This is a genomic window from Paenibacillus sp. 32O-W, assembly GCF_007679495.1.
In the GTDB taxonomy this organism is placed as follows: Bacteria; Bacillota; Bacilli; order Paenibacillales; family NBRC-103111; genus Paenibacillus_L; species Paenibacillus_L residui.
Window position 1 is genome coordinate 1 of the sequence record NZ_VEGP01000019.1, and the last position, 88,226, is coordinate 88,226.

74 protein-coding genes, 1 tRNA gene, 1 pseudogene and 1 CRISPR repeat array are annotated in these 88,226 nt (G+C 49.7%); of the genes and pseudogenes, 54 read left to right on the forward strand and 22 right to left on the reverse strand.

The annotated features are described in order from the left end of the window. Window positions 1-492: 492 nt before the first annotated feature. Window positions 493-945 carry a helix-turn-helix domain-containing protein gene (locus FS806_RS09750; protein WP_144935187.1) on the reverse strand — a complete coding sequence of 151 codons (453 nt, stop codon included), beginning with the start codon at window positions 943-945 and terminating at the stop codon, window positions 493-495. 186 nt (window positions 946-1,131) lie between these two features. On the opposite strand from FS806_RS09750, the gene FS806_RS09755 reads away from it, so the two are divergent. The 6 genes from FS806_RS09755 to FS806_RS09780 all read left to right on the forward strand — a co-directional run bounded on the left by FS806_RS09755 (window position 1,132) and on the right by FS806_RS09780 (window position 13,474). After that, on the forward strand, window positions 1,132-1,338 hold the full coding sequence (locus FS806_RS09755; RefSeq protein ID WP_144935191.1) for a helix-turn-helix domain-containing protein: 207 nt from the start codon (window positions 1,132-1,134) through the stop codon (window positions 1,336-1,338). A 439-nt stretch (window positions 1,339-1,777) separates the two neighbouring features. Then, window positions 1,778-8,620, forward strand: coding sequence for a SpoIID/LytB domain-containing protein (locus FS806_RS09760; RefSeq protein WP_222126633.1), 6,843 nt, complete (start codon window positions 1,778-1,780; stop codon window positions 8,618-8,620). Window positions 8,621-8,685: 65 nt separating this feature from the next. Then, window positions 8,686-9,438: a YheC/YheD family protein gene (locus FS806_RS09765; RefSeq protein WP_222126634.1), complete on the forward strand. Its 753-nt coding sequence runs from the start codon at window positions 8,686-8,688 to the stop codon at window positions 9,436-9,438. Window positions 9,439-10,324: 886 nt separating this feature from the next. After that, window positions 10,325-11,464 (forward strand): glycosyltransferase family 4 protein, encoded by a 1,140-nt coding sequence (locus FS806_RS09770; protein WP_144935199.1) that lies wholly within the window; start codon window positions 10,325-10,327, stop codon window positions 11,462-11,464. 215 nt (window positions 11,465-11,679) lie between these two features. Continuing rightward, complete coding sequence (locus tag FS806_RS09775) at window positions 11,680-12,375, forward strand: response regulator transcription factor (RefSeq protein WP_144935202.1); 696 nt, start codon at window positions 11,680-11,682, stop codon at window positions 12,373-12,375. Then, window positions 12,365-13,474: a sensor histidine kinase gene (locus FS806_RS09780; protein ID WP_144935204.1), complete on the forward strand. Its 1,110-nt coding sequence runs from the start codon at window positions 12,365-12,367 to the stop codon at window positions 13,472-13,474. Before FS806_RS09775 ends, FS806_RS09780 begins: the two co-directional genes overlap by 11 nt. Before the next feature lie 182 nt (window positions 13,475-13,656). On the opposite strand, the gene FS806_RS09785 is transcribed toward FS806_RS09780, so the two are convergent. Next, window positions 13,657-14,157: a hypothetical protein gene (locus FS806_RS09785; protein WP_260982046.1), complete on the reverse strand. Its 501-nt coding sequence runs from the start codon at window positions 14,155-14,157 to the stop codon at window positions 13,657-13,659. 247 nt (window positions 14,158-14,404) lie between these two features. On the opposite strand from FS806_RS09785, the gene FS806_RS09790 reads away from it, so the two are divergent. After that, window positions 14,405-15,334 carry a D-alanyl-D-alanine carboxypeptidase family protein gene (locus FS806_RS09790; RefSeq protein ID WP_144935207.1) on the forward strand — a complete coding sequence of 310 codons (930 nt, stop codon included), beginning with the start codon at window positions 14,405-14,407 and terminating at the stop codon, window positions 15,332-15,334. A 305-nt stretch (window positions 15,335-15,639) separates the two neighbouring features. Next, window positions 15,640-17,307 (forward strand): alpha/beta hydrolase family protein, encoded by a 1,668-nt coding sequence (locus tag FS806_RS09795; protein WP_186328305.1) that lies wholly within the window; start codon window positions 15,640-15,642, stop codon window positions 17,305-17,307. 915 nt (window positions 17,308-18,222) lie between these two features. Here FS806_RS09795 and FS806_RS26680 read toward each other — a convergent pair. Both FS806_RS26680 and FS806_RS09805 read right to left on the reverse strand, forming a co-directional pair. Continuing rightward, window positions 18,223-18,315, reverse strand: coding sequence for a YjcZ family sporulation protein (locus FS806_RS26680; RefSeq protein ID WP_144935213.1), 93 nt, complete (start codon window positions 18,313-18,315; stop codon window positions 18,223-18,225). Between the two features lie 104 nt (window positions 18,316-18,419). After that, window positions 18,420-19,310, reverse strand: coding sequence for a DMT family transporter (locus tag FS806_RS09805; RefSeq protein WP_144935216.1), 891 nt, complete (start codon window positions 19,308-19,310; stop codon window positions 18,420-18,422). A 336-nt stretch (window positions 19,311-19,646) separates the two neighbouring features. Here FS806_RS09805 and trpB point away from each other — a divergent pair, with 336 nt between their 5' ends. Next, window positions 19,647-20,807, forward strand: coding sequence for a tryptophan synthase subunit beta (gene trpB, locus FS806_RS09810; protein WP_144935218.1), 1,161 nt, complete (start codon window positions 19,647-19,649; stop codon window positions 20,805-20,807). 37 nt (window positions 20,808-20,844) lie between these two features. Here the strand turns inward: trpB and FS806_RS09815 are convergent, their stop codons facing one another. After that, window positions 20,845-21,603: an SDR family NAD(P)-dependent oxidoreductase gene (locus FS806_RS09815; protein ID WP_144935220.1), complete on the reverse strand. Its 759-nt coding sequence runs from the start codon at window positions 21,601-21,603 to the stop codon at window positions 20,845-20,847. Window positions 21,604-22,003: 400 nt separating this feature from the next. On the opposite strand from FS806_RS09815, the gene FS806_RS09820 reads away from it, so the two are divergent. Together FS806_RS09820 and FS806_RS09825 are read left to right on the forward strand one after the other, a co-directional pair. Continuing rightward, window positions 22,004-22,324: a hypothetical protein gene (locus FS806_RS09820; protein ID WP_144935223.1), complete on the forward strand. Its 321-nt coding sequence runs from the start codon at window positions 22,004-22,006 to the stop codon at window positions 22,322-22,324. Window positions 22,325-22,329: 5 nt separating this feature from the next. After that, on the forward strand, window positions 22,330-22,779 hold the full coding sequence (locus tag FS806_RS09825; protein WP_144935226.1) for a hypothetical protein: 450 nt from the start codon (window positions 22,330-22,332) through the stop codon (window positions 22,777-22,779). Here FS806_RS09825 and FS806_RS09830 read toward each other — a convergent pair. Together FS806_RS09830 and FS806_RS09835 are read right to left on the reverse strand one after the other, a co-directional pair. Continuing rightward, a complete protein-coding gene (locus FS806_RS09830) occupies window positions 22,687-23,733 on the reverse strand; it encodes a YkvI family membrane protein (RefSeq protein ID WP_144935228.1) in 1,047 nt (348 codons plus the stop codon). The two genes, FS806_RS09825 and FS806_RS09830, sit on opposite strands and share 93 nt — an antisense overlap. Before the next feature lie 100 nt (window positions 23,734-23,833). After that, a complete protein-coding gene (locus tag FS806_RS09835; protein ID WP_144935231.1) occupies window positions 23,834-24,511 on the reverse strand; it encodes a hypothetical protein in 678 nt (225 codons plus the stop codon). A 281-nt stretch (window positions 24,512-24,792) separates the two neighbouring features. Here FS806_RS09835 and FS806_RS09840 point away from each other — a divergent pair, with 281 nt between their 5' ends. Both FS806_RS09840 and FS806_RS09845 read left to right on the forward strand, forming a co-directional pair. Next, a complete protein-coding gene (locus FS806_RS09840) occupies window positions 24,793-25,365 on the forward strand; it encodes a xanthine phosphoribosyltransferase (protein WP_144935232.1) in 573 nt (190 codons plus the stop codon). A gap of 120 nt (window positions 25,366-25,485) precedes the next feature. Further along, window positions 25,486-25,803: a hypothetical protein gene (locus tag FS806_RS09845; protein ID WP_144935236.1), complete on the forward strand. Its 318-nt coding sequence runs from the start codon at window positions 25,486-25,488 to the stop codon at window positions 25,801-25,803. An 82-nt stretch (window positions 25,804-25,885) separates the two neighbouring features. On the opposite strand, the gene FS806_RS09850 is transcribed toward FS806_RS09845, so the two are convergent. Further along, complete coding sequence (locus FS806_RS09850) at window positions 25,886-26,203, reverse strand: hypothetical protein (RefSeq protein WP_144935239.1); 318 nt, start codon at window positions 26,201-26,203, stop codon at window positions 25,886-25,888. Window positions 26,204-26,512: 309 nt separating this feature from the next. Between FS806_RS09850 and FS806_RS09855 the strand changes: the two genes are divergently transcribed. After that, window positions 26,513-26,725, forward strand: coding sequence for a hypothetical protein (locus FS806_RS09855; protein ID WP_144935241.1), 213 nt, complete (start codon window positions 26,513-26,515; stop codon window positions 26,723-26,725). Next, on the forward strand, window positions 26,722-27,420 hold the full coding sequence (locus tag FS806_RS09860; RefSeq protein WP_144935244.1) for an adenosylcobinamide amidohydrolase: 699 nt from the start codon (window positions 26,722-26,724) through the stop codon (window positions 27,418-27,420). The genes FS806_RS09855 and FS806_RS09860 overlap by 4 nt, the downstream gene beginning before the upstream one ends. A gap of 31 nt (window positions 27,421-27,451) precedes the next feature. Here the strand turns inward: FS806_RS09860 and FS806_RS09865 are convergent, their stop codons facing one another. Next, window positions 27,452-27,844 (reverse strand): YhjD family protein, encoded by a 393-nt coding sequence (locus tag FS806_RS09865; RefSeq protein ID WP_144935246.1) that lies wholly within the window; start codon window positions 27,842-27,844, stop codon window positions 27,452-27,454. Window positions 27,845-28,052: 208 nt separating this feature from the next. Between FS806_RS09865 and FS806_RS09870 the strand changes: the two genes are divergently transcribed. From FS806_RS09870 to FS806_RS09880, 3 genes are all read left to right on the forward strand, one after another. Beyond that, window positions 28,053-28,139, forward strand: a tRNA-Leu gene (locus FS806_RS09870). 89 nt (window positions 28,140-28,228) lie between these two features. After that, the gene (gene argS / locus FS806_RS09875; protein WP_397347176.1) at window positions 28,229-29,947 is read left to right on the forward strand and encodes an arginine--tRNA ligase; all 1,719 of its coding nucleotides are present in this window, start codon (window positions 28,229-28,231) and stop codon (window positions 29,945-29,947) included. A gap of 606 nt (window positions 29,948-30,553) precedes the next feature. Next, window positions 30,554-32,463: direct repeats of the CRISPR family, unit length 32 nt; unit sequence GTCGCACTCTACGCGAGTGCGTGGATTGAAAT. 257 nt (window positions 32,464-32,720) lie between these two features. After that, window positions 32,721-32,939: a YqzE family protein gene (locus FS806_RS09880; RefSeq protein ID WP_260982047.1), complete on the forward strand. Its 219-nt coding sequence runs from the start codon at window positions 32,721-32,723 to the stop codon at window positions 32,937-32,939. Between the two features lie 39 nt (window positions 32,940-32,978). On the opposite strand, the gene FS806_RS09885 is transcribed toward FS806_RS09880, so the two are convergent. The 3 genes from FS806_RS09885 to FS806_RS09895 form a co-directional block, all read right to left on the reverse strand. Beyond that, on the reverse strand, window positions 32,979-34,064 hold the full coding sequence (locus FS806_RS09885) for a hypothetical protein (RefSeq protein WP_144935251.1): 1,086 nt from the start codon (window positions 34,062-34,064) through the stop codon (window positions 32,979-32,981). Between the two features lie 130 nt (window positions 34,065-34,194). Continuing rightward, on the reverse strand, window positions 34,195-35,148 hold the full coding sequence (locus FS806_RS09890) for a YqhG family protein (protein ID WP_144935254.1): 954 nt from the start codon (window positions 35,146-35,148) through the stop codon (window positions 34,195-34,197). Beyond that, entirely contained in the window at window positions 35,145-36,932 is a 1,788-nt protein-coding gene (locus tag FS806_RS09895) for a DEAD/DEAH box helicase (RefSeq protein ID WP_144935257.1), read from the reverse strand. Before FS806_RS09895 ends, FS806_RS09890 begins: the two co-directional genes overlap by 4 nt. Before the next feature lie 177 nt (window positions 36,933-37,109). On the opposite strand from FS806_RS09895, the gene FS806_RS09900 reads away from it, so the two are divergent. The 5 genes from FS806_RS09900 to FS806_RS09920 all read left to right on the forward strand — a co-directional run bounded on the left by FS806_RS09900 (window position 37,110) and on the right by FS806_RS09920 (window position 43,517). Further along, window positions 37,110-37,952, forward strand: a complete 843-nt coding sequence (locus FS806_RS09900; protein WP_144935259.1) for a lipoate--protein ligase family protein — start codon at window positions 37,110-37,112, stop codon at window positions 37,950-37,952. Between the two features lie 483 nt (window positions 37,953-38,435). Beyond that, window positions 38,436-41,039: an adenosylcobalamin-dependent ribonucleoside-diphosphate reductase gene (locus tag FS806_RS09905; RefSeq protein WP_144935262.1), complete on the forward strand. Its 2,604-nt coding sequence runs from the start codon at window positions 38,436-38,438 to the stop codon at window positions 41,037-41,039. Between the two features lie 236 nt (window positions 41,040-41,275). Further along, a complete protein-coding gene (locus FS806_RS09910; protein ID WP_260982048.1) occupies window positions 41,276-41,740 on the forward strand; it encodes a MarR family winged helix-turn-helix transcriptional regulator in 465 nt (154 codons plus the stop codon). A gap of 183 nt (window positions 41,741-41,923) precedes the next feature. Then, complete coding sequence (locus FS806_RS09915) at window positions 41,924-42,382, forward strand: DUF2269 family protein (RefSeq protein WP_144935265.1); 459 nt, start codon at window positions 41,924-41,926, stop codon at window positions 42,380-42,382. A 349-nt stretch (window positions 42,383-42,731) separates the two neighbouring features. Next, on the forward strand, window positions 42,732-43,517 hold the full coding sequence (locus tag FS806_RS09920; RefSeq protein ID WP_186328306.1) for a M55 family metallopeptidase: 786 nt from the start codon (window positions 42,732-42,734) through the stop codon (window positions 43,515-43,517). Between the two features lie 164 nt (window positions 43,518-43,681). Here FS806_RS09920 and FS806_RS09925 read toward each other — a convergent pair whose 3' ends face one another. Continuing rightward, the gene (locus FS806_RS09925) at window positions 43,682-44,272 is read right to left on the reverse strand and encodes a TetR/AcrR family transcriptional regulator (protein WP_144935271.1); all 591 of its coding nucleotides are present in this window, start codon (window positions 44,270-44,272) and stop codon (window positions 43,682-43,684) included. A gap of 157 nt (window positions 44,273-44,429) precedes the next feature. Here FS806_RS09925 and FS806_RS09930 point away from each other — a divergent pair, with 157 nt between their 5' ends. From FS806_RS09930 to FS806_RS27085, 5 genes are all read left to right on the forward strand, one after another. Then, window positions 44,430-44,900 (forward strand): DUF3574 domain-containing protein, encoded by a 471-nt coding sequence (locus FS806_RS09930; protein WP_144935273.1) that lies wholly within the window; start codon window positions 44,430-44,432, stop codon window positions 44,898-44,900. A 245-nt stretch (window positions 44,901-45,145) separates the two neighbouring features. Continuing rightward, window positions 45,146-45,973, forward strand: coding sequence for an ABC transporter ATP-binding protein (locus FS806_RS09935; protein WP_222126635.1), 828 nt, complete (start codon window positions 45,146-45,148; stop codon window positions 45,971-45,973). A 222-nt stretch (window positions 45,974-46,195) separates the two neighbouring features. Continuing rightward, window positions 46,196-46,984 (forward strand): ABC transporter permease, encoded by a 789-nt coding sequence (locus FS806_RS09940; protein WP_144935277.1) that lies wholly within the window; start codon window positions 46,196-46,198, stop codon window positions 46,982-46,984. A 28-nt stretch (window positions 46,985-47,012) separates the two neighbouring features. Beyond that, window positions 47,013-47,303, forward strand: coding sequence for an ABC-2 family transporter protein (locus FS806_RS09945; protein WP_144935280.1), 291 nt, complete (start codon window positions 47,013-47,015; stop codon window positions 47,301-47,303). A 177-nt stretch (window positions 47,304-47,480) separates the two neighbouring features. Next, complete coding sequence (locus FS806_RS27085; protein ID WP_144935282.1) at window positions 47,481-47,780, forward strand: ABC-2 family transporter protein; 300 nt, start codon at window positions 47,481-47,483, stop codon at window positions 47,778-47,780. 136 nt (window positions 47,781-47,916) lie between these two features. Here the strand turns inward: FS806_RS27085 and FS806_RS09955 are convergent, their stop codons facing one another. Then, window positions 47,917-48,798: a methyltransferase domain-containing protein gene (locus FS806_RS09955; protein WP_144935286.1), complete on the reverse strand. Its 882-nt coding sequence runs from the start codon at window positions 48,796-48,798 to the stop codon at window positions 47,917-47,919. 577 nt (window positions 48,799-49,375) lie between these two features. Next, window positions 49,376-51,454, reverse strand: a complete 2,079-nt coding sequence (locus FS806_RS09960; protein WP_260982049.1) for a serine hydrolase domain-containing protein — start codon at window positions 51,452-51,454, stop codon at window positions 49,376-49,378. 270 nt (window positions 51,455-51,724) lie between these two features. Between FS806_RS09960 and FS806_RS09965 the strand changes: the two genes are divergently transcribed. From FS806_RS09965 to FS806_RS09975, 3 genes are all read left to right on the forward strand, one after another. Further along, the gene (locus FS806_RS09965) at window positions 51,725-53,014 is read left to right on the forward strand and encodes an NCS2 family permease (RefSeq protein WP_144935289.1); all 1,290 of its coding nucleotides are present in this window, start codon (window positions 51,725-51,727) and stop codon (window positions 53,012-53,014) included. A 187-nt stretch (window positions 53,015-53,201) separates the two neighbouring features. After that, a complete protein-coding gene (locus FS806_RS09970; protein ID WP_186328307.1) occupies window positions 53,202-54,443 on the forward strand; it encodes a Gfo/Idh/MocA family protein in 1,242 nt (413 codons plus the stop codon). Window positions 54,444-54,576: 133 nt separating this feature from the next. Beyond that, window positions 54,577-54,768 carry a hypothetical protein gene (locus FS806_RS09975; RefSeq protein WP_144935292.1) on the forward strand — a complete coding sequence of 64 codons (192 nt, stop codon included), beginning with the start codon at window positions 54,577-54,579 and terminating at the stop codon, window positions 54,766-54,768. Between the two features lie 49 nt (window positions 54,769-54,817). Here the strand turns inward: FS806_RS09975 and FS806_RS09980 are convergent, their stop codons facing one another. After that, window positions 54,818-56,398 carry an alkaline phosphatase family protein gene (locus tag FS806_RS09980; protein ID WP_260982050.1) on the reverse strand — a complete coding sequence of 527 codons (1,581 nt, stop codon included), beginning with the start codon at window positions 56,396-56,398 and terminating at the stop codon, window positions 54,818-54,820. Between the two features lie 411 nt (window positions 56,399-56,809). Between FS806_RS09980 and FS806_RS09985 the strand changes: the two genes are divergently transcribed. The 11 genes from FS806_RS09985 to FS806_RS10035 all read left to right on the forward strand — a co-directional run bounded on the left by FS806_RS09985 (window position 56,810) and on the right by FS806_RS10035 (window position 70,841). After that, entirely contained in the window at window positions 56,810-57,844 is a 1,035-nt protein-coding gene (locus FS806_RS09985) for a YeiH family protein (RefSeq protein ID WP_144935298.1), read from the forward strand. 1,701 nt (window positions 57,845-59,545) lie between these two features. After that, window positions 59,546-60,709 (forward strand): ROK family transcriptional regulator, encoded by a 1,164-nt coding sequence (locus FS806_RS09990; protein WP_144935303.1) that lies wholly within the window; start codon window positions 59,546-59,548, stop codon window positions 60,707-60,709. Between the two features lie 72 nt (window positions 60,710-60,781). Further along, the gene (locus tag FS806_RS09995) at window positions 60,782-61,789 is read left to right on the forward strand and encodes an asparaginase (RefSeq protein ID WP_144935306.1); all 1,008 of its coding nucleotides are present in this window, start codon (window positions 60,782-60,784) and stop codon (window positions 61,787-61,789) included. A gap of 143 nt (window positions 61,790-61,932) precedes the next feature. Then, window positions 61,933-63,510 carry a glutathione ABC transporter substrate-binding protein gene (locus FS806_RS10000; RefSeq protein WP_144935309.1) on the forward strand — a complete coding sequence of 526 codons (1,578 nt, stop codon included), beginning with the start codon at window positions 61,933-61,935 and terminating at the stop codon, window positions 63,508-63,510. 176 nt (window positions 63,511-63,686) lie between these two features. Then, window positions 63,687-64,616 (forward strand): nickel ABC transporter permease, encoded by a 930-nt coding sequence (nikB, locus tag FS806_RS10005; RefSeq protein ID WP_144935312.1) that lies wholly within the window; start codon window positions 63,687-63,689, stop codon window positions 64,614-64,616. A 32-nt stretch (window positions 64,617-64,648) separates the two neighbouring features. Continuing rightward, window positions 64,649-65,524, forward strand: a complete 876-nt coding sequence (locus FS806_RS10010) for an ABC transporter permease subunit (RefSeq protein ID WP_144935366.1) — start codon at window positions 64,649-64,651, stop codon at window positions 65,522-65,524. A 15-nt stretch (window positions 65,525-65,539) separates the two neighbouring features. After that, a complete protein-coding gene (locus FS806_RS10015) occupies window positions 65,540-66,526 on the forward strand; it encodes an ABC transporter ATP-binding protein (RefSeq protein WP_144935315.1) in 987 nt (328 codons plus the stop codon). A gap of 1 nt (window position 66,527) precedes the next feature. Next, a complete protein-coding gene (locus FS806_RS10020; RefSeq protein WP_313960578.1) occupies window positions 66,528-67,505 on the forward strand; it encodes an ABC transporter ATP-binding protein in 978 nt (325 codons plus the stop codon). Further along, window positions 67,502-69,085, forward strand: coding sequence for a leucyl aminopeptidase family protein (locus FS806_RS10025; protein ID WP_260982051.1), 1,584 nt, complete (start codon window positions 67,502-67,504; stop codon window positions 69,083-69,085). The genes FS806_RS10020 and FS806_RS10025 overlap by 4 nt, the downstream gene beginning before the upstream one ends. A gap of 63 nt (window positions 69,086-69,148) precedes the next feature. Further along, window positions 69,149-69,850 carry a copper homeostasis protein CutC gene (locus FS806_RS10030; RefSeq protein WP_144935323.1) on the forward strand — a complete coding sequence of 234 codons (702 nt, stop codon included), beginning with the start codon at window positions 69,149-69,151 and terminating at the stop codon, window positions 69,848-69,850. Window positions 69,851-69,875: 25 nt separating this feature from the next. Beyond that, a complete protein-coding gene (locus FS806_RS10035) occupies window positions 69,876-70,841 on the forward strand; it encodes an ROK family protein (RefSeq protein WP_144935326.1) in 966 nt (321 codons plus the stop codon). Between the two features lie 683 nt (window positions 70,842-71,524). On the opposite strand, the gene FS806_RS10040 is transcribed toward FS806_RS10035, so the two are convergent. Genes FS806_RS10040 through ctaG form a run of 4 tightly spaced genes read right to left on the reverse strand, consistent with a single transcriptional unit; the run spans window position 71,525 to window position 73,850 of the window. Beyond that, complete coding sequence (locus FS806_RS10040; RefSeq protein WP_144935329.1) at window positions 71,525-71,917, reverse strand: FixH family protein; 393 nt, start codon at window positions 71,915-71,917, stop codon at window positions 71,525-71,527. Beyond that, window positions 71,914-72,510 (reverse strand): SCO family protein, encoded by a 597-nt coding sequence (locus FS806_RS10045; RefSeq protein WP_144935332.1) that lies wholly within the window; start codon window positions 72,508-72,510, stop codon window positions 71,914-71,916. Before FS806_RS10045 ends, FS806_RS10040 begins: the two co-directional genes overlap by 4 nt. 59 nt (window positions 72,511-72,569) lie before the next feature. Further along, entirely contained in the window at window positions 72,570-72,908 is a 339-nt protein-coding gene (locus tag FS806_RS10050; protein ID WP_144935335.1) for a c-type cytochrome, read from the reverse strand. A 45-nt stretch (window positions 72,909-72,953) separates the two neighbouring features. After that, entirely contained in the window at window positions 72,954-73,850 is an 897-nt protein-coding gene (ctaG, locus tag FS806_RS10055) for a cytochrome c oxidase assembly factor CtaG (protein WP_144935338.1), read from the reverse strand. Window positions 73,851-74,466: 616 nt separating this feature from the next. Here ctaG and FS806_RS10060 point away from each other — a divergent pair. The 9 genes from FS806_RS10060 to FS806_RS10100 all read left to right on the forward strand — a co-directional run bounded on the left by FS806_RS10060 (window position 74,467) and on the right by FS806_RS10100 (window position 82,189). Then, window positions 74,467-74,967 carry a phosphotransferase family protein gene (locus FS806_RS10060; protein ID WP_144935341.1) on the forward strand — a complete coding sequence of 167 codons (501 nt, stop codon included), beginning with the start codon at window positions 74,467-74,469 and terminating at the stop codon, window positions 74,965-74,967. Then, window positions 74,964-75,356, forward strand: a complete 393-nt coding sequence (locus tag FS806_RS10065) for a phosphotransferase family protein (RefSeq protein ID WP_144935344.1) — start codon at window positions 74,964-74,966, stop codon at window positions 75,354-75,356. The genes FS806_RS10060 and FS806_RS10065 overlap by 4 nt, the downstream gene beginning before the upstream one ends. 355 nt (window positions 75,357-75,711) lie before the next feature. After that, window positions 75,712-76,923: a chromate transporter gene (locus FS806_RS10070; protein WP_127607618.1), complete on the forward strand. Its 1,212-nt coding sequence runs from the start codon at window positions 75,712-75,714 to the stop codon at window positions 76,921-76,923. A 134-nt stretch (window positions 76,924-77,057) separates the two neighbouring features. Beyond that, window positions 77,058-77,663 (forward strand): class I SAM-dependent methyltransferase, encoded by a 606-nt coding sequence (locus FS806_RS10075; protein ID WP_062494123.1) that lies wholly within the window; start codon window positions 77,058-77,060, stop codon window positions 77,661-77,663. Window positions 77,664-77,812: 149 nt separating this feature from the next. Then, entirely contained in the window at window positions 77,813-78,469 is a 657-nt protein-coding gene (locus FS806_RS10080) for a metalloregulator ArsR/SmtB family transcription factor (protein ID WP_027093267.1), read from the forward strand. Continuing rightward, window positions 78,439-79,605: a cysteine desulfurase family protein gene (locus FS806_RS10085; RefSeq protein WP_062494121.1), complete on the forward strand. Its 1,167-nt coding sequence runs from the start codon at window positions 78,439-78,441 to the stop codon at window positions 79,603-79,605. Before FS806_RS10080 ends, FS806_RS10085 begins: the two co-directional genes overlap by 31 nt. A 1-nt stretch (window position 79,606) precedes the next feature. Next, entirely contained in the window at window positions 79,607-80,356 is a 750-nt protein-coding gene (locus FS806_RS10090; protein WP_062494119.1) for an MBL fold metallo-hydrolase, read from the forward strand. 5 nt (window positions 80,357-80,361) lie between these two features. After that, the gene (locus FS806_RS10095) at window positions 80,362-81,576 is read left to right on the forward strand and encodes an MFS transporter (protein WP_370451781.1); all 1,215 of its coding nucleotides are present in this window, start codon (window positions 80,362-80,364) and stop codon (window positions 81,574-81,576) included. A gap of 178 nt (window positions 81,577-81,754) precedes the next feature. Then, window positions 81,755-82,189, forward strand: coding sequence for an SRPBCC family protein (locus FS806_RS10100; protein ID WP_225312755.1), 435 nt, complete (start codon window positions 81,755-81,757; stop codon window positions 82,187-82,189). Window positions 82,190-82,426: 237 nt separating this feature from the next. Here FS806_RS10100 and FS806_RS10105 read toward each other — a convergent pair whose 3' ends face one another. Then, on the reverse strand, window positions 82,427-84,835 hold the full coding sequence (locus FS806_RS10105; RefSeq protein ID WP_062494116.1) for an ABC transporter permease: 2,409 nt from the start codon (window positions 84,833-84,835) through the stop codon (window positions 82,427-82,429). Next, window positions 84,828-85,547: an ABC transporter ATP-binding protein gene (locus FS806_RS10110; protein ID WP_062494114.1), complete on the reverse strand. Its 720-nt coding sequence runs from the start codon at window positions 85,545-85,547 to the stop codon at window positions 84,828-84,830. The genes FS806_RS10105 and FS806_RS10110 overlap by 8 nt, the downstream gene beginning before the upstream one ends. A gap of 149 nt (window positions 85,548-85,696) precedes the next feature. Here FS806_RS10110 and FS806_RS10115 point away from each other — a divergent pair, with 149 nt between their 5' ends. From FS806_RS10115 to FS806_RS10130, 3 genes and pseudogenes are all read left to right on the forward strand, one after another. After that, window positions 85,697-86,281, forward strand: coding sequence for a TetR/AcrR family transcriptional regulator (locus FS806_RS10115; protein ID WP_144935350.1), 585 nt, complete (start codon window positions 85,697-85,699; stop codon window positions 86,279-86,281). A gap of 1,040 nt (window positions 86,282-87,321) precedes the next feature. Continuing rightward, window positions 87,322-87,642 (forward strand): thioredoxin, encoded by a 321-nt coding sequence (gene trxA / locus FS806_RS10125; RefSeq protein ID WP_062494110.1) that lies wholly within the window; start codon window positions 87,322-87,324, stop codon window positions 87,640-87,642. A gap of 81 nt (window positions 87,643-87,723) precedes the next feature. Continuing rightward, window positions 87,724-88,152 (forward strand): annotated as a pseudogene (locus FS806_RS10130) (sulfite exporter TauE/SafE family protein); the annotation flags it as partial. Between the last annotated feature and the right edge of the window lie 74 nt (window positions 88,153-88,226).

Genomic DNA, 88,226 nt, shown 5'->3' on the forward strand with positions numbered 1-88,226 from the left:
CGTACGGATCTGTGAGGGGTAAGGGGCACAATCCTCGAAGGAAAGGCCCCGCCTACTCGACCTCGTCTTTGCGACGTCTTTACCGACCCGGATGCAGCGCGCCACCCCTTCTCTTGCTCAACATTTGCTCCAATGGGCAGCGATGAAAGAGAAGAGCGAATGTGACTGAAAAATTGAACACTAGACTCGCTTTTTTTCGAAGCTTTCACGGTTCTGCCGGTTCAGGCCGGTTCTCACATATAGTTCTTTACTACGGCATTCCCCACAACATGAAGAGCGACCGCTTTTAGAGGGAGGGTTAGACGTCGACTCCATTGGAGTGCGGACGGAATACGCCTCGAAGGCATTCGTCCCTTTGTGGGGGATTACAGGGCTCCCCGCAAAGTACCCGGAATAAGCTTCGAAGGCTGCCCGTCAGTTTGCGGGATATAATTTTGAGGGGAGCCTCCACCCTCTGTTGCCTGAGCGGGGAATTACCTGTCGATGGGGGAATCATTCGGACGTTCCGTCAGGGACCACGCCTCGGTCCTGTACATGCTTCCCGGCGTCCGCGGAGGCTGCTTGCTCCTGCTCCGCCCGTGCTCTCTTTTCCTTCCAGAACAGGGCGCTTAGTATTCGTTCGATCCATTCTTTATCCTCCGGGGAAAGCAGTATTCCGTCGAATTCGAGCTCGTTCTCCCGTATAAAGCGGCGTAAATTAACCGGTGCCTGGGGTGGCGGGACGAGCTCGGTTTCGGGCTGCAGGTAGCCCGCTTCTTGCATGAGAACGGCATAGGAGGTATTGAGTCCGGCGGACAATTTCAGCAATATTTCCGGAGAAGGAATTCCCCGCTGTCCATTCTCGATTTGGGATATATAGGAAGGGGATACCCCTGAACGGTCAGCGACTTCACGAATAGTAAAACCTTTCCTTTTACGCATTTGGCGAAGTTTATCATAGAACATGTTCTTCCATTTCTCCTTGATAGAAATAGGTTCCGTTAGTTAACAATAATAACATAAAAGTTTACAATTGTGTAATCAATCTGACAAATTGCGAAAATTTATTACACTAGTAAACTAAAATGATTGCAAAAGTAAATATAATCCAGTATAATAGGAACAAAAATGGGAACAGTTGGAGGAGATTGCTTGAAAATCATTGCCAGACCAAATCTGTTTGCCAGAACCCGAATCATGAAGGGAATGTCTCAGCGTGAATTGGCCAGGCGCTCCGGCCTGAGTCACACCTATATCAGTATGCTGGAGCGATCGAAGAAGTCGGTCGGACCAGCCGCGGCCAAGAAGCTGAGCGATGTACTGGAAATACCGATGGATGAGTTGTTTATTATTAAGTAATTCATTGCCGCGATGAATTTCTTCCCCTCTATCTTTCCTCGCTAGTAACATGGGATCCTTTGTTGCTTTCTACCGGCTTTCCGCGTGGGATAACGAGCTCTTAGCAATCATGCAATCGGTGGTTCGACATCTGAGCTCATCTCTCCATTATCTAACTTTATTTCAAATTGTAAAATTATTGTTGAAATATAGTTTCTTTAGAAATACAATAGTATTGGGACATATTGTAAGCGGTATCAAGGATTTGCAGTTCATCATTAAAACATTTTCGTGAAGCGGGAGGTGAAATTGGAGCCGTTTCGAGTTTCGCCGTCTTTTATTGTGACTGCATGCTGATCATCATGTGAGGAGATTGAAGCAGAACAAAATATGGAGGAGTGAGATCATGTATGATCGTCAATCCAGGTTCGCAAAACAATCTTTGATGGTCTTATTATCGTTGGTACTTGCTGTAGGAGGCCTGCTGGCCGGTTTTCCTCAAGGTCGATCTTATGCGCAAACGTCTGATTTTCATCCGGTCCATCAGGATGAATTTCCGGTAGCTCCGGGTGCTTATCATAAGGAAATGACATTGGAGGGGGGAATTTATGTCGAGGAGGTTAAGGTGATGGAGATTGATCCGTCCCAACCCTTCCTTGAATTGGCGGTGACTTCTCCCAAAGGGAAGGTAGTCTCCCTGGATACGGTGCGCAATCAGGCGAAGCTGGCGGAAAGCGAGGGCCGCAGGGCGGTTGCGGCTTTCAACATGGATTTCTACAATACGGATCCGAATTTCGCCGGTATACCGACGGGTCACCAGATCAGCGCGGGAGAAGTTATTACGGCCCCTTCCACTCGGCGCAACGTGCTGGCTCAGATGAAGGACGGCACAGTGCGGATCGAGACCGAGGTCGAGCTTGCCGCTTCTATCACGGCGGAGGACGGGGAGACGGCGGTCATCTCCGGAGTGAACCGTGCGGTGACGGCAGCCTTGTCTAATCATCTCTTCGTATTCACAGACAGGTTCAGTTCCACGACCAAATCGGTTGGCGAACAGATCGTGGAGGTGATTATCGCTCCCGGTCCGGCCGGGTCCGTGCTGCAGCCCGGCATTCCGCTCTCGGGAACGGTTGAAGCTGTTGTAGAGGGGGGAAATCAGCCGATTCCGGGCGGCAAGCTGGTCGTCACCGCAACCGGCAGCAAGGCGGAGTGGGCCCGCCGCAAGCTGACACCCGGCAGCCGGGTAGAGCTGGATGTTCAATTTACCAAAGGAATGAACGAAGCCCTGCAGCTGGTTTCCGGCAGTGTATTATTGGTCAGGAACGGACAAGCCACCCCCGAGGCGCTTGCGGATAAAGACCGCCACCCGCGCACTTTCGTCGCGGTCAAGCAGGGGAAGCTGCACGTGTACACGTTCGATGGCCGCCAGCCCGGGTATTCAGACGGGGTTACGCTTGCGGAAGGAGCGCTGTTTCTGCAGGAGGAAGGGATGGAATTCGCTCTAAATGTGGACGGCGGAGGCTCGACCACCTATGCGGCCCGTCTGCCGGGGGATCAGAGCTTGTCTGTTCTGAATCGCCCGTCCGACGGCTACGAGCGTTCCAATTCCAATTCCCTGGTTGTTTTGTCCACGGCCCCCGTTAAGGAACTGTCCACTTTGCTTCCTGCCCCCAAAGGGCCGGTCAAGGTGATCGCGGGAGGCAGCATTTCATTTACTTCCAAGGGACAGGATGAGTTTTACAACGGCATACCCGTCGATTCTTCGCAGCTGACATGGGAAGCGGATGCCGCCATTGGGACGATAGATTCGCTGGGAAGATTTACTGCGGCGGCAACGCCCGCGGAAGGACAGGTAACTGTCCGCTTAGGAGAAATATCAGCACAAGTAAATATACAGGTGGTTACGCAAGTGGAACGAATAGAGCTTATACCATCCATCGCGGTGATCAATCCTGGGGATAAGCAATCGTTCCGCGTGCGCGGTTACGATGCGAATGGCCAGGAAGTGATTTTGTCGCCGGATCGGTTGAATTGGAGCATGGAAGGCAATCTTGGCACATTATCTCCGTCGGGAGAATTGACGGCCGGTAACGAATCTGCTTCCGGCAAAGTAATAGTATCCATTGGCCAGGCTTCGGCCGAGGCGGTGGTTCATATTGGCAAGCCCCCCGTCTTGGTGGAGGATTTCGAAGCGTTGGACGATTTAGTCCCGTCGCTTGTTAACGCGGTTCCGGGATCGGTGAAGCTGGAGCTGTCCAGCCGCCCCAATCCGGTACGGGTAGGCGCTCATGCGGTCAAGCTGACCTATGATTTTACGGGGACGAGCGGGACCTCCGCCGCGTACATCAATTTCCGGGAGAACGGAGCGGCAGGAAGGACGCTGGAGGATTATCCGATCAAGCTGGGGTTGTGGGTATATGGAGACGGCAACAAGCATTGGCTGAGAGGCCAAATTCAGGATGGCAACGGAACGAAGAAGCCGATAGATTTTACAGGATCGGGTCAGTTGAATTGGGTCGGCTGGAAATATGTGACTGCGGACATCCCCGCGGGAATGCCGCTGCCCCTCAAGCTTACCCAGATTTATGTCGTGGAAACAAGCAATGCCAATAAAAACGCGGGCGCCATTTATTTCGATCATTTGCGCTCCATCTACAGCGAGACCGGAGAAGACCTGGAAGGTCCCGTATTCGGTGACCGGACCCCGGAGCCCGGCAGTCAGATCTCCACGGGAACGCCGATCATTGCGGCTACGGTCAAGGACGCTGGAACGGGAGTCGATCGCGGCTCGATCGTCATGCGGCTCGATGGGACGGTCGTCGCCCATGAGTTCGATGAAGCCGGCGGACGGGTAAGCTATACCCCCGTAGAGGCGTTGAAGGACGGCGAGCATCGCGTAGTCATCGAAGCGGCGGATCTGGCCGGAAATCCAGCGGTGCCGAATGCGGATTGGACCTTCAGCATCGACACGGCCCCCGACTGGGAAGCACCGACCGTCAGCGTCATCAGTCCGATGGACGGCATCCGTACCCGCACCGATCAGCCGAGAATCGCCGTCAAGCTGACGGATGACAAGTCGGGGATCGATTCCGGCAGCATCACGCTGGAGCTGGACGGAACGGCCGTCCCCCATCGATATGATGAAGCGAGCAGCACGGTATATTATACGGTTCCGGACAAGCTGCAGCAGGGAACGACGCACAGGGTCAGGCTGTCGGCCGCGGATATGAGCGGCAATCGGGCGGAACAGGAGTGGTCGTTCACCATCGGCCGGCTTCCCGGACAACCGAATGATCCGAACCGGTTCCAGATTAGCGTCATCGGAGATGGAGGGTATTATACGGCCGGGCAAGGGGAGACCGCTGCGGATATTCTTCTGCGGGAGCAAATTGCCCGGATTAACCGGGAGGATTCCGAGCTGGTTGGCTACACAGGAGATATTGTGGAGAACGACACCCCGGAGAATTACGCTATCGCAATCGAAAATATGAATCTGTTCCGGATGCCTTATCTGGTCAGCATCGGCAATCATGAAATATCCGGAACCGGGTCCAGAGTGAATTATCAGAGTACATTCGGCGATACGACCTACCTGTATGATTTCGGCAATACGAGAATCATCGGACTGGATACGGCCTCCGGCATGATTTCCAATTCGGACGCTTCTCAGTGGCCGTGGCTGGAGGAAACGCTGGCGGACACGGAGCAGAACAACATCATAATCATCATGCATGTCCCGCCCGATGAAATTACCGCGGACGGTGAAAACCTCAACACAGGGCACGGTTTTCAAAACAGTGAGGAAGCCGGCCGATTGTATGATCTGCTGGGAACGTATAAGGCCGCGCACCCGAGCAAGAACCTAATTGTGTTCAGCGGAGATTTGCATGCATACCTCCACAAGCAGGTTCAGGGAGTGCACTATATCGTCTCGGGAGGGGGCGGCAAGTATACCCATATCTCCCCCGACAAGGGTGGGTTCTACCATTACTTGAATGTTCACGTCGAAGACGATTCGCTGAGCTGGGATGTCATCCCGCTTCTCGAACGCATCGATTTCGTTCAGGCGCCGGATACGATCCAGCGAGGCGAGACGGTAACCCTGCGGGCGGACGGACATTTCATGACCAGCACCAATCAGCCGATTACGATGCCGATTCAATCTCCTTTTAAAGTCGAATGGGAGTCTAGCAATCCGCAGGTAGCTTCGGTAGATTCGGAAGGCAGAGTTACCGGCCATTCAGCCGGCGAGGCGGTCATCACCGTTAAATCCGGGTGGGCGAAAGCGGAGAAGACCCTGCGTGTCAGCGGAGGAGAGCCGATAGGCCTCGAGCTGACGGGTCTCGAGCCTCTCGAGGCGGGAGATACGGCGCAGGCAGAGGTCTGGCAGTTATTGAGCGACGGCAGCCGGGTGAAGCTGTCCGGGGATGTCCGCTTCCACAGCAGCAACGACCTGGTGGCCGAAGTGTCCGATGACGGACTGGTCAGCGCCTGGCAGGCGGGGGAAGCCGTTATTACGGCGGAATACGGGACATGGAGCGCGACTTATACGCTCATCGTCTCCCCTTATACCGGCGTTCCTCTGCAGGAGAAGGTGATGGCTGTAGATGCTGCCGCCGGAGCGATAGAATTAGAGTTTGCGGGGGCAATGCCTCTTACCGAAACTTTCAAAGTATTCCAAACCGGGCAAGGACAGCCGGCGGAGAGGACGTTAAACGATGTAAGAGTCGGAGCGGAGAATGTTACTGCGTTCATTAACCGCTCGGGGGCGGTTTACAAGCTCCTGATCGAAGGGGAGACCCCGCCGGGCCGCATGCGGGTAGGCATCCGCACCGATATCGGTAATATTGCCGACCTGACGACCCTTAACCACAGCCGCATTGAGCTTGTGGCCAAGGAAGACTTCCGGCTGGAGGACAAAATAGCGGGCGTAACGTTCGATATTGCCGCGGACAGCCCGGCCGCACTCACGGTAAGCGGCGGTCAGACCGTTGTTCACTATGGAGGAGCGGAGCTCTACCGAACGGCGAACCGGCTGTATGCCCATCCGGTCGGGGAGGATTCGCGGATTCAGGTAAGCAGCATCCGCCGCTCGCAGGGGCAGCCGCAGTACCGGGGAACCCTGGAAATGACATTGACCCCTGCCAAAGATGCTTTAAGATTAATTAACGATATCGACTTGGAGCGATATTTGTATCAGGTCGTTCCGAGCGAGATGCCGGCTTCCTTCGGGCTCGAAGCGCTGAAGGCCCAAGCTGTAGCGGCCCGGACCTATGCGCTGACCGATTATTACAACAGTCGGTTTGCCGATCGCGGCTTCCATATCGACGACAGCACGCTAAGTCAGGTGTATAACAACAGTGCAGAGAATGGTTTGACGACCCAGGCGGTTAACGAAACCGCCGGGATAGTGATGAAGAGCGGCAACGAGCTTGTGGATGCCCGGTTCTACTCCACATCGGGAGGATACGGGGCCTCCAGGCATGAGGTGTGGGCGGATGCGCCTCCCTCCAATGCATTCCCGGGCACGCCGGCCCCTTATCTGACCGCTCAGAGCTATACGTATGATCCGTCCGACCCCGGGGAAATGCTGAGGATCGATACGGCCAACGAGCGGCAAATCAACGAGTTTTATAAAACGTTGTCGCATACCGGATACGATTCGGATTCTCTCTATTTCCGCTGGAAGGTCGGCTTGACCAAGCAGGAGCTGGAGAATACGATCAACCGGAATTTGCCCGACCGGTACGCGGCGGACCCGCTGTTTATCTTAACCATGCAGCCGGACGGAAGCTTCGCCAGCCAGCCGATTCCGCCAGGCGGCATCGGAAGCCTCCGCAATATGTACGTGGCCAAGCGGGGGGCGGGCGGTAATATTATGGAGCTTGTCGTGGAAGGCAGCAGCGGAACCTATAAAATTGTCAAGGAATTTAACATCCGCTTTACCATTCGCCCAAGCCAAGCGTACACGGGCGGCGGCGATATTCTCGCTTACCGGGCCAAGGGGGGATCAGCCGACTACGATCCGGCGGCAACGTTACGAAATCCGAGCATCCTGTATTCCGCCTTCTTCACTTTCGATCTGGAGAGGGACGGGCAGGGAGACATCGTGCGCATTACATTCTACGGGGGAGGCAACGGTCACGGTGTGGGCATGAGCCAGTACGGCGCCTCGTTATTAGGCGGCAGAGGCTGGAGCTATGACCGGATTCTGACCACGTATTATCCGAATATGAATCTGGTCCCCATTTACGGTCCCTCCAGGCAGCTGGAATCGATTGAACTGTCCGGTCCCGATTCGCTGGTTGCGGGAGAGACAGGCCAGACCGAGGTGACAGCCTACTATTCGGACGGCACGATGGAAGTAATAACGGAAGGCGTTAACTACGCCAGCAGCCATCCGGAGGTGGCTGCCGTCGACGAGTCGGGTCTGGTGACGGCTCTCCGTCCGGGACAGACGGTGATAGCTGCCGAATATGAGGGGCAGACGGTCAGCTACCGCTTGACGGTTACATCATCCCTGAACAAGCTGGAGATAAGCGGACTCGGTCCGATGCGGCCGGGAGAGCAGAGCCAGACCGTCGTCATGGCCGTCTATGGAGATGGGTCGAGGCATCCCGTTATGACGGGAGTCACCTTCTCCAGCAGCCGTCCGGAGGTGGCCTCCATCAACGAGACGGGTCTGGTGACGGCTCTCCGTCCGGGACAGACGGTCATATCCGCCGTATATGCCGGGCAGACAGCAGGCTACAACCTGACGGTGATCTCCCCGGAGCCGGAGACCCGCCTCGAAATCATAGGTCTGTCGGCGATGAATGCGGGCGAGAAGCGCCAGATTGAAGCGAAATTGATTCATGCTGACGGTTCCTCGGAGACGGTATCGAAGGGTGTGCAATGGACAAGCAGCGACCCTCAAATAGCCAAGATCGATTCCAAAGGCAGGATCACTGCACTTAAACCGGGAGTTGCTACGATCCGGGCGCAATATCGGGAGTGGGTTGCGGAAGCAGAGCTTGTAGTGCGGGTTCGATTGCAGAAGCTGGATATAGGCAAGCTGAAGCCGATGAAGGAAGGTGAGACATTCCAGATCGTGGTTACGGCTATCTACAGCGACGGGACCCGGGAGACGGTTACTGCCGATTCGGCTTTTACGAGCAGCGACCCCGATACAGCCACGGTGGATAACGGAGGTTTAATCCGCGCCCTGCACAAAGGAAAGACGACCATTACGGTCGAATATGGCGGCCTGCAGGTCACAGAGAAGCTTAATGTCACCAAGGCGCCCCCTGGCCGCAACAAATAATCCTCTCTGCCGCTGAAGTTGCGGAGAGGACCTGTTTCGCCGATAGAAATCTCGTTATAGCGGTCTTGGAAGAGGACTTCAATGGAAGTCCTCAGGTGGTAGCCATTCGAAAGAGAAAGACTAAGACAAAAATGGTTGCTCAACACAAATGGGCTAAATTCCGAGTTTTAAAAGAAATGAATGAACTCGAGCCTTTTTTACCGGCAACGCAAAAATTTAGAAAACGAGTTTTATGGGACTTTATCGACAAATACGGAAAAGTTATGCTTAAGCCTTACCTCGGACATTCCGGCCGCGGCGTAATTCAAGTATCGCGGTTGGAAGAAAATCGGTTTGCAATTCATATTGAAAACAAGAAAATAATTGTGGACGGAAAGCGATCTGTTTCCGATCAGCTTGAGAAATTGACGAATGCCCGGAGATATATTGTACAGCGCCGAATATCATTAGCTGAAATTAACAAAAGGCCGTTCGATATAAGAGTTATGGTAAAAAGGAAAAAACAATCTCCCTGGAAAGTAACGGGGATGTTCGCCAAGGTAGCCGAGAGAGATTATGTCGTTTCCAACGTGTCCGGAACCCTGCTTCCGGTTGAAGCCGCGATTGAACAATCGCTTATGAAACCCGTTCCAACTGAAAAATTATTAAAGCGAATCAAGAAAGTCTGTTTGACCGCGTCAAAGCAACTGGGCAATGTTTATGCTGCGCAGAATATTATAGGCTTCGATATCGGCTTGGATCATGATGCTAACGTCTGGATTATAGAAGCCAATTTTAAGCCGAGCCTGCGGCCGCTTATATTATTGAAGGGTACCTGAGAAGGTGCCCTTCTGGCCTTGTAACGGCCCTCCGCCGTTTCATTATTCTGGTCGGATTAAACGCCCTGTGCTTATAATTTCCACCGGAAAAACCGCCCAAAGACTTTCAGTCTATTCGATTTTTTATCCTGGGTATCTCCTTATGTCGGGCTATAAACGGTCCATACGAACGGGAGAGCGTTTGGAAAGAGGGCAAACGGCCAAGGAGCAAACGCATACACTAATATTGGAAGCTATTTTTTGAACGAGGGCTTGGCTTACCAAATCGGACTGACTCCGGATGGGGTTCCGGGCAGTCATTTGGCTGGAGAGCCGACTTTCCAATCCTGTCCCGGAAGAGTACAATAGATATGATAAGAAGCGAACGTTTGTTTTTTGCCTTTAAGCGAAGTTATCGGGCGAAGTCTTTCCGGTGTGGCGCTCGAAGGTCAGACATAGGATCGAAGTACAGTCATATCACCAAACCTTATTGAAGCATCGTTAAGAACCGGCAAAAATGCAGGTCTTTGGAAGAAATTCGGTTGAAATCGGCCAAAGACATGCGAAAGTGCAGTTGAATTCGGCATTTAACTGATTTTGGTCTTTTCCGGGGATTTACCTGCAGGTTTGCTCGTCTTCGGCAATGTTTGGCGATATCACGCTGATTGACATGCATTTTTGCTTGTCATTTGAAGCCATCCTTCGGCTGTTCAGTTGATAGGAAGGAAGCCCAAACATGCCTTGATGTGCTGAACATCACCATACATCGCGCAGATAAAAGAGACAGGAAGCCAAACTTGTCTCTAAGGGCCGAGCATCGCCTTACATTGTGCAGACAAGTTAGCTTCGCGGTCCGAACTTGGCGTAAAGTGTTCTAATCATTCACCAGACTTTTAGGAGGATTCTCATGAACGTACTGCAAGCATTATTTTTCCCGCCGGAGCAGCCCGGGGGAGTATCTTCGATGATTCCGTTTATGAAGGAGCGTTTTGTCAGAAACAGCTGGGGAATGGAACTGTTCTACCTGCCGAGGAGACTTAGGGGGAAAGGAAACGAGCCGGTGGAGTTCGCCACCTTCGATTGGAAGGCTTACGGGGGCCATCCCGTTGTTGATAAATATATTCAAACCTATAAAGATTACGTTTGGTGGACAAGGCTGCGCATCCGTCAGCGCTATGACCTCATCCACGCCCATCATCCGATTGCCGCGTTGGCTATGCGCCAGCTTTTTCCGGAGACCCCGGTTCTGTTGACCATCCATTCCAGCTACGAGAGAGAGCTGGTGCTGAACGGGCATATCGAGGCGGACGGGCCGGAGCATCGTTTCCTGACTTCGCTGTATCATGAGCTGGAAGTGAAGCTGGAGCAAATATTAACGGTATCGGAATCGTTTAAAAGCTACCTGTCCCATTATGTGCAGGAGCCGGACAAAATCAGAGTCGTTCCGAACGGGTTCGATGAAAGAAGATTTCGTCCCATGCCGCATGAGAATGAAGTTCCTCAATTGATTACGGTCTGCCGTCTGGTTCCGGCCAAAGGATTGGACATATTGCTGGCAGCCTGTTCGGAATTGAAGAAGCGCGGTCATTCCTTCGTGCTGCATATTATTGGAGACGGACCATACCGGCCGGAGCTGGAGCGGATGGCTGTTGATCTTGATGTGTATGAGGAAACTATATTCTACGGCTATATGCTTCATCCGGAACAGTTTATGCCGTTCTTTGATATTTTCGTGCTGCCTTCCCGTGCCGAGGCCTTCGGCTCCGTCTTCGCGGAAGCGGCTCTCTGCCGGCTTGCGCTGGTCGGAACGAATGTCGGGGGAATCGCCGAGCAGATCGAGCATGGACGGAACGGGTTTCTAGTCCCGCCCGAGGATGCCGAAGCTCTGGCGGAGGCGCTCGCCAAGCTGATGGAGGAGCCCGATCTGCGCTCCCGGATGGCGGGCCTGGCGGAGAAGAAGGCCAAGTCAAATTACTCACTGCAGCGGGTGATTCGCCAATTGGCCAAGGTATACGAAGAATACCGGCGTCCCGAGGCCCGGGGGTAATAGTTGTCTACGCCGTGCCGAAGCGGCGGAAGCGGCTAGACAGCAGGTTCTTGCCGCCTTTAGGCTGGCAGAGCGACCGGTAGTCACGCATAGTTTTCCTTTTTTTTCATTGCAAGAACTTGGACCGTACGATGTGTTAAAATAGGACAATGATGGAAAAAACAAACCGATGATGAGGCTACGAACATAGGGATTGGAAAGGGTAGAAGGTACAGATGAACAAACAAGTTCTTATCGTGGATGACGATAAAGAAATTGCCAAGCTTATAGAAATCTATTTGGTGAATGAAGGGTATAAAGTCATCAAGGCGCATAACGGTCGGGAGGCGCTGAAAGTCATTTCTACGGAAAGTATTCAACTGGTCATTCTCGATGTTATGATGCCGGGGCTCGACGGATTGGAGGTTTGCCGGCAAATTCGGGAGAAGGATAATATTCCGATTCTGATGCTGAGCGCCAAGGGAGAGGATATAGACAAAATACTCGGGCTCACGACCGGAGCCGACGATTATATGGTCAAACCGTTCAACCCTCTGGAATTGCTTGCGCGGGTCAAGTCGCTCTTCCGCAGAACTTTTGACCTCAATCCGCAGCTTCAGGCTTCAGGCGACGGGACAATTACGATTCATTCTCTGCAAATTAACAAATCGACTCACACCGTTACGGTAGAGGGACATAGGGTCAATTTAACCTCGTTGGAGTTTGATATTCTTTATTTGCTGGCCAGCCATCCGGGGAGGGTGTTCAGCGCCGAGGAAATTTTCGAAAGAGTGTGGAAAGAGAAGTATTACCAATCCCATAACACGGTTATGGTTCATATCAGCAAGCTGCGGGATAAATTGGAAAGCGAGCCGGGAGGAACGAAGCTGATCCAAACGGTATGGGGAGTCGGGTATAAAATTGATCACTAATTTATTTTACAGACTTCGTTGGAAGCTGCTTCTGCTTTTTGTCATTTCGCTTGTATTTTCTTTGCTGGGGGTGCTGTTTCTGTTCGTTACCGCCCAACTGCTGGTGGCGGCTGGGCCCAATATTATCAGCCAATTCTTTAGAAGCTTGTACTACACGGTCGGGCCTGTGTCGGTATCGCTTGTAACGGGGGTGGTTTTGTTCATTGGCTTTGTTGTCCTGCTCAGCCATCGAAGTATCCGATATCTTGGTCAAATCACGAAAGCGGTACAGCAAATCTCCTCCGGCGATTTCGATGTGCGTATCCCCGTCCGTTCCCGGGACGAGCTGGGGGAACTCGGAGAGAACATCAACCGGATGGCGGAACAGCTCAAGGTGTCTATTGAAGAAGAGCGGAGAGCGGAGCGGACGAAGAACGAGCTGATTACCAGCGTTTCGCATGATTTGCGGACGCCGCTGACATCGATTAACGGCTATCTGGGGCTGATCGAGCAGGACCGTTACCGGGACGAGGTAGAACTCCGTTATTATGTCAACATTGCCTACGACAAAGCCCAGCGGCTGACGGGGCTGATCAACGATTTGTTCGAATATGCAAGAGCAAGCGGAGGAGGAATGAAATTGAAGCCCTCCCCCATTAATCTCGTCGAGATGCTCGGGCAGCTTGCGGCCCAATTTCGTTTGCAGCTGGAACGGACGGGCATGGAGTGCCGGTTGTTTTTTCCGGAAGAAAAAATTATCATTACGGCCGATGGAGACAAGCTGGTCCGTGTGTTTGAAAATTTGCTGATCAACGCCATGAATTACGGCAAGGACGGAAAATATATCGATTTAAGAGTGACACGGGAAAACGGCGATGCGGTTGTGCATGTGGTCAACTACGGGGAGCCTATTCCGAACACGGATCTTCCTCATATTTTTGACCGGTTCTATCGTGTGGAGAAATCGAGGGCCGAGGAAACGGGTGGCTCGGGTCTCGGGCTGGCGATTGCCAAGACGATTGTCGATCTCCATGGCGGTACGATCTCGGCCGATAGCGATCAATTAAGAACGCTGTTTGAAATCAGACTCCCGATAACAAATCCCGCGGCTCAGGCATAGTTCCTTTCGCATGGCGAGCCGTCTGCCGATACAAGGCTTCTTTGCAAGGTCTTTTCGAAAAGGCTTCGCATAGAAGCTTTTTTTATTTTCGGGTAATCGGAAAATTGTGTGGTTCTTCAGCAACACTTCAACTTTCATCCATATCCGGCAATTTCTCAAAGAAGGTTTCATAGGTTGTTTTGTTAATTAATTATATTTTCTTCGTTTAATCCACTAACATGAAAGGCTTCCATTTTGTTATCATAACGTGCTATAAAAGCAACTTTCCCCTCCGTTATTCTCATATAAGTAAAGACGGTGGCTTGGCCTCTTATTTCACCATTCTCTTCATACCATGTACCTTGTTGTTCGAGAACAATATCATGCCATTTAGCGAAGCGATTTACCGTGACTAATTTAAGGTTTGCTCGATCTAACCAGTCCGCTAAATGATGACTTCCACTAACCGACCCTTTAGGTCCGATAATTTCAATGTCTGTACGAGTCAATCCAAGTAGTGAGGGAATATCTTTTTCATTCGACTTTTCAATCCATTGTTCAGCCGTTTCAATTGTTGATGTTAGTGTTGCTCTTTCAGATTTATGTTTGAGGAACGAGGAAGAACGTTCAATAAGCTGCTGTTCATTGATGTTAAAAACGTTTAGCAAAAGCTCCCTGACCTCTTGTTTGTTAGATTCATCCATAAATAATCCGATTACGTTATTTTTCTAAATAGAAATTTAAGAAATTCTTTAGCTATTGTTATCTATTGGTTAAACAATTTTCGGTAAAGTAAGGACCAGATATAACGAGAGTTCGGTAAACGTGGAATTAAGCAATGCATGAAGAAGGCAGCGGCGGCTATGGGCCGAGATTTGGCCATTCTTGCAGAGCTGGTCCAGGGACGGACGTTCAGACAGTAACAGATTGACGGAGGAAAGGGTCGGAAGCATGAAGCAAAAATTTGCACTTTTTGTATGTATTGTTGCAGTAGTACTACTGGTTAATATGGTAGGGAAAGATCAGTGGAGCCGGGTATGGGGACATGTCAAGGTTCAGACCAACAACCGCCAATTCGCGATGAATGAAATTCGGGGAGAAGCCGCCATTCTGATGGATCAGAGAACAGGCAAGGTTCTTTTCTATAAGAATGATAAGGAAAGGATGTATCCTGCCAGCACGACGAAAATATTGACCGCACTTCTTGCCCTCGAGCTGGGAGACCTGGACGAAATGGTTCAGGTTGGGGAAGAAGCGGTTCCGCACCCCGGGGAAAGCAGGGCGGGGCTTGTGCCCGGGCAGCAGTTCAAGCTGATCGATCTGCTCCATGCCCTCATGCTGCCTTCAGGCAATGACGCGGCAAGGACGATCGCCATTCATATTGCGGGCAAAGTAAGCGGCCGCGAGGATATGGAGCCTGACGAGGCAATAGACTACTTCGCCCAGCTTATGAATAATAGAGCGAAGCAAGCGGGGGCGAAGCAGTCCCATTTTGTCAATCCTCACGGTTTGCATGATGAGAATCACTATACAACCGCCCGCGATCTGATGATGATCGCCAGTGAAGCGATTAAGAACGAGCAGTTCCGGAAAATTGTCAATACGGGGCAATATACCGCATACAGCAAGGGTAGAAACCATGCAGATACGCTAAGCTTTACCAACACCAATCAATTACTTCAAAGAAACAGCGGCTACTATTTCGAAGGGGCGGACGGCATTAAAACCGGGTTTACGGATCAGGCAGGTTATTGTTTAGTCTCCTCGGCTACCCGTTATAATGCCGGATTGATCGCTATCGTGCTCAAATCTACGAATGATGAAGTCTGGCGGGATTCCAACCATCTGCTCGAGTACGGATTCAAGGCTCTGTCCCAATAAGATTCAACCGTTCTTATGTAAATGAAGCATCATCTGATACTGTGCATACGGATACTGATCTCGCGTTCTAGTGAAGAATGCTGCATCTTTTTGTACCGGGCCAATCGAAAATAGTTTCTGGACAGAGCTTTCCGCGTATAGGATAATTAAATAGAATTCAATTGATTTTCGGAGAACGGGAAACCGCGATCGGAAAGGAGACGGAAGGAACGCTTCTTTTCTTCGTAGGACGATTGGCAGAAACTCTTAATCGTCCCAACTGAAAATCTTGAATGATCTATTACGCAGGGGGCTTGATGAAAACGATGAAACAAGTTAAATGGAAAAAGGTTGCGGCCGGTACTGTGCTTGCTATTAGCTTAAGCCTTCCAGTGAATGTGATGGCGGCTCCGGTTCCCGTTGCTAGTGTGACAGTTGAGGCTGCCATTGCGGATTTGGTGCCTCTCAGAGCCGTTGCAGAATCGATCGGTGCCCAAGTATCTTGGAATCAGGAAACTTATCAGGCGGAAGTGCGCCGGGGAACCCAGTCGCTTACGGTGACCATCGGCGAACAGAAGGCAATCGTGAACGGTGCGGAAGTGCATATGAACAAAGCGGCAGAACTGGTCAATGAAACGACGATGGTTCCGCTGGATGTCATTAGTCAGGCTTTCCAGGCCGAGCTCGAATGGAATGACGAAACCGGCCTTACGATTGACAGCAATGATCTTATCTCTATTAGCGGTTATCTAATGAGCCTTGTCCAGAATGGGCAAATTTCCGAAATCCCCTCTTACATGAGCGCCCCATTGCAGAAGGCCATGCAGCCGGAGTTGATTGCGGCTATTAATGCGCAATTAACTGCAATGTACGGCACTATTGAACAGTTGGCCGGCGTACAGCGGGAAGATAATGCTGTGCACAACAATGTGAAATTGACCTATATGACGGACAGACAGCTTCCTCTTGAAATAACGCTGCGATTCGATCAGAATCAGAAGCTGGATGATGTTTACATTCCTTACTTGTCGGCGGGCGGTTATGAGAAGCCGGATTATGACGATTCGAGCGCCTACACGGAGAAAGAGGTAGTTATTGGCGAAGGGCAGTTTAAATTACCGGGCACCCTGACGCTTCCTGCAGGCGAAGGCCCGTTCCCGGTTGTTGTACTGGTTCATGGTTCGGGTCAGAACGATCGTGACGAAGCGGTAGGAGCCTATAAGCCTTTCCGTGATATTGCGGTCGGTCTGGCCGCGCAGGATGTAGCTGTGCTCCGATATGAGAAGCGGACTCGGGAATATCCTTACCAATCCATGTCCATCCCGAATTTCACCGTTAAAGAGGAAACGGTCGATGACGCTCTGGAAGCAGTGAAGTATCTGCTTAAGGAAGACAAGATCGATTCCGAACGGATTTATCTGGCCGGGCATAGTCAAGGCGCCATGCTCGTTCCCCGGATGATCGAGGCGGATGAAGAAGGCCATATTGCCGGCGCCGCCGTTATTTCCGGACCTTCAACTCCTCTGGAGGATATCCTGCTGTGGCAATTCGAGAACCAATTGGACAATGCCAAGAAAGCCCAGGCTCCTGCAGAGCAGATTGCGCAGCTGGAGCAGCAGATTGCATTGTTTAAGGAGGATTTGAAGGCGATCAAGGATCCTGCGGTGCAGACCCAACCGGATAATTTCTCCTTCGGAAATTTTGCCTGGTGGAAGGACTTCAGCAACTACTACGGCGGAGAAATCGCCAAGGAACAATCGGTTCCGCTGGTCATTATGCAGGGGGAGAACGATATCCAGGTGCCTGCTAAAGAGCTGGATGGCTGGAAAGAAGCGCTAACCGCACGCAGCGATGTGACCTACAAGCTTTATCCGAAGATGAACCACTTCCTGATCGAGGTGGACCAGCCGTCTACCGGAATGGAATATTCGGTTCCGGGTAACGTATCCAAGCAGCTCATAGACGATTTGGCGGAATGGATTAAGAATAATTAAACTCATTGGCCGGGGGAAACCCCGGCTTTTTCTTTTCCGGCACGGATATCTAGTGGATTTATTTGTGGGTGTTTTACCTGTTCTTATATTTCATCGGTAGAACGCGCCTGTCCAAAGGACGGCGATAGCCGTTTATCCTTGTGCGAGTTTGCTCTGACGCGTCTAACTGAATTTATACAGCTAGTTTGCTTTTCTAGAGCGAAAGACGGTAACTACCTTGAAAATCCGTCTATTTTACCGTCTGCAGGCATCGTTGCAAGCGTAGCGGCACGTCTAACTGTATTTTGTACAGGTAGATTCAAGCGAATGGGCGAAAATGATCAAACTAACTGGATAAACTACAGTTAAAATGGGCAACTTTGGGTGAAACGACTGTTTTGGCGCAAACTAGCTGTAGGTTTTCCAGTTAGTTTCCATATTTCTTCCGAATATAGAAATCTAACTGTATGAAATCCATTTAGTCTTCAAATTTCACACTATTGAAGCAATTCAACTCTATTCTACCTTGATAATCCATCCATTTTCATCATCGATGGTGTCGCGTTCAGCGGCATGGGGGTCTAGCTGCAAAATGCAGCTAGTTTGTGCAAAAAGGCGATTTCAGCAAAAAACCTCGATTCAAAATGTAGTTTTTCCATTTATTTCAATAGCCTTCCACCATTCGCTCGAATTTACCTACATACAAATACAGCTAAATGTTTACCAAACGAAGGGATGGCGACCGACCGGCCATGAATATTTGATGGGTCCCGCTAGTCGGCCGCGTTCAGAAGAATTAGACCCCGTCTCAGCCGGGGGCGAAGGAGCTACGAAGGTTGCAGCTTAGCGGCTTTTTCCCGAATAAAACAAACGGCCAACGCCTCACAAGGCACTGACCGTAATCAGACATATCCGGTTTCTCTGCAAGGACTTAAATCAGATCCAGGCGCGAGAAACGATGACCAAGAGTATGAAGAGAACCAGAATAACTCCGGTGCTGGTCCAGAGTCCACCTGCAGGATGTCCCATGTTCAAGTCCCCCTTTCTCTTCCATCTGGTCCTATTTTATGCGATCGCGAGAAGGGAGGTCACGAGGGCATCATGAAATGTGCGAATGCCTCTATTGTCTACGGTTAACCGATCAGCCGAAGCAGAATCATACCGCAGAAAGCGCAAATAATTCCCGCCGTTTCCTGGCGGTTGAATTTCTCCTTCAGAAACAATCTGGCATAGAACAGAATAATCAGGACATTCATCGCTACGACCGCCGATACGAGCCCGGTGACTCCAAGCTTGAACGCGGGAAGCAGGAGCAGCATTCCGGATATGTTGCTGACTCCGACGACGAGTCCCCAGAGAATAGTTTTCGAGAAAGACCAATTTGATTTAGTGTCGGGCGAATTACCGGGTTCCTTCTGTGCTTCATCAGAGCTCCTTTTGTTCCGTCCCCATAGCCAAGAAATAAAGAACAAAACCATCCCTGTCGCATACATAATGACTAGTGTGGGAATGGTCTCACCGCCCCATAATACGGCCTGCTTGGAGGCGACGTCGGTTAACCCGAAAGAAATAAGAGTAATGATTCCCCACTGAAGCCCCTTCAAATTCGAGAACGAGAGATCACTGGAATAACGGATCAAGATGATGCCGCAAATAATGACAAGAAAAGCGGCCCCTTGCCCCCACGTAAGTGCTTCCCCCCACAAACCGTAAGCGAGAATAACGACGACAACCGGAGGAAGACCGGCCATAATCGCAATTAAAGAGGCTTTGCCGACCGCAAAACCTTTATACATGGCCGCATTGGCCGTAAAGGAAAATACCCCCATGAAGAGTCCAATCCAGACTCCGGGAGTCCATTCCGGCTGAACGATGAAATTAAGTCCGACCCCAATGAGCGTTCCGGACAAATAAACGGCGAATAAAAGCAAATTGCGATCCAACGGCTTCTGGGAAGACCATTGATACAGAATTCCTCTTAGCCCAAAGCATAGGCAGGCTAAACCAGCATAAACAAGCCACATTGTACTACTCAGATCCTTTCTGTCATTCTATCAGGCTGTGCCAAGTCACTCTAACCACTATAGGCAGACTCACGAATTCCGTCAAGGAGGGAATCTTTATGCTGGTGAACCGGCGAGAAGAAAACCGGCCCCCCCATTTCAGCATTGATCTGATAAGAAGCACTGGCTCTCCCGGCAAAGAAGCATCATCTCTCATCCTAAAAGCGGGAGGGTTCCGGAATTTAGTATTCATGACAAAAGGACGGGATTCTAGTAAAATGAGGTGGACAGCTTAGTGCAGCCAACCTTAATCGCTAAACTTTGAAAAATTTGATTGTCTATCGGGAGGGTTTAAGAATGAGTGCGGAACAGCAAGCGGGTTATTTCGGTTCATTCGGGGGCAGCTTTATTCCTCCGGATTTGCAGCAGGCCATGGATTACTTGGCGGAGCAGTTCGAGAAATATAAGAATGACCCCGAGTTTACTGAGGAGTACAAGTATTATTTGAAGGAATATGTCGGCCGGGAAAACCCTCTCACGTATGCCAAGCATTTGACCGAGAAGCTCGGCGGGGCCAAAATTTATTTGAAGAGGGAAGATTTAAACCATACCGGTTCTCATAAAATCAACAATGTGCTGGGTCAAATCCTGCTGGCGAAGCGGATGGGGGCCAAACGGGTCATTGCCGAAACAGGAGCGGGACAGCATGGAGTGGCTACCGCCACGGTCTGTGCCATGTTCGGAATGGAATGCGTTATTTATATGGGAGCCGAGGACACCCGCCGTCAGGCGCTGAATGTATTCCGTATGGAGCTGCTGGGGGCCAAGGTAGTACCGGTCAACAAAGGGCAGGGAAGGCTGAAGGACGCGGTTGATGAGGCTCTGGAAGACCTGGTGGCCAATTACAAGAATACGTTCTATTTGCTCGGATCCGCCGTAGGGCCTCATCCGTTTCCAACGATGGTGAAGCATTTCCAATCGATTATCAGCGAGGAATCGAAGAGGCAGATTATGGAGAAAGAAGGCCGCTTGCCGAATGCGGTCATCGCTTGTATGGGAGGAGGAAGCAACGGCATCGGTTCGTTCGCGCATTATATTGATGAGCCGTCCGTCCGGTTAATCGGAGTGGAGCCCGATCAAGCCCCGACCCTGACGCAAGGCGTGCCGGGAATGCTGCATGGATTTAAATGTCTCGTTCTGCTCGATGAGAACGGCGAACCGCGGAAAACTTACTCCATCGCCGCCGGTCTGGATTATCCGGGAATTGGACCGGAGCACAGCTATTTGAAAGAATCCGGCCGCGCCGAATACTATACCGTTACCAACGAGGAAGTGCTTGAAGCTTTCCAGGTGCTCTCCCGCACCGAAGGAATTATACCGGCCCTGGAAAGTGCTCATGCGGTTGCTTATGCTCTGAAATTGGCCCCGATCCTGGATAAGGATCAATTATTGATCGTTAACTTGTCCGGCCGTGGTGACAAGGATGTCGAGCAGGTATTCGAAATGCTTAATAAATAAAAATGAGAAGGAACGGGGGATGATATTCCCTCGTTCCTTATTCGTAAATCATTCGGATCGTCATGCCCCCGTCAATGATCAGGTTCTGGCCGGTAATAAAACCGGACTGCGGCCCGGTCAAATAAAGGCAGGCTTCGGCAATATCGTCCGGGGTGCCGACTCGGCCTACCGGATGCTGCTTCTTGTCCCGCTCACTATGCTGTGGCAGGGTGGCACGCGAGGATAACTGCCAGTCGCATGTTTCGATCCAACCCGGGCTGACGGCATTCACCCGGATTCCATACGGCCCCAGACTGACGGCCATGGAATGGGTCAGAGCCAGCAGTCCTCCCTTGGATGCGGAGTAGGCTTCCGTATCCGGCTCGGACATGAGCGCCCTCGTTGACGCAATATGCAGAATGCTGCCTCCTCCCTGTGTTCTCATCACCTGTGCGGCTTGCTGTGAACAGAGGAAGGCACCACGCAAATTGACGGCTATGACGCGGTCGAAATCGTCGGCAGACAGCTCCATCATCGGCGCATTGCAGCTGATACCTGCGTTATTCACCAGTACGTCAATTCGCCCGTATTCTTCCATCGTCAGGCGAAACCAGCGCTTGACCGCTTCTTCATCGGCGATATCGACGCACATGAACATGGCCTGCCCGCCGATCTGCCGGATTTCCCGAATGACTTCGAATCCGGCTTCTTTGTCTATGTCGGCTATGGAAACCAAATATCCGCAGGAAGCAAATTTCCAGGCAACGGCCCTTCCGATTCCTTGTCCTCCTCCTGTTATCATGACCACTCGGTTCATATTGACCCTCCTTCTTGCAGCTTGACGGTACCGTACCGAAAGCATTAAAATGGGACAAACTTTCTAATTGGCATAAAAAAGCTAACTTTAAAACCGGGTTATTCGTCTTCGAAGAGGCTCCGTTAGGAGCTTTTTTTATATTTCATCGGTAAACGCACCCGTCCTAAGGACGGCGATAGCCGTTTATCCTTGGCGGGGTCATTTCATTATACGGAAAGCTAGAGAAATATGGAAATGTTCGTTGCTTTTTCGATAAAGGTTCGAATACTATAGAACTAGTACATAAGATAATAGGAAACGTAAGATGTATCAATCATTCAGCTCGGGCTGAACACAAGCCGAACTTGCATCATGGACGGTAGGAAGATACATTTCGTCGGCTTGCGAAAGGAGGCAGGACATGGGTTCACCGAGAGGAAACCGGCCGAACAGGCCCATTACCTATCAGATCGGATGGAGAAAAGGCAGGATTGAATATGATCCGGCGGGAAAGGGGAGCAAGGACCACGGACATTCGGGTTCGAAACCGGGCTCCAGAGCCGGAATCGCCACATATCCCGCAGAACGTCCTACCTTAACGGGAATAGCCGGTTTGCTGTGGAAAAGGCTGCCTTTCGTTCCGTTGAAGGCCGCTGAAGTGCTGCTGTGGGCACTGCCTGCTGTCAGTTTTGCCATGATTATTTGGCTCGTGCATTCGCTGATTCATATAGGGAAGGGGTGACCGGCATGTACACTACGTGGGCGATTTTTGCCGGAGTCGTTGGATTGATAGTGACTGGAGCGGCCGTTTTTACAGTGTGGCATGTCTATTTTGCGGCACAGCAGGATGCGGACAGGCAGGGAAAGCCTGCGCCCGGACACTCACTGGAATCGAGAGTAAGCTCCTACTTTTTGCAATGGACCGTGCTTGATTATGTAATGCTCGGGTTGATCGTAACCGGCCTGCTGTTTCTATTTGTCGATTTATTGGCGGTAATGCGCAATCCCGGCCGATTTCCGTATCATCATCATGCTTACCTGATGGTGGGCTTTGTGTTCAGCTTTCTGGGCACGCTGTTCATGGTCGTTCGTCTTGCCTTGACCTTACAGAGTATACGTCCTTCTGCGACGGGGGAAGAGCATCATGATCAGCCAGAGCAGACTGACCCCGCCGAACAAGGGATACAGAACGGATAGCAGCTTGCTGAATCCGATTTGGCTGACCAGATAGCTGACAGCAAGAATAAGGACGATCCCTTGAGTCCGGGAGATTCGGGTCCGCTGCTCTAACTGGAGAGTGAGTCCGTATGCATCCGCAATAAAAGTGGTGAAGATTTCTCCGAAAATAACGAAAACATACAGCAATTGAATGACGGGGCCCAGGTGGCGGATAATTTGTCCCATAGGAATTTCGAACTGAGCTATATCCGGCATCCGTGCGGCCAATGCGATATGAGCGGCCAAGAGCATTACCCCGATGCCGATCCCTCCGATAAGCCCTCCCCAGAACAGGACCGAACGGTCCCGAATGGCTGAGCCAAGCGGTACCAGAACCGCTTGCGCCATAGCCAAATTGAATGCGCTATATAGGAAAGGGGAGAACCATACCCTCCATGCGGAAGAGTCGGTGGACAACTGCAGCCATTGGCCGGCGTTAGGCAAGCTCAGGGTTGACCAGACGACAATGACCGAGAAGATCATCATAACAGGAACAACGATAGAGTTAACGACCAATATCCCCTGAATACCCCGGGTCAGTACCAGGTAAGAGAAGATGATCGTCAGAAGGAGTCCCGCCTGATAGGACATGTTCAGTTGTTCCTTGAACAGAGAACCGGCTCCGGCCAGCATAATCGTCGTCACGCCGAAGAGTACGATCATGGTAAACAGACTGACATAATTTCCGATTCGCTCCCCGAACAATATCCGATTGAGATCCTCATAAGACTGTGCCTCCAATTTATGGGCCATCAGCATAATTTTAATCCCGATCCATGTGAAGAACAGACAGGAGAGGCCGATGGTGAATGCGGCAGCAGAACCGTACCGGGTATAGAACTGCAAAATTTCCTGTCCGGTAGCAAACCCGGCTCCGACAACGGTTCCGATGTAGGTAAAGGCAACCTGCATAATCTTCCCTGTCCTGCGCATAAAAATAAAGCCCCCTTGTCCACACCATTAATATAAGGTATGTCCAAGAGGGAGCGGGCATGACTATTGGATTGCAAACTATCTCTTGTTTCCGGCCAGCCTATTGCTTCTGGGCATCATCGAACAATTTGATCGACTGGATTTTCCCTGTTTTGGAATCGATGTCGAGCCTGAGCACGGTAGCTTCGTTAGAATAAGCCATGACGTAGTTGGTGGTCGTATCCGGCTCGCCCAGAGCCTTGATGGCATCGGCTGCTTTCTGTCCGAGCTTCAAACCGTTCAGACCCGGGTCGATATCGATCGAATCAATGCTGACAAATTCAACCTTGTCGGAACGATTGATTCCTACGGTAAAATCCGAATAATCCAACACCGTGATGGGATCGGTCGGATCATCCATAACAAATTCGTTGTCAGGTTCTCCAAACTTGTCCAGGACGGTCTGCCTGCTATCCGAGATGGACAGTCCCATCAGCAACGGTCTTTCGCTGCTGTAGGCTTCTATTTCGGGCTTGTTCCGATCAGGCGTCATCGATTGGGCCGTTCCGGAAGGAGGTTCGCCCTCCTGTGGTACGAAGACAGGAGTGCCGTTAACCGGTGCCCCCTCTCGGGATTCGAAAGGGGAAGGGGCGGGCTGGGACTCATTCAGCTTGTCGTTCATTGTCGAAGGAGACGGGGCCGGTTGAGCTTCCTTGCCGCCGCTTTGGCAGGCAGTGAGAGCGGCGGCAGCGGCACAGGCCAGTCCAACCAGGGCGACCCTTCTAATAAAGGGGTACATGATTTTTCTAGTCCTTTCAATTGTACTGTAATGAGGTACGTTCCATTCTTTTCTATACTTATATAGACAACTTAAACGCGTCGAAAGTTTCACTTTTTTTGTAAAAAAACAAAAAAAGTTGTCTCTTGATCAAGACGGACCGGCTGTGATAAGTTTTTAATCAAACCATATGCAAAGGATGCTGTTTCTTCTTCCGTTATGACTATGCCAGTAATGGGAGTGAAGGTCGGCTTAAATGGGAAGTAGCATTTTGTGTCAAGTTGGGGAGGCTGAGTTTTGTTATGGAACGGTTAAAACAACAAATACGCGAGCATGGAAAAATTTTATCGGATAAGGTTCTTAAGCTGGATGCCTTGCTGAATCACCAAGTGGAGCCTTCTCTTATTATGGAAATGGGGCAAGAATTTGCACGAAGATTTCAGGGGGATAACATTACGAAAGTGATTACAGTGGAATCTTCCGGGATCCCGGTTGCTTTCGCAACGGCTTGTCATCTTGGGGTTCCCATGGTTTTCGCCAAGCGCAAGAAGACGCTGACGACCGATGAGGATTGTTATATGGAACGGGTTCCTTCCTTCACCAAAGGAATTGTAACGGATATAATGGTATCCAAATCGTTCCTGTCTCCGCAAGACCGGCTGCTCTTCATTGATGATATTATTGCAAATGGGGATGCAGCCCGAGGCTTGATTCGGATTATCGAGCGGGCCGGAAGCCAATTGGCAGGAATGGGGATTGTCGTAGAGAAGTCCTTTCAGAAAGGGGCGCAAACGATCAGGGAACAGGGAATCCGCTTGGAATCTCTGGTCAACATAACCGGATTAACGGATGGGATCATTCACTTCGGTTCCTGATTTTGCAAGAATCTGCCGAGCGGGATTAGGCAGGTGGATTTTGACAGACGTTCTTTACCTTCCCAACCTTGTTGTTTTTCGTTATAATTAAATCAGACTATAGAGAGAGGAGGCATTGCTATGGGGAAAGAGAACGTGCCGGTGGACTATTTCAAGACGAAGCTGAGGGAAGCCAAAGTTCATTTTGAACGTGCCCTGGACTGCAAGCATACAGAATTCGACGACTTGTATCCCTATATGATAGAGCATCCCCAATTCTTCTGGTACAAACGCTATGTAGCTTGGTCGGAATTGTTGACGATCGTTAAGCTGTGCGGTGAACTCGAGGTTAATTGGAAAGAGCAATTTACTCCTCAACAGATCAATTACATTGAGTCAAGAGTGATGTCCGGAACAGTGTTGGATTGCTGGTATGAGTCGAAAGAGCATGTCGGTTGACAGCCTTCGGGATAACGAATCGGATACGACCTAAAAGCGGCTTCGCTTTTAGGTCTTTATATTACTATCCGCAGCATGCGGATCACAGCTCATGAGGCAAAATGTTCATGCTCTCGATATGCTTCCTTGTTTCTGGAGTTCCTAACTGATGCAGCATTTGATAAATTTGCTGCAGGTTGGCATCATACCATTCATTTTCTTTATCATGGGAATATTCGCGGAAAGGGATGACGGCTCTGGCGGCAGTACTGATTTCCGAAGCGGATGTATCTTCGAATAATTCCTGCAGCTTGTCCAATTCATCATCGGTTGCCTGAATAACGAACTCGTAATTCAAGGCTTGCTGATCCTGCAGAATCTCGCCGGGGGCGACCGCTACATAGTATGTTTTTTTCTCCACGGGTGTCGCTCTCCTTCCATAAACCGAATCTTTACAGAGCTTCTCTCAGTCAATTACTTTGTATATATAGAGCAAAAAAACCAACCTTATATCCTATATTGCCCCGAAGAAACCATGTTATGTATGTCCGTTGGCCATAACTACATGAATTAGCTTACTATGGATATAAAGAAGATCAAGAGGCCTGGCCAAAAGGCCGTGAATAGAAAACAAATCGGGAGCATTTGGTATTATACCAAGGGCAACGAATTAATACGGCATGAAGAGATGAATAACAGGAGCAATAAATTAAGTCGGGAGGCGATAAATATGATTTCGGATGAAGAACTGGATCGTTATCGGTTGGATGGAACGAGGGTAAGGGTGGTCAGAGATGCGGACCCTGCCAACGATGTAAGAGGCTTCGTTATGGCCTGGGACGATAAAACGGTACTAATCCGCAAAATGAACCGGAAAGTCATCAAATTGGACCGAAATTATATATACCAACCGTACAATGAGGAGCGGAAGCTGCCGGAATGACGATCATTAGCGGAGTAAATGAAGCATTCGTCGAGCAGAACGGCAGTCCCTATCTTCTGATCACATCGGAAAAATCGCTGTATACTTTAAATTCCTCCATCTGGGGAGGAGGATTCTCCGAATGCCGGTATCTGATAAATCGGCAGGTGAGCAAAAATTACTGCTGTGACGACCCAGTATTGGAGATGGAGCAATTTCTGCAGGGCGCAGGTCTTGCCCCCGCGGAGACGGCCGGAATGCTGACAGCGGCCCGGGTAGCGGATGCGGGACGTTGCGAGGCGGAGGACTCCGGAATCCGGGTAAGCACCATAGTTACCGCAGGGTTGAGCAATCCGGCAAGAGCAGGTTCCAGACGGGAAAGGCAATCGTTATTCCCCGGCACGATTAACACGATTGTCATAGTGGAAGCCGCAATGACCGATTCGGCCATGGTCAATGCGGTCATAACGGCAACAGAAGCCAAGACAGCTGCTCTACAGGACTTGCGCGTACAAGCGGGTGACGGGGAAGGAACGGCAACCGGAACGACGACGGATGCCATCATCATCGCGGCGACCCAGACGGGGCGTGCGTGCCAATATGCCGGTACGGCCACCTTGCTCGGGCATATGATCGGCCGTACGGTATATGAGGCTGCGTATTCATCGGCCCAGCGTAATTTGAATTATTGGCGGGAGAGAAACGCCGGCCAATAATGAAACGGCAGCTATTGGCCGATTAAGGCTGCTAGATACGGGAATGGACATAGTTCCCGGCAAGAATGCTGATCTCAGCCTTCACCATGCTGCGGGACAAGGTCAGGCTGCCTCTGTTCTCACGGCAGATGTATTTACAGCGTATGCCTTGGGCATCCTTCACTTCGCTATATATCCGGATGCCCGCTGATCTCAGCCGCTGCTTGAGCTGGACGAGATCAATCTGAATCATCTCGAGCATCCTCTGCATGACGACAATGTTCGGAAGGCAGAGCCTATGCGGTGAAGCCGATGAATTCTGCATCCGGTCCATATCCCGCCTGATCATGGTCAACAGAACAGGCAGTAACACAGCTTCCTTGACCAAATCGGATTCTTCCATCGTAATATGCTGCGGCTTGCGGACTAATGTATTTGTCGTCATAATAGCGAACCTCCGTTCGTATATTTGTTTTTATTGTAATGGAAAAAATCGTAAAACGCAAGTCAATTTTGGGATTTATTTGAATATATATAGTAGGTTAAATTTTTTTTAAAAAAAAGGTTTGACAACCTATAAGCAGTCATGGTATATTACTTCTTGTCGCCGCAATAATTACTTAAGACGAAGCAGAAGACGGCAGACACCATTCGCGGTCGTGGCGGAATTGGCAGACGCGCACGGTTCAGGTCCGTGTGGGCTTACCCCCGTGGAGGTTCGAGTCCTCTCGACCGCACCATTACATAATCTACGAGGGCACCCCTAATTGGGGTGCTTTATTGCATAGATTTCCTATATTCATAGCCCGAAAGGACGAAAGCGAACATGATTCAGTATAAACATAAGGTAGCCGGCTACCTCGTTCCCTCTTTGGAAGGAATGGAGGAGGCTGCGATTGCCGGAATGTTGGAATATCCGCCGAATCCGGACATGGGAGACTTGTCGCTGCCATGCTTCAAGCTGAGCAAGGTTCTGCGCAAGGCTCCTCAAGCGATTGCTGAAGACCTTAAGGCCAAGCTGGAGCAGGCTGATTGGCTGGAGAAGGTTGAAGCGGTATCGGGATATTGCAACTTATATTTGAAGAAAGATAGTTTTGTTCAAGATCAGTTGGCCTCCGTACTCTCCTTGAGACAGCAATTCGGTTCCCAGAACCTGGGCCAGGGCCGGACGATTGTCATCGATTATTCCTCTCCCAATATCGCCAAGCCGTTTCACGTCGGACATCTGCGCACGACAATTATCGGCAATGCGCTCTATAAAATTTTCTCATTCCTCGGGTACAATGTAGTTCGGGTCAACCATCTCGGAGATTGGGGAACCCAGTTCGGCAAGCTGATTGTCGCTTATAAGGAATGGGGCCAGGCGGAAACCATCGAGCAGGAAGGAATCAGCGAGCTTCTGAGGCTTTACGTCAAATTTCACGATGAAGCGGAAACTCATCCTGAACTGGAGGATAGAGCCCGCGGCTGGTTTGTCAAGCTGGAGCAGGGGGATGAAGAAGCGATCCGGCTGTGGAAATGGTTTGTCGAGATCAGCCTGAATGAATTCAACAAGATTTATGATTTGTTGGGGGTCAGCTTCGATTCCTATGCGGGAGAAAGCTTCTACAATGATAAGATGGCCGCGGTCGTTCAGGAGCTGAAAGACAAGCAGCTTCTGGAAGAAGACGACGGAGCGATGCTTGTACGTCTGGACGACTATAATATGCCCCCGGCTTTAATTATCAAGAAAGACGGAGGCACCCTGTACCATACAAGGGATATTACAGCGGCCCTGTACCGGAAGAACACCTACGATTTCGAGAAGGCGATCTATGTCGTCGATGCGGGGCAGAGCCTTCATTTCAAGCAAACGTTTAAGGTTATTGAACTGATGGGTTACGATTGGGCAGAGGATCTGGTGCATGTCGCTTTCGGCAAGGTAAGCCTGGAAGGAGCCAAGCTCTCCACGCGTAAGGGCAACGTTGTCATGCTTGAGGACCTGCTTACACAATCGATCTCCAAAATTCGGGAAATTATCGAAAGCAAAAATCCGGACATGAAAAATAAAGATGAGGTGGCCCGTCAGGTTGGCGTTGGTGCCATTATCTTTAACGATTTGAGCACAAATCGGATTAAAGATATCGTCTTCTCTTGGGAAGAAGCTCTCAATTTCGATGGGGAGACCGGACCGTATGTGCAGTATACCCATGCCCGCTGCTGCAGCGTCCTGCGCAAAGCCAACGATGGCCAATCGACAGAGCTTCCGGACGGAGGCGCATCGTTCGATGCTTCGCTGTTGCTGAACGAGGAAGCCTATGCGGCAGCAAAGCAGATAGCACTGTTCACGGAGACGGTAGAGCAGGCCATGGTCAAGATGGAGCCTTCAATCATCAGCCGTTATCTGGTCGATTTGGCTCAGAGCTTCAACCGCTTCTACCATAATTGCCCCATTCTAGTGGATGATGAAGAACAGCGCAAAGCAAGATTGGCACTGGTCAAGAGCGTGCAGATTACGCTTCAAAACGGCCTGGCCCTGATCGGCTTGGAATCGCCTGAGAAAATCTGATAATTGTTAGACCGCCCTCTGGGCGGTTTTTTAAATGCCAGATGTTTACAATATTTAGGGGCCGATTTCGTTACTGGCACCAAAGACGAGCAAAAGTGCAGGTCATTTTGCGTAATTCCGGTAAATCTCGGGAAAGACGAGCAAAAGTGCAGGTCTTTTTCCGCAAAACGCTGAAAATCCGCAAAATGGCTGAATTTACCTGCACAATTGCACGTCTTTTGCTGTTTTTGGCTTAAATCGTTCCGAAGACCTGCACTTTTGCAGGTCCTTGAGCGCCTCGTCCTCATTCATTGACCTTTAAATCTAAAAAGTTAGGAAAGGTACGGTCTGCTGTTGATAGCGAGTTTTGAATAAACTTTATTTAGAAGAGATAATATTAAATCTGGTAACTTTACGGAATTTTAATGAGTAGTGCCGTTATGAGATATAGTTTAAAGAAGTGCGAACCTATAGCTCACATGCAAACCCCGGGAAACTCGCACCGACGTAACGACGCGGGTTTTTGGCATTTTTGCAGATTTTGTTGGCAGTATGAACCTCGCAAAATGGAGATTCGCACTTTTAACTGTTTGAGCCCTTGTGGTATGCTGGATTTGGCAGCACCCTGTCGCACTCTACGCGAGTGCGTGGATTGAAATGGATATACGATGGAGCCAAAGAATTGCGTTTTGGTCGCACTCTACGCGAGTGCGTGGATTGAAATGAAGTACTGAGTATCAATGTGAGTGGCACAAGTACCGTCGCACTCTACGCGAGTGCGTGGATTGAAATTTCCTCTGTGGGCATTTCATTTAGGTCATTCATGTAGTCGCACTCTACGCGAGTGCGTGGATTGAAATTGAACATCGTCCGTATTGGGAAAACAAAGGCAGTGTCGCACTCTACGCGAGTGCGTGGATTGAAATATAGTCGCCTGCTACAAGCGGGCGTGGATTGAAGTCGCACTCTACGCGAGTGCGTGGATTGAAATGTCTTCGTTGGCTTGTGCCACCAGTTCAAGGTAGTCGCACTCTACGCGAGTGCGTGGATTGAAATCGGCGTTTCCAATGGATGCAGCTCCCCGGCACAATGTCGCACTCTACGCGAGTGCGTGGATTGAAATCACCCAATCTTCACCTGAATAATACGGCCCCTCGTCGCACTCTACGCGAGTGCGTGGATTGAAATATCTGGCTTTTCGTTTTTTCAACGAAGTAATGTTGTCGCACTCTACGCGAGTGCGTGGATTGAAATGCTGACCTTGAATCCAGATTCCCTAAACTCATCGGTCGCACTCTACGCGAGTGCGTGGATTGAAATTTAACGCCGGTCAACACGTCGATTGCCATCTGATGGACGTCGCACTCTACGCGAGTGCGTGGATTGAAATGCTGATGCCGGGTCCAGAGAGATATTCGTAAAGCGTCGCACTCTACGCGAGTGCGTGGATTGAAATTCGGCAACATACAGCAACAACGGCAACCTCCCACGGCAGTCGCACTCTACGCGAGTGCGTGGATTGAAATTGGGGCTGTATCAAAGAATAAGTTCGCGTGCCATTGTCGCACTCTACGCGAGTGCGTGGATTGAAATTAGTGTGTCAGCTGCGGCGAATTCAGCCAGTTCCTCCAGTCGCACTCTACGCGAGTGCGTGGATTGAAATATGTCGCTGAGCAGACGGATGAAAAACACGCGGATAGTCGCACTCTACGCGAGTGCGTGGATTGAAATTTTTCTTTTGGTTTAGGATTTCTTTCGTACAGTGTCGCACTCTACGCGAGTGCGTGGATTGAAATAGGGATGCTATCCGCAAAGGGACAAAGAACCTCGGTCGCACTCTACGCGAGTGCGTGGATTGAAATCGCCGGGACCTCTCCGAACCCTGTTGTACAGGTAAGTCGCACTCTACGCGAGTGCGTGGATTGAAATCCTATTTTACAGCGGATTCTACTATCCGTTGTATGTCGCACTCTACGCGAGTGCGTGGATTGAAATCCTTTATCCCCTTCCATCTGCTATAATGGACTTAAGGTCGCACTCTACGCGAGTGCGTGGATTGAAATCGTGAGTGTGATCCGGTGTTGTAAGATAGAAATCGGTCGCACTCTACGCGAGTGCGTGGATTGAAATTCTACATAAATGGAGCAAACCGGGGCGCCGCGCAAAGTCGCACTCTACGCGAGTGCGTGGATTGAAATCAACACGAAGTTTGTCTTGAGATCGACCGGTTGAAAGTCGCACTCTACGCGAGTGCGTGGATTGAAATTTGGAGTGATTCTTAAGCAAACCCCTAAATTTCCAAGTGTCGCACTCTACGCGAGTGCGTGGATTGAAATAATATCGAATTTATGAAATCCGTTGCGGATCTGAGTCGCGCTCTACGCGAGTGCGTGGATTGAAATAATCGGATTTAGGAAGCAGCAGCCTAAATGGATGTCGCACTCTATGCGAGTACGTGGATTGAAATGGTCTCCTTCTTAGGCTTTTCCGGCTCCCCTGCTGGAGGTCGCACTCTACGCGAGTACGTGGATTGAAATCACTTGACCGGATTTAATATACTTAACTGCGCTTATCGTCGCACTCAACGTAAGTGCGTGGACCAAATCAATTGCCCGTTATTCGTTGTTATACGTCGCTCTGCATACCGGAGTGTAGAATCGAATCATTTATAGGAGACTGCAAATAGCAGTGCTCCTTTTCGGCTTCTCTTTGATTAAGATGCAGAGAAAAGGGGAATGCTGGTGACTGAAAGGGGCGGGAGATGCTGCCCTCTGGACGGCAAGCTGACGATCCATTGGAGGAAAGAAGGAGTGCCATGGTGAAATCGGATGAATTGGTTAAATATATTACCCAGCAAGTAGTTACTTATATCGACACCCCGCGTGAAATCAGACGGGAAAGGAAGCAGCAAAGGAAACAGGCGAAATCTATGGAGGGGTGGACGGTTCGCTGGTTCGGGCTGATTCCTGTTTCTCTACGGATGTATTATGATCAGCGCAAACGTAAAAAGTAAAAAGCTCTGCACCGCTTGTCGCGGGCAGAGCTTTTTTTCTCATTCCTGCGGCTGTTGAAACCATTGACCCGTTTGTTGAAGCTGTTCAAACATGAAATAACGGGGGCCATCCTGATCCAGAGCCGCATACAGCGAGCCGTCATTCCAGAGGTGAACTCCGGTTACCGCATAAGGATTGTAGACCTTACCGGCAAACAACCGTGCGGTATAAGTAACTTGATTCATGGAGGACAGCTTGAAGAAGGCATTCTCTGCATTCAGGTCCTCAACAGGTTTTCCCGTTAGCCAATAGGCATGCTCGAAAGGGTCGAATTCGGGCATTTCCAAGGATTGTACTTTCTCCTTTGGCTTGGCGGGTTCCCTTTGAAAGATAGTCTCCGCGGATGGGCGGGAAGACAGCCATTCGGACAGATCAGGCAGCTCTTCTCCCGATTTGGCATCGAAGTAATGGAGCTTGTCATCTATCGTTACTTTCCACAGTGCCTGTAATCCGTTGGAATAGCAGGCTTCTTTGCGAATTGTGAGATCGGCGGCAAAATCAACATAAGAAACCGATGAATCGATAATTCCGGACTGTACCAATCCCTGGTACAGTGTTTGCATACTGTAGAGAGGCTTGCTGCCCGTTCCGTATTCCGTCAACTGGTAACCGCCGTCCTCTGCAGCGTTCACGATCAAGTATCCGACCTGGCGGTCTCCTTGGTTTAATAACACCACCCAGCCGTGCAGGCCGGGGCCGAGAGGGAGAACCTCGCGGCTCGCCCCTTTCCATGTATCGAATCCGGGCTGATCGTAGAGGGAAGCAATCCATTTGTCGATTTGCTGATCCAGCTCCGGCTGAGCGGAGATTCCCGCTTGTGCATATTCATTTTTGATATAGTTGGAGGGCTCTTCGTCCCTTGCCTCACTTGAAGCATCCTCCATCTTGAGCTGGTAATCGTTGTTGGAGACGGGGCTGCCGGCAACCGGCAGGGAGCCTTCCTCCGGCCGGACAGACAGCTTGTCCTCCATGCCTTCGGCCTTCACCTTATCGATGGAAGCAGCGGTGGAGAGAGCTTGCGGGAATACCGCATAACCAACGAAACCAAGCAGGAGCAGCAGCGGCCAAATCCATATTTTATTCATCCTTTACCCGCCCCTTGTTCAAATAGTTTTGTTTTCCTAGCTGTATTCCAGTGTATCGGAACCCGATGAAAAAGTTTGTTTAAATCTGTTGCCGGACCTGTTTTTTTTTCAGTTCTTTTCTTGCAAGCTTTTAGCGATTTTCGTCAGATAGTGGGGCCTTTCCGTCCTTGAGATGAAATAATCCGCAGTTCATGACGGAAACTACGATCCGGGGCTTATACTGCCACTCCAATTCCTGCTGGCGGCCCCGATATTCCTGTTCCATCTCCGGCTTCTTCTCCGGTTCCGCAGTTTGCAGAAGCTCCTCATAATAATGTTTGATTCGGTCCAGCTCTTCCTGCAGCCGTTCCGATGCTTCGTCCGCCCAAGAATGATCGTAGCGCTTTATCTTTTTCTCCAGATGGTTTTCCATCGTGCTGACGGCTTTGGCAACGGTATGCCGGGTCGGGAGGAGGTGGATGTTGGTCGGCAGCAGAGGGGTCAGCTTCACGTTCTCCATCTGCTCGTGAAAGTGCTCCATGAATTCACCGCTGCACAGATTGAAGCCGAATGAATGATATTCGTCTCTCTTTAGGTCGCAAGTGAATTCCACCTTGAAATTGACTCCGAACCACGAAGTATACCCGACGGCTTGCGGTCGCCGGTTAGCGGTCCCGCGGTTTTCCTCGAACAGCCGGACGAACTTTCCCTTGCCGCGGACGACGTTGAAGATTTGCTCCAATCTGCGGCTGCCGTAAGTCAATATATCCTGGGGGAGCCTTCTTACGGTCTGGGCGGAGACATGGCCGAAATACCGGCCAAGAATGCTGTCCTGAGGCGGCGTCGAGGGCTGTGGGGAAGAAGCGGATTCGGCATCCGTTTCGTTCTTCAGCCCTTCCGGATCGAAGACGAATTGAAAGGTCATCGTCTCGGGCTCGGCACCGGTCCGCTCGACGAAGCTCCAATAATAGGACCGGCCGGTCAAATCTTTGTCCGCTTCGGGAGACAGCTTGACGGTTACGTAGGAGCGGCCTTTTTCAATGATCTGGCACTCGGTCGCCTCGAGATAGCGCATGACGTATTTCTGAATTTGTTTCGTATTCATCTGCGCCCTCCCGCCTGGTCCGCTGCCGGCCCGCTAATTCCGTTCAATACCGAAAGCATGGGGGCAATTTCTTTCTGAACCTCGTCACGGATGGAAAGAATCGATTGGCCCCATTCATCCATTTTGCTGCGTAATTCCTCGTCATCCCGCGATTCCAGGAAAAGCTTCATCAGATCGCTTTCTATGGAGCTTTTTTTGTCCAATCTCTCCAGAATGACATCCAGCTCGCCAATGACCAGCTCAAACATATTGATCTTCTCGTGAAGCAGCGATAGAATATGCTCCTCGATCGTTCCTTTGGTAGAGAGATTGAAGATGTGAACATCCTTGGACTGGCCGAGACGATGCACTCTTCCTATTCTTTGTTCCACGCGCATCGGGTTCCAGGGAAGGTCGAAGTTAATGATATGGTTGCAGAACTGCAGGTTGATTCCTTCTCCCCCTGCCTCGGTCGCGACAAGCACTTGGGCGCGGTTGCGGAACAGATCCATCATCCAATCCTTCTTGCCCCGGTTCATTCCTCCCCGGTAAGGAACGGACGTTATGCCATGATCCTTGAGAAATTTGAGCAGATATTCCTGTGTCGCCCGATATTCGGTGAAAATAATCGCTTTATCCCCGATGCTCTGCAAAATCTCCAACGCTTTCTCCGCCTTGGTATTCGCCTGAATGCCGCGGATCATCTCCACGAGCTCCCAAATTCGCACCCGGTCGGGGGAGTCTTCGGCCGTTTTCTTGAATAAATTGACCAGAGAAACGAACACCGCATCCCTGCTGCTGCATACTTCCCTCTGCAGCGTCACAAGGGACAGGATGCTGCTCAGATTGCCCCCGGCCGCGTTGTATCTGCCTTTGACAAAATCGGTTACCCCTTCATAAAGCCGCTGTTCTTCCGGGGATAACGTCAGCAGCAGGTTATTGACCTGTCGTTTAGTAAACGAAATGCCTCCGTCGCTCCGCCGGTTGCGGATCATCACCTTGGACAGCTCCTGCTGAAGCTGGTCCTCGTTCTTCGGAATCCGCTTGTCTACGACGAAATTGGTCGCAAAGCTTCCCTGTCCCCCGAGGTGTCCCGGCTTTAAGAGCGTTATCAGGTTGTACAGCTCGCTCATATCATTTTGAATCGGAGTGGCCGTGAGAAGCAGGCAATATTTTTTGCGGAGTTCTTTGACAAATTGGTAGTTGGTGGTCTTCTTGTTCTTCAGCTTATGGGCTTCATCCACGATCAGCATGTCATATTCCTGCTGGAGAACGATGCTGCGGTGGGGATCCCGTTTGGCCGTATCCATCGAGGCGACAATAACGTCGCAGGAGGTCCACATGTAAGCTTTCTTCTGGGCAGCGGCGGGGATACCGAATTTCTGGTTCAATTCCCGGACCCACTGCAGCACGAGAGAGGCCGGAACTAGAATCAGAGCTTTGCGGACGAGTCCCCGGACCATATATTCTTTCAGGATGAGCCCGGCTTCAATGGTTTTACCCAACCCCACTTCGTCAGCCAGGATCGCCCGGCCTCTCATCTCGTACAGCACTTTCTTGGCCGTATCGATTTGGTGGGGCATCGGTTCCAATTGCGTCGTATGAGCCAGACACTGCAGTTCGTCGAAGCTGGAGATCAGAGCCGCCTTCTCGGCCTCTACGGCCAATTGATACAGCGTCCAGCTGTCCCAGGGTCCGTTCCTGTCCATGCGGGATTGCCAGTCTTCCATCCAGCCGCGGTCGAAATATAGCTGCAGCCTGTCGTTGATGCTTCGAACATGTTCCGTCTTATCCGATCTGGTCATAGTCTCCTCCCGCTTGAAAAGCCATTTATTCTTGTGTCTAGTATGAACATAATGCCCCGGTTTCATAACTTTCGGACGGCAAACCATCCATTAGTTGGAGGTGGAAAACAGGGGGGATTTTCGCTATGATGAAAGAATGGGCAACAACTAGCACACGGAAAAGAGGCTGGATACATAATGAATCAATGGAGATGGATCCGTTCGGGGGCGGAAGCCCCGGCGATGAATATGGCGGTGGACGAAGCTATTCTCATAGCGCACAGCGAAGGGCGGACTCCTCCGACGCTGCGGTTTTACGGCTGGAGTCCGGCATCGCTCAGTATCGGGTATTTTCAGAGAGCGAGGAATGAAGTAGATTTCGAGGAGCTTAAGCGGCAGGGAATCGGGTTTGTCCGCAGAGCGACCGGAGGACGGGCGGTGCTTCACGACCGGGAGCTGACCTACAGTATGATTGTCGCCGAGTCGTATCCCGGGCTGCCCAGAAGGGTTACGGAGGCTTACCGTGTGTTGAGTCAGGGCTTGCTTAACGGCTTTATCAACCTGGGGCTCGATGCGGAAATGGTGACTCTCGCTTCCGAAGAAGAGAAGGCGAAATATGAGTCTATGGGCTCAGCCGCTTGCTTCGATTCCCCGTCCTGGTACGAGCTGGTTGTCGAAGGGCGCAAGGTGGCCGGCAGCGCGCAGGTCCGGCAGAAGGAGGTTGTGCTCCAGCACGGATCGATTTTGCTTGATCTGAACGTAAAGCAGTTGTTTTCGCTTTTGAAATTTCGCAGCGAAGCCTTGAAGGAGCGGCTTGAGCAAAGCTTCGAGTCCAAAGCGGTGGCCATCAATCAGCTTCGCAGGGAGCGTGGGATGAACCCCGTCAAGCTGGAAGAAGTGGAGCAGGCATTCGTCCGCGGCATAGCGGAAGGAATGGACATCCGGTTGGAAGAAGCGGAACTGACTCTTTATGAGAAGGAGCTGGCGGAGCGTCTGGTCCGCGCGAAGTACGGCACCGACGAATGGAATTTCCGCCGATGACAGGGGGCTTGTCAAGGCCTATTTTTTGACTTGCGTTCAGGTGCCTGATTTAAAAAAATGAGCTTAATAGAGAAAATAAAAGAAAAGATCATTTGCGGACAGGCTAAATGATTTTTTTGGATGTTTGGTTATTAGTAGTACTATATATAGTGTTGTATAATGGATATCGCACACAATATGTTGTAATATTATACATATAGACAGGGTGCGTAAAGGGCCCGAACTATCGTCTTTTATCAAAATATAAGAAAGTATAAGTTTCACCTTATACTTGTTCTTATATTTCATCGGTAAACGGGCCTGTCCAAAGGACGGCGATATCCGTTTATCCTTGTCATATATGGACATTGGGGGCTATGAGGCGGGATTGGATGCTCATACCCGACGCCTTAAGTCTCTTTTTTCTGCCTTCGGACACTGTGTAAACAGTGCAGGAACGGGACGATAACGACAGGGCTTGATTATTTATAGGAGGTCGTATAAATGGGAGCTGCACAGACGACACGTCTGGAAGGATTAAGCGAAAAAATATTTCTGGACCGTTATGCAATGAAGGATGCGGATACGAGCAACGCCAAGGTAGGGGATGTTGTTCTTGTACTGACGAAGGATGACCCCAAATTTCCGGCTAAGGAAGTGGGGGAAATTATAAGCAGGGAAGGCCGTAACGTGACAGTCAAGCTTCGCAGAGGAGAGGTGGTCGAATCGACGATCGAGAAGCTCACTCTGACGAAGGAAAGCACTCCCGATCAGATGTGGGACCGGCTGGCCGGAGCTATGGCCTCTGTTGAAGCGACTCCGGAGAAGCAGCGGGAATGGGAAGAAAAGTTCAGATATATCCTTGATGACTGGAAGCTTGTTCCGGGAGGACGGATTGCAGCGGGGGCCGACGCGAGCGATGAACTGACTCTGTTCAATTGTTATGTCATTCCGTCACCGCATGACAGCCGCGGCGGAATTATGAATACCTTGTCCGAGATGACCGAAATTATGTCGCGTGGCGGCGGAGTCGGCATTAACCTGTCCTCGCTGCGTCCGCGCCGGGCAGTTGTCAAGGGAGTTAACGGCTCCTCCAGCGGTGCTGTTTCGTGGGGCGGACTGTTCAGCTATACGACTGGTCTAATTGAACAGGGCGGAAGCCGGCGCGGGGCACTTATGCTGATGATCAACGACTGGCATCCGGACCTGCTTGACTTCATTACCGTTAAGCAGACGATGGGGCAGATCACAAATGCCAACCTGTCGGTTTGTGTAAGCAACGATTTCATGAAGGCTGTCAAGGAAGATTTGGAATGGCCGCTTGTGTTCCCCGATACGAACGATCCGGACTATAACGATGTATGGGACGGCGATTTGAAGAAGTGGAAGGAAGCCGGCAAGCAGGTCAAGGAATACCGTACCGTTCGTGCGAGAGAAGTATGGCATACGATCATTGAATCCGCCTGGAAATCGGCGGAGCCGGGTGTCGTCTTTATTGAATACTATAATGAAATGTCCAACAGTTGGTATTTCAACCCGATTATCTGTACCAATCCATGCGGGGAGCAGGGGCTTCCGGCTTGGGGAGTGTGCAATCTGTCTGCGATCAATCTGTCGAAATTCTATGATGAGGCCAATGATGACGTGGCATGGGAAGAACTTGGCAAGGTTGTCCGTTACTCCACCCGGTTTCTGGATAATGTCATCGACAAGACTCCTTATCACTTCCCGGAGAACGAACGCAATCAGAAGGGGGAACGCCGCATAGGGCTCGGTTCCATGGGATTGGCGGAGCTGATGATCAAGCTGAAAATCCGTTACGGCAGCCCGGAATCGATGGAATTCCTGGATAAATTGTATGGATTTATGGCCAAGGAAGCCTATCTCGCATCGGCCGAAATTGCCGAAGAGAAAGGTGCTTTCCCGCAGTTCATAGCCGATAAATTCCTGCAAAGCGGATTTATGAAAAACATGATAGCCGTTTATCCCGAAGTGGAAGAGGCTATTCGAAATAAAGGAATGCGCAACGTCACAGTTATTACGCAAGCACCGACAGGAAGCACGGGAACGATGGTGGGCACATCGACAGGGATCGAGCCGTACTTCGCCTTCGAATACTTCCGCCAAAGCCGGCTCGGTTACGACAAGCAATACGTGCCGATTGCCCAGGAATGGAAGGACAGTCATCCGAATGAAGAGCTCCCGGATTATTTCGTAACCGCGATGGACCTGTCGGCGGAGGACCATATCCGTGTGCAGGCAGCTATCCAGCGCTGGGTGGACAGCTCGATTTCGAAGACGGCCAACTGTCCGGCGGATTTCACCGTCGAGGAGACGAAGGAACTGTACGAGCTTGCATTTGATCTCGGCTGCAAAGGCGTAACGATCTATCGGGACGGAAGCCGCGACGTGCAGGTGCTGTCCACGGACAAGAAGGAGGACAAAGCGAAAGCCGACTCCACAGCAAGCTCCGAAGCCGGGGCATCGGCTGCTGCCCAAACGGCGGCAGGCGGGAATGATGCGGCTGTGCTGCCATCGCTGTCCGTTACTGCGGCCGCCGTGGAACCGAAAGTGTTCGACAAGCAGTACAAGAGCCGTCCGCAGGTGCTGCGCGGAGCCACGTACAAAATCAACACGCCGTTCGGTATGGCCTACATTACGATTAACGATTTGGACGGTATTCCGAGCGAAATTTTCTTGAACGTGGGCAAAGCGGGATCGGATGTCTTCGCCATGTCGGAAGCGCTGGGGCGCGTCTGCTCGCTGTTCCTCCGTTACGGGGACCACGGAAACAAGGTCAGCCTGCTGATCAAGCACCTGAAGGGAATCGGCGGTTCCGGAGCCATCGGCTTTGGCGTCAATCGGGTAGAATCGATCGCCGATGCGGTGGCCAAAGCACTGGAGACGCATATCGGTTCCACCGCCGAGCAGGAGATGGCTACAACGTCGGCACAGGTCAATGAGGAAGCTCCCGTCACCGCTTCTCTCGAAATCCCGATGCCCGGCGTCAGCTCGAAGGACATCTGCCCATCCTGCGGCTCCGTCGCCTTGCTGAACGTAGAGGGCTGCAAAACCTGCTCTAACTGCGGATACAGCAAGTGCAGTTGATTAAGTAGTTGTAGCGGTGTGAATGGATGTAGTCGGTCAAATGTAATGGAAAAATGATCGAAGTAATGAGAAAGTTTGTTCATAAATAAGAGAAACCACTGTGATATACAGGCTGATTGCATTTTATGCATGTGTGCCGATATCACAGTGGTTTTTATTGCAAAATTAGTTGACAATGCATTATAAATTCAAGTATTATGCATAAAGTTGGAAAATAAACTAATGGAGTCGAGGTTATGATGAATCGTGATCTGTTCCAGCATGGAGCGTATGGGAAAGAAATCGCCGCCATTTACCGCCATCTGCAGATTCTTGTCTCCGCCAGGCTTGCCCCACTGCGGGTCGGATTCGGACAGCATATGTTTCTGCTCATGCTAGCTAAGAAGGAGGGATTAAATCAGAAAACGTTAAGCGAGCTTCTGCTGGTCGACAAGACGACTACGGCCAAAGCAATCCGGAAGCTCGAGAAAGAAGGTTATGTCCGAAGAGAAATCGACCCCGTCGATTTCCGAAACCAAAACATTTATTTGACGGATGACGGTAAGGCCATCGTGCCGAAGATCGAAGAAGCGTTAGCTGAGGTAATGGAAGCGGGATTAGCCGGTATTGATCTTGACGAGTCGGGGTATAAGGAGTTTATGGATTTGTTAAAAGTCATATTAACCAACTTCCATAGGAAAGTTCGTCAGAACGATCAATAACCATTTTCGTGGGAGGGAAGTGCCTATGAAGATTGCCGCTATCGGCTCAACGAGTCCGACGGGGCCATCGAATGACCGCTCTTACGAGACGCCTCGCCTCCGTCCTAATGGATGCGGCGGAATCCGCCTTATATTGTCGAGCGGTCGTATATGTGACGGGCAGTAAGTAAAAGGAGGAATACGATGCATTATCTTTATACCGCATTATTGGTGATTCATATCTTGTCGGCTATCTTAGGTGTCGGACCCGTCTTTCTCCTTAATATGATTTTGCGGAAAGCGAAGACGGCGGAGCAGCTTCGCTATGCTCACCGGATCGTGAGCAGATTGAATCGGAACGCCAACGCTTCCTTCGGCTTGATCCTTCTCTCCGGGTTGTCGATGGGGTGGATAAATCCTTGGTTGTTTCGGTTGGAATGGTATATCGCATCCTTGGTCTTATTTTTCGTATCCGGCGTATATGCCATCACGGCGGTAGAGCCGATTTTGAAGCAAATGAACAGAGTAGCGGGGCAAACGGAGGACAGCGACATCCCCCGCGAGCATGCGGCGTTGCTTCAGAAAAAGCAAGTTCGCGATCGGGTCGCAAACCTCATCGCGATAGCCATTATCCTTCTTATGATCGTCAAGCCTACGTTCTGATCCGGATGAAGAAGGGGAATCATGAATCGGCCCATCCATGAGTGGCAAGCCCTTCGAGATGCCGGCTGATGAATAACGACGGCAGTCAATCCAAGATTGGCTGCCGTTGCCCGTTGAAGTAACGGGCAGGAGAACACAGCAATACAAGCTCGAATATTCCATGTCACATGTGCAAAAATGAGCAAACCAAAAGAAATACCCTATAATTTGAAACAGTGGTATTATTATGATGAAATACGTAATTTCGAGGGTTTGTGCGCAGGAATTGTTATGGACGATGTCGATGCATCCCTTATTTTTTAGCGTTAAAGCTTGCTCTTAATGTTTCATGGAAATGGAGGGGCGACAAATGAAGGTTTATATACTTACAGATATGGAAGGCATCAGTCTGGCTTATCATTGGGATCATGTTAAGGAAGGGACGCCTTATTATCGGAACTATCAGAACATACTGACGAACGAAGTTAACGCGGCGGTTGAGGGAGCACTGGCCGCCGGCGCAAGTACAGTTATTGTAAATGACGGGCATGGGGGCGGTTCGGATTACAACTTGCTCTGGGAGAAGCTCCATTCGTCTGCAATCCTCGAAAAACCCGGTTCTTCTACAAATATATTAACTTCGTTGGACGAATCTTTCCATGCGCTGCTTCTTGTTGGTTACCACGCTATGGAAGGAACACCTCTTGCGGTAATGCCGCATACTCAAAGTCATGTGAAATGGAAGTCTTATGAAATTTGCGGACAGGTCTACGGTGAAATTGGCCAAATGGCCCTTATAGCCGGCGATTATGGCGTTCCTGTGGCTTATATTAGCGGTGATCTTGCCGCTGTCCAGGAGGCGAGACAGTTGTTGGGACCGGATCTGCCTAATACGGTTGTCAAATGGGGGCATCCCAACGGCAAGGTTAGAAGTCTTCACCCGGAACAATCGGCAAGACAAATTAGGGCCGACGTGGAACGGGCGCTGCAGTTCAAGGATCGGAAACCATTCTACTTCCCGGGCCCTTATGAAATTACCGTCAGGCTTAAAGAACCGCAATTCGCGGACGAATATGTTTCCAAAGACATTCGGCGGGTGGATGAAGTCACTATTTCCAAGACTGTGAACTCTGCTCAATATATTTTGGACCTCTAAAAAGAGTTGGCCGAAGAGGGTACCCTCATGAACGGGAAGCAGATAAAAGATGCAGCCGCAGACCGTCATGAGGGGTTATTCGGCCGATATTCCTCGCCCCGCTGTCCGTTCATCAACCAATCCTGTGCTAAATTCAGCATCCAAATTTGACGTTTCGAAGATAGCTATTGTTCTCGGATTTGAAGCAGCTCGAAGATTACGAGCAGCATTTCCTCCAGTTTAATTCTTTCGTCAACAAAGTGCTGCAGATTAATTCCATTAAATAAGGCCATGGATGCTGTAGCAAGAATCCTCGCGTCCAGGGGACTTCCAATAAGGTCTTCGTCCTTCATCACTTGAAAAAAATGCGTGAGGAATTGTCGCCATTCTTCCATTTGTTCAATAAGCCTTTCCTTGACCAGGGGAAGCTCATTCGAGTTCATGCATCCATGAATCAGTAATAACGAGGAACCTTGCTCATAAGATTCTCTGATTAACCGTAGAGAAAATTCCTTGAAATTGCTCAGCATATTCTGATCCTTCCGTGCCAATGCCGCTTTTAATTCATCAAAATAAAAGTCGATTCCTTCCTTGATGATGGTAAGCAAGAATTCCTCTTTACTAGTGAAATGAGCATAAAAGCCGCCTTTTGAATAACCTGCGTGTTTTACGATTTGCTCGATGCTTGTATTTGAATAGCCTTGGCGGGAGAACAGCTCTACTCCGGACTTAATTAATCTATCGATTGTTTTCTGTGATTGCTCCTGATTTCCCATTTCCAAATCTCCTTTTATAATTCTGAAGACCCATTGATTATAACATATTTTGAAATGTATAATGATCCCTAAATACCGACCGGTTGGTATGAAGACGGAGTGAAAAGTTTTTCGTAAGCAATCTCTCGGTGAGAAAATAGTAAAGGAGACATCGATAATGAATAAAAAGAGTTGGATGATTGCGGCGGCATTTGTTGTACTTTTGACTCTCGTATTCTTACCTGTCCAGCAGTCTTACAGTGCGGAGGGCTCTGAGACAGCCGGAATTACAGGCAGTGCGCTTGATGGCAAGTTTCATCTTAGTCACGTGATCAAAATCTACGTACCGTCTACGGTAAAGGGCAACATCCCGATTACCGAGGAAGCACAGCAAAGATTCGTTGATGAGGCGCTTACGAATTTCTCGGAATGGTTTGGGGGCGCTACCGCTGTGGATGGGGAAGGAGCTTGGGTCGATAAAGATAAGACTTTGATTAAGGAAAACGTCACGATTGTTTACGCTTTCGCCGAAAAGCTCGATAAAAAATCGATTGATCAAGTGGTGGCTTACGCGAAGCAGCTGAAAGAAGATTTGGCACAGTCTTCGGTATCCCTCGAAGTGGATGGCAAAATGTATTTTATAGAGTAAAAAAGTTTCGTCAGCAAGACTGGGTACCATTGGAATTGCAGTCGAAGTAGGACGTGGGAATCGTTTCTTTTCGTAAGGAATAATTTATGAGATGTCATCGACTCGTACCTTTAGGGTGCGGGCTTTTTTTTGTTCAACGAATAAAATGCTGAATGATATTGCCAATAGTATTCATTATTGAAGAAACTTTTTTTCTTTGTTATAATCCTTTTGAATTTCCAACTATTAGAAAATAGAGGAGTGTAATGATGGCTATCATTTCTTTACATGATGTAGTAAAGGAATATAAGCAATATAAGCGATATAAAGGGTTCTGGGGGTCATTTCGCAATTTGGTCACTCAGGAATATTCTATTAATCGAGCAGTAGAAGAGATCTCTTTTTCAATAGCCAAGGGAGAGGCCGTTGGACTGCTTGGGCAAAATGGTGCAGGCAAATCAACAATTATTAAAATGCTGACAGGCATTCTTGTCCCCACTTCGGGCCATGTTCTTGTTCGCGGAAACAATCCGCATAAAAAGAGAAGAGAAAATAATCGGCATATCGGAGTTGTATTTGGACAGAGGAGTCAGTTGTGGTGGGATCTTCCTGTCGCCGATTCGTTTGATTTGCACAGGCATATTTATAAAATACCCCTTAAATCATACAAGGAAAATTATAATAAATACATTGAATTGCTGGGCATGCATTCATTCATCACACAGCCTGTACGTCAATTAAGTTTGGGGCAGCGGATGCGCGCAGAAATTGCGATCTCCCTCTTGCATGAGCCCGACATTTTATTTCTGGATGAGCCTACGATCGGGTTGGATATTATGGCAAAGGACCGGATACGGGAGTTTCTGCGAACCGTAAATCAGGAGAAAAAAGTAACTATCATTCTGACAACCCATGATATGAAAGATATCGATGAGATTTGTCCCCGATTGCTGGTTGTGAACAAAGGGAAGTTAGTTTATGACGGCGAGGTCAAGCAATTGAAGGAGCAGTTAGGCGGGGGGCAGAAGGTGACGATTGAATTTGCCGATCCAATCCATCCTATATCTATTCCCGGTGCCCAATTGATTCAATGAAGGAAAGCGCAAGCATTATCAGTTTTCTCGGAATAATGCTTCTGTTTTTGAACAAATCAGCAAAATAGCAGCACAGCATCCGGTTATCGACGTGACGATGCGGGAGAACGATATTGAGGACGTCATAAGGTCTTTATACCAACACCTGGAGGGTGAAGGTTCTGAAAGCGATAAAAGTATGCAAGGATTGTCCAATTTCGTGGAGAAGAAGGTGGCCGGCACATGATGGCTTATTTCTCCCAAGCCATGAAATCGTTCTCAAGAAGTATGGCCTATCGGGCTGAAGTATGGCTACAAATTGGCGGCAACATCCTTTTTCTTCTCATTCAAATATCGATATGGAAAGCCCTGCTTGGAGATTCCATTACGAGTGGTGTAGGACTTAAAGAAATGGTAATCTATTCCATATTGAATACGAGCTTATCTATCATACTGATGACACATGTACATAACCAGGTTGATGAGAGTTTGAAGACGGGCGGAATAATGATGCATCTTGTAAAACCGCTTCGCTATCCTTTCTTTTTGTTTGCCGATGAAGCGGGGAAAAACATGTATAAGATTGTTTTTCAGTTGATACCGACTTTGCTTATTGCCGCGTTGCTCTTCGGGCTGCAGCCGATCTCCGCAACTCATGATCTCATTCCCTTTGTGGCCACTGTTATGATCGCCTTGTTGATTTCTTTTGGGATTGGCTATCTTATTGCCCTGGTCGCCTTTTGGTTTATGACAACCTTTGCTCTAAGGTGGACGGTGGGAGGACTTATTAAAATTTTTTCAGGTTCATTTATCCCGCTATGGTTCTTCCCTCCGGTCTGGCAGGATATTGCCAATATGCTGCCTTTCAAGTTTCTGGGATTTGTTCCTGCTGCAGTTTATTTAGGGAAAATGACATCAAACGAAATCTATCAAAATATCATTGTCGGCTTGATTTGGATTGCTATTCTGTACGGTTTGGTATCGTTATTATGGTGGAAGGCACTACGGCGTCTGGCAATACAAGGCGGTTAACAGATTATGTAGAAAAAGAAGGGATCCTATGGGCTTGTCGCTATTTTTGCGTTTCGTTCTATATAAATTTAAATCGCAGATGGAATATCGTGGGGCATTCCTAATCGGGATCTGGGGGCAGGGATTAGGATATGTTGCAGACTTTGTTGTGCTATGGCTGTTGGTGCAAAAATTTCAAACGATTAACGGATGGAATTGGTCTGAGATAGCACTGCTCGTTAGTCTTAATGTATTTACTTACGCGCTTGGCGCATCATTTTTTTACCATATGACGGGTTTCGATTCATTGGTTATAAGCGGGGGATTCGACCGCTATTGACTTCACCTCTTCATCCGCTTACCCACCTTAGCGCAAATCAATTCAATATAGGGTATATTGCGCATTTCATCGTTGCCGGTTCGTTTTTAATTTGGTCGTTAGTGCAATTGGAGACCGATTGGTCCATTGCCACCATATTTTTTCTTGGTGTCGTATTAGTCAGCGGCGGGTTGATGCATGCTGCCGCATTCATTTTCTACAAGATCTCAGTTTTTATTTACTTTGTATGGCGCGTTGCGTGACTTTATATCTTATCCCATATCCATTTATGGTTTCTTCGTGCAAACGCTGCTAACCTTCGGTATTCCGTTTGCGTTTATTAATTATTACCCATCCGTCGTCATCCTTTCCAAGGATGGGGGAATATTCCCGACTTGGTTAGGTTTAATTGCCCCTCTAGTTGCCGTAGCTTGTTTCTTGCTTTCACTTTTGATGTGGTTTTATGGAATTAAAAGATATCAGAGTGCGGGAGGATAAATCTTCGATTTCCTCGATAATTAACGTGTTCACTGAAAAAACAAGCGATCCTCGAGGAGACGGTTAAACTATAATCTCCAGGGATCGCTTGTTTTGCTTATGTTGAAATGACGAGCTTCTTTTGTTGTTGCTACCCTTATATCATTTTCTTGTTTACCCCGACTAAAATATCCAAATCTATTGTGATCTGCGCGGAGTCTTGATTTTTGAACATATCCGTGTGCAATTTGTCTGACGACCAGGCAAGAGGGGTCATTTGTGTCAAATGATCCATTTCCTTCCGGTTTAATTTTTTGGCATAGCTGATATGGGCAGCATCCAGTAAATCGAAGTGTTTTTTAAAAAGCTCCGCGGATTCATCATTTTTATATTGCTCTTTTTCATTGTTTTCAAAGAAGGCTTTTCGCAGCTCCAATAAATAATCGGGCCGAGGCACGACTTTAATGATCAACCCGTCAGGAACCAAAACCCTCTTGAATTCCTTATAATTCGAGGGAGACAAAATATTCAATATGACATGGAACGAATCATCTCTGAACGGCAGCTTGGCTAAATCGCTAACAAGCCAAATGTGGTTTTCGTATCTTTTGGAAGCCAGGTTAATAGCCTCCTTCGATATATCCAGGCCGAATCCGGTCATGGCTGGGTGTATCCGCTCATTCAAAATTTTCTGCAGATGAGAGCCTTCTCCGCAGCCTAAATCTACAACCATTAAAGGAGATGCGGAGGCAGCCGCATGCCCTTGTATACATCTTACGATGGCTTCATGCAAAGGAGTATATAATTCACTTTCGGCAATCATTTTGTGTCTTGCTTCAAATAATTCTTTTTTGTAATGACTGTTAGCGGGACGGGTCAGTAAATTCAGATAGCCGGTTTTGGCAAAATCAAATGTATGCTTATTAAGGCACCTCATGCTTTTTAGTTCCGTTACCTTCATCGAACCGCTGCAGTGGGGGCATTTGAAGATCGTTTCAAATGTCTTCGCTATTTTTGCGCTGTTGTTTAACTTGTTCATTCTGTCTCTCCCTTTCTTACCAAAATAAAAAAATCACAGGCTATTTGCCCGTGATTCAGAGTAAATGGGAAGAAGACCTTACAGGTAAGGTTTATTATATGAAAATAGTCGTAGCCCAATAAACCTTCCCCTTAATACAAAGAGAAGGTAATCATCTGCATACAAGGATAAACGGCTATCGCCGTCCATAGGACGGGCGCGTTTACCGATGAAATATAAGAACAGGTATAGATAAAAACTTATACTTTCTTATATTTAAATAAAAGAAAGGCAGATTAACCCGCCTTTCTTCATTAATTTATTGCGTAATGAAGATTATTAAAAATGGGCAGACTGATCCCGTTTACTCTGTTTTAAGACAAACAGAGTCTTTGAACATATTCAATTACTTGTTCAAAGAAGGGAGTCGCAGTCTGATATAGTACACCATTATTTAATAATCCTCCTCAAGATTTAAAGAGATACCTGAACTATAGCATGACTTTAAGGAATATTCAAGACGCATATTCAAACAATTGCCCGTCACCCCGGAACTCCGATAACGGGCAATTGTTAATTAAATACCTACTTCTCAGGATCAATAAATCTGGCGCAGCATGAAATAGAGCAGAGCGGCGGCTTCCTGCCGAAGCAGAACGTCTTTGGAACGGAACTGGACGGAGCCGTTGGCCGAAACAATTACTTCCGGCCCGAACATCCGGTTGGCCACCAGGCCTTGAACCGCTTCACGGGCCCATTCATCCGTTTCATCAGCGAGGATGGCTTCCCCAGGCTGAGTCCCGAACGTCTTCATCAGGTTCCACAGCATGACGGCAGCTTCCTGACGGGTAACCGGCTTATCCGGCTCGAAGATGCCGGGAGCCGTTCCCCGGACGATTCCCGATTCCAGTGCGGTTTGCAGCAGGGCGGCTTCCGGATGCTGCGCGGCATCGGCAAACATCACCGGGACTTTCGATGGCTCCAGCCCGAGTGCAGTTACGATTTGCGAGGCAAACTGGGCTCTTGTCATCGGGATCTCCGGCCCGAACGAACCGTCCGGCTCAGGGCGAATGATTTCCAATTCAGCCAGCTCCCGGATATAAGAGGCATAAGGATGATGATCGGGAACATCGATAAATCCGTCCGGTTCGGCCATTTTCTCCGCCCAGGAAACCGGATTATTGTAGAACAGGTAAAGGATGCTTCCATCTTCCCGTTCTTTGAAGGCAAGAGGCTGCCCGTCTTCATCTTCAAACAGGAGGGCATCCCGCTGGCGCAATATTTTCGACGTTTTGCCGGACTGAACCTCTAATTGGCCTTCCGGCGTTACGGAAACGCGGCTGACCAGAAACTTCTGCCGCAAATCCCGGTAAGTTCCCTCAAAACGCAGAAGTTCCTCCCGCGTGGACGTTATATACTCCTTCGGCTCCGATTCCGGAAAATACCGGTCCATGAAGGCATTGAACCATTCTTTTCTCAATTCGGCCGTCAAAGTGTCATCTTTATTATAGGCAATAAAGGCACCGGTGTTATGCTCGGGAAGCAGCCACATCCACGATGAAAATCCCGGGATATTTCCTCCTTTACCAATGACGGAATGCCCATTATGGTGATTGTGGTAAGCCGTTTCGAAGCCATAGCCCATATGCGGCACCTCGGGATGAATGGCATTATGGATTTGCTGCATCTGTAGTACGCTTTCTTCCTCCAGGACGCGGGCATTATCCAGGGCTCCTCCATTCAATTGCATCAGCATAAATCTGGTAATGTCCGAAGCTGTGGCAAACAGGCTGCCCTGCGGCATATCGGTTGGTTTGAGAGTATATAGCGGTACAGGCTGTCCCAAGGAGCTGTACCCGGTTGCCAGCTTGTCGCGAATGGAGTCTTTAAGCAAGAAGCTGCTGCTGTTCATGTTCAGCGGCTGAAAAATATGTTGATCCACATATTCATTGAATGGCATCCCCGATAAGTTCTGTACAATGTATCCTTGCAGCATGGAAGCGAAATTGTCATAAGTAAATGTAGTTCCGGGTTGGCGGACGACGGTAGGCATGTGCTCTTTAATATAATCTTCCATTGGAGTGAAGAGTCCCAGATCCATATGTATGTCGGTGCGCTTAAGATCGGGAAAATCGAAGCCGGTCGTATGCGTCAGCAGATGCTTCAGGGTCAATGGAGTTCCTGAAGGATTGTTTAGCTGAATATCCCCCATATAGGTTTGGATATCCGATGTAAGATCGAGCTTGCCTTGCTCCAGCAGCTGCATGACCGCCGTCGCGGTAAATACTTTGGATACGGAGCCGACTCTAAGGACGGTAGTATCCGGATCCATCGGAATTTTGCGCTCCCTGTCTGCATAACCGTAGCCTTTGGACAGAATGATCTCTCCGTCTTTGATGACGATCAGTACGGCTCCCGGAATGTCCATCGCCTGCACGTCGTCCCGGGCAAAGAATTGGTCCGCAAACGATTCAATATCGTCGGCGTTCAGCAAAGCGGTTGTCCCAGCCTCGGCGGAAGGACGGGCTGCTGCCATAGGTCTGCTCTCTTGCTCCATCTCTTTTTCTTGCGCGGAACCGGGTAAGCCCGTCCCGTAAGCGGCAGGAAGAACAGAAGCGGAAACTGCTAAAGCTGCGGATAAAGCGAGGCATTTTTTTCTCCCCCATGTTATTTTCAATCGAATGACCTCCTTATATGATGACGAATCTGAAGATAGTACGCCCAAGGAAAGGATTTCGTTCATTGAACTCTTGTCAAACGATTATTTCTCTCTCTTTTAACAAAAAGTAAAGGTAAAGCATTGGAAGCTCGGTTCGGGAGATTGTAATTTTTCGGTAATAATTTAAATAAAGATCGGGGATTTTTCTACAGTTGACAAAGGAACCGGTTTGGACTAGGATACGGAAGTGTTGTTTTGCATGAGATACGGGAAGGAGCTTTTTTTGACATGGAAAGATGGTTCAAGTTAAAGGAAAACGGCACCAATGTCCATACAGAATTGACGGCGGGCGTGACTACGTTCCTGACTATGGTTTATATCGTAGTAGTTAACCCGGCTATTCTTTCGGGGGCGGGTGTGCCTTTTCAACAGGTGTTTACGGCAACGGTTATTGCCGCCATCATCGGAACACTGACGATGGCCCTGGCAGCCAACTATCCGATAGCGGTGGCGCCGGGAATGGGAATGAACGTTTATTTCACCTCGGTCGTTGCCTCTCATGGGGTGAGCTACCAGGTGGTCTTCGGTACGGTCTTTCTGGCAGGTGTTCTTTTCCTGCTGCTCACTTTCACCAAACTGCGTGAGACACTGATTGCATCGATTCCGTCGCCGCTAAAGTTCGGCATAACTGCGGGAATCGGACTGTTCATCGCCTTCATCGGTTTAAAATCGTCGGGGATCGTGGTTGCCAACGAATCCACCATGGTAGCCTTTGGCGACCTGCATCAGCCGGTAACCGTTTTGACTCTCGTCGGGCTATTTCTTACCTTAATTTTAATGGCGCGCAAGGTCCATGGAGCTCTGTTTATCGGCATGGCCGTAACGGCGATTATCGGATATATCATGGGAATGATGGAGTTTAAGGGCGTTGTGGCCCTCCCTACGGCACCGGTGTTATTTGATCTGGACATTCCGGGTGTATTCTCCCACGGGCTGTACACGGTTGTCTTCGCCTTCTTGCTCGTCACCATCTTCGATACGACGGGAACGATGATCGGTGTCGCTGAGCAGGCAGGATTAATGAAAGGAAATACGTTCCCCCGGGCGAAGCAGGCCCTGGTGGCGGACGCTTTGGCTACAACAGCGGGCTCCTTGATGGGAACCACTCCATCCAGCGCCTACGTGGAATCGACGGCGGGGGTGGCGGCCGGGGGGCGTACCGGGTTGACTTCGGTCGTAGTCGCCGGACTGTTCTTCCTGTCGATCTTTTTCTCGCCGATCATCGAAGGAATTTCCTCCCTTCCGGCCATTACGGCGCCCGTGCTTATTATTGTAGGCTGCTTTATGATGGAGGGGCTGGCGCGTATCCAATGGAAACAATTCGATGAAGCTTTCCCGGCGTTCGCGATCATGATCAGCATGCCTCTCACTTCGAGCATTGCGACGGGAATAGCGATCGGCTTCATTACTTATCCGCTGATGAAGCTGTTCAGCGGCAAGGGGCGGGAGGTCCATCCGCTATTGTATGCATTAGGTGTCATTTTTGCACTGCAAATGGTCTTTTTCCCAGCACACTAACCGGCGGCATTTATGGACATAAATTCGTTCCCCCGCACCCTTTCGGTTAAGACCGTTCCATTGATATAATTAAACCATGCGGGGGAGCGTGGCCGTTTTTAACAAACAATTAGGAGCGCTTGTGGAAGCGCTTCTTTTTTGCCATCCTGCGGAATAGGTTAGAACAACAATTCTAGGAGGAGATAGAGTGATCCATTCAGGGAAATCGGTTATCCAGCTCGGCGTGATCGGATTAGGCGGGCGGGGAAGAAGTTTATTGAAAGAATTGTTGGCCATGGATGATGTCTCCGTAACGGCAGTTTGTGACGTTTATGACGACAGGCTGCAGATGGGATTGACCATCGCGAAACAAGCGGAAAGTCCCGCGGAGGGCTATAGCGATTATAAAGCCATGCTGGAGCGCGATGACTTGCAGGGGGTTATCATTGCAACTACATGGAATACTCATGCGGAAATTGCCATTGCCGCGATGAAGGCCGGCAAGTATGCCGGTATCGAAGTTGGAGGAGCAGCTTCCCTGGAGGAATGCTGGGAGCTTGTACGCACTTCCGAAGAAACCGGCTTGCCCTGTATGCTGCTGGAGAACTGCTGCTACGGCCGTGATGAGCTTGCCGTGCTGAATATGGTCAAGCAGGGCCTCTTCGGCGAATTGATCCATTGCCAATGCGGGTATCAGCATGATTTGCGGGATGAAGTCGCCATGGGAGAAGAGAACCGCCATAACCGGTTCCACAATTATTTGCACCGCAACGGTGAGCTGTATCCGATTCACGGCTTGGGCCCGATATCCAAATGTTTGGATATCAACCGGGGGAATCGTTTGCTTTCCCTGACATCTATGTCCTCCAAGGCACGCGGCATCCGCCATTGGGTCAACGAGAATCTGGGCGAGGAGCATCCTCTGGCCAAGCTGGAGTTTGCCCAGGGCGATATCGTGACGACGATGATCAAGTGCGCACGGGGAGAGACGATACAGCTCATCCATGATACTACCCTGCCGCGTCCCTATTCACGGGCCGGTAGAGTGCAGGGAACGAAAGGCATATGGATGGAGGATAATAATTCCATACATATAGAGGGCCGCAGTCCGGCTCATCGATGGGAATCGTTCGATTCGTATCGGGAGCAGTATGAGCATCCAATCTGGAAGCATTATTTGAAGGATGGAGTCCGGGAAGGGCATGGCGGCATCGATTATTTGGTCCTACGGGCTTTCGCGGAAAGCATCAAGCATGGAACGGATACGCCGATCGATGTATACGATACGGCGGTCTGGATGGCGATTACCGTTCTTTCGGAGCAGTCTATCCAACTGGGAAGCGCCCCGATGAACATTCCCGATTTTACCAAGGGAAAATGGATTAAGCGGTCCCCCGGACCGGACAGCCGTTATACTCTGGAGAAGGTCGATAATACTTTATTCGGGTAACGTTCACCTCTTGGTTATCGAGTAGCAGATATGGAATAACTTCATCAACATGTCCGCCCCGGTTTCGCCGCAAACTAATAGCGTTCAGTCAATGAACATGCGAACCATAATCCCATATCAGGCGGTGAAAAAGATGCAGTGGATGATGTCCTGGTTCAGAGGCCGAAATCGGCGGAATGCCGTTAAATGGCGCAGACCGTGGATGATGTCGGCATTGGCGCTTGCAGTGGGGGCGACAGCCGTCGGTTTAGCCAGAGGCCGAGGGGCCAATGTTGTTCAGCGAGTCCTTCAGCCATTCAGAAACAGAAGAATCGCCGGACAATGACAGCCTTCAAACCTCAGCTAACGGCTGAGGTTTGAAGCTTTATTCGTGATTAATCGTTTTTTACATTTAATAACTGGAGAAGCCATGGTTTCATGTCTACTAATCGCAGAGAATGTGGCAGCAAATCGGTTCCCGTTACGATAAGCGGGACCAGGGAATCGTCTTTATGCAGTGAGCCATGTCCTCCTCCGCCTACATGAGTGGGAGAGCCATCTCCGATGAATTCATATCCGGGTTTCGCAGTAATGACCAGATATCGGCCCTCGTGGGAATTTAACGAGCTGTACAGCCTTTGGAGTGCATCAGGATAGGAGCCGTATTGGATTTTATTGTCCCCTTCGCTTACCGTAATATCCAGCAGATCATGATCACCTTGGAGAGACCATTTCTGATTGTAGGTATCCACGTAAGTTCCGTTAACGTTGTAATGCAAGGTTTTCTCGCTGCCTCCCGCCCGAACCCTGACCCCGTCATTTTCTTTCCACGCGATTACATCCATTCTGTCATCCTGACGCAATTGTTCGGCTACGTCTTCGAAGCTCAGATCGGGCGTTAACAAATAGACGTAGGCCATCCGTTCATTCACACAGAGGACCATCTGATCTTGACCGGCAGCAGGTGGATTCTGATCGGCAATCCGGTACGCTCCGAGCCTCTCCTTGAGAGGAATGACGGATTTATTGCGGTCGGCGCCGATCACCGCTTGTCCGCTGTCTCCCATCACTATCCATATCGCTTGCTTAAGCGATTCTTCCCAAGATCCGTATGCATTCAAAATTTCCTGAAGCTGTTGATCCATCTCTCTAATCCCTTTCAGCGTTTCCGGTCCTTTCCGATGGACGATCAAGTCGTTATCCGGGAAGTAAACTACATTTAAATCCGTCAGCCGGTTTTCCTTAATCATCATTTTCAGCTCTTCAGCCGAAAATTTGTTATTGATGCCGTAGCTTTGCCATACAAACGTATTCCACTGATTAGCCGGATTATGCTGTGACAATACGCCAAGAGAAAGTAGCTTGGGACCTTGGGTTTCTAATTCAGAGGGTAAAGGAGATAGGGATGCGACCGATTCCGGCAGGACAAGCTTATGCTTTGTATTTCCTCTATAAATCAATGCATTTATGGATGCCGATTCTTTCCCGTGGTCTGCCAACTGTTCATGAATCGTCCGGATGTCCGGGTTTAAATGTCTATTGTTCAAATGAAGGAGACTGTCTGTAAGAACCTGATTGGGCCCTTGCTTGATAACTTCCCGCAGACCGGTGCCGTAATTAATGACCCGCTGCTCGCCGGCATTGAACCAAACGAGACCGGGAATACGATGCTGATCGGGATGGGTTCCGGTTAATAAAGTGCTGTCGACCGTTACCGACATGGTAGGAAAAGAGCTCACCACATCGGGATAGTAACGTCCATGGGTGATTAGAAATTCGAAAGCAGGAGCCTGCCCGTTCCGGATCGCCTCCTGTAGGGGCTTATCCATGATGGAATCCGCCATAAGCAAAATAACGGGCTTCGATGATGGAGTCCGCTCCGATTGAGTGTGCAGCTGGTGCATGTTCGGCGGCCTTGTCTGACAACCGGCCAACAACGCTGCATTGATTAATAAAATCAGAATGATTTTTTTCATGAACATATATATCCTTTCGCTTGGCGTTAGTACAAAGGATCCCTATCGGCATGAAAAGCTAGAAGCTTTTTCTTATCACATTAGAAAGTTCATGTTCATTAAAGCATTAAAATGGAACAACTTTCTAATTGGCATAAAAAGCTACCTTTAAAACCGGGTTATTCGTCTTCGAAAAGGCTCCGTTAGGAGCTTTTTCTTAATATGGCCTGCCAGTCTGAAATTCATTAGTGATACACAAAAAAACGCCCTTACGGCATTAAGGCTTCCCCGCGATTACGCAGCAATCATTAGAAAAACTAATGCTCAGAATAGCATATCGGTATTTCACATTTTGCTTTCCCCGCTTTATATTGAATAGCGTAAGGAATAAGCATGTTCAAATAATGACAAGCAGCAGAGGTGGGAGAAAGTATGGGGGAACCGTTAACTCGACAAAATAAAAAAAGACAAACCGCCGGTTTTGCGCTCGGCATCGGACTAACGCTGATTATTGCACTCGTCGCCAAATATTTGGCCGGGTTTCCTTTCCTCAGTATCATGGGGCAGCTTGTCATCGCCATCTTGATCGGGATTTTTTGGAGGGCGACGATAGGGGTGCCGGACAGGCTCATAGCCGGTACCAACTTTTCTAGCAAAAAACTGCTTCGCCTCGGGATCATTTTGCTGGGGATGCGGCTTAATTTAATGGATATCGTGCATGCCGGCCCCAAAGTATTCCTGATGGCGATCATTGTCATCTGCTTTGCGCTAACGGTCGTATACGGGCTGGCCCGTTTGTTCAAAGTGGAGAAACGGCTAGGCATACTGACGGCTTGCGGTACCGCCATCTGCGGTGCGGCGGCCGTGGTGGCCATTGCTCCGCAAATTAAAGCAAAGGACGAGGAAACGGCCATAGGAGCAGCCATGGTCGCGATTCTGGGGACGCTTTTTACATTAATTTATACATTCTTGTATCCGGTTATCGGGTTATCGGATTTGGGGTACGGTATTTTCTCAGGGGGAACCTTGCATGAAATAGCTCACGTCATTGCCGCATCCGATCCGGTAGGCAGCGAAGCCGTAGATATGGCTGTAATTGTCAAACTGACGAGGGTTGCTTTGTTAGTCCCGGTAGCCATTCTAATCGGGATATGGGCCAGCCGGTCGGAACGTAGTGAAGGCAGGAGCGGAACCTCCTGGAAGTCCATTCCCATTCCGTGGTTTATAGTGGGCTTCCTGATCGTCAGCGGAATTAATTCTCTCAACATCGTATCGTCGGATGTAGCCGGCGTAATAGTGACGGTGGCCTACATGTTGATCGCCATGGCGATGGCCGGTCTAGGGTTAAATGTGGATCTGGTTACGTTCCGGCGTCTCGGTATGAAGTCGTTCGCTGCCGGTCTTATCGGTTCGGTCCTGCTGTCGGCATTGGGTTTTGGTCTCGTTCATCTTCTGAATTTGACCTAAGGGCAAGCGGATTGGTTAAAATTGGTGAAGAAGTCCCAATAAACCGCGCGCGACTCCCCAGCACGCGGTTTTGGCGTCGCATGACGGTAGTCGAGCACATGCCGCCCCTTCACATTCTCTTCGTCCAGCATGAGTCGACCAGACTGCGGTTTCGCGGTCTGGTGTTTTTTTGTGCATGAAAATAACTTCCCGTTTCTGTAAACCCCAAAGTAGCATTTATTGTGCACTAGTCGTTAAATGCGATTCCGTCTTGTGCAGAATTTCGTGTGCAGGTTTCCATTTTCTCTCCCTTTTGACTAGTATCCCTTTGACTCAGGAAGCTCGTATACGCCATGAATTTGGAAAATAGGATTCCATACTGGATAGGCAAGGAATAAGGTTAGAAGGAATGGAATGGGTTTAGATTCTATTTGGCCCCAGTCGTCAAAGGATGGGTCTATTTTTAGTTGTAGTTGCTCTGCAAAAGTGAATGAGGGCTGGATAAATTCTTATGGTGGAGAGAGAGAGAAAATTTTGAAGCGATAGGTTCCTGATTGAAGGGGATAGCAGTCGAAGGCCTGTTGAAGCAATGTTGGTTTCTGATTGAAGGGGATAGTGGTCGAAGGGTCTACTGAAGCACTGTTGGTTTCTGATTGAAGGGGATAGTGGTCGAAGGTCCATTGAAGCACTGTTGGTTTCTGATTGAAGGGGATAGTGGTCGAAGGCCCATTGAAGCACTGTTGGTTTCTGATTGAAGGGGATAGCAGTCGAAGGCCCGATGAAGCAATGTGGGTTTTCTGATTAGAGGGGAACTGAATTACACCAAACGAACAACGGGGGGCTGTCGATTTAATGTAGAATAGGTAACAGGATGATTGTACAAGTGAAAAGCGAATTGGTGCAGCATCAATGAAACTGGCAATGGATAACAGCGAAAATGTAACGGACCTGAGAGACTCTATTTCGTCAAATTAGGCGGTTTTTTTAGAATAAACATTCCTGTATACGCTAAGATACGGTCTTTGAAAAAAACAGGAGCGCCTCGCCTACTTTCGCGTGCGTTTCTTGGGAATAAGGTCGTCTCAGTCCGTTAAAGTTACCGAAAGGCCCTTACGAAGCGATTAAGGTCTCTTGGGTCCGTTATAACCAAACCGTGCAGGTTTCCCACATGATCTTAGTTGCACACCATTAATCGGCAGTCTCATCGGAATCGTTATTTGCGGCAAAAAGGGCGTTTTTCCCGTGTTACGGATTGAGAAGGCGTTATTTAGTAATCAACGTATCCCATCGCGTTCAATAACGGCTGGCGTGTTCGTTGGCAAGGCTAAAAGGAGAAAATCGGCCCAATAACGACAGAGATGTCTGTTACACCACCTTCGATGTCCGTTATACCTACCTTCTCAACATCTCCTACCTATTATGAAGAAGCAGGTCAACTAACTGAATTAATTTCACGGATGGAATAATTAACCGATCTGCTGCTGGAATCCACCATAATCTCTGCCCACCTTCCTTAAATATCCTTTATGGAACCTTTACATTATTATTGACACTTAAAAAAACAGTCTGCTATTATTAATACCATTGGAGAATATAAAGGGTTGTTTTTGCATAGTAGCCTCTAACAAAGGACTTGAATGAAGAAATAACAGGGAAAACGGCGAATATTTAGTTTTATTATTCCCTCGAAGAAAATAATTAAGGGGGCAGGTGACGGTCCTCGTGCAAAAACACGATCAGGACTATATCAAAAAGAAAAACAAGGCCACCGTCTTCCAACTGATCAAGTCCAGCTCTCCTATATCCCGAGCCAGTATAGCCAAGAAAACCGGGATGAGTCCAACTACGGTGGGGCGAATTGTCGCCGAGCTCTATGAGCAGGGTTTCGTTAAGGAAACGGAGGAGCAGGTAACGACCGGTTTAGGAAGAAAGGCGACTATGCTGGAATTGGACCGTACTTCGGTACTGACCGCCGGAGTAGAGCTGGATAAGTCGAAATTCAGGATCGGAATGGTCGATTTCGACGGGCGCATTATCAGTTTGCGCGAGGTGAACCGGGAAGTCTCCGAAACGGCGGAACAGACGCTGAACCGGATCGGCCTCGAATTGCGGTCGATGATTGAGCAAGAGGGGATGGACCCCGGCAAAATTATCGGTCTTGGCATCGGGATGCCCGGAATTGTAGACGAGCAAAGCGGGGAAGTTATATTATCGGCCCAGCTTGGCTGGAGAAACGTTCGCGTGGCTGAAACGTTAAAAACGATTACCGGTTACGAGGTGGCTGTCGATAACGAGCTTAAGGTGAAAGCGCTGGCAGAATATTGTTACGGTGCGGCCAAAGGCTCGAAGCGAACGGCCCTGATCGGCTTCGGTACCGGAGTCGGCTCCGCGCTAATCATTAACGGGGAAATCTATCGCGGTGAAACCAATAGTGCAGGAGAGATTGGCCATACGATTGTCGATCCTAACGGAGTCATGTGCGAGTGCGGCAAAATAGGCTGCCTTCAAACCTACATAGCGGAGAGCTCGCTAATAACCGAGTCGAATAAGATTAAACCGATCTCCACGCTGAATGAATTGTTTGAAGAACGCCGTAAAGGGCAGTTTTGGGCGGCCAACATACTGGACCGTGCCATTACATTTATCGGAATTACAATTGCCAATGTCATCTGCCTGTACAATCCCGACACGGTCATTGTCAGCGGGGATCTGGTGGAAAAATACGACGAGGTCCGTTCTTTCTTCGAAAATGATCAACTGCAGCAGTATGTTTGGGAGCCACTTCGGGATACGTATCAGGTCGTATATTCCGCACTTGGCAGCGAGGGAGTCGTTATAGGGTCGAGCCTGCTGGCTCAGGAGAAGTTTTTAAGCATTGAGTGCTAGGGCTCCGGTGGCTGGGAACGAGGTGTTCCAACATTCACCGCGCCTCTAGAATATTAATCTGGAGGGAAGACGATGAACTACGAAGTATTGGTCGAGGAATACCGCGGAGGTATTCTGGAAAATGTCCATATGGGCGTCCTGTGCGGGATCAATGAAGAAGGAAAGGTCGTCTATTCGGTAGGCAACGAGAATCATATCACCTTCATGCGCTCGGCCGCGAAGCCTTTCCAGGCCATCCCGGTCATTCAACACGGGGTTGTGGAGAAATTTGGCTTGACGCCTAAGGAAGCGGCGCTTTTTGCCGCCTCCCAGCGGGGGGAGAAGTATCATATTGAAGCGCTGGAATCCATTCTGCGAAAAACAGGCGTCGCCGAAGAGCAAATTCTGTGCTGCCCGACCTACCCGCTGAATGAGGAACCGAAAGCCGCGTACCACAGGGAGCACGGGGAGAAGCGCAAGCTCTATCACAATTGCTCGGGCAAGCATAGCGGCTTCCTCGCCCTGGCCAAGCTGCTCGGACATGATATGGACCGCTATTGGGAGCCGGATCACCCGGTGCAGCAGCTAAGCCTGGCCGCGATGGCCGAAATGGCCGACTACCCCAAGGAAGATATTCAAATCGGGGTGGATGGATGCGGCTTCCCGGTTTACGCGCTGCCGCTTCAGCATATCGCGAGAGCATATCTGAAGCTCGCCTGTCCGGATTTGATCGAAAATCCGGGGACAAGGGAAGCGGCCGTGAAAATCGCCGGATACATGAATGCTCATCCGGAAATGGTCGCGAGCCATGACTTTATTTGCTCCGTCCTTCTGGCGGATCCTAACATCGTGGCCAAAGGGGGAGCCAAAGGAGTCTACGGCTTCGGCCTCAAGAAGGAGCGCATGAGCTTCGCTCTGAAAGTACTGGATGGGTCCGAGCTTGTATGGCCGAACATCGTTGCTTCGATTCTGGAGCAAATCGGTTATGACAACCGGGAGACGATCGAGCGTTTATACGCCCTGTCGCCCAAACAGATCAAGAACGACAATCAAGTCATTGTCGGTGAGAGAAAGGCCGTCTTTACTCTGGAGGGAAAATAACGGCCGGGCTCAGGCTAAGTTGGGTGTCCAACAGCATGTGATTGCCGAATTTTCTTAATAGAGAAACACCGCGTCAGCGACTTCATCCAGCCATTAACCGATGGCGAGAAGTATATATTTTAAAAAGGGAGAGGAACACAGAAATGAGGAAATATTTCCTAAGCTTAATGGCTGTTGTTATGGCTGTATTTATATTTGCCGGCTGTTCCAGCAAGCCTCAGGAAACCCACCAGGGAGGCGGCGAAAACCAACCGTTAGCCAAGAAAGAAGGCAATAGCGTAACGATAGCGGTTAACGCCAACTTCATTACACTGGATCCGCATAATGCCGCAGATACTCTTTCGATTAGCGGATACCGTACCATGTACCAAGGTCTGCTAGGCTTTGACCAGGATATGAAGGTCGTGCCGGTATTGGCCGAAAGCTATGAAGTAAGCGAAGACGGTAAAGAGTATGTGTTCAAGCTGAAAGAGAATATCAAGTTCCATGATGGCACACCATTCAACGCCGAAGCGGTCAAAATCAATCTGGACCGCCTGAAAGACAGCAATTTGCGGATGTCCAAAAGCTTTGCCGTAGTGGATCATACCGAAGTTGTTGATGAGAAAACGGTCAAGCTTACATTGACCAAGCCTTATTCCGCCATGTTGAACAAACTGGCGATGCTGATGATTATCAGCCCCGATGCTCTAGAGAAGTATGGTAAAGATATCGGACAGAATCCAGTCGGAACCGGTCCTTTCAAATTCAAGGAATGGATGCAGGGGAATCATCTGACTATCGAGAAAAATCCGGATTACTGGGAAGAAGGTCTGCCGAAGGTGGACAGCATTACGTTCAAGCCAGTGCCGGAGAACGGTTCCCGCGTGGCCATGCTGAAAACAGGAGAAGCCGATTTCGTCTATCCGCTGCCTACGGAACAAGTTGAGCACATTGACGGCAAGGACGGCATTGTCGTAGAGAAGAACCCTTCGACGATCGCCCGCTACATTTCCATCAACACGACGAAGAAGCCTTTCGACGATGTTCGTGTTCGTCAAGCAATGAACTATGCAATCAACAAAGATGCTTTCATTAAAGTAGTCAAGCAAGGATTTGCCGAGAAGCTGGATTCGGCTATGGCCCAGAAAACCCAACACTATGCCCAGCAAGGTGTGTATGATTTCAATCTGGAAAAAGCGAAGGAGCTTCTGAAAGAAGCGGGCTACGCTGACGGTTTCAAAGCCGAAATCTGGGGCAACACCGATTCCGAAACGATTAAAGGAATGCAGTTTATTCAACAGCAATTGGCCGCTATCGGCATCGAGCTCGATGTGAAGCCGATGGAGGAAGGCACGCTGTCTCAAGAAATCAATTCCGCGAATTCTCCGGAAGAAGCCAAGGTTCAAATGTGGTATGTAAGCTGGTCTCCGTCTTCGGCGGATGCGGATGCTGCTATCCGTCCTTTGTTCGCGAGTGAAATGTTCCCTCCGAACGGAGCTAACACCGCCTATTACAAAAACGACCAAGTGGACGAGATGATCGCTACGGCGAACCAGCTGTCCGATCCGGAAGAGCAGAAGAAGTACTATTCCGATATTCAAGCTCAAATCTTCAAGGATGTACCGTGGATCTTCCTCGTTGTGGACGATACGGTCTCCGGTAAGAAAAACTATATCGAAGGCATCCACGTATACCCTGACGGTTCCATCAATGTCCGGGATGCCGAAATCAAGAAGTAATGACCTACATGATGCTGTGTTGAGCCGTCACCCGAGCTTAACACAGCATCGTTACTAAATGACAGGAACTTAACGTTCGGTGCGGAGCATCTGGGAATCCCAGCGCTCGATATGCTTTGGCCACGGCTGAGGCAAGGACTTAGGACCGGACATAATGCTGGGAGGTTTGGAAGGTTTTGGCCAAATTTGTGTTGAAACGGTTGCTTGGCGTGATTCCGATCCTATTGATCGTTTCTGTGCTGGTTTTTTTCTTTATTCACTTGATTCCCGGTGATCCGGCACGAATGGTTGCCGGCAAGGAAGCCACTCTGGACGAAATCAATATGATCCGTGCCGAGCTTGGCCTGGATAAGCCGCTTTGGGAGCAATACGTTATTTATATGACCAAGCTGTTTCAGGGGGATCTAGGCACCTCGCTGAAAACGGGACAACCCGTGACCGAAATCATTCTGTCGCGGCTGATGCCCACCGTCTGGCTTACTTTGTTCAGTATGGCCTGGGCTTTGATCATTGGACTGATCATTGGAATTATATCGGCGGTCAATCGTAACAAATGGCCGGATTATTTAAGCATGCTGACGGCGGTATCGGGCATTTCGATTCCTCCTTTTTGGCTGGGGCTGCTGTTGATTCAGATCTTCTCCGTTCAATTGGGATGGTTCCCGACCGGAGGAACGGAATCCTGGTCCAGCTATGTTCTCCCTTCTATTACTTTGGGAGCGGGGATTATGTCTATGCTTGCGAGATTCACCAGAGCGTCCATGCTGGAATCGCTTAAACAGGATTACATCCGGACAGGGCGTGCCAAAGGGTTGAAGGAAAGCACGATTATCAAGGATCATGCCATCAAAAATTCAATGATTCCCGTGGTGACCATAGCGGGATTGCAGTTCGGTTTCTTATTGGGCGGATCGGTCATTGTCGAGACCGTATTCAGTATCCCTGGCCTCGGCCGGCTGCTGATCGATTCGATCTCCTTCCGCGATTACACGGTTATTCAGGCGGAGCTTCTTCTGTTCGCAGTCCAGTTCATCCTGGTCAACTTGCTCGTGGATGTGCTCTATGGCGTTCTTAATCCCAAAATTCGTCTGTCGGATCAGAGTTGAGGAGGGTCACCGTGAATTCAAATGAAGTAACCATGCAGCCGGCCGGTGAAGCCGCTCCCGTTGCGAAAAGCGGACCAATCCGTGATTTCTGGAACAAAATGAAAAGGCAGCGTCTTGCTTTCGCGGCCGGCGTTTTTATTATTTTGCTTATTGTCATAGCTATTATTGGACCACATATCGCTCCGTATGATCCGGCCGAGCCTGACTACGAGAACATTTTGTCCGGCCCGTCATGGGAGCATTGGGCCGGGACGGATGAATACGGCCGGGATATTTTCAGCCGGATTCTGGCCGGAACCCGATTGTCCCTTTCCGTAGGGATCAGCGCGGTGCTCATCGGCGCGGTCATCGGCACGGTGCTTGGACTGATCAGCGGCTATTACGGCGGCTGGCTGGACAGGCTCATTATGCGGGGGAGCGATGTCATGTTCTCGTTTCCGGATTTGCTGCTGGCTATCGGGATTGTCGCGATTATCGGCCCGGGCTTGATTAACGTTGTTATTGCCGTTGCCATCTTCGGGGTCCCCTCGTTCGCCAGAATCATTCGCAGCGCAACGCTGGAGACGAAGTCGACGTTGTTCGTTGAGGCGGCCAAATCGATTGGGGCGAAGGACCGGCGAATTATCGCGAGGCATATTTTCCCGGAGACGGTTCCAAGTCTCATTGTTTATTTCACCATGAGAATCGGAACCACGATACTGGCCGCATCCGGTCTGAGCTTCCTAGGACTCGGGGCCAAGCCGTCCGATCCGGATTGGGGCGCTATGCTGAGCATGGGCCGCGATTATTTGGGAATTGCTCCTCATGTAGTTTATTTTCCGGGAGCCGCCATCTTTTTGACCGTATTGGCCTTTAATATATTAGGAGACGGCTTGAGAGACGCCTTGGATCCTAAGATTAAGAATTAGATAGGAGTAACGCGCATGGCTCAAAAATTGCTAGATGTGAAAGGTCTCCGGACACAGTTTACGAGAGAACAAGGGAAAGTCAATGCCGTTGACGGGGTAGATCTCCATGTGAACAAGGGTGAAGTTCTCGGTCTTGTGGGCGAATCCGGCTGCGGCAAAAGCGTCACCTCCTTGTCGATAATGAGGCTGCTCAAGAACACTCCCGGCAAGATCGTCGGGGGGACCGTTCATTTCGGTGATCGGGATCTGGTCAATTTGCCAGAGAATGAGATGCGCAAAATCCGCGGCAAGGACATAGCGATGATTTTCCAGGAGCCTATGACCTCGCTGAATCCGGTATTGAAAATCGGCAGGCAATTGGAAGAAGCGATCATGCTTCACCTTAAATATGATAAAAAACAAGCTCGCCAGCACGCCATTCATATGCTGGATCTGGTAGGAATTCCGAGGGCTGCTGAAATTATACACGAATATCCGCATCAATTGTCCGGCGGTATGCGCCAGCGTGTTATGATAGCTATGGCGATGTCCTGCCATCCGCAGCTTCTGATCGCAGACGAGCCGACGACAGCGCTCGATGTGACCATCCAGGCGCAGATTCTCGAGCTTATGAAAAAGCTGAAGGCCGACAACAACATGTCCATTCTGCTGATCACCCATGATCTGGGGGTCGTTGCCGAAATGTGCGATCGCGTTGTCGTCATGTACGCCGGAAGAGTGGTGGAGGAAGGCGATGTGCTGGATATTTTCGATCATCCTCAGCATCCCTATACCAAAGGACTGATCCGCTCCGTACCGAAGCTGCGTCAGCCGGTTAAACGGCTCGAGTCGATTCCCGGCAATGTGCCGGACCTGACGAATATGCCCAGGGGCTGTAAATTTGCTCCCCGCTGTGCGGAAGCGATGGCGATTTGTCACGAGAAGGAGCCGGAGCTGTTAGTAAACGCAGGGCGAAGCTGCAGATGCTGGCTTTATGATGACGCGGCGAAGGGGGAGAAATAAAGTGTCGAAGCCTTTGGTGGAAGTGAAGCATTTACACAAAGTTTTTCCGGTTAAGAGAGGCTTGTTCGGGAAAAAAGCTTATTTGCGCGCCGTTAATGACGTCTCTTTTACCATACAAAAAGGAGAAACGTTCAGCATCGTCGGCGAAAGCGGCTGCGGGAAATCGACCACCGGACGCTTGATAACTAATCTGTTGACCCCAAGTGAAGGCGAAATTTGGTTCAACGGGCAGGAAATCAGCAAGCTGAACGCGAATCAGATGAGACCGCTGCGCAAGCAAATGCAGATGGTTTTTCAGGATCCGTATGCATCGCTTAATCCGCGAATGAAAATCAAGGATATCGTCGGGGAACCACTGCTAATCCATGAATCGATGTCCGCGGCGGAACGTGAGAAGGAAGTCCACAAGCTGCTGGAGGTGGTCGGACTCAACTCCTTCCACGGGGAACGCTACCCGCACGAATTCAGCGGAGGGCAGCGTCAGCGGGTGGGAATCGCCCGGGCGCTCGCGGTTAAGCCGAGCCTGATTGTAGCGGATGAGCCGGTGTCCGCCTTGGACGTCTCGATTCAATCGCAGGTGCTTAACCTGCTGCAAGATTTGCAGGAAGAATTCGCGCTGACTTATTTGTTCATCTCTCACGACCTGAGTGTAGTCGAGCATATTAGCGACCGGATCGGCGTCATGTATCTCGGTTCCATGGTGGAGGTGGCGGATAAGGAGACTTTATACGATAAGCCTCTACATCCTTATACTCAGGCGTTGTTTTCGTCAGTGCCGGTACCCGATCCCCGCCTGAAGCGGGAAAGGATCGTGCTGAAGGGCGATCTGCCCAGTCCGGTCGATCCGCCATCCGGCTGCCGGTTCCATACGCGCTGTCCTTCCTGTATGGAAATGTGCAAAACGAAAGTGCCTGAATTCAAGGAAGTGGCACCCAATCATTATGTGGCCTGCCACTTATATGAAAAGGGGAACGAATGATGAAAATAACGGTCGGAAACGAGCAGTCCGCGGAAGTAATCGTTCATCTGTGCCGGGAATCGGACGGGGATCCGGTCCCTGGAGTGAAGCTCAGACCGCATGCCAGAAAGCGCGGAGCGGTCACTTGGCTGTACAGCCGGGATCAGCAGCCTCATGATTTGATCATCGGTCTGGGTCCGGATGAAGGAATCTCCGCCGAGCGGATTCGGGAAGCGGCGGGCAATGCGGTGAGAGCGATCAGCAAGGAAGGCTTCAAGACGGTCGCTGTCCGGCTGGATCGTCTGGCGGAGCGGTTCTCCGCCTTCTCGGCGCCTGCTGGGCAGGCAGGCGGTTCGGCAGAGTTGAACTCCGCTGAGACTGGGTCGGCCAACGGGACGGAAGGTTCCATCCCCGCTGTGTCGACCAGCGCGGCATGGAGCATGACTGTGGAAGATTTAGTCGCTGCTTGGGCTGAAGGATGGCGGCTGGGCTCTTACACGTTTGATCTGTATAAATCCAACAAGTCGTCCCGCTCGGTGGAGCATCTGCATCTCATCCTTCCTGCAGGAGCCTGCACCGCTCAGGATCTGGAGCCGGCTCTGAAGCAGGCCTCCATCCGTGCGGAAGGAACGATGCTGGCCCGCGACCTATGCAACGAGCCGCCGAATGTACTCCACCCGGAATCGCTCGTGGAGCGGGTTATGGAGCATTTTGCGGAGCTTCCGGTAGGAGTGCGCATTTACCGCGACGAAGAGCTGGAGCGGCTGCAGATGAACGGCCTGTTGACCGTAGGGCTGGGAAGCCGCTATAAGCCGGCGCTGATTGAGCTGTCCTACGCGACCGATCCGCAGCTGCCCTTGATCGCGCTCGTCGGCAAAGGCATCACGTTCGACATGGGCGGCATGAATATCAAGTCCGGACGGGACCTCAGTGACGCCCGCTTCGATATGGGCGGCGCCTGCGCGGTCCTGGGGGCGATGGACATGATCAGCCGCTCCGGGATTCAGGCGAACGTGACCGCCTTGATTGCGACCGCCGATAATATGCCGGATGCCCGCGCATTCGTTCCGTCGACCGTGATCACCTATCCTAACGGAATCACGGTGCAGGTCGGGAACACGGATGCGGAAGGCCGGCTTGTACTGGCGGACGCTCTGCTCCATGCCGGCCGGCTCGGCGCCAGGGAGATCGTGGACATCGCCACGCTCACCGGCAATGTCGGCCAAGCGCTCGGCTTGAAAATGGCGGGAGCCTGGGGCGACCGGCCGTTCATCGAGACTCTTGCCGCCATTGGCGAGAAGAACGGCGACCGCATCTGGCCGATGCCGCTGATCGACGAATACGAAGAACAGCTTCACAGCGATTATGCAGATATGAACAATATCAGCCATTCCCCGTACGGAGGGGCTATCGTAGCCGCCTTATTCCTGCGTCGCTTCGTGGATAAAGCCTCCCGTTGGGTGCACATCGATATGGCGAACACCGTACAGGTCGCGTCGGCCAATGGCTATTATACTGCAGGGGCTACCGGATATGGCGCCCGCCTGCTGGCCGATTTCGTTGCCTCCCGGGTGGAGGCAGCCAGGCAGCCGAAGGCTTGATTTATCGCAGTATCTGCTTTTAACCATCATTATGAAAATGATTCTTACTAGGAGGAGTCTAGAATGCTTCTGGAAATCATTAGTACCAGCCTGGAAGATGCCGTCACTGCCGAGCGCAGTGGAGCTAACCGTCTTGAGCTGTGTTCAGCCATGACCGAAACGGGACTGACCCCGAGCCTCGGGCTGATTGAAGCGGTCGTCGGCGCGGTGCAAATTCCGGTCAACGTCATTGTCCGCCCCCACAGCCGCTCCTTTCATTATGATAAGCACGACCTGGCCGTAATGGCCGCAGATATCCGCCACATCAAGAAAGCAGGTGCGGCAGGAATCGTCATCGGGGCGCTTACCGAGGAGAGGAAAGTGGATACGGAAGCAATCTCTTATCTGTTGGAAGAAGCGGAAGGTCTGGATGTCACTTTCCACCGTGCTTTCGACGATATAGAGGTAGAAGAACAACTGGAGGCTCTGGAGACGATCGCGCAGTTTCCGCAAATCCGGCGCATTCTGACCGCCGGCGGACAGGCTCCGGCGCCGCAATCGGCGGAGCAGTTGAAGAAGCTGGTGGACCGGTCGAAGAATACTTCGGTAAATATCATGGCGGGTTACGGGATGACTCCGGAATCGTTGAAGACTCTGGTTCCTGCGACGGGTGTGACGGAGGTTCATTTCGGCTCCGCGGCCCGCGTTAACCGAAGCTTTGCTCACCCGATAGATCCCGGGGTAATAGAAACCATAATAAGAGATCTTAAGCAACTGAGCGAATAGATCAGAAGATAATGAGGAATAGGAAATGGAGCAAAATACGCAGTATGTTGTCGGGGTCGATCTCGGCGGCACCAAAATAGCGACGGCGCTGTTGGATCAAAGCGGCCAAGTGCTGCGGCGGACACGGTTCCAAACCGCCGAGCTGAAGACGGCGGAGGAAGTGATCGATTGTCTCGTCCGTTCCGTTGAAGAAGTACGCGGCGATCTGCCTGTTGCAGGCGTCGGAGTAGCTTCTCCGGGTGCGGTGGATACGGAACGGGGAATCATTCTGAACGGAACCAACCTGCCGGGCTGGGCCGGAATTCCGCTGCGTGAGGAAATGAAGCGGAGGCTGGGTATTCCCGTTCAAGTCGTCAACGACGCGAACGCGGCGGCATGGGGCGAATATTATGCCGGTGCCGGCCAAGGCTCGAAGACGATGGTTTATATTACGATCAGCACCGGCATCGGCTCCGGAATCGTGCTGGACGGCAAGCTGCTGCTCGGCAGCAACGGGATTGCCGCCGAGCTCGGCCATACGATGATCGGAGTGGACGGCCCGGTCTGCAGCTGCGGCCGGCCCGGCTGCTGGGAAGCCTACGCCTCCGGTACGTCCATTGCCCGGATCGCCGAGGAAGCGGCGGCACGGGAAGCGTCGCTGATGACGAATTTGGCCGCTCAAGAAGGAATACCGATCAGCGCCAAGCATCTGTTCGAAGCCGCCCGGCAAGGGGATGGAACGGCCCGCCAAACGGTGGACGAGGTTACGCATTATATAGCGCTGGGACTAATGAATGTTGTGCATACCTTCAATCCGGACTGCATCGTCATTGGCGGTGGAGTCAGCCGGGTCGGAGACGACTTGTTCAGCCCCGTGCGTCGTAAGACGGTCAGCCTCGTCATGGAGCCGTACCGCGACACCTTTCGAATCGTGCCCGCAAGCCTCGGCGACGATGTGGGCGTTGTCGGCGCCGCGACCCTTTGCTTTACAATGAGCGAAAACAATCAATAATCCTTCAAAAATCCGGTGGAGCATAAGCTTCATCGGATTTTTTAAGCACTGCTATATATCGCGCACAGGTAGTTCCGGTTTTTAGGTGTTTAAGCAAAATATTGGACTACTATACTCTCAAAGATCATTCATGCCGTATGTAGTATCTGGATTCCGCAGCTAGTTCGTTTCTTGGGGCGAATGACGCCTTGAAAAAAGAGGCACCTTTTCATTAGTTTCGCTGGTGCCCCGGCAGATACGATGGATGTCTAAATGGATTTCATCCAGTTAGTTTGCTACTTTAAGGGCGATGGACGGAAACTACTGGAAAAACTGCAGCTAGTTTGGGCTAAATTGGCGGTTTGAACAAAAAACCTCTATTTTAAATGGAGTTTTTCCAGTTAGCTCAGCCGCTATTTGCAATCTGCATAAAACTACCTACATAAAATACAGTTAGATGCGCCATTCCGCACCGGCAGATATGAGAGTAGACGGATTCTCAAGTTAGATGCACCATACCGCTTGCACGGCACGGGCAAAAAATGAAAATAGCCGGATTCTCAAGTTAGATGCGCCATTCCGTTTGCACGGCATCGGTAGAATATGAAAATAGATGGATTTTCAAGGTAGATCGTCGATAAGGTCCAGCGGCGAGACCGAAAAAAGAACCCCAACGAGAGGTCTCGTCAGGGTTCATTGGAGATTCATCTAGGAATGACTTCGAACTGTTTCTTTGGCATGGAATGCATGCTCCGGGCAGTGACGTGCGAAACGATATAATAGGTGCCTGTTTGATCGAACGTCTTTTCAATAGAATAGACTCCGCCCTTCTGATTGGTACCTTTAATCATCTCATGCTCGTCTTCTCCGGCGAGCCAGATTTCAAACAAAACTTCCCAGGCGTCATCGACATCCTGGCCGTTCTGGGTAACCCTGGCGGACAAGGTTACTTGTTCCCCGGCTTTGATCTGTGCCGGTGGAGCGAGCTCTACTTCAATAGGCTGCAAGGAGTCGGCATCATTATTCTGAACCGTTGCGCAGCCGGCGGACAATAACGTTAATAGCACGGCGATGAGGACAACAGAACTTCGCTTCATTTCCCGGATTTCTCCTTTGCTAGAATGGCCTTCGCATCCTTAATGATCTGCTCAAACGGTGTGTCGTAAGCCCCTTCGTATCTGCTGACGATGACACCGGACGGGTTGACCAAATAAAAGGCCGTTCCATGTATCACTTGATCCGAATCAGGATCGTTCTGAACGGTGGAGCGGAACGTACCTTCCGAAAACTTCTTGATTTCCTCTTGGGTATATCCCGTCAGGAAATGCCAGTTGGTGAAGTCCGCCTCGTAATTTTGGCCGTAGGCCTTCAACACCTCCGGTGTATCCCGGTCCGGATCGACCGAGAAGGATACGATCTCCGCGTCCACTCCGGCTTCGCGGAATTTCTGCTGAAGGATGGCCAGGTTGGAGGTCATGGGCAGACAGACAGTAACACAGTTAGTGAATACGAAATCGGCTATCCAAACCTTGCCCTTCAGATCGGCAAGGCCGAAGTTCTGTCCCTCCTGATTTGTAAAGGTGAAGTCCTCCACGGGCCAGTTCAGTTTGGAATTGTCGGGCGGCTTGCCGCAGCCTGCAACGAGCAGGGCGAACGATGCAAGCAGAATAGCGAGGATACGGCGCTTCACGATAGGGACCCCCTTGTTGTCACATTGGATTACATTGTTGCAGCTTTTAGACGGACAGCTTACTTCTTGTCGGCGAGCCAAACCGCCAGCGATTCGATTTCGTCTTCCTTCAGCCGGTTTTTAAATCCGGGCATTCTCCCTTGGCCGTCCTCGATAATTTGGACGATGTTTTCCTTGCTGTGCTTGGAGCCGATTTTGCTCAGAGCGGGCCCCATGTTTCCTTCAAGCTGTGCTCCATGACAGGAGAGACAGTTGCTTTTGTAAACCGCATTCTGTTCAACCTCTTCCTTGGAGACGGAAGAGCCGGAGGCCTCCTGCCCGTTGGTTCCGGCCTTGCTCCCGCAGCCTGCCAGAGCCATAGCGATGACGATAACGCCTGTCCATTTTACCCATTTCATATTCCATTCCTCCCAGTTTTCCTGTGCTTTTAAAAATAAACACCATCAGCGGGGCTCCGGAGACATCCCTTCACGGCCCCATTGCTCTTGCTCCTCGTCTTCCATCGCCCGTTCGGCACGGTACCATCTGTAGAAGTTGAACGCCAGCACCCATCCGTAAATTATCTCCTGGACTACTTTCATGATGACCCCTCCCGATTGCTGATCCTCTCGGACCGACATTGGCAGCAGATTAAGCGTCTGCGGGGAGTCGAAGCTAACGTATCCGAACGGAAGACAGAGCAAGTCCGCTCCTTCCGTATACAACCGGTACAGCGGCACATCGGCAAAAATGATTAGAGCGCAGGCCGGAGTAATCAGCACTCCGTTGGCGAACATATAGCCCATTTTTTGCAAGCCGCTTAGGCGATCCATACTTTCAATCGGGCATACAACGGGCCACCACATCATAAAGGCGGTAACCTCCAGCAGCAGATGGACGGCGGTGTGCAGCGTAAAGTTGGACATCACCGGATCGAAAATAAAGGGCATATGGTAAAGAGAGAACAAGAAGTTAAAGGTCAGAATCGCAAACAGCGGCTGCGTCAAGACGGAAACGGTTTTCTTCACCGGGCGTGGCTTAAGCAGCCTTTCGAACCAGGACACCGGAAGGCTGAGCAGAAGCAGCGGAGGCATCGCCAGAAACAGTATGGCCATCTGCAGCATATGCGCCCCGAACAAAAAGTGCCCCAGCACATTGAGTGGCCCGCCCCAACCGAGGTAGAAGCAAATCATTCCGAGAATAAACAAAATTTTGCGGCGGCCTGTGACAAGAGGAGGCTGTCCGGGTTTACGCCGGGTCGCATACAAATAAGCAGCGGTTAGCACGACGATAATCGCAATGAGCTCCGGACTGAAGAACGCCCGCAGGCCGTACAAGTCCAGCAGGAGAGTAAAAGACATTTTCCATCACCGTCCTTAAATGGAAGCTTTAATCCTTCCCCTACTATAAGGAATGCACGGTCAAACGGGTATGACTCGAGGGGGCTATACCGGTGAACACTTTGTGAGAAAGTTATGACGAAATAGTGGCGGAGTGGGAGGCGTATATCATAATCCTGGCAAGATTCAATGAGGGGAAGCAGATGTAAAGTGATTTACGGCTGCAGGAATTTCACGTCCATGGAAAAAAGAAACAGCGGAGTATAAGAGAACTGAGTGTTTGAACTGATACTAGCAGAGGGGAATATAACAGTGGAACAGGAATTATATAAAAAAATATATGGTGTTAAAGAGCTTTATGTTACCCTATATAAAGGCTTAAGAACACCGCAACACGCGGCGGGCCGGCCTTCGGCTGTTCCTTGGTCGCCAGAGGCATTTCGGAGATGTGGAATCAGGCGACAACCCTGCACCGACTAACTGCGCCCAGCGCATCCGTACCCTTCGGGTCCTTAAGTCAGTGAGGGTTCGTGAATGACTGAACGTTATAAGAAATCAGCGCAAAAAACGGAAAATTAAAAGGAAATCCTTTTTAGTAGTTTAATCAATGACAGGTATCTTTGAGAGGAGGGTATATGTGGTTAAAGTCGAGTCATTTCTGAGGTCGATTCGGCGGCATTATCCGGATGTTCCACTTTCTCCAGTAAAAGAGATAGGTTCCGGACAAAATAATGTTATTTTGCAAGTCGGATCGGACATTATTTTCAGGTTTCCTAGGTATGCAGCGGGGATCGAGCAACTGAAATTTGAAGTCCAATTGTTAAGCATTATCTCCAAATATGTTTCATTAAAAGTTCCATATCCTACTTACCGAGTCTTAGATACAAATAAAGAGACTCATGCTTTTATGGGGTATATTCGAATTGAAGGTGAACCGCTTGACGCTGATGGACTGAATCAGATCGAGAATTACGCAGATAAGCAGCGAATCGCTGATCAACTTAGCGACTTTTTAATGGAGTTGCACCAAATTGATCTTGGTCACTTTTCCAACTGCTTAGCTGTAAATAAATACGACCCTTTTCAGGAATGGAGAGATCTGTACGACCACATTAAAAAAAACTGTATCCTTTCATGACGGAAGAGGCTTGTCGTCGGACGGATCGGCATTTCACGGATTTTTTTGCGTGTGAAAAGAGTGCCGCAATAATTCCATCTATTATTCATGGTGACTTCGGTACCTCGAACATTTTGTACGACAAATCGAGCCATAGGATAACCGGCATTATTGACTTTGGTTCAGCTCATGTCGGTGATCCAGCCATAGATTACGCCGCACTTCTCGCGTCATACGGAGTGGATTTCTTTCAACTGATAGAAAAACGCCTTCCTGAGGTTAAGAGTATGATCGAACGGGTGCTTTTTTATAAAGGGACTTTCGCTCTTCAGGAAGCGTTGTTTGGATTGGAACATGACGACCCTATTGCATTCACAAATGGAATTACAGCAATAAATACATTTGATTAGCGGAGAGGTTAATTGTGCAAGTATTTCAAAGAAAGCGATGACATCTTATAACACCGTATTATGCGAGCCATTTTTTATTCCCTCAGAAATGCTTGAAACCCTTGTCCCATAAGGGATTTCGCTGATTCCCCACTTCGCTTTTGTCGCTTTGTCCTCGCATAACTTGGATTTTTTCAGCCAAGATATACGAACCAGGCACTTAAAGGTTATGCGCGGAAAAAGATATACGCACCTGATTTTTACGAGATATACGAGGCTGATGGTTCGATCATAAATCGCATCAAAACACCAGTCAAGCTGACCCTGTCATTTAGGTGTTGTATTCTTCTGAACTGACAAGGAGGAATTACAGAACGTGGAAAAGAATGATGTCGCTGTCCAGAATGAGCCCAAAAGCAAACCTCGGGCCCTTCTGGAAGTATTAGCCGTATCCACGAAACTCGGTCTCACTTCATTCGGAGGACCGATCGCTCATCTCGGTTATTTTCATGACGAATACATACGCCGCCGCAAATGGATGGACGAACGGAGTTATGCGGATCTGGTCGCGCTTTGTCAGTTTCTTCCCGGTCCTGCCAGCAGTCAAGTCGGAATCGGGATTGGTGTCATTCGCGCCGGTTTGCTTGGCGGGCTGACTGCTTGGCTCGGCTTTACGCTGCCATCTGTCATCGCGCTGGTTCTGTTCGCCTTTCTTTTGCAGGGATTTGATATTGAAAGCGCAGGATGGATCCATGGCCTTAAGATCGTCGCCGTAGCCATTGTCGCTCAAGCCGTTCTTGGCATGGGACAAAAACTGACCCCTGACCGAAATAGAGCGACAATCGCCATTATTGCAGCGTCCGCCACCCTCTTGTGGCAGACAGCTTTCAGCCAGTTCCTGCTTATTGTTGTCGCGGGCATAGCTGGACTTATGTTATACAGAAAAACGGCAATACCTGAAGCACCGAACCTGTCAGTTCCTATCAGTCGCAGCTTTGCCGTCATCTGCTTGTCTCTTTTCTTTGGACTCCTGATCGCTTTGCCTCTGCTTCGACAATTTGGTGTTGCGGACTGGCTGTCCTTGTTCGACAGCTTTTATAGGGCAGGTTCTCTTGTATTTGGCGGAGGTCACGTTGTTCTTCCGCTGCTTGAACGGGAAGTCGTACCGACAGGGTGGATCAGCGAGGCAGACTTTCTAGCCGGTTACGGTGCGGCGCAAGCGGTGCCTGGACCGTTATTCACCTTTGCCGGTTATTTAGGTGCGATGATAAACGGAGTGAAAGGAGCTATGATCGCTACAGCGGCCATCTTTCTGCCTGCTTTTCTGTTGATCATAGGCGCGCTACCCTTCTGGAATTCCTTGCGAAAAAGCCCTAAAGTACAGGGGGCGCTGATCGGGATTAATGCAGCGGTCGTCGGCATCTTGTTAGCTGCATTATATAACCCGCTGTGGACGACGGCTATTCTGGCTCCTGCTGATTTTGCCTTGGTTTCGACTCTGTTCTTGATGCTCGTCTTTTGGAAGATACCGCCTTGGGTTGTTGTTATCATAGGTGCGATAGGCGGAACGCTGCTCGGACTGATTTGAAAATGGATCGCATACATTGCCATGATTCAGGGAATTGAGATGCAATAAGTTCAGAATACGACTAAACCGCCACTGCTTCACGCGGATCTCCTGTTAAGGATGTTCAAAGCCTGAATCTTAAGAGGGTGTATGACATGAGCACTGAGAAATTAATTCGAAAGTTTGACAAACAAGCAAAAATATACGAAATGAGAAGAAGGAAGCAATCGGAAAAAAAGTGGCGTGAAAAATTGATCCGTTGCGCAAAGGGACGTGTTCTGGAAGTTGGTGTAGGAGCGGGAGCCAACTTTCATTTTTACCCTAAGGACGTTGAAGTGACGGCAGTCGATTTTAGTAAGGAAATGATGAGCAGAGCAAAAGAAGCAGCTGCTGAAAGCGGTATTCAAGCGGAATTCACTCTTTCCGATGTTGAATCGCTTTCCTTTCCGGACGATTTGTTTGATACCATCGTATCCACATTGACGTTTTGCGGGTATGAAGATCCACATCGAGTATTAAGTAATATTCAAAAGTGGTGCAAGCCGGGCGGACAGATTTTATTAATGGAACATGGAATCAGCTCATATCGGTTCGTCGGCCGGATTCAAAAGATGGTGGATCCGTTGTTCAAGAAAATGGTCGGATGCCATCTTAAACGAGACATCTTGCAGATTCTTAAGAATACGAACCTGAACATAAAGAAAGTAGAGCGGCATATGTTGGGAGCTGTATACCTGGTGTGGGCTGCCCCGAATAAATAGATCCAAACCGGCTTTTGTCCCATGCATACGGGATGAAAGCTTTTTTTATTGACCCTGGCAATCGGCAATTTCTATGTATTGACAGGGCAATGAATTTGTTTTAGTATTCAAGTGAATACTTGAATATTGGGTGGTTTTAGATGGACAACATGAACGGAAGACCTTTCAAAGATGCGATTTATAAACAATTCGCGCGGATCGGAAAATGCTTATCCAGCGAGAGACGCCTTGAACTTCTCAACCTGCTGTCACAGGGGGCCAAGTCCGTCGAAAAGCTTGCCCAGCAGACGGATATGACCATCGCCAACGTCTCCCAACATCTTCAGGTTCTTTCCGAAGCCCGCTTGGTGACGTCCAAGAAGAGGGGAACTTATGTGTATTATGAGTTGGCGAACACGGCAGTAAACGAACTATTGCTGTCTATGTGGAAAACAGGGGAACAGCAGCTTGCAGACATTCAAAAGATAAAAGAAGAATTTATGCCCCCACACGGCGGTTTTCATACGATTTCTCTGGAAGAAGCATTGGCCAAACATAAACAGGGGGAAATCATTCTCGTTGATGTCCGGCCTTCCGAAGAGTACGAATATGATCATATTCCTGGCGCTATTTCCATTCCGATTGATGAGCTGGCTGAACATATGAATGAACTGCCGAGCGATCTTGAAATTGTAATCTACTGTCGCGGGCCATACTGTGTGTACTCGGCACAAGCCGTCTTGGAGCTGCGTAACAAAGGTTTCCTCGCTTACCGATTGGAAGAGGGGGTGCATGAATGGAAAAAACACACGGGAAGCCTTCACTAAACCGAATTTATCTGGATTACAACGCAAGCACTCCCATTGCTCCAGAAGTAGCGAAGGAAATCCAGTCGTTTCTGGTTGACCGGTTCGGCAACCCTTCTGCAAATCATTGGGCATCCCATTCGCTTCAGGAGACCATCCATCAATCGCGGGAGAGTGTTGCGCTTCTTTTGGGTTGCAATCCGGAAGAAATCGTGTTCACAAGCGGAGCCAGCGAAGCGAATAATCAGGCGCTGAAAGGCGTATTCTTTGGCCGTCAAAGACGAGGAAATCATATCATTGCAACAAAAATTGAACATCCTTCCGTTCTGGAGGCTTGTCGTTTTCTTGAAAGAGTAGGTGCGCAAGTTACCTATCTCGAGGTTGATGAATTCGGTCTCGTCTCTCCTGAGGATGTCGAAAAGGCGATCACCGATCAAACCATTCTCATCTCGATCATGCATGCCAATAACGAAGTGGGAACGATCCAGCCCATATCGGAAATTTCCCGAATCGCCCGAAAGCACGGAATTTATTTGCATTCGGACGCTGCCCAATCCGTCGGAAAGATACCGGTTAATGTACATGAGCTCGGGGTTGACTTGTTATCCGTCGCGGGTCATAAGTTCTATGCACCCAAGGGGATCGGAGCGTTATATATCCGCAGCGGTGTTGTTCTTGAGTCGCTTATCCATGGTGCCGGGCATGAATCGGGGAGGCGGGCCGGAACCGAGAACGTTCCGTATATTGCCGGGCTTGGCAAAGCAGCAGAGTTGGCCGCTCAGGATTTATCTGCCGAACATCTCAAAGCACTCGGTCAATATTTCTGGAATGAATTGAAAAATCACTTTCAAGACGCGATATCATTGAACGGGCATCCCGTTCATCGATTGCCGAATACGTTCAGTATCAATTTTCACGGTTACAGCGGGCAGGATATTCTTCAGCGATTGCCCGAGATCGCGGCCACCACGGGTTCCGCATGCCACACGGGAAGCACATCGTTATCTCCGATTTTATCGGCCATGAAAGTTCCTGAAGAGAAGGGAAGAGGAGCCGTACGATTCAGTCTGGGGAGATATACGACTGAAGAGACGGTTAAGAAAGCCTTATCCATCATAAAAGAACGGATACCTTGCATCACAAAAGGAGGCGTTTGAAATGTTATTTCGTCAATACTTGCATCACGATCCGGTGGTGGCCATTTCCTATTTCTTCGGGTGCGGCAGCCGGTCGCAAGGGGTTGTCGTGGATCCGGTCGAGGAAGCTGTGGATTTCTATATCGAAGAGTCCAAGCGTCTTGGCATGGACATTCGTTATGTGATCGATACTCATCTTCACGCCGATCATATTTCGGGTGCTCGAGAGTTGGCGAAAAAGACAGGCGCAGCTTATGTCATGCATCAATCAGCGGCAACCGCATTTTCGTTTCAATCCGTCGAAGACGGGGACGAAATCGTTGCCGGGAACACCGTGATTCGAATCCTTCATACGCCCGGTCATACTCCCGAGCATATCAGTCTTGTCGTAACGGATCGAGCGCGAGGTGAAGATCCTTGGTTTATCGTAACGGGGCACACCCTCATGGTTGGAGATGTGGGTCGGACAGAACTGGCGAGTGACGTCAAAGCGGGCGCAATGCAGCTGTACGAAAGCTTGTTTCAAAAGATTCTGGTTCTGCCGGATGAACTCGAAGTGTATCCCGGAGCGTATTCCGGTTCGGTATGCGGCAGGAGCTTGAGCGGCAAACCTTCTTCCACCATCGGATTTGAGAAGAAATCCAATAAAGCGTTGCGTCTGAAGGAGAGAGAAGCATTTGTTGCCTTCATGACCGAAAATATTCCCGAACCTCCCGCAGGATACCAGGAGATTCGAGCATATAACTCCGGTTTTCAAACGAATAAGCCATGACCGAAATGACTCCTCGACTAGGCATTCGCAACAACGCATTCAACTTTTTCATGCTTGTATTCACCAATTTGTTCGTCGGTTCCATGGTGGGAATGGAACGAACCATTTTGCCGCTCATTGGCGAGCAAGAGTTTGGACTTGCTTCTACTAGCGCAGCATTGTCATTTATCGTATCGTTCGGGTTCTCAAAAGCGATCGTGAACTACTTTGCAGGCAGGTTGGCGGAGCAATTCGGTCGCAAAAAAGTATTGCTGGCGGGCTGGGGCTTCGGTTTCATCGTGCCCCTGCTGGTCATTGCGGCGCATGAATGGTGGGTTATTATTGTTGCCAATCTATTTCTGGGAATCAATCAAGCTTTGACTTGGTCCATGACGGTGAACATGAAGATCGACCTGGTGAAAAGCAATGAGCGGGGATTTGCGATCGGTCTGAATGAAGCAGCCGGCTATTTAGGTCTCTCGGCTGCCGCTGCCATGACGGGGTACATCGCATCCGTTTCATCTTTGCGCCCGGAGCCGTTTTTATGGGGACTCGGGTTTGCGTTGGTCGGATTTCTGCTTTCGTTAACCGTGAATTCTACGGAAAAACATTTGACGCTTCAAAACGTGACAAAATCTGCTCAATCCGAGTATTCATCGACAATCATCATGAAGTTGGTGACTTGGAAAGAGCGAACGCTTTCGAGTTGCAGCATCTCCGGGCTGGCTACCAATTTCAAAGACGGGGTGGCATGGGGGCTATTTCCATTATTCTTGCTGGATAAAGGATTAACGGTCGGCGAGATAGGGGTTATCGTTGCCGCATACCCGATATCATGGGGAACATTTCAGTTGCTTACCGGCGCCCTGAGCGACAAATGGGGAAGAAAACCTCTGATCGTTGCGGGAATGACTTTGCAGGGGCTTGGCCTGTTATCTTTTGCTTTTTCGCACAGCTATACCTCATGGTTATTAGACGCTATCGTTATTGGACTTGGAACCGCGATGGTTTATCCGACTCTCCAGGCAACGGTTAGCGACGTGGCCGATCCTTCCTGGAGAGCATCGGCGATGGGAGTATATCGCTTTTGGAGAGACAGCGGATATGCGTTTGGAGCGCTGTTTGCCGGCTTCGTTGCAGATATGATTGACTCTAAGGCTGCCATAGCGATTCTATCCCTTTTGCCCTTGGCTGCGGGCGTTGTGTCGTTTTACAGGATGAAAGAGTCCTTGAAAAAATAGGCTTCTTTACCTTTACTGCGTGGACTACACACCCGGTGAGTCAGCAAAATCCGGAATGATTTCGGGAAAATCTTTTATCAGAATAAAATGGTAAAAACGCTTAGAAAGAGAGGAAGAGAGTCATGTCCATTCAGAAAGAAGTAGTGATTCAATCAGATATTGATTTGGTCTGGAAAACATGGACCGAATCGGACGGGTAGCGCAATGGTTTACACATGCTGCTGAGATTGAGCCGAGAGTTGGAGGCAAATACGAGGTTTATTTTAACCCTGCTGACAAAGATACGATGAGCACAAAAGGTTGCAAGGTTTTGAAGATTGAAATACCGAAGGTCTTGGTTTTTGATTTGAAAGATCCGGATCAATTCGCCGAACTCATGAATCAGCCTAACGAGCTAACGGTCGTTGAAGTAACATTCACTGCACACGGGAAGAATACAAAGGTTTCGTTAAAGCATAACGGTTGGAAAGATTCCGAAGGTTGGTCTGCAGCAAAACAATGGCATATCCATGCTTGGGATGACGTGTTATCGAGCTTAAAGTCAAAACTTGAGTCGGATACAAACGGAGATGTTCTTTATGTCGGCGTATCCGGGGGTCAGACCGCTTGTTAGAAAAAGTCGCTGATTTGTTGCATTATGCAACAAATCAGCGACTTTTCAGTGAGATGCTTTCAGTTGAAAAAATAGACGATCTCTCAGCTAATCATTTGGCATGGTTTCATCCTCCGTGCATTTTTTTAACCATATCGATAAAGTCGATCTGGTGAAAGGCCACTGCTATCCACGCGATCACAGCGAGGATAATGACTGTTACGAGTGCCTTTTTTCTCATGGATGGTTCTCTCCTTCCTAGATGTAATCGAGCGTATCCCGAATGGTCAGCCGCGATGCTTTCCATGCAGGATAGACACTTGCAGTTGCTGATCCGATGATAATAATGACGAGCCAAATCAAAATGGCTGTCGGCGACGAAACGAGAGGCAAAGGCGAACGAAAGGCCAAATTTCCGATCAGATTTCCAACGGCTGCAGACACCGGCAACGAGATGACAAGGGCAATTACCCAGCTCATGAGGCCGATAAATATCCCTTCGCTGACGACGTTCCGAAGAACCGTCCTCGATCGACCGCCGATGGTGCGCATGATTCCGAATTCACGGGTGCGCTCGACTACGTTTGTACCCATCGACGACATGAGCCCTAGTGCGCCGACGACTGCCATGATGACCGACATCAGGATCAAGGCAAAGATGAGGATATAGACATGGCCACTTACCGCTTCATTTAGCATCGTCTCCGAAATCACCGCTTCCACCCTGACGTTTTCTTTCTCGAGCACGCGTTCGATTTCTTGTTGAACCCTGTCTACGGTGCCGGGGTCCTTCAATGCGACTCTCAAGGCGTTCGTCTCCCCCGAAAGTCCGACGGCTTTGGTATATCCTGACGGGGATACATAGGCTGCTGCGGGTGACAGGTTTTCCCGCACGATGCCGACCACCTGCAATTGAACCGGATTTCCGTTAATCGCTAGCGATAAGGGATCCCCCAAGTTCACCTCTGGAAATAAAGCATGGGCATTATGGTTTAGCACAACGGCGTTATCGGAATCTCCGCTTCGAAGCCATCGTCCCTTCAATAGCGGCAATTCAACCGTTTCCGTATCTGCTGGAACGGAGCGAAGCGTAAAGCTGCCGTGTCCCCCGTCCGGGTAAGTTCGAATGATATCTAAACCATCGGTTCGGATCGCCGCGGCAGGTTCACGATTCCAAGCTTCCACATGCCGGACTTCGGGGATGCTTTGAAGGATCTGGATGATTCGGTGCTCCGCCTCCGGACGATTCAGCCGAATTTCCAAATCATAATGACGATTCGAAACTGCATCGGACAAAATCGATTCCCAGCCTGTTCTGACATTTAAACTTGTCATGAACATGCCGCCCGCAGCTGCCAGTAAGCTAAGAGTGAGCAACAATCGTCCTCTTCTACGAAACGTATTGCGCAAGGCAAGGATCAGTGTTCGATCCAGTCCTCGTATTTTTCCGAGCCATATATCGAGTCGCTTGGAGCCAAAAGACTTCCTGCTTGTGCCAAAATCGTTGATGGCTTCCCGGACGGTAATCCGCGTTGCTCTCCATATGGGAACAAGTGCCGTAAGAAAAGGAACGAGTATACCGGCCAACAGCAATACGACGTAATTCCACAACGGAATGGAATCGCTATACAGCGTGAAATTTAAAAGTTCTGCAACCGTAACCGCAAAACCTCGTCCAGCTGCAATGCCCGTGGGCATACCTAACAGGACGGCTGCAAAACCTACAAGCATGATCAATAGGAGATACAGGGCGGCGATCTGGCTCGTTCGCGCACCGATCGCTTTCATGACGCCGATTTGGCGAATTTGCCCTGCAAGCAGTCCGCCGATCATCGTGGCAATCAGAATGGCACTGAGCGTGAGTGCCAATAGACTGAAGATAAGAAGCATGATCAGAATTGCCGTCATCTGGGACTGGTGCGGGTGCTTTCCGGGAGGCGGAATTCGGATTTCTCCGACTTTATGTCCTTGCTGTTTCAACCATACGGCCAGTTCTCCGATTGTCCGTTCAATTGCCTGCGAGTTCATTGGCTGATCTTTGACGAGCACTTTCAAAATATGAAAGGCGTCGGTTTCGCCAAGCAACGCCAACGTCGAAGGGGCGGCATACCCGTAGGCGGTTTGCTCCTGCCACGATGGTGCCAAGCTCGGATCATGGACGGTTCCTGTGATGGCAACATTCAGCTTCTGACCGTCGGGTGTTTGAATGCGCGGGGCATCTCCGATTTTTGCTTTTAAGAGCTGAAGCGCGGTGCGTTCGAGCAATATCGAACCTTCCGAAGGCGGCCAAGCGCCGGATTCGGGACGGAAAGTACTGATGCGCATGCTCTTGAAATCTTCCACGCCGAAGATAAGGAGCGGTTTCCATTCCTGGGGCCGCACTTCGACTCTGGCTTCCACCCAAGCCGTCGCTTCCGCACCTGCGATGCCGGGTCGATTACGTACTCCGTCTAAGAGGGATTTGTCAATATGATCCAATTCCAAGAAAGCGGAAGCTGGATTCGTGCTTTGATAATTCAGACTCATTTCACGGGTTAGAATCGTGTAGGCGCTCAGAATCGTTCCAATGCCAAAGATTCCGACCGCGATGGAGAGAACCATCATGACCATTCGTCCCTTGGCGATACGGAGATCGCGTAGCATTTTCCGTAGGCGAGGACTAAGCATGATGCAAAGCCTCCTTGACCGCTGCTGTATTGGACACGATGGCTCCGTCGGACAGCAAAATCGATCTTGTGAAATATCGGCTTAAATCGCGCTCGTGCGTAACCATGACCACCGTTTTACCTTCCGATGCCAGCTCGGCAAAGAGATTCAACACGACGTCCGTCGTATGAGAATCGAGATTGCCGGTCGGCTCGTCGGCAACCAGGATGGGTGGATCGTTCGCCAGCGCCCGGGCGATGGCTGCACGCTGCTGTTGTCCGCCGGAGAGATCGGATGGCAGTTTGTCCGCCTGCTCGGCAATGCCTACCTTGCTCAGAAGTGCAACCGCCCGTTCTCGTCTTTCGCGTGCCGGATACGTATGGCAGAAATCCATCGGAAGCATGACGTTTTCCGCTACGGTTAGCGTAGGCAGCAATTGAAAGAACTGAAAGATAACACCGACGTTTTTCCCGCGCCAGATCGCAAGCTGCTCCTGATTCAGTGAGTGAATGGCTGTAGAGGCGACGAACACTTCTCCGGAAGTGGGGCTGTCGATTCCGGTAATCACATTGATAAGGGTTGACTTTCCGCTGCCTGACTTGCCGACAATAGCCGCGAATTCCCCCTTTTGCACTTGCAAGTTCACTTCTTTGAGCGCAGTGAAGTCCCCCGATGGCGATGCGTATGTTTTGAACACACGGCGAAGAGAAATGAGCGGGCTCCCTTGAGTCATTTTCGGTTCCTCCTCTAAAATTTTTGTTGAACATGATGTTCAATTTCGATCATAATGTTCGTGTGGGAACTCGACAATAATCAAAGGCGGTCTCCATGTTCGTTATGAAACAACTTTTTACACATTGTTCAACAAAAGGGGGGTAATTCGTGTCAGACAATAAGGAAGACAGGCGGGTACAGCGAACGCGTACCATGCTGCACGAAGCGCTTCTGGATTTAATCGTCGAGAAGGGGTATGAAGCCATTACCGTTCAGGATTTAATCGATCGGGCGAATATTGGTCGATCCACTTTTTACTTTCATTTCGTCGACAAAGAGGAGCTTCTTGTAGACACGATCAACAGGACTCGCGAGTTTCTCAAGGAACAGATGTCCAAACGCACTATTGCAGAAGAAACAGGGAGAACAAGTTTTGGCTTTAGCCTCGCCATCTTGCAGCATGTACAAAGCCACAAGCAAATTTACCGGGCAACTGTCGGCAAGCAGAGCGGGGCGCTTGTTCTCCACCATATGAAACGGATGATCACAGATTTGGCGAGGGAAGAAATCGAAATGCAGTTGTCATCTTCTGATTCATCGTTGATTCCCCAAGACTTGGCGGTTGAATTTGTCGTCAATACACTGATGACGCTCATGATTTGGTGGATGGATCGGAATGCGCATTATTCTGCGTACGAAATGGATCGGATGTTCCATCAATTGATTCTCAATGGGATCGGTTGGGAAGAATAACGAAATAAAGGACTGATCGTTGCCATTCCATCCATCTTTATTTCGCTTATGAGCGTATTAGGTAGTATTCTTCGTGCCTCTGGAGATATGAAAACGCCGATGAAAGCATCAGGATCAATTCATTCATATCTGTCTTGATTAAATCTTTATTTAAGGCCTTTATGAGTTTGCTGGCTGGGGGATTGTCAGGGCGGCTTTGGCTACGGTAATCGTTCGGATCATTGGGACCGTCATGTTGTATGGTAAGATTCAAAAATCAAAGATCGCATTTTCATATGATTGCCGGAAACATTGAAATATACTTCTGCCTGCCCAGATATGGGTTTGGCGTAGCGGCCGCAACCCTTGTCGGGCAGAATAATGGAGCTAAACGGTTCGAAGATGCTTTTCGATATGGGCTTCTGACCGACCGGCGTGGCCGTTCTCTTTATGTCTTTTGTAGGAATTCTTATGTTTATTTTTGCACCATTTGCGGCAAGCTGGTTTACGGACCAGAAAGATGTCATTGAATTGCATTCCTAGAATTGCATTTAGCGGCACGAATCGCACCAGTAATGATTGGTGCCAATCCAATTAGTCCCTACCAACTTCTAAAATATAAGCCTAATACAATAATGATTACTCCAATTGAAATCCTTTTAATTTGTTGTGCTTTCCCAACGTTACATATGATCTGAGACACCCCTTTATTAAAACTTCTCGGGAATTTATTATGACAACACGTTTAATTGTAGCCTCTCCTACTGGATACAGTCTGGCTTCATCAATGTTTCTGTCTCGTTCACCCACATTCAGACTCCAAGTCTTCATGTACAAAGATCATTGAAACTAATCTAGCCAACAATTGATGGCAGGTGCCTACAATGGGCGTAGCAAGGTTCTTGCCTTAGTGATCCAACCGCCTTTGTGACGAAAAATCTGGTTTGTTTAATCTGATTCGGCGTCTGATGTTACAAATAATCTTGACAGTTAATCACAAATATTTTAATATACCCATAGGGGTATTGGTATATTACATTAATCACAAGGAGGGCGATTTCATGGCAACAATAAAAGCAACGGACGATACCTTGGATCAAATCATCAAGAATAACAAAATCGTACTGGTTGATTTTTGGGCCCCGTGGTGCGGACCATGCCGCATGATGGCTCCTGTTTTGGATCAATTGGCCGATGAAGTGGATAAAGAGGCGGTTATTGCAAAATTAAATGTGGATCAAAATCCGTTCGCCTCCGTAAAATACCGAATCCAAGGTATTCCTACATTAAAACTCTTTGTTAACGGGAGAGAAGCCACAACATTCGTTGGTATTCAGCCGTTAAATAAACTGAAAGCATTCATCATGCAATACGCAAATTAATTTTTTTTAATTGAAAAAATACCCCTATAGGTATATTGGAAGTAACTTGAATCGGAATAATACTAACGAAAGGGGTGTCTTATGGAACTGGATTTCGGTTGGATCCTCACACTTTTCGTTATTGGTTTCATCGGTTCTCTGATTTCAGGAATGATCGGGATCGGAGGTTCCATTATTAAATATCCGATGCTGCTGTATATTCCCCCTTTACTTGGTTTTGCGGCGTTTACCGCACAAGAGGTTTCTGCGGTAAGTGCTGTGCAAGTGTTCTTCGCAACGTTAGCCGGCATGTTTGCTTACCGCAAAGGAGGGTTTATCAACAAGAAGCTCGTCCTTGCCATGGGGATTCCTATCATTGCGGGGAGTTTTATAGGCGGCTACGGTTCGAAATTTCTGCCCGATTCCGCGATTAACTTGACGTATGCCGTTATGGCGCTCGTTGCGGCCGTCATGATGTTTATGCCAAAAAAAGAAACGGATAGGGCTGACTATTCTAATGTTAGCTTCAACATGAAATCGGAAAGTACCGTTGTCAAAAGGTGAAAGAGCCGCGTCGTGACAGTTTTTTTCAGTCACAGAAAGCT

Bases quoted from the DNA above. Each gene is read 5' to 3' on its own strand.
- FS806_RS09855 (WP_144935241.1), top strand. From the start codon at position 26,513: ATGATTTCGGATGAAGAACTGGATCGTTATCGGTTGGATGGAACGAGG.
- FS806_RS09885 (WP_144935251.1), bottom strand. From the start codon at position 34,064: ATGAATAAAATATGGATTTGGCCGCTGCTGCTCCTGCTTGGTTTCGTT.
- FS806_RS09825 (WP_144935226.1), top strand. From the start codon at position 22,330: ATGTACACTACGTGGGCGATTTTTGCCGGAGTCGTTGGATTGATAGTG.
- FS806_RS09805 (WP_144935216.1), bottom strand. From the start codon at position 19,310: ATGTGGCTTGTTTATGCTGGTTTAGCCTGCCTATGCTTTGGGCTAAGA.
- FS806_RS09975 (WP_144935292.1), top strand. From the start codon at position 54,577: ATGCAGTGGATGATGTCCTGGTTCAGAGGCCGAAATCGGCGGAATGCC.
- FS806_RS10100 (WP_225312755.1), top strand. From the start codon at position 81,755: ATGGACCGAATCGGACGGGTAGCGCAATGGTTTACACATGCTGCTGAG.
- FS806_RS09835 (WP_144935231.1), bottom strand. From the start codon at position 24,511: ATGTACCCCTTTATTAGAAGGGTCGCCCTGGTTGGACTGGCCTGTGCC.
- FS806_RS10095 (WP_370451781.1), top strand. From the start codon at position 80,362: ATGACTCCTCGACTAGGCATTCGCAACAACGCATTCAACTTTTTCATG.
- FS806_RS09995 (WP_144935306.1), top strand. From the start codon at position 60,782: ATGAACTACGAAGTATTGGTCGAGGAATACCGCGGAGGTATTCTGGAA.
- FS806_RS09830 (WP_144935228.1), bottom strand. From the start codon at position 23,733: ATGCGCAGGACAGGGAAGATTATGCAGGTTGCCTTTACCTACATCGGA.
- FS806_RS10080 (WP_027093267.1), top strand. From the start codon at position 77,813: ATGAACGGAAGACCTTTCAAAGATGCGATTTATAAACAATTCGCGCGG.
- FS806_RS10030 (WP_144935323.1), top strand. From the start codon at position 69,149: ATGCTTCTGGAAATCATTAGTACCAGCCTGGAAGATGCCGTCACTGCC.
- FS806_RS09925 (WP_144935271.1), bottom strand. From the start codon at position 44,272: ATGGGAAATCAGGAGCAATCACAGAAAACAATCGATAGATTAATTAAG.
- FS806_RS09770 (WP_144935199.1), top strand. From the start codon at position 10,325: ATGAACGTACTGCAAGCATTATTTTTCCCGCCGGAGCAGCCCGGGGGA.
- FS806_RS09815 (WP_144935220.1), bottom strand. From the start codon at position 21,603: ATGAACCGAGTGGTCATGATAACAGGAGGAGGACAAGGAATCGGAAGG.
- FS806_RS09790 (WP_144935207.1), top strand. From the start codon at position 14,405: ATGAAGCAAAAATTTGCACTTTTTGTATGTATTGTTGCAGTAGTACTA.
- FS806_RS10090 (WP_062494119.1), top strand. From the start codon at position 79,607: ATGTTATTTCGTCAATACTTGCATCACGATCCGGTGGTGGCCATTTCC.
- FS806_RS10015 (WP_144935315.1), top strand. From the start codon at position 65,540: ATGGCTCAAAAATTGCTAGATGTGAAAGGTCTCCGGACACAGTTTACG.
- FS806_RS10085 (WP_062494121.1), top strand. From the start codon at position 78,439: ATGGAAAAAACACACGGGAAGCCTTCACTAAACCGAATTTATCTGGAT.
- FS806_RS09820 (WP_144935223.1), top strand. From the start codon at position 22,004: ATGGGTTCACCGAGAGGAAACCGGCCGAACAGGCCCATTACCTATCAG.
- FS806_RS09940 (WP_144935277.1), top strand. From the start codon at position 46,196: ATGATGGCTTATTTCTCCCAAGCCATGAAATCGTTCTCAAGAAGTATG.
- FS806_RS09845 (WP_144935236.1), top strand. From the start codon at position 25,486: ATGGGGAAAGAGAACGTGCCGGTGGACTATTTCAAGACGAAGCTGAGG.
- FS806_RS10025 (WP_260982051.1), top strand. From the start codon at position 67,502: ATGATGAAAATAACGGTCGGAAACGAGCAGTCCGCGGAAGTAATCGTT.
- FS806_RS27085 (WP_144935282.1), top strand. From the start codon at position 47,481: ATGCTGCCGCATTCATTTTCTACAAGATCTCAGTTTTTATTTACTTTG.
- FS806_RS10075 (WP_062494123.1), top strand. From the start codon at position 77,058: ATGAGCACTGAGAAATTAATTCGAAAGTTTGACAAACAAGCAAAAATA.
- FS806_RS10065 (WP_144935344.1), top strand. From the start codon at position 74,964: ATGACGGAAGAGGCTTGTCGTCGGACGGATCGGCATTTCACGGATTTT.
- FS806_RS10010 (WP_144935366.1), top strand. From the start codon at position 64,649: ATGCAGCCGGCCGGTGAAGCCGCTCCCGTTGCGAAAAGCGGACCAATC.
- FS806_RS09905 (WP_144935262.1), top strand. From the start codon at position 38,436: ATGGGAGCTGCACAGACGACACGTCTGGAAGGATTAAGCGAAAAAATA.
- FS806_RS09795 (WP_186328305.1), top strand. From the start codon at position 15,640: ATGAAACAAGTTAAATGGAAAAAGGTTGCGGCCGGTACTGTGCTTGCT.
- FS806_RS09890 (WP_144935254.1), bottom strand. From the start codon at position 35,148: ATGAATACGAAACAAATTCAGAAATACGTCATGCGCTATCTCGAGGCG.
- FS806_RS09985 (WP_144935298.1), top strand. From the start codon at position 56,810: ATGGGGGAACCGTTAACTCGACAAAATAAAAAAAGACAAACCGCCGGT.
- FS806_RS09930 (WP_144935273.1), top strand. From the start codon at position 44,430: ATGAATAAAAAGAGTTGGATGATTGCGGCGGCATTTGTTGTACTTTTG.
- FS806_RS10040 (WP_144935329.1), bottom strand. From the start codon at position 71,917: ATGAAGCGAAGTTCTGTTGTCCTCATCGCCGTGCTATTAACGTTATTG.
- FS806_RS09775 (WP_144935202.1), top strand. From the start codon at position 11,680: ATGAACAAACAAGTTCTTATCGTGGATGACGATAAAGAAATTGCCAAG.
- FS806_RS10050 (WP_144935335.1), bottom strand. From the start codon at position 72,908: ATGAAATGGGTAAAATGGACAGGCGTTATCGTCATCGCTATGGCTCTG.
- trxA (WP_062494110.1), top strand. From the start codon at position 87,322: ATGGCAACAATAAAAGCAACGGACGATACCTTGGATCAAATCATCAAG.
- FS806_RS09910 (WP_260982048.1), top strand. From the start codon at position 41,276: ATGATGAATCGTGATCTGTTCCAGCATGGAGCGTATGGGAAAGAAATC.
- FS806_RS09900 (WP_144935259.1), top strand. From the start codon at position 37,110: ATGAATCAATGGAGATGGATCCGTTCGGGGGCGGAAGCCCCGGCGATG.
- FS806_RS09920 (WP_186328306.1), top strand. From the start codon at position 42,732: ATGAAGGTTTATATACTTACAGATATGGAAGGCATCAGTCTGGCTTAT.
- FS806_RS09945 (WP_144935280.1), top strand. From the start codon at position 47,013: ATGGGCTTGTCGCTATTTTTGCGTTTCGTTCTATATAAATTTAAATCG.
- FS806_RS09785 (WP_260982046.1), bottom strand. From the start codon at position 14,157: ATGGATGAATCTAACAAACAAGAGGTCAGGGAGCTTTTGCTAAACGTT.
- ctaG (WP_144935338.1), bottom strand. From the start codon at position 73,850: ATGTCTTTTACTCTCCTGCTGGACTTGTACGGCCTGCGGGCGTTCTTC.
- trpB (WP_144935218.1), top strand. From the start codon at position 19,647: ATGAGTGCGGAACAGCAAGCGGGTTATTTCGGTTCATTCGGGGGCAGC.
- FS806_RS09955 (WP_144935286.1), bottom strand. From the start codon at position 48,798: ATGAACAAGTTAAACAACAGCGCAAAAATAGCGAAGACATTTGAAACG.
- FS806_RS10000 (WP_144935309.1), top strand. From the start codon at position 61,933: ATGAGGAAATATTTCCTAAGCTTAATGGCTGTTGTTATGGCTGTATTT.
- FS806_RS09865 (WP_144935246.1), bottom strand. From the start codon at position 27,844: ATGACGACAAATACATTAGTCCGCAAGCCGCAGCATATTACGATGGAA.
- FS806_RS10110 (WP_062494114.1), bottom strand. From the start codon at position 85,547: ATGACTCAAGGGAGCCCGCTCATTTCTCTTCGCCGTGTGTTCAAAACA.
- FS806_RS09840 (WP_144935232.1), top strand. From the start codon at position 24,793: ATGGAACGGTTAAAACAACAAATACGCGAGCATGGAAAAATTTTATCG.
- FS806_RS09895 (WP_144935257.1), bottom strand. From the start codon at position 36,932: ATGACCAGATCGGATAAGACGGAACATGTTCGAAGCATCAACGACAGG.
- FS806_RS10105 (WP_062494116.1), bottom strand. From the start codon at position 84,835: ATGCTTAGTCCTCGCCTACGGAAAATGCTACGCGATCTCCGTATCGCC.
- FS806_RS09860 (WP_144935244.1), top strand. From the start codon at position 26,722: ATGACGATCATTAGCGGAGTAAATGAAGCATTCGTCGAGCAGAACGGC.
- FS806_RS09915 (WP_144935265.1), top strand. From the start codon at position 41,924: ATGCATTATCTTTATACCGCATTATTGGTGATTCATATCTTGTCGGCT.
- FS806_RS10035 (WP_144935326.1), top strand. From the start codon at position 69,876: ATGGAGCAAAATACGCAGTATGTTGTCGGGGTCGATCTCGGCGGCACC.
- FS806_RS26680 (WP_144935213.1), bottom strand. From the start codon at position 18,315: ATGGGACATCCTGCAGGTGGACTCTGGACCAGCACCGGAGTTATTCTG.
- FS806_RS09980 (WP_260982050.1), bottom strand. From the start codon at position 56,398: ATGAAAAAAATCATTCTGATTTTATTAATCAATGCAGCGTTGTTGGCC.
- FS806_RS09935 (WP_222126635.1), top strand. From the start codon at position 45,146: ATGATGGCTATCATTTCTTTACATGATGTAGTAAAGGAATATAAGCAA.
- FS806_RS09965 (WP_144935289.1), top strand. From the start codon at position 51,725: ATGGAAAGATGGTTCAAGTTAAAGGAAAACGGCACCAATGTCCATACA.
- FS806_RS09750 (WP_144935187.1), bottom strand. From the start codon at position 945: ATGTTCTATGATAAACTTCGCCAAATGCGTAAAAGGAAAGGTTTTACT.